The sequence below is a fragment of the Paracoccus aminovorans genome (assembly GCF_900005615.1).
GTDB lineage: Bacteria > Pseudomonadota > Alphaproteobacteria > Rhodobacterales > Rhodobacteraceae > Paracoccus > Paracoccus aminovorans.
The window spans coordinates 327,637-438,006 of the sequence record NZ_LN832559.1 but is presented as its reverse complement, the minus strand read 5'-3'; the positions used below and the strand labels follow the sequence as shown (position 1 = coordinate 438,006).

Here is a 110,370-nt window from a genome sequence, read left to right as displayed (position 1 = left end):
CAATTCAATGATGCCGACCGCGATACGCTCGACCGCATCCTGCGCTGGCGCCGCGACATGCGGCATTTCCGCACCGACCCGGTGCCCGAGCCCCTGCTGGAGGAATTGCACGAGGCGATGGAGCTTTCGCCCTCGGTCGGCAACTCCCGGCCCTGGCGGGTGATCCGCGTCGAAAGCCCGGACCTGCGGGCCGAGATCCGCGCCGATTTCATCCGTTGCAATGCCGAAGCCGCCGCCGGCTACCAGGGCGCGCAGCGCCAGGCCTATGACGCCTTGAAGCTGGCCGGGCTCGACCGCGCGCCGGTCTGGCTGGCGGTCTTCACCAAGACCGACCCGGCCGAGGGCCACGGCCTTGGCCGCGCCACCATGCCGGCGACACTGCACCAGTCCACCGCCATGGCGATCCATACGCTGTGGCTGGCGGCGCGGGTGCGCGGGCTGGGGCTGGGCATGGTCTCGATCCTGGACCCGGCACATATCGGGCCACTGCTGCGGGTGCCGGAAAGCTGGGAATTCACCGCGCTCCTGTGCCTCGGCTGGCCCGAGTTCACCGACGACACGCCGCTGCTGCACCGCGCGGGCTGGCAGGCGAATACCGCGCCCGGCTGGGAAAAAAGATAGCCCCGCCGGATCCCGGCGGGGCGGGGCGCCCTGCGGCTTTCCCGAGACCCGGCCGGAATACCGCTGTCCGGCAATTCGGACAGAGGCGATCCGGCGCGGGCCTGCGGCGGTTACTGCGGGGTGGCGGGCCCCATCGGCTGGCCGTTGACGGTGACCACGCCGGTTTCGGCCATCTGGATGTCCCAGCTGTTGCCGCCGCTGCCGTCGGGTTTCGACATGGCGCGGGCCATGCGCAGCATCATCAGCGGCTGCGCGGCCTGCTCTTGCGGGGCGGCGGCCAGCGCGGCCTCGACCTTGTCGAGCCCCGTCGCCTCGATCAGCGCCGAGCCCACCGGTGCGGCCCCCGGCCCCACGGCCATGTCGCCGCGATAGTCGATCTGATAGCCGTCGCCCTTGATCTGCGACGGCGCCAGCTTCAGTGCCGCCTTGCCATCGGGCAGCAGCGCCTGCTGAACCTGCTCGGGCGACAGCTTCGCCAGCGGATCGTCGGCATTCAGGTCGAAGGTCTCGATCAGCAGCTTCGCCGGCGCCGCCAGGTCGAAATGCGAGGCGGCGAAGTCCAGCGTCACCTCTTGCGGCAGGATCGGCGCCGCCCAGGGCGGCAGCACGCCTTCCGGCACGGTCAGGCCGGACAGGGTGAAACGCTCTTGGAACCGACCGTCGGGCGTGGCGCCGGACATGCCGATGCCGATCTTGGCCGAAGCCAGCCCGAATGTGCCGACCGGCGAAACGACCTTCAGGTCGCGCATGTCCATGTCCATCGACAGGTCGTCCCAAAGCGGCATGGCAGCGGCGAGCTTGTCGCGCAGGCCCTCTTGCGAACCCTTGATCAGCTCCTGCGAGGGATGGGCGACGAACCATGCCAGCATCGACAGGATGCCGTCCGTGCGCGCGCCCGCGATCTGCGCCTGGCCGCCGTAGCCGGGGGCCGAGACCTCGATCAGCATCGGCGCGCCGCCGGGGCCCATCGCGACCTCCTGTCGCTGGGCAAGGTCGGTGGCGGTGAAGCTCATCGCCTGATCGACGCCGCCCGCTTTGCCGGCGGTGCCGGTCAGGGCCGTCTCCATCCGCGCGGTGGACTGGTGGTCGCGCGATATGACCTGCGGCTCGGCCGAGGGATCGGCCGGGGCGCCGTCGGCCGCCATCGGCGGACCATATTGCACCGAATCGATGACGTAATCCGTCATCACCGCCTTCTGGTCGCGAAAGCTCATCAGCGCCTCGTCCCAGGTGCCGGTCGATTCGATCCGGGTCGAGCCCTTCTGCTCGAACATCTTCGGCACCGCCACCGACCAGCTGAGCACCTGGTCCTCGCTGACGCCCCAGCTGCCGTCGCCATTGTCGGTCAGCTCATAGGTCAGGGGCGAGACGGTGATCTGCGCCTGATCGTCGGGAACCTGCGCCAGCAGCGGCGCCGGGTCGATCCGCAATTCGTAGCTGTCGCCCTGGGGCGTGACGCTGACCACGCCCTCGACCGCGCCGAAATAGGTCTGGAAGACGCCCTTCAGCCTGGCGGCGCCCTCGTCGCTGGCCGGCACCGCCCAGGCTGCCGAAAACGGGCAGAAGGCCAGCAGCGCAACAAGTCCTTGTCTGAAAATCATCCTGCAACATCCCTTTCGAAATCGCTCGTGTATCGGCCGGGGCAGATGACACCATGCCGCGTCAGAATTCCACCCCCGGCTGCGCCTTGATGCCGTCGCGGAACGGATGCTTGACCACCTCCATCTCGGTGACCAGATCGGCGGCCTCGATCAGTTCCGGCTTGGCGTTGCGGCCGGTCAGCACGACATGGGTCATAGGCGGCTTTTCGTCGCGCAGGAAAGCCACGACCTCGGCCACGTCCAGATAGTCGTAGCGCAGCGCGATGTTGATCTCGTCGAGCAGCACCATGCGGATCTCGGGGTCGCGGATCAGCGCCTTGGCCTTTTCCCAGCCGGCGCGGGCGGCGGCGACGTCGCGGGCCTTGTCCTGGGTTTCCCAGGTGAAGCCCTCGCCCATGGCGTGGAACTGGCAGAGATTGGCGAAATGCGTTGTCAGCAGCCGCCGCTCGCCGGTGTCCCAGGCGCCCTTGATGAACTGCACCACCGCGCAGGGCATGCCGTGGGCGATGCAGCGCAGGATCATGCCGAAGCCGGAAGAAGATTTCCCCTTGCCCTTGCCGGTATGGACGATGATCAGGCCCTTTTCGCCCTGCTTGCCGGCCATCATGCGGTCGCGAGCGGCCTTGACCTTGGCCATCTTCTGGGCGTGGCGGGCGTTCTCGTCTTCGGGGGGATCGGCGGACATCGGGGACTCCTTTGCTTGACAAGCGGGGGCGTGGGGGGCACAGCTTCGGCTGCGCCGGTTCCTGTCCCATGACAGGTGAAAAGGGAATGCGACGGGTTATACCCGAAAGCAGCCGCCCCCGCGACCGTGACCGGAAAGGTCGTCCAAAGCCACTGGCACATGCCGGGAAGGTGGGACGCCCGTGGGCCTGGCCCGAATCCGCAAGCCGGGAGACCTGCCGCGCAGAAGGATTGACCGGCGGACGGGGTGTTCCTGCTGGGGTTCGGGCGACCGCCCTGCCTCATGCCGCCATGACCAGGGGAGCTGAGGCATGACCGTGACGCTGCATGTCTGCATCACCTGCCGTGCCGGCGAGCCCGTCGTCGACGGCCAGCCCGTGCCGGGACAGCGGCTGATGGCGGCGCTGCTGCGCCACCCCGATCCGGCGGGCGTGACCATCCGTCCGGTCGAATGCCTCTCGGCCTGTTCCAATGGCGCCGCCATCGCGCTGAGCGGCCCCGACCGCTGGACCTATGTCTATGGCCGCATGGAACCCGCGGACGCCGCCGAGATCCTGCAAGGCGCCAGCGCCTATGCCGCCACGCCCGACGGCATCGTGCCCTGGCGCGAGCGCAGCCCGATTTTCCGCAAGCGCAGCATCGCGCGCATTCCTCCCCCCTTGGCCCCCCGACTGGATGAATCATGACCGACCTGACCAAGACCCCCGTCACCGTCATCACCGGCTTCCTGGGTGCCGGCAAGACCACGCTGATCCGCCACCTGATGCAGAACCCGCAGGGCAAGCGGCTGGCGGTGCTGGTCAATGAATTCGGCACCATGGGCGTCGACGGCGACATCCTGAAATCCTGCGCCGACGAGAATTGCCCGGCCGAGAACATCCTGGAACTGTCGAACGGCTGCATCTGCTGCACCGTCGCCGACGACTTCATCCCGACGCTGGAAAAGCTGATGGCGATGCCGGCGCGGCCCGATCACATCCTGATCGAGACCTCGGGCCTGGCCCTGCCCAAGCCGCTGCTGAAGGCCTTCGACTGGCCGGCGATCCGCTCGCGCATCACCGTGGACGGGGTGATCGCCCTGGCCGATGCCGAAGCGGTGGCCGCCGGCCGCTTCGCCCCCGACGAAGCCGCCGTCGAGGCCCAGCGCGCCGCGGACGACAGCCTGGACCATGAAACGCCCCTGTCCGAGGTGTTCGAGGACCAGATCGCCTGCGCCGACATCGTGCTGCTGTCCAAGGCCGACCTGGCCGGCGAGGCGGGCCTTGCCGCTGCCCGCGCCGCGATCGAGGCCGAGGCGCCGCGCAAGCTGCCGATTCTGCCCCTGACCGACGGCGTGATCGACCCGCGCGTGATCCTGGGCCTGGGCGCCGCGGCCGAGGACGACCTCGACGCCCGCCCCAGCCACCACGACGGCGCCGACGACCACGAACACGACGATTTCGATTCGGTGGTGATCGAGCTGCCCGAGATCGCCGATCCCGCCGATCTGGTGGCGCGGATCGAGCGGCTGGCGCGCGAACGGAACGTCCTGCGCGTCAAGGGCCATGTCGCCGTCGCCGGCAAGCCGATGCGCCTGCTGGTGCAGGCGGTGGGCGAACGGGTGCGGCATCAGTTCGACCGGCCGTGGGGCGATCAGCCGCGGCTGTCGCGGCTTGTGGTGATCGCCGAGCACGACGATATTGACGAAGCCGCCATCCGCGAGGTTCTGCACGGCTAAAAGGGGTCCGGTTTGCACGTCGTCTTCCGCGAAAGCCGCGGGCTCGAGGATGCCGAGGTTCCGACCGACCCCGGCCAGAGCCCCGCCGATCTGGTGGTGCTGTCCTATAGCGACAGCGACCTCGGCGCCTTCGCGGCGGGCTGGCACCGCGCCGCCGGCGGCCTGCCGTCGCTGCGGCTGTGCAACCTGTCGGCGCTGCGCCACCCGGTCTCGGTCGACCAGTATTGCGAGACGACGCTGTCCGGCGCCCGTGCCGTGCTGGTCCGGCTGATCGGCGGCGAGGCCTATTGGCCCTATGGCGCCGCCAGTCTTCAGGACCTGGCCCGGCGGCGCGGCATCGCGCTGGCCTTCCTGCCCGCCGACGGCCGCCCCGACCCGGCCCTGGAGCGGCTGTCCACGCTGCCGCCGCCCATGCTGCACCGGCTCACGGCGCTCTGCGACGAAGGCGGGGCGGTGGCCGCGCAGATGGCGCTGGCCGAGCTGGCCCGCGCCGCCGGCCTGCCCGCCGCCGCGGTCGAGGGCCAGGCCGCCATCCCCGCCTTCGGCTTCTACGACCCCGACCGCGGCGTGATCGACCGCCCCATCCCCGGGCTGCTGGTCAGCTTCTATCGCAGCTATCTGACCGCGGCCGACCTCGGCCCGGTCGATGCGCTGATCCGGGCGCTGCGCGACGCCGGCCTGCCCGCGACCGGCGTGTTCGCGCCCTCGCTGAAGGCCGCCGGTGTCGCGGATTTCCTCGCCCCGCACCTGCCGGGCGTGGCGGCGGTCGTGAACCTGACCGCCTTTTCCGCCCGGGACGATGCCGGGGCCACCCCCTTCGACGGCGCCGATTGCCCGGTGTTCCAGGCGGCGCTGTCCACCGCGCCCCGCGCGCTTTGGGCCGCCGAGGACCGCGGCCTTTCGGCCGCCGACCTCGCCATGCATGTGGTGCTGCCCGAGGTCGACGGCCGCATCTTCCTGGGCGCCGTCAGCTTCAAGGAGCCGCAGCCCCGCGACCCCGACCTGCAATGCGCGCGCCTGGTCCATGCCCCCGACGCGGCGCTGATCGCGGCGGCGGTGGCGCGGATCAAGGCGCGGCTGGCGCTGCCGGCGGCGCGGCGGGCGGTGGTGCTGTCCACCTATCCCGGCAAGGCGCATCAGCTGGCCCATGCGGTGGGACTGGACGCGCTGGCCTCGGCGGGCGCGATGCTGGGGATCGGCCACGCCGACCTGGGCCGCCGCCTGCTGGCCGAGCGGCTGCACTGGCCACTGGCCGACTACCTGCGCGCGCTGGCCGCGCTGCCGGCCCCCCTGCGCGACGACCTGCACGCCGCCTGGGGCGAGCCGCCGGCCCAGGGCTTCCGCTTCGCCGCCATCCGCCAGGGCCCCGACCTCATCGCCCTGCAGCCCGAGCGCGGCGCGGTCGCGACCCGCAGCGACGACTACCATGACCTCTCCCGCACCCCATGCCACGACTATGTCGCCTTCTACCTGTGGCTTCGGACCCAGGCCCAGGCGCTGGTCCACATGGGCGCGCATGGCACGCTGGAATGGCTGCCCGGCAAGTCGGTGGCGCTTTCTGGGGAATGCTGGCCGCAGGCGCTGCTGGGCGATCTGCCGGTGATCTATCCCTTCATCGTCAACGACCCTGGCGAGGCCGCGCAGGCCAAGCGCCGGCTGTCGGCGGTGACGCTGGGCCACCTGCCGCCGCCGCTGGTCGATGCCGCCGTTCCCGAAAACCTGGCGCATCTGGAACGGCTGCTGGACGAATATTCCACCGCCGACGGGCTGGACCCGCGCCGCCGCGACCGCCTGATCGGCGCGATCCGCGACGAGGCCCGCGCCGCCGGCGTCGAGGCCGACCTCGGCCTGCCCCCCGACGCCGCGCCCTCCGAGGCGATCCCGCTGATCGACCGCTTTCTCTGCGATCTCAAGGACAGCCGCTTCGGCGACGGGCTGCATGTCTACGGCACCGTCCCCGGCGAGGCCGAGGGCCTGGCCCGCGCCCTGGCGGGGCGCCATGTCGCGCCCGGCCCCTCGGGCTCTCCGGCACGCGGACGTCGGGACGTGCTGCCCACGGGGCGCAATCTCTTCACCGTGGACCCGCGCGCCGTGCCCTCGCGCAATGCCCATACCCAGGGCGTGAAGCTGGCCGAGGAACTGCTGCGCCGCCATCTTCAGGATCACGGCGACTGGCCCCGGGGGCTGGTCGTGGACCTGTGGGGCAGCGCCACCATGCGCACCGCGGGCGAGGAATTCGCCATGGCGCTGCATCTTGCCGGCATGGCGCCGCGCTGGGATGCCGCCTCGGGCCGCGTCGCCGGCATCGAGATCCTGCCGCTGGCCGAACTCCGCCGGCCGCGCATCGACGTGACGCTGCGGGTCTCGGGCCTGTTTCGCGACATCTTCCCGGGCCTGGCGCAACTCTTCGAGACCGGGGCCGAAGCGCTCGCCGCCCGCGACGAGGATGCGGCGGACAATCCCTATCTGGCGCGCGCGCCCCGCGTCTTCGGCCCCAAGCCCGGACTCTACGGGCTCGGCATCGCGGAACTGGCCGAAACCTTCACCGACGAGGCGCGGCAGGCGGCGGGCGAGGCCTGGCTCGCCGCCTCGTCCCATGCCATCGCCGCCGACGGCACGATCGCGCATCGGCCGCAGGCGATCCGCGACCGGCTGGCAGGGGCCGACGCCTTCGTCCATGCCCAGGACCTGCCGGAATCCGACCTGCTGCTGGCCGGCGACTATGCCGCGCATGAGGCCGGCTTCGCCGCCGCCATGGTTCGGATCGGCGCCCCTGCCCCCGCGCTCTACCATCTCGACGCCACCCGCCCCGACCGGCCCCGCGCCCGGCTGCTGACCGAGGAAATCGCCCGCGTCACCCGCGCCCGCGCCGCCGACCCGCGTTGGGCCGACGGCATGATGCGCCACGGCTTCCGCGGCGCGGCCGAGATCGCGGCGACGCTGGACCACATGGCCGCCTTCGCCAACCTGGCCGGCGTGGTGCCGGGGCATCTCTTCGACCTTTATCACCAGGCCACGCTGGCCCGGCCCGAACTGGTCGCCTTCATGCAACGCGAAAACCCCCAGGCGCTGGCGGCGATGCGCGCCCTGTTCGCGCGGCTGCTCGAATCCGGGCTGTGGACCAGCCGCCGCAACTCGGTGCTGGCGGAGCTCAAGCCATGAGCTTCACCGTCAAGGGCTGGTGCCCCGGCGCCCTGCGGCCGATGCGCTCGGGCGACGGGCTGGTGCTGCGCATCCGGGCGCGCAACGGCCGGCTGGAACCCGACCAGGCGCGGCTGATCGCCGGGCTTTCGGCGCGGCACGGCAACGGGCTGATGGACCTGACCGGCCGCGCCAACCTGCAATTGCGCGGGCTGGACCCGGCCGGCCATGCCGCCACCGTCGCCGCCCTGGCGGGCATCGGCCTGATCGACCCCGACGCCGAGGCCGAGGCGCGGCGCAACGTGATCCTTTCGCCCTTCGCCGCCCCCGGCAGCGCCGCCTGGAACCTGGCCGAGACCATCGCCGCCGCAATGACCGCCCCGGACGCCCCGCAGGTGCCGGGGAAGTTCGGCTTCGCCGTCGAGACCGACCCGCCGGTGCTGGCCACAACCCCCGCCGACATCCGCCTGCACCCGCAAGGCACCGGCTGGCTGGTCGCACCCGACGGCGCGGACTGGGCGCTCCCGGCCGGCGACGCGACCCAGGCCGCAAGCCGCGCCCTCGACCTGGCGCGCTGGTTCCTGCATGGCGGCGTGCAAGACGGGCGCGGGCGGATGCGCGACCACCTGCGCCGCAGACCCGCACCGCCCGCCGGCGCGGAACCGCTTCCGGCTTCTTTGCTCTCCAAATACCCCTGCGACAGCGCCGACCGGACACCCGGCGCGCCGCCCGGCCCCGGACCTGTCCCGAACGGCTGGCTGCTGGGCTTCGCCTTCGGCCAGATCACACCGCAACAGCTGACCGCCGCCGCCACGCTCGGCCCGCTGCGCCTGACCCCCTGGCGGGCGCTGCTGATCGAGGGCGCGACGACCCGCCCGCCGGTCGAGGGCGCCATCCTCGACCCCCAGGACCCGCTCCTGCGCATCGATGCCTGCACCGGCGCCCCCGGCTGCCCGCAGGCGCTGGCCGATGTCCGCAGCCTGGCCCGCCGGCTGGCGCCGCTGGCCGGCGCCCGGACCCTGCATCTCAGCGGCTGCGCCAAGGGCTGCGCCCATCCCGGCACCGCCGCGATCACCCTGGTCGCGGCCGGCACGGACCGCTTCGACCTGATCCGCGACGGGCGGGCGGGCGATCCGCCGCAGGCGCGGCTGGACCTGGCGGACATCCCGCGCTTGCTTGCCGCCCTTCCGCGTGACATGACCGCGAAAAACCAGGGCCCGACCATGCATCGATACGAAACCGACGGCGCCGCGATCTATCGCCAGTCCTTCGCCACCATCCGGGCCGAGGCCGACCTGGCCCGCTTCTCGCCCGAAGAAGAGCCCGTCGTGGTGCGCATGATCCACGCCGCCGGCCTCGTCGGGCTGGAGCGCGACGTGGTGTTTTCCCCCGGCATGGCCGAGGCAGCGCGCAAGGCGCTGGAGGCCGGCGCCCCGATCCTCTGCGATGCGCGCATGGTCAGCGAGGGCATCACCCGCCCGCGCCTGCCCGCCGGCAACCGCGTCCTCTGCACGCTTCAGGACCCGCGCGTGCCGGACCTGGCCGCGGCGATGGGCAACACCCGCAGCGCCGCGGCGCTGGAACTGTGGCGCGACGACCTTGCGGGCGCCGTGGTCGCCATCGGCAATGCGCCGACGGCGCTGTTTCACCTGCTAAACATGCTCAAGGACCCCGCCTGCCCACGGCCGGCGGCGATCATCGGCTGCCCGGTCGGCTTCGTCGGCGCCGCCGAATCCAAGCAGGCGCTGATCGAGGACCTGCCGGCACCGGCGCTGATCGTGCGCGGCCGGCTGGGCGGCTCGGCCATCACCGTCGCCGCCGTCAACGCGCTCGCCAGCCGGAAGGAGTGACCATGGGCAAGATCGTCTGCGCGGGCCTGGGCCCCGGCGACCCCGACCTGATCTCGGTCCGCGCCGACCGCGCCATTCGCGGCGCCGCCCAGATCGCCTATTTCCGCAAGAAGGGCCGCGCCGGCCAGGCCCGCCGCATCGTGGCCGAAATGCTGGCCCCCGGCGTGGTCGAGCATGCGATGGAATATCCGGTCACCACCGAGATCCCCTTCGCCAGCCCGGAATACAACCGCCTGCTGTCCGCCTTCTACGACGACTGGACCCGGCGGCTGGCGGAACTGGCCCGCGCCTCGGACGTGGTGGTGCTGTGCGAGGGCGACCCGCTGTTCTACGGCTCGTTCATGCATCTGCACGCCCGGCTGCAAGGCGTCGTCGAGGTCGAAGTGATCCCCGGCATCCCCGGCATGACCGGTTGCTGGAACGCCATCGGCCAGCCGATGACCTGGGGCGACGACGCCATGACCGTGCTGATGGGCACGCTCTCCGAACCCGAGTTGACCCGCCACATGCAGGCCGCCGAGGCGCTGGTGGTGATGAAGACCGGCCGCAACCTGCCCAAGATCGCCCGCGCCCTGACCGCCGCCGGCCGCCTGGCCGACGCCTGGCTGGTCGAGCGCGGCACCATGCCGAACCAGCGCGTGACGCCGCTGGCGCAGGCCGACCTGGAGGCCTGCCCCTATTTCGCCACCGTCCTGGTGCATGGCAACGGCCGCCGCCCGATCGCCGATTCCGCGGCGGATGCGGCGGAATGAGCGGCTGGATCGCGGTCGCGGGGCTGGGCCCGGGGGCTGACGATCTGGTCACGCCCGAGGTGCGGGCGGCATTGGCCGCGGCCACCGACATCGTGGGCTATATCCCCTATGTCGCCCGCGTGGCGACGCGCCCGGGGCTGGTGCTGCATCCTTCGGACAACCGGGTCGAACTGGACCGTGCCCGCCACGCGCTGGAGATGGCCGCGGCGGGGCGGCGGGTGGTGGTGGTGTCCTCGGGCGATCCCGGGGTCTTTGCCATGGCCTCGGCGCTGTTCGAGGCACTGGAGGGCCGCGAGGACGCCCCCGAGATCCGCATTCTGCCCGGCATCACCGCCATGCTGGCGGCCGCCGCCAGGCTGGGCGCGCCGCTGGGCCACGACTTCTGCGCCATCAACCTCTCGGACAACCTGAAGCCCTGGGCGCTGATCGAAAAGCGCCTGCGGCTGGCGGCCGAGGCGGATTTCGCCATGGCCTTCTACAACCCGCGCTCGAAGTCCCGCCCCGAGGGCTTTTCCCGCGTGCTGGAGATCCTGCGCGAGGCCTGCGGGCCGGACCGGCTGATCAGCTTCGCCCGCGCCGTCTCGACCCCCGACGAGGATCTTCGCACCGTCGCCCTGCGCGCGGCCACGCCCGAGATGGCCGACATGCGCACCGTGGTCATCCTCGGCAACAGCGCCACCCGCCGCGTCGGGCCATGGGTCTATACGCCGCGGTCGGTGCCATGAAGCCAGTCCAGCACCTCCTCGGGCGTGGCGGCAAGCCGGCGCGGCGGCAGCGCCGGCCGGCCGATCATCACCACCGGCAGGCCCAGTTCGCGGGCGGCGGCCAGCTTGGCCTCGGCCGCGCGGCCGCCGGCGTTCTTGGCCACCACCTGGGCGATGTCGTGGCGGCGCATCAGCGCGATGTCGCCCGCGACCGTGAACGGCCCGCGCGACACGATCAGCGTGGCATCGCGCAGGGGATGGGCCGCGACCTCGGCAAAGCGCAGCATCCAGCGGTGGTCCAGCCCCGCGAAAGGCGCGAGATTCTGCCGGCCGATGGCCAGGAACACGGCCGAGCCGTCGTTCGGCAAGGCTGCGGCGGCGGCATCGTAATCCGCGACGTGACGCCAGCGGTCGCCGGGCCGTTCGGTCCAGGCCGGGCGTTCCAACGCCATCAGCGCCACGCCCTCGGCGGCGCAGGCGGCAACCGCATTGCGGCTCATGCCCGCCGCGAAGGGATGCGTCGCGTCGATGACATGGCTGATGCGGTTCTGGCGCAGGTAAGCCGCCAGCCCCTCGACCCCGCCGAAACCGCCGCTGCGGGTCGGCAGCGGCTGGGCCACCGGCGCCGCCGTGCGCCCGGCATAGGAATAGACCGCATCCAGCCCGGCCTCGGCCAGCGCCCGGGCCATGGCCCCGGCCTCGGTCGTGCCGCCCAGCAGAAGGATGCGTGTCATGGCTGAACCCTGGCTCTCGATCATCGGTCTGGGCGAAGATGGACCGGCCGGCCTGCCCCCCGCAAGCCGCGAGGCGCTGGCGGGCGCGGAAATCGTCTTCGGCGCCCCCCGCCACCTGGCGCTGGCGGGGGTCGAGGGACGCGAATGGCCGGTGCCCTTCTCGGTGGCGCCGCTGCTGGCCGAACGCGGGCGGCGGGTGGCGGCGCTGGTCTCGGGCGATCCGTTCTGGCACGGCGCCGGCGGCACGCTGGCCGAGGCGCTGGCCCCCGGCGAATGGCGTGCCTGGCCGGTGGCGGGCACGTTTTCGCTGGCCGCGGCGCGGCTGGGCTGGCGGCTGGAAGAGGTCGCCTGCCTTGGCCTGCACGCGGCACCCTTTGCCCGGCTGCGTCCGGTGATGGCGCGGGGCGCGCGGGCGATCTGCCTGATGCGCGACGGCGCGGCCCCGGCGGCGCTGGCGGAATGGCTGACCGCGCAGGGCATGGGGGCCACGCGGATCACGGTGCTGGAAGCTCTGGGCGGGCCGCGCGAACGCATCCGCAGCGCGCGGGCCGCCGGCTTTGCGCTGGAGTGCACCGCTCCGGTGGCGATGGCGCTGGACGGGGCCGACCTGCCGCCGGGCAGCGGCCTGCCGCGCGGCTTCGGCCTGGCCGACGACAGCTTCGCCCATGACGGCCAGATCACCCGGCAGGCCGTGCGCGCGGTGACCCTGGCGCATCTCGCCCCCCGCACGGGCGAGATGCTGTGGGACATCGGCGGCGGCTCGGGTTCGGTCGGCGTCGAATGGTGCCTGAACGGCGGCCGGGCGGTCTCCATCGAACCCCGCCCCGACCGCATCGCCAATATCGCCGCCAATATCGAGGCTTTCGGCCTGGCCGGCCGGATGCGCGCCGTCCGCGGCATGGCGCCCGAGGCGCTGGCGGGCCTGCCCGCGCCCGACGCGATCTTCGTCGGCGGCGGTGCGAATGCCGCCTTGCTTGCCGCGCTGCCCCGGGCGCGGCTGGTCGTCAACGCCGTGACCCTGGAAACCGAGGCTCTGGTCGCGCAGCTGCACGCCCGCGTCGGCGGCAGCCTGTTGCGGCTGTCGGTCGAGGAAGCCGCGCCCCTGGGCCGGATGCGCGGCTGGACCCCGGCCCGCAGCGTCACCATCTGGAGCGGCCCATGAGGGTCGCGGGTCTCGGCTTTCGCAAGGCGGCGGGCGTGGCGTCCCTGGCCGATGCGCTGGCCCGCGCCGGCCGGGCCGACGCGCTGGCGACCGCGCCGGACAAGGCCGGTGCGCCCGCGATCCGCGACCTCGCCCGCGCCACGGGCCTGCCGCTGCTGGCGGTCGAGGTCGCCGGCACCGCCACGCCCACCCGGTCCGCGCGCGTGGCGGCGCTCTATGGCACCGGGTCGCTGGCCGAGGCCGCCGCGCTGGCCGCCCTTGCCCCCGGCGCGCGGCTGGTTGCGCCCCGCACCACCTCGCAGGACGGCATGGCCACCTGCGCCATCGCCGAAGGAGACCCCGCATGACCATCCATTTCATCGGCGCCGGCCCCGGCGCCGCCGACCTGATCACCCTGCGCGGGCGCGACCTGATCGCCGCCTGCCCGGTCTGCCTCTACGCCGGGTCGCTGGTGCCGCAGGCGCTGCTGTCGCATTGCCCGCCGGGCGCGCGGATCGTCAACACCGCCAGCATGGACCTGGACGCCATCATTGCCGAGATCGCGGCGGCGCACGCAGAAGGCCAGGACGTGGCGCGGCTGCATTCGGGCGACCTGTCGGTCTGGTCGGCGATGGGCGAGCAGCTGCGCCGGTTGCGCGCGGCCGGCATCCCCTATGACGTGACGCCGGGCGTGCCCAGCTTTGCCGCCGCCGCCGCCGCGCTGGGGGCGGAGCTGACCCTGCCGGGCGTCGCGCAATCGGTGGTGCTGACCCGGACCTCGGGGCGGGCGTCGGCGATGCCCGAGGGCGAGACCCTGGCCAATTTCGCCGCCACCGGCGCCACGCTGGCGATCCACCTGTCGGTGCATGTGCTGGAGCGCGTGCAGGCCGAGCTGATCCCGCATTACGGCGCCGATTGCCCGGTTGCGGTGGTCTTCCGCGCCAGCTGGCCCGACCAGCGCATCATCCGCGCCACGCTCTCGACGCTGGACCCCGGCTTGGGCGAGGGCGAGCGCACGGCGCTGATCCTGGTCGGCCCGGCCCTGGCGGCCGAGGGCTTCGACGAAAGCCGGCTTTACGCCGGCGATTACGACCGCCGCTTCCGCCCGGTCGGCACCGACCCGAGGTTCCCCGAATGAAGGGGCTGATCGTCAGCGCGCCCGCCTCGGGCTCGGGGAAAACCACGGTGACGCTGGGGCTGATCGCGGCCCTGCGCGCGCGCGGGCTGGTGGTGCAGCCGTTCAAGAGCGGGCCGGATTACATCGACCCGGCCTTCCACCGCGCGGCGGCGGGGCGTGAATCCTATAACCTCGACAGCTGGGCCATGACCCGGGCGCAGATCGCACATCTGGTGGGCGGCAGCGGGCCTGCCGATATCGCCGTGGCCGAAGGCTCGATGGGGCTTTTCGACGGCGTGGCGCGGGCGGGCGGCTGCGGCAACGGCGCCAGCGCCGACGTGGCCGCGCTGACCGGCTGGCCGGTGGTGCTGGTGATCGACGCCAAGGGGCAGGCGCAATCCGCCGCCGCCGTGGCGCTGGGGTTTCGCGAGATGCGCGCCGACGTGGCGCTGGCCGGCGTGGTGCTGAACCGCGTCGCCTCGGCCCGGCACGAGGCGCTGATGCGGCTGGCCTTCGACGCGCTGGCCATTCCGGTGCTGGGCGTGCTGCCGCGCGAGGCCGGGATCGAGCTGCCCGAGCGCCACCTGGGCCTGGTGCAGGCCCGCGAACACGCCGGTTTGCAGGCGCTCTTGGACCGGGCCGGCGCGGCGGCGATGCGGCATCTGGATCTCGACGCGATCATCGCGGCGGCGCGGGGCGGCATCGCTGCGGAGCCGTTCCGCCACCTGCCGCCGCCGGCCGAGCGTATCGCCTTGGCGCAGGACGACGCGTTTTCATTCGTCTATCCGCATCTCGTCGCCGGCTGGCGGGCGGCGGGGGCGACGATCCTGCCGTTCTCGCCCCTGGCCGATCAGGCGCCCGACGACAGCGCCGGCGCCTGCTGGCTGCCCGGCGGCTATCCCGAGCTGCACGCAGGAGCCTTGGCGGCCGCCGGCCGCTTCCGCGACGGGCTGCGGCGCTTCGCCGAGACCCGGCCGGTGCATGGCGAATGCGGCGGCTATATGGCGATGGGCGCCGGGCTGGTCGATGCGCAGGGCACGCGGCATCAGATGGCCGGGCTGCTGGGGCTGGAGACCAGCTATGAAAAGCGCCGGATGCACCTGGGCTATCGCCGCGCCGCGCCGCTGGACGGGCTCTATCGCCAGCCGCTGGCGGGGCACGAGTTCCACTATGCCACCATCCTCGCCCAGCCCGACGCGCCCCTGGCCCGCGTCGCCGACGCCAATGGCGATGCGGTGCCCGAGACCGGATCGCAGCGCGGCCTTGCCTCGGGCAGCTTCTTCCACCTGATCGGAGAGGCGCCATGATCGCGCTGACGCTGATCGGCATCGGCACCGGCAGCCCCGGCCACCTGACCCGAGACGGCATCGCGGCCATGGCGGCGGCCGACCTGATCCTGATCCCCTCGAAGGGCGAGGACAAGGCCGACCTGGCCCAGCTGCGCCAGGCGCTGTGCCGGCGCGTTCTGGCCAGCCCGCCGCCCATGGCGCTGTTCGACATGCCCGCCCGCGGTGCGAAGGACGGCTATCGCCAGGGCGTCGAGGCCTGGCACGACGCCATCGCGGAGCAGTGGGAAAAGGTCATCCGCAGCCATGGCGCCATCCGCCCGGCGCTGCTGGTCTGGGGCGATCCCTCGCTTTACGACAGCACGCTGCGCATCGCCGAGCGCGTGGCGCGGCGCCTGCCGCTGACCCTGCGCGTCATTCCCGGCATCACCGCGATCCAGGCGCTTTGCGCCGCGCATGCCATTCCCCTGAACGCGGTCGCCGAGCCGGTCATCATCACCACCGGCCGGCAGATCCGCGACCACGGCTGGCCCCCGGGCACCGATCGCGCCGTGGTCATGCTGGACGGGGACTGCGCGTTCCAGAGCCTCGATCCCGAGGGGGTGCAGATCTGGTGGGGCGCCTTCCTGGGCATGCCCGAAGAGCTGCTGATCGCCGGCCCCCTGACCGAGGCCGGCCCGCGCATCCTGGCCGCCCGCGCCAAGGCCCGCGCCGCGCATGGCTGGATCATGGACATCTATCTGCTGCAACGCCGCCGACCGGCTGGGTAAAAGCCGCCGCTCATGCCCGCGTGGAGGGAGGAGGCGCGGGCATGAACGGCGGTCGCTGCCATGAAGACCCCGTGCGGCCCGGGGCAGACGGGGGAATGCGGCCCCGTCCCCTGCAAGTTGCGCCGCAATGCAGCATCGGCCAAGCAAAACCGTCCCCACACCCGCCCGTCGCGCACCGCTGCCCGGATTTTGCGCAAGAACCGGCGCCGAGGGCCCAAAAAGCCGCAGGAAGGACGCGGTTCTTCACGGAATCGGCATTTCAGCCGCGTTGGCAGAACCGGCCGGTTGTGCAAGGCTTGGCCCACGCGCGCCTTTGAAAATGCAGCCGAAAGCCACATGAAAGGAAGACGACATGCGCCTGATTCTCGCCGCCGCACTGGCCGCGGTGCCGCTGGCCGCCATCGCCCAGGACGACGACCCGATCCACCAGGCCATCGAGGCCCGCCACGGCTTCTATCAGATGCTGGCGATCAACATGGGCACGCTTTCGGGCATGGCCAAGGGCGACGTCGCCTATGACGAGGCCGCGGCCAGCCGCGCCGCCGCCAATATCGAGGCGCTGACCCATTACGACCTGCCCAGCCTGTTCATCGAGGGCAGCGCCCATGGCCAGGCCGAGGACAGCGCCGCCAAGCCCGACATCTGGAACAACATGGACGAGTTCCGCGCCAAGTTCGCCGGGCTGCAAGAGGCCGCGACCGGGTCCTCGGAAGCGGTGAAGGGCGGTGCCGCGAATGTCGGGCCGGTGGTCCAGAAGCTGGGCGGCGCCTGCAAGGCCTGCCACGACAATTTCCGCGAAAAGAGCTGATGCCGGGCCCTCTGCGAGAGATCCGGCTGTGGGACCCGCTGTTGCGCGGGTTCCACTGGCTGCTGGCGTTCTTCGTCACCGCCGGCTGGTGCCTGGGCCAGTTCGGCCCCGCGAAGATGACGCTGCATTTCTGGTGCGGCTATGTCGTGGCAGGGCTTTTGCTGTTCCGGCTGGTCTGGGGCTTTGTCGGCCCGGCGCCGGCACGGTTTTCGCATTTCATCCGTGGCCCTGGCGCCATCGCCGGCTATATGCGCGGCATGGCCCTGCGCGAGCCCAGCCACTGGCCCGGCCATAACCCGCTGGGCGCGCTGTCGGTGATCGCCATGCTGGCGGTGCTGGCGGCGCAGGTCAGCAGCGGGCTGATCTCGGACCCGGACGACTATATCAACGTCGGGCCGCTGGCCTCCTCTGTCAGCAGCGCCACCCGATCCAAGGCGGTCGGCTGGCACGAGTTGGGCGCCAACCTGGTCCTGCTGCTGGTGGCGCTGCATATCGGGGTGATCCTGTTCTATCGCTTCTGGAAGCGCGAGGATCTGGTCCGGCCGATGCTGACCGGCGTCAAGCGGGTGCGCGACCGCGAATCGTGATTTGTCCGAATCCGGCGGTCGTGCGAGCCTGATCCCGTGCAAGCGAGAAAAGGAGAGCGCGTGATGATCCGCAAGACCGCCGCCGTCGCCTTGGCGCTGCTGGTGACGGCCCTGCCGGCACTGGCCGATTGCCCGGGCCACAAGATGAAACAGGACCAATCGGCCCAGACCCAGACCGAACAGCCGGTGATCAAGCCGGTGACCAGCAGCTGACGGAACGGGCGTGGCTAGCCCCGCCCCTGGTCAGTTGAACCTGTTGTCGCGCGGGAAGCCGCGCGGCGCCATATAGCCCGTGCCGGCCCGCTTGCCCAGCCATTCGGTCAGGTCGGGCTCGGACCGGGTGCGGCCGCCGCTTTCCTGCCAGCGCAGGCCCTCGGCCAGGGTGATGCAGATCGCATCCGACAGGCCGCCGTCCTTGTATTTCTGCAACCGCACGCCCTTGCCGCGGCCCATCTCGGGCAGCTCGTCCAGCGGAAAGACCAGCAGCTTGCGGTTGTCGCCCACCACCGCGAGATGATCGCCGGTGACGGGACGGCACAGCGCGGCATCGCCGTTCAGCACCTGCTTGCCGGCGCGGGTCTGCGCCAGAATGTCGGCCGCCGGCACGATGAAGCCATCCCCGGCCTTCGAGGCGACCAGCCAGCGCCCCTCACGCCAGGGGAACATGGCGATCACGCCGGCATCGTTCGGCAGGTCGATCATCAGCCGCAGGGGCTCGCCCATGCCGCGGCCGCCGGGCAGGTTGTTGGCCGGCAGGGTATAGAAGCGGCCGTTGGCGCCAAAGACCATCAGCTTGTCGGTGGTCTCGGCATGGAAGGCCATGAACGGGCCGTCGCCGTCCTTGAACTTGACCTCGGCATCCAGCGGCTGGTGGCCCTTCATGGCGCGGATCCAGCCCATTTTCGACAGGATCACCGTGACCGGCTCGCGCTCGATCATCGAATCCATGTCGATCTCGGCCACCTCGCCGGCCTCGCCGATCTCGGTGCGGCGCTGGCCGCCGGGGGCGGATTTGCCGAATTTCGTCCGCGCTTCGCGCAATTCGCCGGCGATGCGGCCCCATTGCGCCGATTCGTCGGCGAGCATCGCCATCAGCTCGGCCCGCTCGGCGGTCAGGGTCTCGTGCTCGGTCCGCAGCTCCATTTCCTCGAGTCGGCGCAGCGCGCGCAGGCGCATGTTCAGGATCGCCTCGACCTGCACGTCGGTCAGCTTGAACTCGGCCATCATCACGGCCTTGGGCTCGTCCTCGTGGCGGATGATCTCGATCACCCGGTCGAGGTTCAGGAAGGCGATCATGTAGCCTTCCAGCACCTCCAGCCGGGCAGCGATCTTGTCCAGCCGGTGGTTCGAGCGGCGCAGCAGCACCTCGCGCCGGTGGTCGAGGAAAGCGCGCAGCACCTCTTTCAGCGAGCAGACCTTGGGCACGCGTCCGTCGATCAGCACGTTCATGTTCAGGCCGAAGCGCACTTCCAGGTCGCTGACCCGGAACAGCGCCGCCATCAGCTGCTCGGGGTCCACGGCGCGGGTGCGCGGCTCCAGCACGATGCGGATGTCCTCGGCCGATTCGTCGCGGACATCGGCCAGGATCGGCACCTTCTTAAGCTGGATCACCTCGGCCAGCCGCTCGATCAGCTTGGACTTCTGCACCTGGTAGGGTATTTCGGTCACGACCACCTGCCAGCCGCCGCGACCCAGATCCTCGACCGACCAGCGCGCGCGCAGGCGCAGGCTGCCGCGGCCGGTCCGGTAGGCCTCGGCGATCACCTCGCGCGATTCGACCAGCACGCCGCCGGTCGGAAAATCCGGGCCGGGGATGATGGAAACCAGCGTCTCGTCGCGGGCATCCGGCGCCTTGATCAGATGCAGGCAGGCGTCGATGACCTCGTGCAGGTTATGCGGCGGCACGTTGGTCGCCATGCCGACGGCGATGCCGCTGGCGCCGTTGCACAAAAGGTTCGGAAAGGCCGCCGGCAGCACGATGGGTTCTTCCAGCGTGCCGTCGTAGTTCGGGCGGAAATCGACCGCGTTCTCGGCCAGGCCCTCCATCAGTGCCTCGGCGGCGGCGGTCAGGCGGGCCTCGGTGTAGCGGCTGGCGGCGGGGTTGTCGCCGTCGATGTTGCCGAAGTTGCCCTGCCCGTCCACCAGCGGATAGCGCATGGCGAAGGGCTGGGCGAGCCGCGCCATCGCGTCATAGATCGCCGCGTCGCCGTGGGGGTGATAGTTGCCCATCACGTCGCCGCTGATCTTGGCCGACTTGCGGAACGCGCCGCTGGGCGACAGCCGCAGCTCGCGCATCGCGAACAGGATGCGGCGATGCACCGGCTTCAGCCCGTCGCGCGCATCGGGCAGCGCCCGGTTCATGATCGTCGACAGCGCATAGGTCAGGTAACGCTCGCCGATGGCGCGCGACAGCGGCTCGGCGCTGGTCTGGTCCCGGCTCGGTTCGGGCGGGGTCGGATCGGTGCTGTTCGGATCGTCGGACATGAGCGCTGCATAGGCCCGGCACGGGCTTCGGTCCAGCCGGAAATGCGCGGCTTGCGCGAAGCCCCGCCATGGCCCAGAACCACCGCAAAACAGGAGACAGGGATGAAGACCGTCCTGATCACCGGCTGTTCCTCGGGCATTGGGCTCGACGCGGCGCGGCACATGCGGGGCCGCGGCTGGCGGGTGATCGCCACCTGCCGCAAACCCGAGGACATCGCCGCCCGCCGCGCCGAGGGCTTCGACACGCTGCCGCTGGAACTGGGCTGCGAGGACAGCACCGCCCGCTGCGCCGAATCGGCGCTGGCGCTGGGGCGCATCGACGCGCTGGTGAACAATGCCGCCTTCGCCATCCCCGGCGCGGTCGAGGACCTGCCGCGCGGCGCCCTGCGGTCGATCTTCGAAGCGAACCTGTTCGGCACCCACGACCTGACCCGCCGGCTGCTGCCGCATTTCCGCGCCCATGGCGGCCGGGTGGTGAACATCTCGTCGGTCCTGGGCCTGGTCGGCATCCCCTGGCGCGGCGCCTATGTGGCAACGAAATTCGCGCTGGAGGGGCTGACCGACGTGCTGCGGGTCGAGATGGCCGGCACCGGCGTCCGGTTCGTGCTGATCGAGCCCGGGCCCATCGGCACCCGCATCCGCCTGAACTCGATTCCGCATTTCGAGGCTTGGATCGACTGGCGGTCCAGCCCGCGCGCCGAACAATACCGCCGCACGCTGCTGAAGCGCCTCTACGAGCCGGCGGCGAAAAAGGACCGCTTCGAGCTGCCGCCCGCCGCCGTCAGCGCCCGCATCGCCCAGGCGCTGGAAAGCGGGAACCCGCGCCCGCGCTATTACGTCACCACGCCCACCCATGTCTCGGGCATCGGCAGGCGGCTGCTTTCCACGCGCGCACTGGACTGGTTCGCGCGGCGGAGCTAGTGTCACCGCCGAAAAGGGGCCCGCGATGCGAAACGATCCGCTGTTCTACCTGCTGGTGATCTGCTGCCTCGCGGTGGTGGCGATCCTGGCGACCGGCATCGGCGGCTTCGCCAAGGGCGGCGCGTTCAACCGCAAGCACGGCAACCGCATGATGCGCTGGCGCATCATCGCCCAGGCCATCGCCATCGCCGTCTTCCTGCTTTACCTCTGGGCCCGGAGTAAGTGATGGTCGTCCTGAACAAGATCTATACCCGCACCGGCGACAAGGGCGAGACCGCGCTCTCGAACGGCGAGCGCGTGCCCAAGGATTCGCTGCGGGTCGAGGCCTATGGCACCGTGGATGAGCTGAACGCTACGCTGGGCCTGGCGCGGCTGCACGCGACCGGCGCGCTGGCCGAACGCATCGCAGTGATCCAGAACGACCTCTTCGACCTCGGCGCCGACCTGTCGCGCCCGCGCATGGAGGAGGACGCCGAGGCGCCCTATCCGGTGCTGCGCATCATCGACGCCCAGGTCGTGCGGCTGGAATCGGAAATCGACGCGATGAACGCCGATCTGTCGCCGCTGCGCAGCTTCATCCTGCCGGGCGGCAGCGCGCTTTCGGCGCATCTGCACCTGTCGCGCACCGTGGCCCGCCGCGCGGAACGCGCCGCCGTGACGCTTTCGGCCGCCGAGGGCGCCAATCCGGCGGCGGTGAAATATCTCAACCGGCTGTCCGACTGGCTGTTCGTGGCGGGCCGCGTGGCCAATGAAAACGGCACTCGGGACATCCTGTGGGTCCCGGGCGCCAGCCGTTAGCGACAACTGTGCGGGAAGGAAATGTTGCGACGCGATCTGGTCGCTTTTTCCCTGTCAATGCCGCTGGCGGCCCGTTAACAAGCCCATCGAACAGGTGACGCAACCAAAGGGGAGAGGCCGCATGAAGGTTCTCGTGCCAGTGAAGCGGGTTATCGACTACAACGTGAAGGCTCGCGTTAAGGCGGACGGAACGGGTGTCGATCTTGCGAACGTGAAGATGTCGATGAACCCTTTCGACGAGATCGCGGTGGAAGAGGCGATCCGTCTGAAAGAGGCCGGCAAGGTCGAGGAGATCATCGCGGTCTCGATCGGCGTCAAGCAGGCGCAGGAAACGCTGCGCACCGCGCTGGCCATGGGCGCCGACCGCGCCATCCTGGTCGTCGCCGCCGATGACGTGCACCAGGACATCGAGCCGCTGGCCGTGGCCAAGATCCTCGCCGCCGTCGCCAAGGCCGAGGGCACCGAGCTGATCATCGCCGGCAAGCAGGCCATCGACAACGACATGAACGCCACCGGCCAGATGCTGGCGGCGATCCTGGGCTGGGGCCAGGCGACCTTCGCCTCGAAGCTGGAAGTCGAGGCCGGCAAGGTCAAGGTCACCCGCGAAGTCGACGGCGGGTTGCAGACCATCGAGGTCAATATGCCGACGGTCGTGACCGCCGACCTGCGCCTGAACGAGCCGCGCTACGCCTCGCTGCCGAACATCATGAAGGCGAAGAAGAAGCCGCTGGAGGAAAAGACCGCGGCGGATTACGGCGTCGACGTGACGCCGCGGCTGGAAGTGGTCTCGGTGCGCGAGCCCGAGGGCCGCAAGGCCGGCATCAAGGTCGGCTCGGTGGACGAGCTGGTCGGGAAACTGAAAGAAGCGGGGGTGATCTGATGGCCGTTCTTCTGTTGGGTGAAGTCACCGATGGCACGCTGAACCGCGACGCGACCGCCAAGGCGGTGAACGCCGTCAAGGGCCTGGGCGACGTGACGGTGCTCTGCGCCGGGGCCTCGGCCCGGGGCGCGGCCGAGGAAGCCGCGAAGATCGCCGGCGTGGCCAAGGTGCTGGTGGCGGAATCGCCGCTCTACGGGCACCGCCTGGCCGAACCGACCGCGGCGCTGATCGTGGCGCTGGCCGGCGACTACAGCCACATCGCCGCCCCGGCGACCACCGATGCCAAGAACATCCTGCCCCGCGTCGCGGCGCTGCTGGACGTGATGGTGCTGTCGGACGTCTCGGCGGTGATCGACGCCGACACGTTCGAGCGGCCGATCTATGCCGGCAACGCCATCCAGAAGGTGAAGTCGAAGGACGCCAAGAAGGTCTTCACCCTGCGCGCGGCCAGCTTCGACGCGGCGGGCGAAGGCGGCTCGGCCGCGATCGCGGACGCGGCGGCATCGGCCGATCCCGGGCTGTCGAACTGGGTCTCGGACGAGGTGGCGCAATCGGACCGCCCCGAGCTGACCTCGGCCAAGCGCGTGGTCTCGGGCGGGCGCGGCGTCGGCTCGAAGGAGAGCTTCGAGATCATCGAGGCGCTGGCCGACAAGCTGGGCGCCGCGGTGGGCGCGTCGCGCGCGGCGGTCGACTCGGGCTTTGCCCCCAACGACTGGCAGGTCGGCCAGACCGGCAAGGTGGTCGCCCCCGACCTCTATGTCGCGGTGGGCATCTCGGGCGCGATCCAGCACCTGGCGGGGATGAAGGATTCGAAGGTGATCGTCGCCATCAACAAGGACGAAGAGGCGCCGATCTTCCAGATCGCCGACTACGGCCTGGTCGGAGACCTGTTCACCACCGTCCCGGAACTGACCGGGAAGCTCTGAACTTCTCTGTTCCGCAAATACTCCGGGGGGAGCGCCTCGTGCGCCCCATCGAGGGGCACACGAGGCGCGGGGGCGGAGCCCCCTGACGAGGAAACGAACCGCCCGGTCCCCGCCGGGCGGTTTTCCGTTGAACAGTTCCGACCTTCTGCCTATCGTCCCGACTGACGGCAAAAGGATGAAGTTTCATGGCAATTCAATCGGTGGGCGTGATCGGCGCCGGGCAGATGGGCAACGGCATCGCCCATGTCTTTGCCTTGGCAGGCTATGACGTGCTGATGACCGACATCTCGCGCCAGGCGCTCGAGAATGCCGTGGCGCAGATCGACCACAACCTGGACCGCCAGGTCGCGCGCGGCAAGATCACCGCCGAGGCCAAGGCCGACGCCATGAAGCGCATCGCCACCACCATGACCCTGGCCGACCTGGGCAAGACCGACCTGATCATCGAGGCCGCCACCGAGCGCGAGACCGTCAAGCAGGCCATCTTCGAGGACCTGCTGCCGCATCTGAAGCCGGAAACCATCCTGACCTCGAACACCTCCTCGATCTCGATCACCCGGCTGGCCAGCCGCACCGACCGGCCCGAGCGTTTCATGGGCTTCCACTTCATGAACCCGGTCCCGGTCATGCAGCTGGTCGAGCTGATCCGCGGCATCGCCACCGACGAGGAAACCTACAAGGCCCTGGTCGAGGTGGTGGAAAAGATCGGCAAGACCTCGGCCAGCGCCGAGGACTTCCCCGCCTTCATAGTCAACCGCATCCTGATGCCGATGATCAACGAGGCGGTCTATACGCTTTACGAGGGCGTCGGCTCGGTCAAGTCCATCGACCAGTCGATGAAGCTGGGCGCGAACCATCCGATGGGGCCGCTGGAACTGGCGGATTTCATCGGGCTCGACACCTGCCTGGCGATCATGAACGTGTTGCACGAGGGGTTGGCGGATACGAAATACCGGCCCTGTCCGCTGCTGGTGAAATATGTCGAGGCCGGCTGGCTGGGCCGCAAGACCGGGCGCGGCTTCTACGATTATTCCGGCGAAGAGCCGGTGCCGACACGCTGAACGGCACGGCCGGACCGGGGCTCTGCCCGGACCCCGGGGTAGTTTCGGAGCAAAGAAGATCAGGTCTTCCTGCCGATGCGCGGCTCGGTCCCGGCCAGGATGCGGGCGATATTGGCATGGTGGCGGATGAAGATCAGCGCCGCCATGAACGCCGTCACCGCCGCAAGCCGCGGCCCGTCGAGCCAGAGCCCGAGGAAAGGCGTCAGCACCGCCGCCACCAGTGCCGCCAGCGACGAGATCCGGCCGACCAGCGCCGCCAGCAGCCAGATGCCGCAGGCCGCCAGCCCCAGTCTCCAGTCCAGCGCCAGCACCGTGCCGAGGAAGGTCGCCACCCCCTTGCCGCCCTTGAAGCCCAGCCAGACCGGGAACAGGTGACCCAGGAAGGCTGCGGCACCGGCGATCAGCGCCGCATCCGGCCCGGCCAGCCAACGCGCCAGCAGAACGGCGATGGCGCCCTTGCCGCTGTCCAGCAGCAGCGTCGCCGCCGCGGCGGGCTTGTTGCCGGTGCGCAGCACATTGGTCGCGCCGATATTGCCCGAGCCGATCTTGCGCAGGTCGCCCAGGCCCAGCGCCCGGGTGATGACCAGACCGAAGGGAACAGAGCCCAGCAGGTAGCCGGTCACGGCCCAGAGGATCAGCGTCATGCGGCGCCTCCGAAGACCTGCCGGCCGCCGACCCAGGTGCCCAGCACCCGGCCCTGCATCCGCGCCCCGTCGAAGGGCGTGTTCTTGGATTTCGACAAGAGCGCGAAGCGGTCCAGCACGAAGGGCGCCTCGGGGTCGAACAGCACCAGATCGGCGGGAGCCCCGGGGACCAGCCGGCCCGCGTCCAGCCCCAGGCGCTTCGCCGGGTTCAGCGCCATCGCCCGCCAGAGTTGCGGCAGGCTTAGCCCGCCGGCGTGGTAGAGCCGCATCGCCGCCGGCAGCAGCGTCTGCAGTCCCACCGCCCCCGGCGCCGCCTCGGCGAAGGGCAGGCGCTTGGATTCCTCGTCCTGCGGGGTGTGGAAGCTGGCGATGACGTCGATCAGCCCCTCGGCCACCGCCTCGACCATGGCCATGCGGTCGTCCTCGGACCGCAGCGGCGGGGTGAAACGGAAGAAGGTCCGATAGCCGCCCACGTCGTATTCGTTCAGCGTCAGGTGGTGGATTGAGGTGCCGGCGCTCACGTCCAGCCCCGCCTCGCGCGCGCGGCGCAGCGCCGGCAGGCTGGCCGCGACGGTGATCTGGTCGGCGTGGTAGCGCCCGCCCGTCATCGCCACCAGCGAAAGGTCGCGGTCCAGCCCCATGACCTCGGCCATGGGCGAGACCGCCGGCAGCCCGTAGAGCGAGGCGAACTTTCCGCTCGTCGCCGCCGTGCCCTTCGACAGGCCCGGTTCCTGCGGATGGCCGACGATCAGCGCGCCAAGGCCACGCGCATAGGTCATGCAGCGCGACATCAGCCGCGTATCCGCGACCACCCGCACCCCGTCGGTAAAGGCCACGGCGCCGGCATCGCGCAGAAAACCCATCTCGACCATCTCGCGGCCCTCGCGCCCCTTGGTCAGCGCGGCCATGTGGCGGATGTTGACCGGCGCGTCGGCGGCGCGGCGGGTGGCGAACTCCAGCGATTCGGGGGCATCGACGGGGGGCAGCGTATCGGGCCGGGCGATCACCGTGGTCACCCCGCCCGCCGCCGCCGCCAGCCCGGCCGAGCGGAAACTTTCCTTGTGCCGCTCGCCCGGTTCGCCGATCTTGACGCCCCAGTCGATGATCCCCGGCGCCAGGCATTTGCCGCCGCAGTCGACCAGTTCGGCCCCCAGCGGCGCCTCGGCCCCCACGGCTTCGACGTGGCCGCCGCGGACGGTCAGCGTGGCCTCTTCGACAGTCATCGCCTCGGGGTCGATCAGGCGGGCGTTGGTGAAATGGACAATCATCTTATTCTTTCACCTCGGCGATTTCCGGGGTCTGGGGATCTCGGGCAAGGCCCATGACGAACGGCTTGAATACGGCATGAAAGCGCAGGATCGTATCGACCAGCCATTTGTGCTGGCGAGGCCAGTCGGCCTCATCGGTCGGATCGGCCGGTTCCAGAGCAAGGGAAATCCGCGAATCCTTCTTGCCGAGAAGTTCCTGCCATAAAAGCGGCGCGCCGCCCAACCGTCGCTCGATCTCGTCCCGATGCGCATGAAGCTGGGCGTAATCGGATTTGGCATATCGACCTGTCAGGTAGATTTCGACACGCACCAGCTTGGCCCGGCTGGTCATGGCAAGATTCAGGTTCACCCCCGTCCGCCCGATCCCATGGGTAAGCCACGATCCCGCCGGCGGTTTCACCGCATTGAGAGGGCCGGGCTGCGCGCCGATCAGTTCTTCTACCGCAGTCCAATAGCGCAACTGCATGTCCCGGGTGCCGCTGAGGCCCCCCTCCTCGATCGTCTTCTTCGCCGAGGCGACCGACTTGCTCCAGTCGTTCGGCTTGCTGACGATGTTGAACTTGGGCGCCACCGGACTGGGCCCGATCCGCCACAATTCGACCTCCAGCCCGAAGATACGGATGTTTTCGGCCGTGACCTCGTTCAGCCAGTCGCAGGCGGCGCGGTGTTCCTCGGTAAAGCGGGCCGCGATCCAGACGATGGTCACCGCCTGAAGGCCGGCGGCATAGGTAATCAACTGGCCCAGATGCGCGTGATCGGTGCGCTCGAGCTGGTTCTCGATCAGCACCCAGCCGCCATCCGCCGTATCCTTGCACAGGATATCGGCGCGAAACGGCCCGACCGCGCGCTCCTGCGCCTCGAGTTCCAGCTCGATCGCCAAAGTCTCGCCCAGCAGGGCCAGATTGTCCTCGGACGCGAGCCAGGGCGTGAAATGCTGCGCCTCGCTGAGCCAGCCCGTGCGCAGATCGACACGCTCCAGGCGTCCGAAACCGCTCACGCCATCACCTCGGTCGCCGCCCTGCCGCGCTCGGCCCGCAAATTCCGCGCCAGCAGGTCCATCGCCGCCATGCGCACCGCGACGCCCATTTCCACCTGGTCCTGGATCACGGAACGGTTGATGTCGTCCGCGATGGTGCCGTCGATCTCGACCCCGCGGTTCATCGGGCCGGGATGCATGACGATGGCGTCGGGCGCGGCCAGCGCCAGCTTTTCCGCGTCCAGCCCCCAGCGGTGGTAATATTCCCGCTCGGACGGGATGAAGCCGCCGTCCATGCGTTCCTTCTGCAAGCGCAGCATCATCACCACGTCGGCGCCCTTCAGCCCCTCGCGCATGTCCTCATGGACCTCGCAGCCCCAGTCCGCCGCGCCCGCGGGCATCAGCGTCGCGGGGCCGACCAGGCGCAACCGATTCTCCATCTTGCCGAGCAGGAACAGGTTCGAGCGCGCGACGCGGCTATGCGCGATATCGCCGCAGATCGCCACGGTCAGCCGGTGCAGCCGGCCCTTGGCGCGGCGGATGGTCAGCCCGTCCAGCAGCGCCTGGGTCGGATGCTCGTGCCGCCCGTCGCCCGCATTCAGGACGGCGCAATTCACCTTCTGCGCCAGCAGGTCCACCGCCCCCGATTGCGGATGGCGCACCACCAGCAGGTCGGGATGCATGGCGTTCAGCGTCAGCGCGGTGTCGATCAGCGTCTCGCCCTTCTTCACGCTGGAGGACGCCACCGCCATGTTCATCACATCGGCGCCCAGCCGCTTGCCGGCCAGTTCGAAGCTGGACTGGGTGCGGGTCGAGTTCTCGAAGAACATGTTGATCTGGGTCATCCCCGCCAGCGCGTCGGAATGCTTGACCGTGCGACGGTTCAATTCGACGTAATTCTCGGCCAGGTCCAGAAGCGAGGTGATCTCGGCCGGGGCGAGAGGCTCGATCCCCAGAAGATGGCGGGCTCGGAACATAGGGGCTCTCCGGTTCGGTCGCGCCCTCTATGGCAAATGCCGCCCGACCCGGCAAGCAGCCCCTTGCCAATGCGCGAATTTTGCCGCATCGCAAGCCGCATGAAGAGCCAGGGCCACGTCAGCTTCGTATCCTCAGGACCGGGAGACCCCGAGCTTCTGACCCTGCGCGCGGTCAAGCGCCTGCAAGCCTGCGACGTGGTGCTCTACGACGATCTCGCCTCGGGGCCGGTGCTGGACCAGGCGGGGCCGCAGGCGGAACGCATCGCGGTCGGCAAGCGCGCCGGCCGGCCCTCGGCCAAGCAAGAGTCGGTGAACGCCCTGCTGGTCGAACACGCCCGCGCCGGAAAGCATGTGGTGCGGCTGAAATCCGGCGATTCCGGCATCTTCGGCCGGCTGGAAGAGGAACTGACCGCGCTTCACGCCGCCGCCATCCCCTATGAGATCGTGCCCGGCGTACCGTCGGCCATGGCGGCGGCGGCGGTGGCCGGCCTGCCGCTGACCCGGCGCAAGACCGCGCGGCGGCTGCAATTCGTCACCGGCGCCGACGTGACGGGCGGCCTGCCGCAGGACCAGAACTGGGCGGCGCTGGCCGATGACCGCGCCACCACCGTCGTGTTCATGGGCCAGCGCACCTTCCCGCAGATGGCCGCCGGCCTGATCGCGAACGGCCTGCCCGCCGACACCCCGGCGCTGCTGGCCGAGGCCGTGGGCCACCCGCACCAGCGCCTGCTGCGCACCACCGTCGCCGACCTCGCCGCCCTGCTCGCCGCCGAAGGTCCCAGCCCGTATCCGGCACTGATCCTCTACGGCCCGCTGGCCGAAAGCCCATAGCGCTTTTTTCCGTTTTCCAAATACCCATGTTGCGCCGGGCGCCGCCGGGACTATTCTGGCCGCCTGAACCGGGAAGGGACCAAGATGCTGGGCTACGTCACCCTCGAGGAAAGCGCAGGCGCCGCCGACCGGCTGCTCGCCGCCGCCGCCGCGACGCTGCAGGCCGAGGGGCTGCGCCTGGCCGGCGCGGTGCAGCACAACCTGGAACGCGGCGCGGGCCGCGAATGCGACATGCTGCTGCGCATCCTCGGCACCGATTCCGTCATCGGCATCACCCAGGACCTGGGCAGCTGCGCGCAGGGCTGCCGGCTGGACACCGGCGCGCTGGCGCAGGCGGTGGCACTGGCCGAAGGCGTGCTGGCCCAGGGTGCCGACCTGGTGATCGTCAACAAGTTCGGCAAGCAGGAATGTTTCGGCAACGGCTTCCGTGCCTTCATCGCCGAGGCGCTGGCCCGCGACATCCCGGTCCTGCTGTCGGTCGCCGAGGAACAGCTTGCCGGTTTTCGCGCCTTCGCCGGCGATCTCGCGCAGCCGGTCGCGGCCGAGGCGGCGCTGGACTGGTGCCGCAGCCACGTCCGGGCGGCGGCGTGAGCGACAGGATCGACGCGCGCGGCCTTCTGTGCCCGCTGCCGGTGCTGAAGCTGCGCAAGCGGCTGGCGGCGCTGGCGCCCGGCGCCCGGGTCACGCTGCTGGCGACCGACCGCGCGGCCATGGTCGATGTGCCGCATTTCTGCGCCGAGGCCGGGCATCTTCTGCTCGCCAGCCGCGAATCGGCCCCGGGCGAGACCGAATACACCGTCCAGCGCGGCCCCTCTGCGTCCGGGGCCGATGCTTGAGGTCTTTCTGCGCACCCTGCCCTTCTTCCTGCTGATCGGCACCGGCTGGGCCGCCGGGCGCACGAGCTTCTTCCCGCCCGAGGCCACCGCCTGGCTGACCAGGTTCGTATTCCACTTCGCGCTGTCGGCGATGCTGTTCCGCTTTGCGGCGACGCTGGACGTGGCCGGCCTGTTCGACCTCGCCTTCGTACTGGCCTATCTGACCGGCTCGTCCGCGGTCTGGATCCTCGCTTTCACGGTGGCGCGCCGGCGGCGCGAGCCCCCGGCCGCCGCGGCGATGCAGGCGCATACCGCCATGACCGGCAACACCGGCTTCCTGGGCGTGCCGATGCTGGTCGCGCTGCTGGGACCGCGCGCCGTCGGCCCGGTGCTGATGGTGCTGGCCATCGACATGCTGGTGTTTTCCAGCCTGATCACGCTGATCGTCACCGCCGCGCGGCAGGGACGCCTAGCCCCCGCCACGCTGCTGCCGCTGGCGCGCGGCATCGCCGGAAACCCGATGATCGTCTCGATGCTGGCGGGGGTGGCCTGGTCCGGGGCGCAGTTGCCGATGCCGGGCCCGCTGGACGCGTTCCTGGCGCTGCTCGGCGCCGCGGCCACGCCCGGCGCGCTTTTCGCCATCGGCGCCGGCCTTGCGGGACGCGGCGCCGAACGGCTTGGGCCGGCGGTCTGGCTCGGTTTCGCCAAGCTGGTGCTGCACCCGCTGGCGGTCGGGATCGCGGCGCTGTGGGTCTTCGATGTCGGGCGCGACGCGGCCGGGGTGATGATCGCCGCCGCCGCGCTGCCGGTCGCGGGCAACGTGTACATGCTGGCGCAATATTTCGGCGTGGCGGTGCAGCGGGTCTCGGCCGCGATCCTGGTCTCGACCGCGGCGGCGATCCTGACCTTGCCGGTGGTCATCGCGCTGGCCGGATACCCCTGACGGCCGATCCGGGACAGGCGCCGGACGCGCAGTCGAATTCAGAGCGAAAGATACCGGGCGGGCGGCACCAAAGGCGGCAAGGCTCACGCAATCGTGATAGCCGACGGGCCTGCGTTGCCCTCAGTCCACAGGACGGATCAGCTTCTTTTCCAGGACCCGCAGCACCACCGGCAACTCGTGGCCGCGCTTCAGGATGCGGCCGTCCATGCCGATCACCGCATATTGCCCCTGGGCACCGCGCAGCTTCGGGCGCTTCTCGATCCGATACAGCGGATGCTCGGCCGCGCGGCGAAACACCGAGAACACGGCCGCGTCGCGCAGGAAGGACATGGCATAGTCGCGCCATTCGCCCGCCGCCACCATGCGGCCATAGACCGAGAGGATCGCGCCAAGCTCGGCCCGGTCGAAGGCGATGCGATCATGGTCGGTGCCGAAGCCGAAGGGCATGTTCATGTCGGAATGGTGACACCGCCCCGGCATGCAATCAATGAAAAAGCACGCCGCCGCCCGGCGCGCGCGGCTTGTTGCGCGGCCTGAGGGGCTGCTGAAAACTCCCCGCGACGCGTCACACCGCATGGAAAACGGGAAATGCGCCTCGAACCGCCCGCAAATGGCCCGTTTTCCAGCCGATCCTGGTCGGACTCAGTCCCGGCGCCCGCTCGAAGCTCGTTTTCAGCGGCCTGCTAGAGGCCCGCCCTTCGCCGCCCGGCCATGCGCGACAGCGTGCCGTCGCGCCACATGCCCTCATGCACGCCGACCATCAGCACATGGCCCGCGATCAGCGCCAGCATCAGCCAGGCCATCTCGCCATGCAGCGACTCGCCCACGCGGACCATCCAGCCGATCTCGGGCACCTGGGCCGGGAAGATCTGGAAGCCGAAGGGGGCGAAGACGCGTTCCGACCCATAGGCCCGCAGCAGCGCCGCGACGGGCACGATCACCATCACCGCGTAAAGCAGCAGATGGCCGAAGCGCGCCGCCAGCGCCACCAGCCCGGGGCCGTGGTCCGGCCGGTTGCCGCGATTCGCCAGGGCCCAGAGCACCCGCAGCACGATCAGCACGAACAGCACCGTGCCCACCTTCTGATGCGCACCGACGAAAAAGCCGGCGACCGGGTGGCGGCCCAGGGCCAGCTTCAGCCCCATGCCGGTGAACTGCCACAGCATCAGCGCAGCGATGGTCCAGTGCAGAAACCGGGTGATCCTGCCATAGACATGGTCGGTGTCGCGGAGCGGCAGGGACGGGGGACTGGCGGTCATGGCTGGCTCCGGGGGAGGATTCGGGAAAAGTTGACTAATTTCCTGCGCGAGATTATGGCCATGGCCCCGAACGGGCAAGCCCGCGGGCCTGTCCGCGAGGTCACATGGCCGTCAGCATCAACGCCCATTGCGGTTTCCCACCCCGCCGCCAGGATAGGCCAACCATGAACGCAGCATCTCGCGACAATCCGGCCGATACGGGCAGCCCGCTGACCGAGCCGCAGGAAGGGCTGTGGTATGTCCAGGCGCTGGATCCGGCGAATCCGATCCTGAACACCGGCCAATATCTGGAACTGACCGGCCCGCTGGACCGCGACGCGCTGGCCCAGGCGGTATCGCGCACCATCGCCGAAGCGCCGGCGCTGTCGCTGCGCTTCCGCGACGGACCCGGGGGACCGCGCCAGTTGGCGGGGCTGCCGCCGATCCTGGGCTTCGCCGACCTGACCGCGCAGCCCGATGCCGAGGCCCAGGCCATGGCGCAGATGCAGGCCGACAGCCGCCGCGCCCTGGATCTTGCCGCCGAGCCGGCCGCGGCCTTCACCCTGATTGCCCTGGGACCCGAGCGGCATTTCCTCTACGAGCGCATCCACCACCTGGCCATCGACGGCTATGGCATGGTGCTGGTCACCAACCGCATCGCCGCGCATTACGCCGCCCTGCTGGGCACGGCACCGCCGCCCGAGCCCTTCGGCCCGCTGGCGCTGGCGCTGGAGGAGGACGCGGCCTGGCGCGCCTCGCCCCGGCGCGCGGCGGACCGCGACTGGTGGCACGCGCAGCTGGCCGGCCTGCCCGAGGTCGCCGGCCCCGCCCCCGGCCGCGCCGTCAGCACCCATGATTTCCTGCGCGATTCCCGCCGCTTGCCGCCGGCGCTGCTGCAAACGCTGGCGGATTACGCCGCCCGGCACCGGCTGGGCTGGCCCGATGTGCTGAACGCGCTCTGCGGCGCCTATCTGGCGCGCTGGACCGGCGGCGAGGCGGTGATCGGCCTGCCCTTCATGGCGCGCATGGGCCGCAAGATCGCCGAGGTTCCCTGCATGGCGATGAACGTGCTGCCGTACAGGCTGCGCCTGGACGAGGATATGCCGCTGCCCGAATGGCTGGCCGCGCAGTCCAAGGCCATGGCGCAGGGCCGCCGCCGCGGCCTCTACCGCAGCGAATTGCTGCGCCGCGAACTGGGGCTCGTGGGCGGGACGCGCCGGCTCTACGGCCCCATCGTCAACGTGCAGCCCTTCGACCGGGCGCCGCGGTTTCCCGGGCTCGATTGCCGGCTGCACATCCTCGGTGCCGGGGCGGTGGACGACCTGACGCTGACCTTCCGCGGCGATCCCGCCACCGGCATGATCTTCGAGGTGGACGCCAACCCCGCGCTCTATGCCCCGGACGAGGTGCGCGGTCACGGCGACAGCCTGCTGGCCTTCCTGACCGCCGCGCTGGCGGCCGCGACGCTGGCCGAGGTCCCGACCGCCAGCCCGGCCGAGATCGCCGCCCGCGCCGAACAGGCCGCCGCCACCCGTCACCCGGTTCCGGACACCACCCTGACCGCGCTGATCGAGGCGCGGCTGGCCGCCGCCCCCGGGGCCCCGGCGCTGCGCTTCGGCGACCAGGTGCTAAGCTGCGCCGATGTGGACCGCCGCAGCGCCGCGCTGGCCGCGGCGCTGGCGGCACGGGGCACGGGGCGCGACCGCATCGTCGCCGTGGCGCTGGAACGCTCGCTGGAACTGCCGCTGGCGCTGCTCGCCACCCTGCGCGCCGGCGCCGCCTATCTGCCGCTCGACCCCGAGCATCCGCCCGAGCGGATCGCCCGCATCCTGTCGCTGGCGCAGCCGATTACCGTGCTGACCACGCCCGACCTCGCGCATCTTTTCCCGCCCGGAACGGAACTGCTCTTCCCCGAGGACTGGCCCGCCGAGGACCGTGCTACCGCCGACCCGCAGCCGGACGACCTAGCCTATGTGATCTTCACCTCGGGCTCGACCGGCGAACCCAAGGGCGTCGCCGTCGAGCATCGCGCGATCGTCAACCGCCTGCTGTGGATGCAGGCGCATTACGGCGTCGGGGCCGACGACCGCATCCTGCAAAAGACACCGGCCACCTTCGACGTCTCGGTCTGGGAGTTCTTCCTGCCGATGATCGCCGGGGCCGAACTGGTCATGGCCCCGCCCGGCGCCCATCGCGACCCCGCCGCCATCGCCCGGCTGATCCGCGAGCGCGCCGTCACCACCTGCCATTTCGTGCCCTCGATGCTGTCGGCCTTCCTGGCCGCGCCGGCCTCCGAAGGGCTGGCGATGCGCCGCGTCTTCTGCTCGGGCGAGGAACTGACCGCGGACCAGCGCGACCGCTTCCACGCCCGGATAACGGCCGAGCTGCACAACCTCTACGGCCCGACCGAGGCGGCGGTGGACGTCAGCTACTGGCCCGCCGCGCCCGAGGACCGCTCGAACCCGATCCCCATCGGCTTTCCGGTCTGGAACACCGCGCTGGAGGTGCTGGACGACCGGATGCGCCCAGTGCCGCCGGGGCTGGCCGGCAACCTGTATCTGGGCGGGGTGCAGCTGGCACGCGGCTATCTGGGCCGCCCGGACCTGACGGCGGAACGCTTCGTCCAGGCGCCGCAGGGGCGGCTTTACGCCACCGGCGACCTGGCCCGGCTGCGGCCGGACGGGGCGGTGACCTATCTCGGCCGCTCGGACCATCAGGTCAAGATCCGCGGCCTGCGCATCGAACTGGGCGAGATAGAGGCCGCGATCATGGCCTCCGGCCTCGCCCGCCAAGCGGTGGTGGTCGCGCGCGAGGATCACGCCGGCGAAAAGCGCCTCGTCGCCTATCTGGTGCCCGGCGAGGATTATCGCCCCGGCCTGCTGGCGGAACGGCTGGSGGCCGCTTTGCCCGCCTATATGGTGCCCGCGGCCGAGGTGGCGCTGGACGCCCTGCCCGTCACCTCGAACGGCAAGCTGGACCGCAAGGCGCTGCCGGCGCCGGAATTCGCCGCCGCGGGCCGGGCGGCGCAGACCCCGGCCGAGCAGCTGCTGGCCCGGCTCTTTGCAGAGATCCTGCACTTGGACGCGCCCGCCCCGGCCGAGGCGGATTTCTTTGCCCTCGGCGGCGATTCGCTGTCCGCCGTGCGGCTGGCCCAGGCGCTGGAGGCCGAGACCGGCCGCGACCCCGGCCTGGGCACCATCTTCGAGAACCCGATCCTCGCCACGCTGGCCGCCGCGCTGGAGGCGCAGGCGCCGCATGACGACGGGCTGGGCCCGGTGATCCTGCTGGCCGAGGGCGACCCCGATGCCCCGCCGCTGTTCCTGATCCACCCGGCCGGCGGCCTGGCCTGGGGCTATCGCGGCCTCGCCCGCCGCATCGCCCCCGCCCGCCGGGTCTATGGCCTGCAGCACCCGGGGCTGGATCCGGCGACGCCGATGCCCGGCAGCCTGTCCGCGCTGGCCCGGGACTATGCCCGCCGCGTGGCCGAGCTGGCACCGCAGGGGCCGGCGCATCTGGCCGGCTGGTCGGTCGGCGGCATCCTGGCGCAGGAAATCGCCGTGATCCTGGCCGGGATGGGCCGCGCGCCGGGCGTGGTCGCCATGCTGGACAGCTATCCCGCCGACGCCTGGCGCAACGAGCCCGAGCCCGACCCCATCGCGGCGCTGCGCGCGCTGCTGGCCATCGCCGGCTACGACCCAGAGGGTCACCCCGAACTCGATACCCGCGACAAGGTCGTGGCCTTTTTGCGCCAGGGCGACAGCGCGCTGGGGGCGCTGCCGCAGCAGGTGCTGGACGGGGTAGTGCGCACCGTCACCGCCACCAACCGGCTGATCCGCAGCCATCATCACCGCCGCCATGCCGGCACGGTCACGCATTTTCGCGCCGCGCTGGATCACCAGGAGCGCGACCTGCGCCCCGAGATGTGGGCAGCCCATGCCGAGACGGTCGAGGTGATCGACGTGCCCTTCCTGCATGCCGGGATGACCTCGGCCGAGGCTTCGGCCCTGATCGCGCCGGAACTCTCGCACCGGATGGCCGAGACCTGATCAGAACGGCGGGCCGGTCGCAGTCGGCAACGGCGCAGCGGGCGGCGGCTGCACCGCGCCGGCGTGAGGAACGGCAAGCGCAAAGGCGCCACCGATCAGCCCGGCAATTCCGGGCAGGATGTCACCGGCGTCCCACTCGACCCCGGCCAGCGTGCCGCAGGCCATTCGGCATTCGGCCTGCATCCGTGTCGCGCCGATCACGCAAAGCGCGATCCCCAGCATGCCCAGCGCATATCTGACAAGAAACATGGCGATCCTCTCCCTTCCCGGACAGGAAAGCAGCGAATCGCCAAGATCCGGTTAATCGGCGGCGGCAAAGGGCAGGACCAGCGGAAACGACCCGGCCAGCGTCTGGATATGGACATGACCGGGCAGCACATGCAGCTGCGCCCGGTGGCCGGGATGGGCGCGCAGGTCCTCGACGAAAGCCATGGTCGCGGGCGCGGGACCATCAGGCGGCGGTCCATCGGTGCCCGAGCGCTTCTCGCGGTCGCCCAGCGCCACCAGCAGCGGCAGCGAGGCCGGCGCGGCCGCCCGCGCCACCCGGCGGATCAGCGCCTCGTCCCACCAGATCGAGGGGCTGATCGCGGCATAGCGCGCGAACCCCCCCGGCCGCGCCAGCAGCGCGTAGAGCGTGAAGAGCCCGCCGAAGCTGTGCCCCCACAGGGTGCGGCGCGCGGGATCGACGGGCAGCCCGGCCTCGGCCGCCGCCCGCAGCGCGCCGGTCAGCCGGTCGTGGAAGATGGCGGCGCCGCCGGCCGTCCGTCCCTCATGGACGTGGTCGGGACGCAGCCCGTCGCCCGGGCCGTCCGGCGCGGTGAAATCCAGCGTCCGCCGCTCGCGCGCGAATTGCCGCTCGGTGTCGTAGCCGACGCCGACCACCACCAGCCCGGGCGCCAGCGCCAAGTCCTCGGCAGTCAGGAAGTCGAAGGCGGCATTGCCGTCCAGCATGTAGAGCACCGGCCAGCCGCCGGGCGGCGGCGGCGCCTTGGGCACGGCCAGGAACAGCCGGTGTCCCGGGCCCTCGGCCACCACCTTCTGCGACAGCTCATGCGTGGGCGCGCCCGTCTGGAACAGCCGCATCTGCGCCTGTCCGCGCGCGTGATCCGGTCCCACCCGGCCGAATTGCGACATTTCGCGACAATCCTTTCGTTCAGAAAAACAGCCGTGCTGCCCCGCCTTAGTTGACAAGCACGGTCAGGAATATAGTTTGCCGCCGAACTGAAGCCAGCCCAAGCGGTCAGCGATCATCCCGTCCTTCTTGCAGGAGTTCCCCATGACCATTCAATCCCGCCATTCCCTTCGCGCGCTTCTGGGCGCCTCGGCCCTGACGCTGGCCACGCTGGCCGGTCCGGCGCTGGCCGACACCCTGTTCACCAAGCCGCTGGTCGAATTCGCCGGCGACGTCAGCGCCGGCGGCGTCGACCGCGCCCCGGTCGTCAAGGGCGGCAAGGCCGTGATCGAGGGCGAGGAGCTGCTGCCCGGCCAGACCGTCACCCTGCTGCGCGGCAACCAGGCCCTGAACGCCGAGCCGATCACCATCGGCGAGGACGGCAAGTTCAGCTTCCCGCTGGACATCGACGCCGAGGCCGAAACCGGGCTGCAGCCCATCGTCGTCGTCACCGAGAATCCCGCCTCGGCCCAGGTGGTCGAACTGAAGATCTCGCCCGAGGTGCCCGTCGCCGGGGCCGAGAAATACACCATCGCCAGCGAGCCGGTGGTGCGCGGCCTTTATCAGGTGCGGCTGAACGCGGCCGGAGACGCGCTGTTCGTGACCAGCGCCGTCGGCCGCCCGCCGGTCAAGGAATCGAAGCTGGTCAAGATCGACCCGCAGACGCTGAAGATCGTCGCCGAGGCCACGCCGGGCGCCGCGCCCGCCCGCCCGGACGGCAGCGACGGCGGGCTGTTCGCCGTCTATGGCGTCGACGTGGACGATGCGAACGGCAATGTCTGGGTGACCAATACCCGCCAGGACACCGCCGCCGTCTACAAGCAATCCGACCTGTCGCTGGTCAAGCAGTTCGAGCCGGGCGCGGTGCCCCACGCCCGCGACGTGGTGGTGGACGAGGCCAACGGCCGCGCCTATGTCGCCGCCACCGGCGCGCCTGAAATCAAGGTCTTCGACAGCAAGACGCTGGAGCCGCTGGACCCGATCGTGATCAAGAGCGGCATCCGGGGCGAGGAATTCTCGACCATGGCGCTGGATATCGACGAGGCCGGCGGCAAGCTGGTCACCGTCAGCATCGCCACGCCCGAGGCGGCGCTGGTCGATCTGAAGTCGGGCGAGGTCAAGGTGATTCCGCTGCCGGGCGTCAAGGCCGCCTCGGGCGTGGCCTACGACCCGCAGGACGGGTTGATCTTCGTCGCCTCGCAGGCGACCGACAACCTGCTGATCGTCAAGGCGGAAACCGGCGAGGTGCTGCACGACGTCCCGGTCGGCGCCGGGCCGCTGAACGTCGCCTTCGAGCCCAAGGGCCGGCTGGCCTATGTCGCCAACCGCGGCGCCGGCACCATCACCGTGGTCAACCCCCAGGGCGAGATCGTGGCCAATCTCGACGCCGGCAGCCTGCCGAACCAGCTGCGCGCCGACCAGAACGGCAATGTCTGGGCGGTGAACAAGTCCAAGGGCGAGAACGACGAGGCCGGCGACCGCATCTGGCGCATCACGCCGGTTGCAGAGTAAGGAAGGGGCCGAACGGCGGGGCGCCGCAAGCGCCCTGCCCCCTTTGCAGACGGACCCGCCATGACCCTGACCCGCGCCCTGCTGGCCGCCCTTGCCCTGATCGCCTCGCTTGCCTCGGCCCGCGCGGATGTGACGGCGACCGACATCCTGGGGCGCGAGGTCACCCTGCCGAAACCGGCCGAGCATGTCGTCCTGGCCGAGGCGCGGCATCTGGCCGTTCTGGGGCTGATCCACGACGATCCGGTGGCGCTGGTTTCCGGCTGGCGGCTGGCGCGCGCGCTGGACGAGCCGACGCTGGCGGCCTATCGCGCGAAATTCCCGAACCTCGACCAGATCAAGCCGGTCGGCGCCGGGGCGCGCGGCCTGTCGGCCGAGGCGATCATCGCGCTGCATCCCGACCTGGTGGTGCTGACGCTGGTCGACCAGAACGACCCGGCGACAGAGCTGGCCCGCCAGCAGATCGAGGCGGCGGGCATCCCGGTCGCCTATGTCGATTTCTTCTCGCATCCGCAGGAAAACTCGATGCCCAGCCTGCGCATCCTGGGCAAGCTGACCGGCGCCGAGGACCGCGCCGAGGAATTCGCCGAATTCTACGAAACCCGTCTGGACCGCGTCCGCGACCGGCTGACCCCCGCGGTGCCGCGCCCGCGCGTGTTCTTCCACGTCCATGCCGCGCCGACCGGCTGCTGCGCGACCGTGGGCACCGGGGTGTTCCACGACTTCATCACCACGGCGGGCGGGGTGAACATCGGCAACGAGACCGTCAAGACCGTGCAGGGCAATGTCAGCCTCGAGGCGCTGATCGCCGCCGACCCGGACGTCTATGTCGCCACCGGCGGCACGCATATGGCCTCGCGCGGGGGGCTGGTGCTGGGCTCGGGCGTGGATGCGGACACGGCGCAGGCCAGTTTCGACGCGCTGATCTCGGCGCCCGGCTTCTCGGCGCTGCGGGCGGTGCAGGACGGCCGCGCGGCCGGCGTCTGGCACATGTTCAACGATTCGCCGGTGCATATCGCACTGATCGAATACCTGGCAAAGACCTTTCACCCCGACCTGTTCCAGGACGTGGACCCCGCCGCCACCCTGGCCGAGATCAACGCCCGCTTCTCGCCCGTCACCGTGCCGGGCACCTGGTGGGTGACCGAGCGGAAATGACCCAGGCGACGCTCGACCGCTATCATCGCCAAGGCCGACGCCATGTGGTGCTGGTCGGCGTGCTGGCCGTCGCGGCGTTGGCCGCGTTGCTCTTGGACCTGGTGACCGGCCCGGCCGGCCTGCCGCTGTCCGAGACGCTGCGGGCCCTGGCCGGCGGCGAGGTCGCGCGCGGCACCGAGGTCATCGTCTGGGCCGTGCGCCTGCCCGTGGCCTGCATGGCGCTGCTGGTCGGCGCGGCGCTGGCGCTGGCCGGGGCCGAGATGCAGACCGTGCTGGAAAACCCGCTGGCCGAGCCCTTTACCCTGGGCGTTTCCGCCTCGGCCGCGCTGGGGGCGGCGGTCGCCATCGTCCTGGGTCTGACCATTCCGGGCCTGCCGGCGGTCTGGAGCGTCTCGGGCAATGCCTTCCTGTTCGCGCTCGGCGCCTTGGCGCTGCTGCAACTCTTGGGCCGCATCCGGGGCGGCGGTCCCGAGGTGCTGATCCTCTTCGGCGTGGCGCTGAACTTCACCGCCGCCGCGCTGCTGTCGCTGGTGCAGTTCATGGCCTCGGCCGATGCGCTGCAACAGCTGGTGTTCTGGACCATGGGCAGCCTCGCCTCGGCGCAATGGCCGGGTGTGCTGATGCTGGTCGTGGTGCTGGTCGCGGCGGTGCCGTTCTCCTTCCGCGCCGCCTGGCGGCTGACCGCGCTGCGGCTGGGCGAGGATCAGGCCCGCAGCTTCGGCGTCGACGTGACCGGGCTGCGGCGCTGGACGCTGTTCCGGGTCAGCCTGCTCTCGGCCGCCGCGGTGTCCATGGTCGGCGTGATCGGCTTCGTCGGCCTGGCCGGGCCGCATATCGCGCGGATGCTGGTCGGTGAAAATCACCGCGTCTTCCTGCCCGCCAGCCTGCTGACCGGGGCGCTGGTCATGTCGCTGGCCTCGACGCTATCGAAGACGCTGGTGCCCGGGGTGCTGCTGCCGGTGGGCCTGGTCACCTCGCTGATCGGCCTGCCGATCTTCTTCGCGCTGATCCTGCGCGGAAGAAGGCGCTGATGCAGGGGTTGCTGGCGCAGGGCATTTCGGTCCGCTTCGGCGCGCGTCCCGTGCTTCAGGGGCTGGACCTGCCGCTGCTGCGCCCGGGCGAGGTCACGGTGCTGGCCGGCCCCAATGCCGCCGGCAAGTCGACCCTGCTGCGCGCCATCGCGCAACTGCAGCCGCATGGCGGCCGGGTGACGCTGGACGGGCAGGACCTGGCGCATATGCCGGCCCGGGACCGCTCGCGGCTGGTCGGCTTCATGCCGCAGACGCTGCCCGGCGCCTCGTCGCTGGTGGCGCTGGAAAGCGTGATCGCGGCGCTGCGGGCCGGGGCGACGATCGGGGCCCGCCAGGCCGACCACGCCGCCTTGGCGGTAATGGAAAAGCTGGGCATCGCCGCCCTGGCGCTGGAGCCGCTGTCGGCGCTGTCGGGCGGGCAGCGCCAGATGGTCAGCCTGGCCCAGGCCATCGTCCGCGACCCGCGCCTGCTGCTGCTGGACGAGCCTACCTCGGCGCTGGACCTGGCGCGTCAGGTGCGGCTTCTGTCGGAACTGCGCCGGCTGGCGGGCGAAGGGCGGATCGTCGTCGCGGTGCTGCACGACTTGGCGCTGGCGGCGCAATGGGCCGACCGCATCGTGCTTTTGCACGACGGCCGCACCCATGCCGAGGGGCGCCCGGAAGAGGTGCTGACCCCGGCCCTGCTCGCGCAGGTCTATGGCGTCGAGGCCCGGGTCGAGCGTTGTTCCCGCGGCCGCATCATGGTGCTGATCGACGGCGAACACGCCCCCGGCTGACGCCCCCCGCCCGCAGGATGCGCTTCAGCACCCCGGAAGCGCCCTCAGTTCACCCGCTGCCGCGCCCGGAACGGCAAGGGCGCCACCGGAATCCCGTCCTCGAGCAGCTTCTTGGCATCCTCGAGCTTCGCCTCGCCGTGGATCGCCCGGGCGGGCGCCTCGCCCTCGTGCATGGCGCGGGCCTCGGCGGCGAAGGACATGCCGACGTAATCGGAATTGGCCTCGACATGCCGACGCAGCGCCTCCAGCGCCGCCTCGCGCGGATCGCGAGGCGCGGTCAGGGCCTCCTCGTCGCGGGCCTGGGCGACCTTCGGCGCCATCAGCGCCTTCGCCACCTTGACCGAGCCGCAATGCGTGCAAGAGACCTGCCCGGCGTCCAGCAGGCTGTCGAAACCTTCGGAATTGCGAAACCAGCCGTCGAAATCATGGCCTTGGTCGCAGCGCAGGGCATAGCGGATCATCTCGGCTCCTTTCCCTGCATAATATCAGGTTGCGCGCGGGCCGTTGCAAGGCGCCGGATGCGCGCCAGCAGCGGCGCCGGATCGCCCGCCCGCGCCAGCAGCAGCGCCCGCGCCGCCGCACCCATGCGCCGCTGGCGGGTGCCGTCCCGCGCCAGATCCGCCAGCGCGGCGGGCAGCCCGCCCGCGCCGACCGCCTCGCCCCCCCCCGCGGCTGCCAGCGCCGCATAGGCATCGGCCTGGTTGGCGACATGCGGCCCATGCAGGATCGCGCAACGCCAGGCCGCCGGCTCCCAAGGCGTATGCCCGCCATGGTCGGCGAAAGAGCCGCAGGTGACGCAGATCCCCGCCGCGCGATACCACAGCGCCATCTCGCCCAGCGTATCGGCCAGCAGCAGCGGCGCGTCGGGACCGCCGCCGCGGCTGCGCCGGGCGTATTCCAGCCCCCGCGCGGCGATCAGCGCCGCCACGCCGTCGCCGCGCTCGGGGTGGCGCGGCGCCAGGATCAGCCGCAGCCCCGGCACCGCCGCGCGCGCGGCGGCAAAGGCGTCCAGCACCAGCGCCTCCTCGCCCTCATGGGTCGAGGCTGCCAGGACCACGCGGTCCCGCCCCGGAGCGTCCTCTCCGGGTCCGACCTGCGCCGGCCCCAGCAGCTTCAGGTTCAGCCGCCCGGCCAGCGCCTCGGGCCGCAGCCCCAGCGCCAGCAGCCGCGCCTCACTGGCCTCGTCCTGCGCGGACAGCGCGTCGATGCGCCCCAGCATCGGCCCGATCAGTCGCGGCAGCCGCGCCCAGCGCCTGGCCGAACGCGCCGACATCCGCGCCCCCACCACCACCTGCGCCACCCCCCGCGCCGTAGCCAGCGCAGAGCGGTTCGGCCACAGCTCGTTCTCGACCGTCACCATGACGCGGGGCCGCACCCGGTCCAGGAAGCGCGCCACCGCCTGCGGCACGTCCAGCGGCGCCAACGCGCAAGCATAGCCCAGCCGCCGCGCCAGATCGCGCCCGGTCAGGCTGTTCGTGGTCACCACCAGCGGGAATTCCTGCGCCAGTGCGCGCGCCAGCACCGCGACCGAGGTCAGTTCGCCGACGCTCGCCGCATGCAGCCAGATCCCGCCCGGCGCCACCGCGGGGCCGGACAGCCCAAGACGCTCGCGCCAATCGCCTCCGGCCAGCGGCGCGGCCAGTCCCAGCGCCGCGCCGGCCAGCGCCGAGGCGCCGCGCCAGATCAACGACGGGCGGCCTCGGCGGCCTCGCGGATCGCGCGCATGTTGGCGCCATAGGGCGCGGGATCCGCGACCGAGCCGCCCTTGAACACGGCCGAGCCCGCGACCAGCACATCCGCCCCCGCCGCCGCGACCAGGGGCGCGGTGACCGGATCGACGCCGCCGTCGACCTGGATATGGATCGGCCGGTCGCCGATCATGGCCCGCAGCCGCTCGATCTTGCCGATCTGCGAGTGGATGAACTTCTGCCCGCCGAAGCCGGGGTTCACCGTCATCACCAACACCATGTCGCAAAGATCCAGCAGATACGCGACCGCCTCGGCCGGCGTGCCCGGATTCAGCGAAATCCCCGCCTTCTTGCCGGTGGCGCGGATCGCCTGCAGGGTGCGATGCGGATGCGGCCCGGCCTCGACATGGGCGGTGATCATGTCGGCGCCGGCCTCGGCATAGGCCTCGATATAGGGGTCCACCGGCGCGATCATCAGGTGCACGTCCATGAAGGTCGTGACATGCGGCCGGAACGCCTTCACCGCCGGCGGGCCGAATGTCAGGTTCGGCACGAAATGCCCGTCCATCACGTCGACATGGACCCAGTCGGCGCCCTCGGCCTCGATGGCGCCGATCTCGCGGCCGAAATCGGCGAAATCCGCCGACAGGATGGAGGGCGCGATCTTGATGCGGCGGTCGAACGTCATGGCGGGCTCCTGCAGATTGCCCGCACCGGTTACCGCCATGGCCCGCCACCCGTCAACATGGACGCCCCGGCTTTTTCCGTTTTCCAAATACCCCAGGGGGTCCGGGGGCAGGCGGCCCCCGGCCCGGCCGCGCCCGCAGGCGCCCCCTTGGGCTTTCCCGCGCAAGGCCTATATTGGAACCCAAAGCGCGCCGCCAAGGGCCCCGCGCATCCACATTCCGAAGGACATAGGATGACCGACACGAAGGACATTTCCTGGGACGACAGCGTGCTGCCCTTCCAGCTCGATCGTTCCGGGCTGCGCGGCCGCGCCGCCCGGCTGGGCCCGATGCTGGAACATATCCTGTCGCGCCACGACTATCCGGTCGCGGTCGGCGCCATGGTGGCCGAACTCACCGCCCTGACCGCGCTGATCGGCCAGACCATCAAGCTGCGCTGGAAACTGTCGCTGCAGGTGCGCGGCAACGGCGCCATCCGCACCATCGCGACCGACTATTACGCCCCCGAAACCGAAGGCGCCCCGGCCCGCATGCGCGCCTGGGCCAGTTTCGACGCCGACCGCCTGCAAGAGGGCACCCCCGGTTTCGACCAGCTGGGCCAGGGCTATTTCGCCGTGCTGATCGACCAGGGCGAGGGCACCACCCCCTATCAGGGCCTGACGCCCTTGGCGGGCGGCTCGCTCGCCGCCTGCGCCCAGGCCTATTTTGAACAGTCCGAGCAGCTGCCGACCCGCTTCGCGCTGACCGTCGGCCGCTCGCGCATGGCCGGCACCGCGGGCGAACATTGGCGGGCCGGCGGCATCATGCTGCAGACCCTGCCCGCGGCCAGCCACGCCGCGCCGCAGGGCGAGGCTCTGGATTCCGCCGACATCCTGCAAGGCGCGCAGTCCGAGGACTGGAACCGCGGCACCATGCTGATGTCCACGGTCGAGGACATGGAGCTGGTCGATCCCGCCCTGCCGCTGCCCAACCTGGTGTTCCGGCTGTTCCACGAAGAGGAACCGACCGCCTTCGCGCCGCAGCCGCTGGTCTTCGGCTGCTCCTGCACCGCAGACCGGGTGCGCGGCACGCTGTCGATCTATTCGCAGAAGGACATCGGCCACATGACCAACGAGGACGGCATCGTCACCGCCGATTGCCAGTTCTGCGGCGCGCATTACGAGTTCGACCCCAAAAGCCTGGGCTTCGAGGCGACGGTGGACGAGGCCGGCAACCCTCTGCCGCCGGTCCCCTCGCGCGAAAGCCGGGCCGCGCTTTGAGCGCCATCCGCAACCGCCTGCTGGGGGCCCTGTCGGGAACGGCGGGGCCTTCCTCGGACTACGACTTCGGCAGCCCGCCGCCGGGCGACGTGCTGCTGCGCCCCGCCGGCGTGCTGGCTGCCTTCGACGCCGGCACCGGCCGGCTGATCCTGACCAAGCGCGCCTCCAGCTTGCGCCATCACCCGGGTCAGATCGCGCTGCCGGGCGGCAAGGTCGATCCCGGCGACGCCGACGAAACCGCCGCCGCCCTGCGCGAGGCGCATGAGGAAGTCGGCCTGGACCCCGCCCAAGTCGAGGTGCTGGGCACCATGCCGCCGCATCGCACCGTCACCGGCTTCGCCATGACCCCGGTGCTGGCGCTGATCCACGGCCCCTTCACCCCCATCCCCGAGGCGGGCGAGGTGGAAGAGGTCTTCGCCGTCCCCTTCGCCCATGTCGCCGACCCCGCGAACTATCACGTCGAGGGCCGGATCTGGCGCGGGGCACGGCGCGACTATTACGTCGCGCCCTGGGGGCCCTATTATATCTGGGGCGCCACCGCCCGCGTCCTGCATTCCCTGGCGACAAGGCTTACCGCATGACCCGCATCACCGCGCCCTTCCTCGACGATCCCGCGCTGAAGCGCGTCCTCGCCGCGCTCTCGGCCGAGGGGGCGCAGGCGCTGGTCGTCGGCGGCGCGGTCAGGAACGCGCTGCTGGGCGAGCCGGTCGCCGATGTCGACATCGCGACCTCGGCCCCGCCCGAGGACAGCATCCGTCTGGCCGAGGCCTCCGGGCTGCGCGCCGTCCCGACCGGCATCGAGCACGGCACCGTCACCATCGTCGCCGAGGGCCGCGGCTTCGAGGCCACCACCTTCCGCCGCGACGTGGAAACCTTCGGCCGCCGCGCCGTGGTCGCCTATTCCGACCGGATCGAGGAAGACGCGCAGCGCCGCGACTTCACCATGAACGCGCTTTACGCCGACGCCGCGGGCCAGGTGCTGGACCCGGTCGGCGGCCTGCCCGACCTGGCCCGGCGCCGGCTGCGCTTCGTCGGCGACGCCGAGACCCGCATCCGCGAGGATTACCTGCGCATCCTGCGCTTCTATCGCTTCCTCGCCCGCTATGGCCGCGAGGCCGAGCTGCAGGCGCTTTCGGCCTGCGCCGCGCTGCGCGAGGGCTTGCGCGACATTTCCCGCGAACGCATCGGGCACGAGATGCGCAAACTTCTGGACGCACCCGACCCGTCGCGAGCGCTGGCGCTGATGGCAGAGGCGGGCGTGCTGCCGCTGGTCCTGCCCGGCGCCGATGCCGGCGACATGGCCGAACTGGTCGCGGCCGAGCATGACTTCGGCACCGGCGCCCTGCCCTGCTGGCCGCGCCGGCTGGCGCTGCTGGGCGCCCACGACCCCGCCGGCGCCCTGCGCCTGTCACGCGACGAGGCGCGCGAACAGGATCGCATCGCCCAGGCGCTGGCGCTGCCTGCCCCCGAGGCCGCCTATCGCCTTGGCCGCCGCGCCGCCGCGCAATCGGTGCTGATCCGCGCCGCCCGCGGCGAGCCGCCGCCCTTCGGCTGGTGCCACGCCGTCGCCAAGGGCGACCAGGCGCAATTCCCGCTGGCCGCCCGCGACCTGATGCCCGACCTGTCGGGCCCGGCGCTGGGTGCCGCCCTGAAACGGGCCGAGACGGCCTGGATCGACCACGACTTCGCCCTGGGCCGCGACCAGCTGCGCCGCATCGCCCTGGAACAGGACAGCTGATGCACAATCTCTTCGCCCGCCTGATCGACGCCTTCCGCCCGGCCGAGGGGCCGCCGCCGCGCACGCTGCTGGCCTTCTTTCGCTGGTGCCTGTCGGGGGCATGGCCGGGGCTGGTGATCGCCGCCGTCGCCTCGGCGCTCAGCGGCATCGCCGACATCGTCTCGGCGGTGATGCTGGGCTGGGTGATCGACGCGGTGACCACGACCACGCCCGACAGCCTGCTGGCCGACAAGGGCGCGCTGATCGCGGGCTTCGTGATCTTCTTCCTGGTGGTGCGGCCGGCGATCTTCGGGCTCTCGACGGCCAGTTCGTCGGTCATCATCGGCCCGAACCTGTTCCCGCTGGTGCTGTCGCGGCTGCACCGCTGGACCATGGGCCATTCGGTGACCTTCTTCGACAACGACTTCGCCGGCCGCATCGCGCAGAAGCAGACCCAGACCGCGCGGGCCGTGACCGATGTCGCGTCCGAGTTCGTCAACGTGGTGGCCTTTGCTCTGGCCTCGATCCTGGGCTCGGCGGCCTTCCTGGTCTCGGTGGATGGCTGGGGCGCGCTGGCGATGCTGGTCTGGCTCGCGAGCTACGTCGCGCTGATCCGCTTCTTCCTGCCGCGCATTCGCACCCGCTCGGCCAGCCGCGCCTCGGCACGGGCGCTGGTCACGGGGCAGGTCGTCGACACCATCACCAACATCAAGACGGTGAAGCTCTTCGCCCATGCCGAGCACGAGGAAAACGTCGCCCTTGGCGCCATGGCCGGCTTTCGCGAGCGCGCGCTGGACTTCGGCCGGGTCTCGACCTGGTTCCGCTTCTCGCTGATGTTCGTCGCCGGCGCCCTGCCGGTGGTGCTGATCGGCGGCACGCTGCTTCTGTGGCGCGACGGGCTGGCGACGGCCGGCGACATCGCCGCCGCCGGCGCCATCTCGATGCGGCTGGCGCAGATGACCGGCTGGGTCAGCATGGCGCTGATGGGCGTCTGGGGTTCCATCGGCGAGGTCGAGGACGGCATGAAGACCCTGTCACCGCCCCATGCCCTGACCGACAAGCCCGGCGCCGTGGCGCTTGGTCGGGTGACGGGCCGCATCGACTACGACCACGTCGATTTCGCCTATGGCCGCGACACGGGCAGCGGCGGCATCCGCGACCTCGACCTGCACATCGCCCCGGGCGAAAAGCTGGGCGTGGTCGGCGCCTCGGGCGCGGGCAAGTCCACCATGGTCTCGCTGCTCTTGCGGCTCTACGACGTCGAACAGGGCGCCGTGCGCGTCGACGGCCACGACCTGCGCGACGTGACCCAGGAAAGCCTGCGCCGTAACATCGCCATGGTCACGCAGGAAACCGCGATGTTCAACCGCTCGGCCCGCGACAATATCCTCTACGGCCGCCCCGACGCCACCGAGGACGAAATCATCGCCGCCGCCCGCGCCGCCGAGGCGCACGATTTCATCCTGTCCTTGCAGGACCACATGGGCCGCAAGGGCTATGAGGCGCATCTGGGCGAACGCGGGGTGAAACTCTCGGGCGGCCAGCGCCAGCGCATCGCGCTGGCCCGCGCGCTCTTGAAGAACGCCCCGATCCTGGTGCTGGACGAGGCGACCAGCGCACTCGACAGCGAGGTCGAGGCCCAGGTGCAAGAGGCGCTCTCGCGCGCCATGCAGGGCAAGACCGTGCTCGCCATCGCCCACCGCCTCTCGACCATCGCCGAGCTCGACCGCATCGTGGTGCTGGAGGCCGGGCGCATCGTCGAACAGGGCAGCCATGCCGAACTGCTGGCCCGCGGCGGCACCTATGCCCGCTACTGGAACCGCCAGTCCGGCGGCTTCCTCGGCACCGACGACGATCCGGCGGAGGCCGCCGAGTGATCTGGGACGTCGCGCGGCTGGGCCGCAAGGGCGATGGCGTCGCCATCTCGGGCGAGGCCCGGGCGCTGGCCTTCCTGACCCTGCCCGGCGAAACCGTCGAGGGCGAGGCCCAGGACGGCCGCATCGCCGCCCCGCGCATCCTGACCCCCTCGCCCGACCGGGTGCGACCGCCCTGCCCGCATTACCGCGCCTGCGGCGGCTGCGCGCTGATGCACGGCTCGGACGGTTTCGTGAAGGCCTGGAAGGTCGGCGTGGTGACCGAGGCCCTGCGCGCCCAAGGGCTGACCGCGCCCATCGCCGGCGTGCATGTCTCGCCGCCGCGCTCGCGCCGCCGCGCCGTGCTCTCGGGCCGGCGCACGAAAAAGGGCGCGCTGGCCGGCTTCCACGCCCGCGCCTCGGACGTGATCGTCGACCTGGCCGATTGCCACGTCCTGCGCCCGGCGCTCCTTTCGGCCCTGCCGCTCTTGCGCGAACTGACCGTGACCGGCGCCTCGCGGGCGGGCGAGCTGTCGCTGACCGTGACCGAGACGCCCGCCGGCCTCGACATCGCCGTCGCCGGCGGCAAGCCGATGGAACCGGCGCTGTTCTCGGCCCTGGCGGCACTGGCCGAGCGCGGCGACCTGGCGCGGCTGACCTGGGCGGGGCCGAATCAGCAGGGGCAGCCGATCACCCGCCGCCCGCCGGCCCTGCCCATGGGCCGCGCCCAGGTGGTCCCGCCGCCCGGCGGCTTTCTGCAGGCCACGGCCGAGGGCGAGGCCGCGCTGCTGTCGGCCGTGCGCGACATCACACGCGGCGCCGGCCGCCTGCTCGACCTCTTCGCCGGCTGCGGCACCTTTTCCCTGCCGCTGGCCGAGACCGCCGAGGTCCATGCCGTCGAAGGCCTCGCCGCGCCGCTCGCCGCGCTGCAGGACGCCGCCCGCCGCGCCCCCGGCCTGCGTCGAATCACGACCGAGACCCGCGACCTGTCCCGCCGCCCGCTGCTGCCCGACGAGCTGGCCTATGACGCAATCGTGATCGACCCGCCGCGCGCAGGCGCCGAGGCGCAAGCCCGTGAAATCGCCAAGATCGGCGCGGCAAAACTGGCCTGGGTCAGCTGCGATCCGGTGACTTTCGCAAGGGATGCGCGGATTCTCGCCCAGGGCGGCTGGACGATCTCCCGGCTTTTCGTCATCGACCAGTTCCGCTGGTCGCCGCATGTCGAGACCGTGGCGGAATTTCGCCGAAGCTAGCGAAGTTTTAACCTCTGTGGTATTTCATAGCAAAACGAGGCGCATAACGCGCGCAGAGGGCAGTGATGATTCAGGCAATTCGCGCTTTGGTCGCGGTGGTTTCCATCGCGCTTCTGGCAAGCTGCGGCGGCGGCGACAGCAGCCAGCCCGCGCCCAGCAAGTTCAAGACCTATTCCGGGCCGCCGGTGACCCAGGTCGTGGTCAAGAAGGGCGAGCGCAAGATGTATCTGGTCTCGGGCAAGCAGGTGCTGAAAAGCTACGATGTCGGCCTGGGCTCGCAGCCCTTGGGCACCAAAGTGTTCGAGGGCGACGGCCGCACGCCCGAGGGCATGTATTTCATCGACCGCAAGAACCCGGCCAGCCGCTATCACCTGTCGCTGGGAATTTCCTATCCCTCGACCCAGGACGTGGCGCGCGCGGCGATGATGGGCTTGCGCCCCGGCGGCGACATCATGATCCATGGCCTGGGACCCGAGGGCCGGGCGCTGGTGAAGCAGCGCCGCGACTGGACCGCCGGCTGCATCGCCGTCACCGACGAGGAAATCGAGGAAATCTTCGCCATGCTGCAGCCGGGCGTGCCGATCTTCGTCTATCCCTGACGCCGATCTCATCGCGCATGGCCCCGTCCGGCGGGGCCTTTTCCTTGCCGGACCGTTTCCGGGCTAACCTTCGGTCCGGCCGCCGCCTTCGCGGTTGCGCGGATAATGCCTTTGCAGCGGAAAAGCGGGAAGCCAATGCTTCCCGGCGGATCGTCCACAATTCATAGGTCGGGACGAAGCGGTCCGGCCCATCCAGAGCACCCAGGTTCACCTCGATCTCATCGCCGCTGCGCGAGAATACCGAAGAGCCGCAGCGCGGGCAGAAAAACCGCCCCGCATGGCCGCGCGCTTCGCCCTCGATCGTGACCGCCTCTTGCGGAAAGACCGCCGAGGCGTGGAACAGCGCGCCATGATGCTTGCGGCAGTCCAGGCAATGGCAGATGCCGACCCGCCACGGTTGCCCTCTCGCCACGATGCGCAATCCGCCGCACAGACAGCCGCCTTCGATCCGCTCCATGTCGCCCCTTTTGCCAGAACCGGGTGGAACGATGCTATGTCCGCCGGCCATCCTCGGCAACCGCCCTGCCGGCGTTACACATACGGCGGACGCGCTGCACAGGCAGGGCACAAGCCTTTCCCCTGCGGCATCGACAAGATGCCGGCGGGGTCATGCACAGCCCGCACGACGCTGTGCACCATGAAAAAGGGTGCGGCCGGTCCCCCGGCCGCACCCGAATCCGCCCCATGGCCGATCTCAGAGCCCGCTGACTCCGACCGGCGCGACGCCATAACCGCCCGCCAGCGCCATGCCCGGCACCCCGGCCGCGCCGCCGGTGATCAGCACCCACCAGATCTTGCCCGAGGGCTCCTGATACCAGCCGATGCCGAACTCGCTGGCCTTGGGATCCATGACCACGTCGCGGGTGTCGCGATTCTGCATCCAGGCGTTCAGCGTGGTGATCTCGTTCTCATAGGTCTCGGAGATGTTCTCGCCGACCAGGTGGCCCGAATAGCCCTGCCGCCGCACCCGATCCAGCGGCGACGACCCGTCCGAGCCGAAATGCCAGGCCCGGTTCTGCGCCGCCATGTCGCGGGCATGCACTTTGGCGGCCGCGTCCAGCATCGGGTTCTGCACCAGCCCGCCCGCGCCGCTGTTGGCGCGCAGCGCGTTCATCTGGCCCACCAGCCGGGCGGGAATCTGCGCCTCTTCGCGCGGGGTGATCTTGTAGGCCACGGGCAACGGCTGGCCGTCGGGGCCAAGCTGCTGCTGCGGCGCGCGCTGGCAGGCCGTCAGCGCCAGCACCGAAACAAGCGCCAATGTCGAAAATTTCAGCATGATTTCCTGTCCCAGGGAATGTTTTGCGTCAGCCATACAAAAGCGCGGCCCCCGCTTCAAACCCAAGATTGCGTGAGCGCCACAGTCTGCGGCCCTGTTGCGACAATGACGCTTGTTTGAATTGCAAGACGCAATCACCGGGCGTAAATCCGCGAAAACGACCACCTCTTCGCAAAATCTCGGGCAGAGAAGGCCGCGCCAAGCGGTCCGTCACATATCAGGAGCGACAGATGATGACGCCGAAAGATCCGATCTCGCGTCGGAAATTCCTATCCACCTCGCTGGCGCTGGGGGCCGCGGGCCTGGCCGCGCCGGCCATCGCCCAACAGATCGACCCCTATACCGGCCAGGCGCTGCAAGGCACCGGCGGGGGCGCCACGCCGGACGCAGGGCTGGTGCAATACGACGCGAACCAGGATTCGCGGCGCAACATCTCCAGCTTCCGGATGCAGGACTGGCAGCCCTATTTCAGCACGCTGACCAATGGCGCGATCCTCGTGGACCTGCCCTCGCGTTGCTTGCATTACTGGTCCGAGGACCAGGCGGTCTACAAGCTGTTCCCGACCTCGGTCCCGGTCAGCCCCGACCTGACCCGCACCGGCCGGACCGAGATCATCAAGAAGGTCGAGGGACCCAGCTGGGCCCCCACCCCCGAGATGCGCAAGCGCAACCCGGAATGGCCGGAGTTCGTCAAGCCGGGCGATCCGCTGAACCCGATGGGCACGCATGCGCTGTGGCTGAGCTGGCAATATTACCGCATCCACGGCACCCACGACACCCGCAAGATCGGCCGCAAGTCCTCGAACGGCTGCATCGGCCTTTACAACGAGCACATCAAGCAACTCTACGACCTGACCAAGGTCGGCACGCAGGTGATGGTGATCTGACCCATCCCGACGCCACGGAAGAAGACGAGGGGGCCGCAAGGCCCCTTTTCGCTGCGATCCAGCCTGATCCAGATCCTGCTCTCGATCCGAGCGGCAATTGATGGGGCAGATGTGCTTTATTGCGGAAAGTCAGACAGTTACTGACGAGCCCCTTTCATCGTCGGGGGGCTCTGTTGCACAAATCCTGTCAGGGATTCATCTCATGAAACCCGTACGGTAGCTGGTCTGCATGAGCCGACCCGCATCCCCGACATACAGAACCCGGAACTGGCCAGCCTACAATGAAGCGCTCAAGCGCCGGGGTTCGCTGACGATCTGGTTCGACCCCGAGATGAGCTGGGATGCCGCGCCGACAGGCAGGCGTGGCCGCCAGCAGACCTACAGCGATGCCGCCATTCAGACGTGTCTTTCGATGAAGGTGCTCTTCGGCATGGCGCTCAGGCAGACGACTGGTTTCGTCGAGAGCCTGCTGCAGTTGGTTGGTCTCGACTGGACGGTGCCTGACTTCAGCACCCTGTCCCGTCGCCAGAAGACCCTGGCTGTGAACATACCGTATCGCGGGTCCAAGGGGCCGCTGCACCTGCTGATCGACAGCACTGGCATCAAGGTCGAGGGCGAAGGCGAGTGGCACGCCCGCAAGCATGGCGGCCCGAAACGGCGCGTCTGGCGCAAGATCCATCTGGGGATTGATGAGGAAACGCTGGAGGGTCGGGCGGTGGAGATCACAGGGAGCCACATCGGCGATGCGCCGGTGTTACCCGACCTGCTCAAACAGATCCCGGCGCACGAGCAGATCGGCCGCGTCACAGCAGACGGCGCCTACGACACCCGCAAATGCCACGATGCCATCGCTGACCGCGGCGCCGACGCTGTCATTCCGCCCCGCAAGAACGCCAAACCCTGGAAGACAGTCGCCGCCGGCGCGGGCGCACGAAACGAGGCTCTGCGGGCATCGAAATACCTCGGTCGTGCCCTCTGGCGACGATGGAGTGGATACCACCCCCGAAGCCGCGTCGAGACGAAGATGCACTGTGTGAAACTGCTGGGTCAGCGCCTCATGGCACGGGACTTTGACCGACAGGTCGCCGAGCTTCAGGTCCGTATCGCTATTCTGAACCGTTACACCGCGCTTGGCACCCCCGTCACAGAGGCCGTGGGATAGATCTGTCCGGGGAAAGGGGAAATCCGGCCATCAACTCTTTGGTGCAACAGAGTCATTTTGCGACGGTCAGCCTGTCTTGCTGGCCGTCGTTATAGTCCAGGTCCGGGATGCCTGCCCGCAGGCTGTCGAGAATCAGCATCATGCGCTCGTCCCGCCGGGCAGGTCGTCGTTTCCGTGGCACGAAGCCTTGCCTCATGCGCCGATAGGGCTGCAGCGTGATCCGACAGCTTAGCCGTCATCGGCCCGGCCGTTGAGATGAAGCGCGCGCTCGGCGCCTTGGCTGGCCTTCTCATGCAATCCTCCGTATAACCTTTTTGCCCATTAATGGGTCCCCCATTCGGCACGGGATTACCGTGAACATTGGTGGAACATAGCGGAACGCAGAAGCGAACACTTGTCGATAAAATCAACTCGGTGCGGAACATGGTGGAACGTGCCGGATATGGCGGAAGCGGTCACTCTCTTCCGCCGACTCCGAAAGAGGAACCGATGCAGCGGATGAAGCTTGGCGACAGCGGCGTTTCGGTCAGCGGCGTATGCCTAGGCACGATGACCTTCGGCAGCCAGACCGCCGCGGCCGAGGCCCATATCCAGATGGATCGGGCGCTGGACGCCGGCGTCAGCTTCCTCGACACGGCCGAGATGTATCCGGTCAACCCGGTCCGGCGCGAAACCGTGGGCCGCAGCGAAGAGATCGTCGGCGACTGGCTGGCCGCGCGTGGCAACCGCGACCGGGTGCAGATCGCGACCAAGGTCACCGGCCCCAGCGGCACCGTCCGCGCCGAGGGCTATGACGGCGCCATCCTGCGCCAGACCGTCGACGCCTCGCTGCAGCGGCTCAGGACCGACCGCATCGACCTCTACCAGCTGCATTGGCCCCTGCGCGGCAGCTATGCCTTTCGCCAGAACTGGCGCTACGACCCCTCGAAGCAGGACCGCGACGCGACGCTGGCGCATATGGCGGATGTGCTCGAAGCGGCGGCCGATCTGCACCGGGCCGGCAAGATCCGCGCCTTCGGTCTGTCGAACGAATCCGCCTGGGGCACGGCGCGCTGGATCGACACCGCCGCGCGGCTGGACGCGCCGCGCGTGGTGGCGATCCAGAACGAATATTCGGCCCTCTACCGCGCCTTCGACACCGACCTGGCCGAGCTGGCGGTGAACGAACGCGTGACGCTGCTGGCCTATTCGCCGCTGGCGGCGGGGCTTCTGACCGGGAAATACCAGGACGGCACCGCGCCCGAGGCCAGCCGCGCCGCCGTGGACCTTGCCCATGGCGGGCCGGGCGACCTGGGCGGCCGCCGCACCGATCGCGCCATCACCGCCGTCGCGGCCTGGTCGAATCTGGCGGCCGAACTCGGGCTGGACCCGATCCACATGGCCATCGCCTTCATCCGGCAGCGGCCCTTCCCGGCGATCCCGATCATCGGCGCCACCGACCGCGCACAGCTCGACCACCTGCTCGCCGGCCTGGATCTGGTGCTGTCCGACGAGGCCCTGCGCCGCATCGACCGTCTGCACCGCGCCCATCCCCAGCCCTATTGAGCCGACGCCACGGAACCGTTGGCAGCCCGGCCGGGCGCGGGCAATCTGTCCACGAACCGACCCGAGGGGAAACCATGCTGCCGCCCATCCTTGCCCAACTGCGCATTCCCGTCGTGGCCTCGCCGATGTTCATCGTCTCGGGGCCCGAACTGGTCATCGCACAATGCAAGGCCGGCATCGTCGGCAGTTTCCCCGCCCTGAACGCCCGCGAAAATCCCGGCGAACCGGTGCTGCTGGACGCCTGGCTGACCCGCATCGCCGAGGAACTGGACCGCCACAACCAGGCCGATCCCGACCACCCCGCCGCGCCCTTCGCGGTGAACCAGATCGTCCATCGCAGCAACGCCCGCCTGGAACGCGACATCGAGATCTGCCACCGCCACAAGGTGCCGATCTGGATCACCAGCCTGGGCGCCCGGCCCGAGGTGAACGCGGCCGCCCATGACTGCGGCGGCATCGCGCTGCACGACGTGATCAACGACACCTTCGCCAGAAAGGCCATCGACAAGGGCGCCGACGGGCTGATCGCGGTGGCGGCGGGGGCGGGAGGCCACGCCGGCGCGCAATCGCCCTTCGCGCTGATCCAGGAAATCCGCGAATGGTTCGATGGGCCGCTGCTGCTCTCCGGCGCCATCGCCACCGGCCGGGCGGTGCTGGCGGCGCAGGCGATCGGCGCCGACCTCGCCTATGTCGGCAGCCCCTTCATAGCCACGACCGAAGCCAACGCCCCGCCCGCCTACAAGCGGATGATCACCGAAAGCGGCGCCGAAGACATCGTGACCTCGTCCCTCTTCACCGGCGTCTCGGGCAATTACCTCGCTCCGTCCATCCGGGCGGCCGGCCTCGACCCGGCCAACCTCGACGGAGCCGATGCCACCACGATGGATTTCGACAAGGCCGCGCGCGGCGGCAAGCCCAAGGCCTGGAGCCAGATCTGGGGCTCGGGCCAAGGCATCGGCGCGGTCAAGGCCGTGACCCCCGCCGCCGAACTCGTCGACCGTCTGGCCCGCGAATACGCCGCCGCCCGCAGCAGCCTCTGCGCGGGCTGAACGCGTCCCGAACACCAAGAAGCCGCGCGCCAAGGACCCGCGGCTTCTTTGCTCTTCAAATACCCTGGCAAGACCAAGGCCGGTCGCCCAGCCTTCAGCTGACCGCCAGCCCCTCGGTCGAAGCGAAGAACATCGCCTGGCTGACCGCCGAACGCACCTGCTCCTCGGAATAGGGTTTCGAGATCAGGAAGGCCGGCTCGGGCCGGTCGCCGGTCAACAGCCGCTCGGGGAAGGCGGTGATGAAGATCACCGGGATGTCGCCCATGTCGCCCAGCAGCTCGTTCACCGCCTCGATGCCCGACGACCCGTCCGCCAGCTGGATGTCGGCCAGGATCAGGTCCGGGCGTTTCTGATGCGCCAGGTCGACGGCGGCGGCATGGGTGCGGGCGATGCCGGTCACCTCGTGACCCATGGCCTGCACGATGCCCTTCAGGTCCATGGCGATGATGGTCTCGTCCTCGATCACCATGACCTTGCCCGACAGCGACCGGCTCATCTCGGACAGCGCGATCTGCACCAGCTCCTCGGCCTCGGGTTGCGGGCATTGCATGACCTGCGCGATCTGGTCGTAGCGCAGCTCCTCGATGGTGCGCAGCAGCAGCGCCTCGCGCGAATTCGGCGTCAGGCCGCGCAGATGCACCTGGGCGCGGGCTTCGCGCGGGGTCGGTGCCTCGGTTTCGACCGGCTGGCCCGAGCTTTGCCAGATGGCGTGGAAGGTGCGGAACAGCCCGATGCGGGTGTCGTCGCCCTGCATCAGGCTGCGGTCGGACAGGATGGCTTCCAGGGTGGCGGCGGCATAATTGTCGCCGGCGGTCTGGCTGCCGGTCAAGGCGCGCGCATAGCGGCGCAGATAGGGCAGCTCGCGGCTGATGGATTGGGCGAGTTCCGCTGCGGACATGGCTTCCTCGAAAAAATGTTCCTGACTGGAACTTGACCGGATACGTAGCGGTTAGGCAAGGTGCGCACAAGATTTTCGGGAATAACTAAAAAATGAATACGAGGCGGGAAGAACGCAGGCGAGCCGCAATCGAGAAGCAGATCGATGAGAATCTGCGGCGCGTCTATGAGCAGGACACCACCCAGCAGATTCCAGACAAGTTCCTGCAACTGCTCGAAAAATTGCGAGAGCAGGAGTAAGCGCATGACCCGTCACACCCCGGCGCGCGGCGCCCGTTCCGAAGGCCATGGCGACCCTCGGGACGAGTTGGTCGACCACCTGCCAGCCCTGCGCGCCTTCGCGCTGTCGCTGACCCGCGAGGGGGCTTCGGCCGACGATCTGGTGCAGGACACCATCGTCAAGGCCTGGACCCATATCGACAAGTTCCAGCCCGGCACCAACCTGCGGGCCTGGCTGTTCACCATCCTGCGCAACACCTTCTATTCGGCCCGCCGCAAGACCCGGCGCGAGGTTTCCGACACGGACGGCATCCACGCCGCCCGCCAGGCCACGCGTCCCGAACACGACGGCCGGCTGGCGCTGAACGATTTTCGCACCGCCTTCGAAAAGCTGCCCGACGAACAGCGCGAGGCGCTGATCCTGGTCGGCGCCTCGGGCTTTTCCTACGAGGAAGCCGCGGGGATGACCGGGGTCGCCGTCGGCACGGTCAAGTCGCGCGCCAACCGCGGCCGGCGCCGGCTGGCCGAGCTTCTGCAGCTGGAAGAGGGCGAGGAGCTGGAGATGACCGACCGCGCCACGCTGGCGGTGATGGCGCAGAACAACCCCGTTCTGCGCTGAGGCTTCACCCGTGCTGCGGCCTCTGCTGGACCGGATGGAATTCACCAAGGGGCTGGGCTTCCGGCTGGGCGGGCTCTTGTCGGTGGCGATCCTGCCCATCGGGCTGATCTCGGTGATCCAGACCCTGCACCTATCGCGCGAATACGAGCGCAGCGCCGAGATCGCGCTGCTGGGCCGCACCGCCACCGCCGCCGCAGGCGAGCGGGCGCTGCTGCAAAGCGCGCTCGGCACCGCCGACGCGCTGGGTCCGGCGGTGCTGGAGACCATGGACCGGCCGCAGGCCTGTTCCGACATCATGCGCGGCTTCGTCCAGCGCACGGTGAATTTCGTCTATGCCGGCTTCACCCGGCTGGACGGGGTCACTGAATGCTCCTCGGTCCCCGGCGTGCACGATCTGTCGCAGGAAAGCGCGTTCAAGCAGTTCAGCGAAAGCCCGGGCACGCTGGTCACCACCAGCGCGGACGGGCCGATCACCGGCCAGCCGGTGGTGGTGGTGATCCAGCCGCTGTATCGGGGCGTCGAGCTGCTGGGCTATATCGGCGTGTCGATGTCGCATGACATGCTGCGCTCGACCCATGTCTCGGGTCTGGGGACCGAGGGCGCGCGCATCCTGACCTTCAACAACCAGGGCCGCATCCTGTCGGCGGACCACGAGGGCCACGGCGACCTGCAAGAGGTCCTGCCGCGCGACAAGTCCCTGACCTCGCTGCTGTCGCTCAGCGAAACCACCTTCCGCGACTATACCAGCGCGGGGGAACGGCGGGTGTTCAGCGTCGTGCCGGTGGTCCCCGGCCTGGTCTATGCGCTGGGGTCCTGGAACCGCGCCGAATCCGGCATCACCGGCATCGACATCACCCGGCGCACGGCGCTGATCCTGCCGCTGATCCTGTGGGCGGCCTCGCTGGCCGTGGCCTATTTCGCGGTCTATCGCCTGGTCCTACGCCATATCCGCGAATTGCGCGGCCAGATGCGGCGTTTCGCCATCGGCGACCGCTCGGCGCCGCCGCCGGTGCTGGCCGACGCCCCGGCCGAGATCGAGGACATGAGCCAGACCTTCCACAACATGGCGCGCATCCTGATCCGCGACGAAGAGGCGATGGAAAACGCGGTCAAGGAAAAGACCGTGCTGCTGAAAGAGGTGCATCACCGGGTCAAGAACAACCTGCAGCTGATCGCCTCGATCATCAACATGCAGATCCGGGTCATCGACCACGACGACGCCCGCCGCGTGCTGCGCTCGGTCCAGGACCGGGTGGCGTCGCTGGCGACGATCTATCGCAACCTCTACCAGGCCGAGCACCTAGACTCGGTCGAGGCCGACCGGCTGATCCGCGACATCATCAACCAGATGGCCAATGCCTCGGTCGGACCCGGCGCCGGGCTGCGCATCGACACCGAGCTGGAGCCGCTGGTGCTGATGCCCGACCAGGCGGTGCCGCTGACGCTGCTGGCGACCGAGGCCTTTACCAATGCGCTGAAATATTCCGGCGTCTCGGACCCCGACGCCCGGCCCTGGGTGCGGGTGCGGCTGGGCATGGACGGCCCGCGCCATGCCGTGCTGGAGGTCGAGAACTCGGTCGGCGCCGCGGGCCTGGCCGAGGGCACCGGCCTTGGCAGCCAGCTGATCGAGGCCTTTGCCATGCAGCTGGAAGGCGAGGCCGAGCAAGAGATGGACGCCCACCGCTTCCTGCTGCGCTTGCGCTTCCGGGTCGAGAACCTGCACAAGCGTGAGCCGGCCGAGATGCCACAGGTGGTGCTGACCTCGGCCGCGCGGCCGGGATCGCAGCATTAGCCGCTGCGCCTGCGTCAGACAATTCCGTGCCGGCGCAGCAACGCCTGCTCGTCGCCCGCGACCCAGCCGAAGACCCGCGCCTGGTCCTGCAGGACCTGGACGAGGTAATGCACCTCGAAATCGATCACCGTCTCGGGCAGGTCGGCGCGGGCATAGCGCGCTGTCCAGCCGACATGGGCCAGGCAATGGTTTTCGTCTATCGGCGACAGGCGCAGCTGCGTGATCCGCATCCCCTGCGTGCCGATCTTGCGATACTGTGCATAGCCCTGCGCCATCGCCTGCCGAAGCTGGTCGTCGTTCCTGCCCGCGGCGACACCCGCCGGCGAGGCGGCGATGAACTCCGGGGCGTAAAGCGCGGCAAGCTCGTCCGCGTCGATGTCTCCGGCCAGCGAACGGTTGAAGAAGGCCTCGTATCGCCGGAATAGCTGTCGGACGCTCTCTTCCATCAGCGGTTCTCGCGTTCGGGGGCCGGACCGGCGGCTTCCTGCGCCGCGCGCCGCAGCTTCCTTGCGGCCAGGAAGCGCCGCCTCCGCGCCAGTTCCAGGTTCAGAAGCGCGCCCAGCAGCACGGTGAACCCGCCCAGATAGAACCACATCAGCAGCGCGATCACCGCCCCGATCGAGCCGTAAATCCGGTTGTAGCTGTTGAAACTGGCCAGATAGGCCGAGAATCCGTAGGATACGCCCGCCCAGGCCAGGGCCGCGAACAGCGAGCCCCAGGTGAAGATCGGCGTCCGCGGCGCCTTCACGTTGGGGCCGAAGCGATAGATGATGCCGATCACCAGCAGCACGATCAGGAAGATCGCCATCCAGGGCACCGAGCCGATCAGCCAGTCGCGCAGCGGCACGTCGGGCAGGACGTTGAAGGCGATGGGCACCAGGATGATCGTGGCCAGACCCAGCGCGATCACACCGACGATGGCCAGCGTCAGCACATAGGCCAGGACGAAGCCCCAGATCGTCGGATGCGAGCGCACGCCATGCGCCGCGTTCAGCCCCTGGATCAGCCCGCCCACGCCCTGCCGGGCCGAAATGGTGGCGATCAGGAAGGAAATCGCCGTGGTCCAGCCCAGTTGCGTCCGCCCGGCCGCGATCAGCGCGTTGATCTGGCCGTGGATGATGTCCGCCGCGCCCAGGGGGATGAATTCGTCGGTGGCATGGACGTATTGTTCAAGCTGCTGCGGATCGTACCACAGACCCCACAGGGCAAACAGCGCCGCCAGGCCCGGAAAGACCGCGAACATGGCATAGAAGGCCACGCCCGCTGCGATCAGGGTCATGTGGATCTTGTCCATGCGCTCGAAGATCGCCTGGATGAACAGCCACAGATCCCTGATCACATTCCCGTCCTCGCTCCTGCTCCGGCCCGCGCCTGCGGCCATTCTGGCAGGAAAACCGCGGCTTCCGCCAGAATGGTTCCGGATACCCTAGCGGTTTTCGCCCGTGCTGTAGCGCAGCCACACCGCCTTTTCGCCCAGTTTCGCGACGAAAGCAGCATGCGCCTCGGATTCCTCGGCGGTCAGCCGCGGCGCCAGCGGCCGCGGCCGCGGTCCGCGCGGCGCCGCGCCGGGCGCAGCGGCGCCGTTCCCGCGTGCGGTGCCGGTGCCGCTTCCCTCCAGCACCAGCACCGGCTGCCGGCCGCCGCGCAGCGCCAGATAGACCTCGGCCAGCAATTCGCTGTCCAGAAGCGCCCCGTGCAGCGTCCGGTTCGAGTTGTCGACCCGGAAGCGACGGCACAGCGCGTCCAGCGAGTTCTGCGCCCCCGGGAACTGGCCCCGGGCGATTTCCAGCGTGTCCACGGCGCGGCTGTAGGGCATGACAGGATAGCCGGCCGTCCGCAGCTCCCAGTTCAGGAATTTCATGTCGAACTGGGCGTTGTGGATCACCAGCCTGGCGTCCTCGCCGACGAAGGCCACGAAATCGGCCGCGACCTCGGCGAATCTGGGTTTGTCGCGCAGGAAGTCGTCGCCCAGCCCGTGCACCTCGAAAGCCTCCTGCGGCATCGGGCGCTCGGGGTTGATGTAGACGTGGAAGGTCCGCCCGGTGGGCAGGTGGTTCATCAGCTCGACCGCCCCGATCTCGACGATGCGGTCGCCGGTGTCGGGGTCGAAGCCAGTGGTTTCGGTATCCAGGACAATCTCACGCATGGGGGCGTTTTGCCATGATCCCGGCACAGATGTCCACGATGGCGGCGCGCGCGCCTTCCGGCGTGTCCGAGGGGATCACCCAATCGGCCAGCCGGCGCTTTTCCGCGTCGGGCATCTGCCGCGACAGGATCATGCGGAAATTGTCCGCGGTCATGCCGGGCCGGGCCAGAACCCGCGCCCGCTGCACATCGGCGGGGGCCGAGACCACGGCCACCCCGTCCATCTGCGCCTGCGCGCCGCCTTCGTAGAGCAGCGGGATGTCCAGCACCACGATCGGCGCATCGGCATGGGCGACGATGAAAGCGGCCCGATCCGCCGCCACCAGCGGATGCACGACGGCCTCCAGCCGCCCGAAACCCGCCGGATCGGCGGCCAGCGCCGCCCGCAGCAGGCCGCGGTCGATGCCGCCATCCCGCAGCACTCCCGGAAAGGCGGCGGCGACCGGCGCCACCGCCGCGCCGCCCGGGGCATAGAGCCGATGCACCGCCGCGTCCGCGTCCCAGACCGGATGCCCCAGCGCGCGAAAGATCTGGGCGGCGGTGGACTTGCCCATGCCGATGCCGCCGGTCAGACCCAGCCGGAAGCTCATGCCAGGACGGCCCGGCGCAGGTCCTCGTCCACCTCGGGGCGCTGGCCGAACCAGCGCTCGAAACCCGGGGCCGCCTGGTGCAGCAGCATGCCTAGCCCGTCCACGATCTCGCAGCCCCGCGCCTGCGCCTCGGCCAGGAAGGGGGTGATCAGCGGCGTATAGACCAGATCGGTGGCCAGGGCGTCGGGCGACAGCGCGTCCAGCGGTACCCGCAGCGCCTCTTTGCCCACCATGCCCATCGAGGTGGCGTTGACCACGGTCATCGCCCCTTCCAGCATGTTGCCGGCCTGGGCCCAGTCATAGACCACGACCTTGGCGCCGAACTCGGCCTTGATCTGCTCGGCCCGGACCCGGGTGCGGTTGGCGATGCGCAGCTCGGGCACGCCGCTTTCCAGAAGCGAGGCGACCACGGCCCGCGCCGCGCCACCGGCGCCGATCACCGCCGCCGGCCCCAGGTCGGGGATCCAGTCCGGCGCGTTCTGGCGGATATTGGCGATGAAGCCGTAGCCGTCGGTGTTGTCGGCGTGAATCTTGCCGTCCGAGCGAAAGATCAGCGTGTTGGCCGCCCCGATCAGCGCCGCGCGGTCGGTGACCACATCGGCCAGCGCCAGCACCGATTCCTTGTGCGGGATGGTGACATTGGCGCCGACGAAACCCATGCGCGGCATGACGCGAAGGACCTCGGCCAGGTGCTCGGGCATCACCGGCAGCGGCACGTAATGCCCCTCGATCCCATAGCGCCGCAGCCAGTGCCCGTGCAGCCGGGGCGAGCGGGAATGCGCCACGGGCCAGCCCAGGACGGCGGCCAAGGGCGGGTTCTTCGGGTCTGCGGGGGTCTCGGGCATGGCCTACCTTCCGGGGGGTCGTATCGGACCGAGAAGTGCCGGCCCCCTGCCCCCGGGTCAAGTCGTATCGCCCCGCCGCAGCAGCGTCATGGCAGGAATGCAACCCTTGCGTGCGGCAGCCTCAGACCGCGCCCATTTCGGGCAGGTCGCCCTGGGCCACTAGATCGTCCAGCGTCAGCGATTCGATCAGCAGCAGATAGGACCAGAACACCTGGCCGAACATGCGCCGCAGCCGGCAGCTGGCCTCGTCCTCGCAATCCTCGCAGCGCTGGTAGGACCGGCGCGACAGGCAGGGCAGCGGCGCGATCGGCCCGTCCACCTGGCGCAATAGCTCGCCGATGGAAATCTCCTTCGGGAGCTTGATCAGAACATAGCCGCCGGCGCGACCGCGGCGCGAGCCGACATAGCCCGCGTTGCGCAGCTCCAGCATGATATGTTCCAGAAACCGTTTCGGCGCGCCCGAGCGCTGGGCGATCTCCTCGATCGTCAGTGCCTGGCCACCTGCCGCCACCTCGTCGGCCAGCGCCATCAAGGCCTTGATGGCATATTTCGTCTTCTGCGAGATCATAGCGAATCCTTAGTGACGCCCGAGGGATCATGCAATGTTTTCGGCAAGATTTCGCGTGTCGCCTTGGCTTCGCTATGGAACCTTCGCAAGAACGTCATAGTTTTGACACATTGCCCGCGCATTCCTGCCGCGCAGCAGAAGGAGATCACCATGCGCATTGCCGTTCTGGGCGGCGACGGGTTCGTCGGCTGGCCGACTGCCCTGCACCTGTCGAACCTGGGCCATGAGGTCCATATCCTGGACAACCTGTCGCGGCGCTGGATCGACACCGAGCTGGGCGTGCAATCGCTGACGCCGATGGATTCGATCCAGGAGCGGTGCCGGATCTGGCACCAGCAGACGGGACGGCGCATCCACTTCCACCTGCTGGACCTGGCCACGGAATACGAGCGGCTGAAGCAATGGCTGGCCGCGACCCGCCCCGATGCGGTGATCCATTTCGCCGAGCAGCGCGCCGCGCCCTATTCGATGAAGACCGACCGCCACAAGGTCTATACCGTCAACAACAACACCAACGCCACGCACAACCTGCTGGCGGCGCTGGTGGAAACCGGCATCGACGCGCATCTGGTCCACCTGGGCACCATGGGCGTCTATGGCTATTCCTCGGTCGGCGCGCCGATCCCCGAGGGCTATCTGGACGTGCAGATCGACACGCCCGACGGCCCGCGCCAGCAGCAGATCCTGTATCCGACCCGGCCCGGCTCGGTCTATCACATGACCAAGAGCCTGGATCAGATCCTGTTCCAGTTCTATGCCCAGAACGACGGGCTGCGCATCACCGATCTGCACCAGGGCATCGTCTGGGGCACCCATACCGACCAGACCCGGCGGCACGAACAGCTCATCAACCGCTTCGACTACGACGGCGACTACGGCACGGTGCTGAACCGCTTCCTGATCCAGGCCGCCATCGGCTATCCGCTGACCGTGCACGGCACCGGCGGCCAGACCCGCGCCTTCATCCACATCCAGGATTCGGTGCGCTGCATCGAACTGGCGCTGAAGGACGCGCCGGCGGCGGGCGACCGCGTCCGGATCTTCAACCAGATGACCGAGACCCACCGCGTCCGCGACCTGGCCGAGCTGGTCGCCCGCATGACCGGGGCCGAGGTCGCCTATCTGCCGAACCCCCGCAAGGAAGCCGAGGAGAACGACCTGATCGTCAGGAACGACCAGTTCCTGGCGCTGGGCCTGCGGCCGATCACCCTGGCCGAGGGCTTGCTGTCCGAAGTGGTTGAGGTGGCGCGGAAATACGCCCATCGCATCGACCGCTCGCGGGTGCCGGCGGTCTCGGCCTGGACCAAGGACATCGCCAAGCGCGTCGAGCACGACCCCGAACACAAGCGGCTGCGTTCCGTATCGTGACCGAAGGGCTGCGTTTCCGCGACAAGGCGCGGTCCGACCGCGCCTTCGTCACGCTGGCGACCAATCCCGACTATGCGACCGGGGCGGCGGCGCTGTTCCGCTCGCTGCGCCGCACCGGCACCACCGCCGACCTGGTGCTGCTTTACACCGAACTGCCGCCGGAGGCGGTGGAGGGGCTGCGGGCGCTGGGCGTGCGCGCGGTGCAGGTGGACCTGCTGCCGACATCGCCCGAATTCAACGCCCTGCACGCCCGCGACCGGCTGCACGGCGCCGCCCCCTTCACCAAGGGCGACAAGCCGCCGTTCCATACCCCGCTCGACAATTTCGCCAAGCTGCGGCTGTGGCAGCTGGACTACGACCGCGTGGTGTTCATCGACGCCGACGCCCTGGTGCTGCAAAATATCGACCGGCTGTTCGACTATCCGGAATTCTCGGCCGCGCCGAATGTCTATGAGTCGCTTTCGGATTTCCACCGCCTGAATTCCGGCGTCTTCACCGCCCGCCCCGCGCCGGCGACGTTCCAGGCCATGCTGGCGCGGCTGGACCGGCCGGGGGTGTTCTGGCGCCGCACCGATCAGACCTTCCTGGAAACCTTTTTCCCGAACTGGCACGGCCTGCCGGTCTTTGACAATATGCTTCAATATGTCTGGATCAACCTGCCCGCCCTTTGGCGCTGGCAGGACATCCGCATCCTGCATTTCCAATACGAAAAGCCGTGGCAGGATCACGCCAAGGTCGCGCAGCTGCGTCCGCTGATCGACCTGTGGCAGGCCCATGCCGGCGACGGTCCGGTGCCCGATCCGCGCGACCTGCCGCCGCCGCCCGGCCTTGAAACGGGTGCAGCATGAGGATCGCGCTGACCGGCGCCTCGGGCCTGGTCGGACGCTGGATCGCCCGCGCGGCGCTGCAGGCCGGGCACCGGATCGACAGCCTGCCCGGCTGGCGCCTGGGCGACATTCCCGACCTCGGCGACTGCGATGCCTTGGTCCATGCCGCCTTCCAGCACCTGCCCGGCCGCTATCGCGGCGGCGAGGGCGACGACCCGCAGGGCTTTACCCGCGCCAATCTCGACGGTTCGCTGCTGCTGTTCCGCGCTGCCCGCGACCAGGGCGTGGGCCGGGTGGTGTTCCTGTCCTCGCGCGCCGTGCATGACGGCCACCCCGCCGGCATGGACCTGGCCGACGATCTTATTCCTGCCCCGACAAGCCTTTACGGCCAGGTCAAGGCCAAGGCCGAGGCGGCGCTGGCCGCCATGGCGGCGCCGGATTTCCGCACCGCCAGCCTGCGCCCGACCGGGGTCTATGGCCCGGGCCAGCCGCAGAAATGGGCCGGGCTGATCGGGGATTTCCTGCGCGGCATCACCCCCGAGCCCCGCGTCGCGACCGAGTTGCACGGCGCCGACCTGGGCCGGGCCGCGCTGCTGGTCCTGGACGATCCGGGGATGGCCGGCAGCTACAATGCCGGCGACCTGGTGCTGGACCGCCGCGACCTGCTGGCCGAGGTCGCGCGGCTGGCCGGCTGCGGCACGCCCCTGCCCGCGCCGGCCGATCCCGCGCCGCTGCGCAAGCCGCTGAGCGTGCGATTGCAGGCGTTGGGCTGGCGCCCCGGCGGCATGGCGCTGCTGCGCCGCGACCTGCCAGAAATCATCGCGGAAATACCAACCTAGGCAGAATGCCGCCGATACCGCCGCCGCCCGCCCGCAAAGCCTTGCCGAAACCCGCTCGGAGGCCCAGAAGCGGCCTCGTATTTGAGTATTTTGTCGTCCTGTTCCGAGGTCTGTTCCAAATGCGCGTGCTTTCGATTCTCTGCGGCCTGTCCTTTGCGGTGACGGCCGGCTATCTCCTTGCCCTTTCGCTGATCCTTTCGCTGGCCGAATTGCCGCCGCAGACGCTGGCGCTGACGGGCCGCGGCTTCGCGCCCCTGTCCTGGCCGATGCTGGCGCTGGCGCTGCTGGGCGGGGCGACCGCGCTGCGCTCGCGTTGCGAGGGCTGGGTGCCGCTGGTCATCGGCTGCGGCCTGTTCCTGCTGTGGCAGCTGCTGCCGACGGGGCTGAACCTGGGCGCGCTTCTGTGCATCGCCGCGGCGGGCTTCGCGCTGCTGCCGCTGATCCATACCCCCAGCAGCTATTGGCGCGTGGCGGGGTGACAGCGCGGGGCGCGGCGGCTAGGCTGACGGCATGCCCGACTATGACGCCCTCGCCGCCCGCATCCGCGCCCTGACCCATGGCGAGACCGACGAGGTCGCGCTGATGGCGACGCTCGCCTGCGAAATCCACCACGCGGATGCGCGTTTCGACTGGACCGGCTTCTATCGCGTCACCGCCCCCGAGCTGCTGAAGATCGGTCCCTATCAGGGCGGCCACGGTTGCCTGACCATTCCCTTTGCGCGCGGGGTTTGCGGCGCGGCGGCGCGGACGCGGCAGATCCAGCGGGTCGCGGACGTGGATGCCTTTCCCGGCCATATCGCCTGCGCCAGCTCGACCCGCTCGGAACTGGTGATTCCGGTCGTCGGACCGGGCGACCGGTTGCTGGGCGTGCTGGACATCGACAGCGACCGCCCCGCCGCCTTCACCGACGAGGACGCGCACCGCCTGCAGGAGATCCTGGATGAATGCTTCGCCCGAGACTGAGTTCACCGGCCATTGCCTTTGCGGCAGGATCCGCTTTCGCGGCACCTATGACGCCGGCAACGACCTGAAGGCCTGCCATTGCGGCCAGTGCCGGCGCTGGTCGGGCCATGTCTGGGCCGCCATCCTGCCGAAGACGCTGGAAATCGAGGGCGCGCCGAAATGGTTCCGCGCCTCGGACATCGCCCGGCGCGGCTTTTGCGGCGATTGCGGCTCGTCGCTGTTCTGGCAGCGCGACGGGTCCGAGGTGATCGACGTGGCGGCGGGCGCCATCGATGCGCCCACCGGGTTGCGGCTGCTGGGCCATATCTTCGTCGCCGACAAGGGCGATTACTACCAGATCGCCGACGGCCTGCCGCAGAACCCCAGCGAATAGTTGACGCGGGCGGCGGGCCGGCCGATATGCGGCCGATGAGTTTCGTCTATCAGCCCACCTCCGACCAGCCGCGGATCATCCATGCCGATCACGAGATCCTGGTCGTGGACAAGCCCGCCGGCCTGCTGTCGGTGCCCGGACGCGGCGAGGATCGCGCCGATTGCCTGATCGCCCGGTTGCGGGCGGCCTTTCCGACCGTGCTGCTGGTGCATCGGCTGGACCTGGACACCTCGGGGGTGATGGTCTTCGGCCTGACGCCACATGCGCAGCGCCACCTGTCCAAGCAGTTCGAGGACCGGCGGACGAAAAAGGCCTATGTCGCCCGGCTGTGGGGCCGGCTGGAGCCCAGGGCCGGCAGCGTGGACCTGCCGCTGATCGTGGACTGGCCGAACCGCCCCCGGCAGAAGGTCGATCACGCCGAGGGACGGCCGGCGCAGACCGATTGGCGGGTGATGAAGGCCGGCGATGCCGAGACCCGGGTGCGGCTGATGCCCCTGACCGGGCGCAGCCACCAGTTGCGGGTGCATATGGCGGCGCTGGGCCATCCGATCCTGGGCGACCCGCTTTATGCCGAGGGCGCGGCGGCGGATTTCCCGCGGCTGATGCTGCATGCCGAGAGCCTGCGCTTCAAGCATCCCGAAAGCGGGGTCATGCTGAGCTTCTCGGCCCCGGTGCCGTTCTGAGGCCCTGGCGCCGGCGGCGCGGCCGGGTTCGGGTATTTGGACAAGGGCGAAGTCGAAGCCGGCGCGGAACCGCCGCCGCCCGAGCGGGTTGAGCGGCAGTTGCAGAAAACGGAGGGCGAGATGACCGCAACCGGATTCAGCCGCCGCGGAGTGCTGATGGCAGGCGGCAGCCTGCCGCTGCTGCTGACGGCCCCGGCCTTGGCCCAGGCCGCGCCCGAGCCCGAGAGCCCCGCTTTCGTCGGCAAGGCGCATCGCATCAACCTGGGCGGTTTCGAACTGACCACCCTGCTGGGCGGCACCGGCATGAGCCAGGACCCGATCGCGACCTTCGGGCTGAACGCCGATCCGGCCGAGTTCGAGGCGCTGAGCAAGGCGAATTTCATCCCCTCGGACCGCACCGGCGGCTCTTATACGCCCACGTTGCTGCGCACGCCGGATGCGCTGGTGCTGTTCGACACCGGCATCGAGCCGGGCAATACCGTCGCCTCTCTGGCTGCCGCCGGGGTCAAGCCCGAGGATGTCACCCATGTCGTGCTGACCCATATGCACGGCGATCATATCGGCGGGCTGATGGACGGGGACGCCCCGGTCTTTGCCAATGCCGAACTGGTCGCCGCGCGCGCCGAGGCGGATTACTGGGCAGCCAATCCGGGCGATGCCTATAGCGCCAAGGTGGCGCCGCTGATCGGCAAGGCGCGGCTTTTCGACGAGGATGGCGAGATCCTGCCCGGCATCCGGTCCGAGGCCGCGCATGGCCATACGCCCGGGCATACCACCTATCTGCTGGAAAGCGAGGGCGCGCGGCTTTTGCTGACCGGGGACAGCTTCAACCATTACGTCTATTCGGTGCAGCGCCCGGCGTGGCATGTGCGCTTCGACGTGGACAAGGATATGGGTGCCGCGACGCGCCGGCGGGTGCTGGTGCGGCTGGCGAACGAGATGATCCCCTTCGTCGGCTATCACATGCCTTTCCCGGCGCTGGGCTTCATCGCGCCGAACAGCGCCGGAGCCTGGCGCTATCAGCCGGCCACCTATCAGTTCGACTAGCCGGCTGCCGGTAAAGACTCTTGCGATGGCACGGTGGCCGATCAGGGGAAATCCGCCCCAAATCGGCCGGACATAGCCCGTTGTTTGACCGATAATTTCATCGGGTCCCGCACGAGTCCCGCTCTGCAACCTGTCAGAGGTTGAAAACCCGGCTCGGCTGGACCTCGCCGCCCATGTAGCGGCCGATGCAGAGTGCGCGGCCCTGACGGGCGACCCAGACTTCCTCGCCGAACTCGGCATGGCCCAGAACCTGGCCGGGGTTGCCGTTCAGGATGCGGGTGGCGCCCATCTCGGTCGCTTGCATCTGCGGCAGGTCGGCCAGCGCGGCTTGCAGGGGCAGCAGCGCGGCCTCGATCTCGGCCTGGTTGGCGCGGTCGATGCGGTCGAAGGCAATGCCCTGCTCGGCGTCGAAGGGGCCCGACCAGATCCGGCGCAGGCGCGCGACATGGCCAAGGCAGCCCAGGGTCCGGCCCAGGTCGCGGGCGATGGCGCGGACATAGCCGCCCTTGCCGCAGACCATGCGCAGGTCGGCGGTGTCGGGCGTGGTGCCCAGCAGTTCCAGCGATTCCACCCAAAGCGGGCGGGCGGCGAGCTCGACCGTCTCGCCTTCGCGCGCAAGGTCATAGGCGCGCTCGCCCTCGACCTTGACGGCCGAGACGGCGGGCGGGACCTGCATGATCTCTCCGGTAAAGCGCGGCAGGGCGGCGCGAATCGCGGCTTCGTCCGGGCGGATGTCGCTGGTTTTCAGCACCGCACCCGAAGCGTCGTCGCTGGCGGTCTCGGCGCCCCAGTTGACGGTGAAGTCATAGGCCTTCAGCGCCTCGGTCAGGATCGGCACGGTCTTGGTCGCCTCACCCAGCGCGATGGCCAGCACCCCGGTCGCATCCGGGTCCAGCGTGCCGGCGTGGCCGGCCTTCTTCGCGTCCAGCGCCCAGCGGACCTTGCCCACCACGTCAGTCGAGCCCACGCCCGCGGGCTTGTCCACGATCAGCCAACCGTGGATCTCACGCCCTTTTTTCCGTGCCATTATTCCTGTTCCGTATAGCCGATGATCGGTCCCAGCCGGCGTCCGAAATCGGCGCGGCCAAGCGCGGGGGCATACAGCCTGGAAATCGAGCCGTCAAAGTAAAGTGCATCGCGGGCGCCGAGGCCGTCGCGGAACAGCCGGCCGAATTCGTGGAAGGTCACGGCGCGGTCCGAGATCGCGAACCAGGCCGTTTGCCCGTCCGGCGAGACGCCGACGCCGTTCCTGACATAGCGGCTGTCCGAATCGACCAGGAAGCGCGGGTGCAGCGCGCCGTCGATGACCAGCATCGGCCCGGATTGCGTGGCGATGCGGCATTGCGGCTGGGCCTTGCCGAAGGCGCGGCTTTCGATCACCTGATAGGGCCGCGCGCCGCCGGCGCAGAAGACGCCGTTGGGCAGCATGCCGAAATTGTCTTTGCTGGCGCCGGTGACCAGGTCATGGGCCTTTTCGCCTTCGCTGACGTAAAGCCCGACCGGGGAATAATCCGCGTGATACATGCCGGCGTTCATGGCGAAAGCCAGCACCTCACCCGGCGCCAAGCTGCGACGGACGGCGGTGAAATCGCCCAGCACCCGGCCGTCGGCCCCGTTCAGCCACAGCTTCAGCCCCGGCTCCTGCGCGGCGGAAAGCGTGCAGACGACATAGCCCTGCCCGTCGAAGGCGCGCTTTTCGCAGATCCCGGCCACGGCGGGCAGGGTCATGGCGATCAGCGCACCAAGCGCGAGCCCCAGCCGGCGCTTCAGCTCAATCCTCATCGTCGGCGTCGTCGTGTTCCACGTCGCGGCGCACGCGATCCTCGTTGAGCAGGCGCCGGGTCTCGTCCATGCGGTCGAAGGTCTCGTCCAGCACGAAACGCAGCTGCGGCGCGTATTTCAGCGTCATCGCCTTGGCGACCAGGTGGCGCAGCTCGGGCGCGTTGCGGCGCAGCGCGGCCAGCGCGTCCTCGGCGTCATGGCCGCCCAGCGGCAGCACATAGGCCGTCGCGACCTTGAGGTCGGGCGAGGTGCGGACCTCGCCCACCGTGATCGAATGCCGGTTCAGGTCGGGGTCGTGGACATCCGCGCGCAGCAGGACGTCGGAAAGCGTGCGGCGGATCAGCTCGCCCACGCGAAGCTGGCGCTGCGAGGGGCCGGTGCCGGAATGAAAGCGGTTCTGTGCCATGGCCGCAGATGTAGGGGGTCGCGGCGCGCGCCGCAACGGGATAGAACGGCGGCAAACGGGGGAATGAGCATGGACAAACCGGGAATCGTGATTGCGGGCGCCTCGGGGCGCATGGGGCAGATGCTGGCGCGCACGGTGCTGGACTCGGACCAGGCGCGGCTGGTCGGCGCCATCGAGCGGCCCGGCAGCCCCTGGGTCGGCCGCGACCTGGGCGAGGCGATGGGCGGCCCGGCGCTGGGGATCGTGGTCACCGACGATGCGGTCGAGGCCATCGCCAAGGCGCAGGCGCTGATCGACTTCACCACGCCGGCGGCGACGGTGGCCTTCGCCGAGCTGACGGCGCAGGCCCGCGCGGTGCATGTCATCGGCACCACGGGCTTGCAGCCGGCCGATCTGGAAAAGCTGAAGGCTGCCGCCCGCCACGCCCCGATCATCCGCGCCGGCAACATGAGCCTGGGCGTCAACCTGCTGGTCGGGCTGACCCGGCGCGTGGCCGCCGCCCTGGGCGAGGATTGGGACGTCGAGGTGGTCGAGGCCCATCACAATCGCAAGGTGGACGCGCCCTCGGGCACCGCCCTGATGCTGGGCGCCGCCGCCGCCGAGGGGCGCGGCCGCAGCCTGGACGAATTGCGCACCCCGGCGCGCGAGGGCATCACCGGCGCCCGCGAAAAGGGCAGCATCGGCTTTGCCGCCATTCGCGGCGGCGACGTGGTGGGCGAACATGACGTGATCTTCGCCACCGCGGGCGAGCGCGTGGTCCTGCGCCATGTCGCCACCGACCGGGCGATCTTTGCCCGCGGCGCGTTGCGGGCGGCGCTTTGGGGCCAGGACAAGGGGCCGGGCGAATATGACATGGCGGATGTGCTTGGCCTGTGACGTCCGCGCGCTTAGGTTGAGGCCATGACCCTGCTTGCGACGCTCGACCCCGCCGATGCCGACCTGACCGCCTGCCTGGGCCGCGTCATGGCGGCGGTGCTGAAACCCGGCGACGTCCTGGCCCTGCAAGGGCCGGTCGGCGCCGGCAAGACCCATTTCGCCCGCGCCTTCATCCGCGCCCGCCAGGGCGAGGCGGCCGAGGACGTGCCCAGCCCGACCTTCACCCTGGTCCAGACCTATGCCGACCCGCTGGGGACCGAGATCTGGCACGCCGACCTCTATCGCCTGACCCATCCCGACGAGCTGGCCGAGCTCGGCCTCGACGAGGCCATGCGCGAGGCCATCGTGCTGATCGAATGGCCCGAGCATGGCGGCCCCCTGCCCGAGCCGCTGACCGTGGCGCTGGAGCCGCATGTCGATTTCCCCGAACTGCGCCGGATCACCCTGTCGGGGTCCGAGCCGCATTGGGGTTTCGCGACCCGCCTGCCGGTGATCGCGCGGTTGATCCATCGCGCCGGCTGGGCGGGGGCGCGACTGTTCCCGCTGGCCGGCGATGCCTCGTCGCGGCGCTATTTCCGGCTGCTCGACGGGGATCGCAGCGCGGTGCTGATGGATGCCGCCCCCGGCACCACCGACGGTTACGTGGCGATGACGCAATGGCTGCGCCACCGCGATTTCCACGCACCCGAGATCCTGGCCGCCGACCAGATCGAGGGGCTGTTGCTGCTGGAAGACCTCGGCGACGACCTGGTCGCCCGGGTGCTGGAGGCCGATCCGGCGCTGGCGCCGCGCATCTACGACCGCATGACCGACCTCCTGGTGGATCTGCACCGCCAAGCGCCGCCGGATTTCGTCCCACGCCTGGACGGGCCGGAGCTGGCGCGGCAGGTCGGGCTGTTCGCCGAACACTATCCCGCCGCCGCCGGCACCCCCGGTCTTGGCGCCGATGTCGCCCCCGTCGTCGAGGCGCTGCACGAGGCGCTTTGCGAGACCATTCCGCCGGTCCTGGGCCTGCGCGACTTTCATGCCGAGAATCTGGTCTGGATGGGCGACAAGCCCTTGGGCCTGCTGGATTTCCAGGATGCGGTGGCGGTGCATCCGGCCTATGACCTGGTCTCGGGCCTGCAGGACGCCCGTCGCGAGGTGGCGCCGGACATCGAGGCCGCGCAGATCGCCCGCTATGTCGCGGCGACCGGCATGGAGGACGCCCGCTTTCGCGCCGCCTATGCGCTGCTGGGCGCGCAGCGCAACCTGCGCATCCTGGGCATCTTCACCCGGCTGGCGCAGGAAGAGGGCAAGCGCCGCTACCTGGCCTTCATGCCCCGGGTCTGGGCGGCGTTGCAGCGCGACCTGGCGCATCCCGCGCTGGCGCCGCTGGCGGCGGCGCTGCAAGGCATCCCCGCGCCCACGCCAAAGGTGATCGAAAGGATCGCCGGATGAGCCTGCCGCTGATGGTCTTCGCGGCCGGCAAGGGCACGCGCATGGCGCCGCTGACCGACGTGACGCCCAAGCCGCTGATCGAGGTCGCGGGACGGACGCTTCTGGACCGGGCGCTGGATCTGGGCCGCGCGGCGGGCGTCGGGCGCATCGTCGTGAACATCCACCACCTGGGCGGCCAGATCCGTGATCACATCGGCACGCAGGCGGCGATTTCCGACGAAACCGACCTGCTGCTGGAAACCGGCGGCGGCCTGCGCAAGGCGTTGCCGCTACTGGGTCCCGGACCTGTGATCACAATGAACCCGGACGTGGTCTGGACCGGGCCGAACCCGATCTCGGCGCTGCTGGATGCCTGGGACGAGGGCATGGATGCGCTGCTGATGCTGGTGCCCATCGCCCGCACCCACGGGCGGCAGGGCGGCGGAGATTTCAGCCTGGCGCAAGATAACCGGCTGATCCGCAAGGGCGAACTGGTCTATGGCGGCGCGCAGATCGTCCGCCCCGACCGGCTGGCCCAGATCCCGGACCAGGTGTTTTCCTTGAACCGCCTCTGGGACCTGCTGATCGCCGAGGGCCGCGCCTATGGGCTGGTCCATTCCGGCGAATGGTGCGACGTCGGCCGTCCCGACTGCATTCCGCTGGCCGAGGGGCTGCTGCGGTGAGCGACTGGCAGAGCGGCCTTTTCGCCCTGCCCTGTGGCGCCGATTTCGCCGGCGCCTTCGCGGATGGGTTGATCGAACGGATGCGGCACCGCCCGCCGCAAGAGATGGCGCGGGTCACGGTCTATGCGAACTCGGGCCAGTCCCTGATGGCGCTGCGCGATGCGCTGGTCTGGCGCGGGCCGCTGGTCCTGCCGCAGCTGCGGCTGATCGCCGACATCGGCGGCGGCGCGGCCACGGCGCCGCTGGCCCGGCGGTTGCAGCTGGGCCGGCTGATCGATGCCGCATTGCGCGCGCAGCCCGATCTGGCGCAGGGGCAATCGGTGCCGGAACTGGCGGCCTCGCTGGCCGGGCTGATGGCCGAGATGCAGCTGGAAGGGCTGGACGCGCAGGCGCTGGACCGCATCGACGCCAGCGAACATGCCCAGCATTGGGGCCGCGCGCTGGCGTTCCTGCGCATTGCCGCCGGCTATTACCTGTCGGATCCGCCGCAGGATCGCGAATCGCGCCAGCGCGCCGCGGCCGAGACGCTGGCCGCCGCCTGGGCGCGAGGCGAGGCGCTGCCCCAGGGGCCGGTGGTCGTCGCCGGCTCGACCGGCTCGCATGGCGCGACGCGCGACTTCATGCGCGCGGTGGCCCGGCTGCCGATGGGCGCGGTGGTGCTGCCAGGTTTCGACCCGGACCTGCCGCAATCGGTCTGGGACGGTCTGGATGTCCGCTCCGAGGATCACCCGCAGGCCCGCTATGCGCCTTTCCTGCAAGAGTTCGGCCCACCCCGCGACTGGACAGGCCAGGCCGCCCCGGACCCGGAGCGCAACCGGCTGATTTCACTGGCCTTGCGCCCTGCCCCGGTCACCGATCAATGGATCACCGAAGGCCCGGGCTTGGGCCCTCTGGTCCCCGCCACCGCCAACCTGACCCTGATCGAGGCCGAACAGCCGGGCCTGGAGGCCGAGGCGATCGCGCTGATCATCCGCGAGGCGGTGCAGCGCGGCGAACAGATCACGCTGATCGCCGCCGACCGCATGCTGACCCGGCGCGTGCAATCGGCGCTGGACCGCTGGGGCATCATCCCCGACGATTCCGCCGGCCAGCCCCTGCCCCTGACCGCCCCCGGCCTGTTCCTGCGCCATGTCGCCGACCTCTTCGGCGCCGAGCTGATGATCGACGGGCTGCTGGTGCTGTTGAAACATCCGGTGACGGCGACCGGGCTGGGCGCCGATTACCGCCGTGATCACAACCGCCACAGCCGCGACCTGGAGCTTGAGCTGCGTCGCAACGGCCCGGCCTTTCCCGATGGCGCCGCGCTGCGCAGATGGGCCGACCGCGGGACCGAGGCCGGCAAGCCCTGGGCCCTGTGGCTGGCGGGTCTGCTGGACCGGATCGTGCCTTTGGCCGGCGACCGGACACCGCGCCCGCTGGCCGACAGGCTGCGCGACCTGCGCGCGCTGGCCGAGGATCTGGCGGCAGGTCCGGGCGGCAGCGCCGATGCCTCGGAGCTTTGGGGCAAGGCCGCGGGCGGGCTGGCGCGGGGGGTGCTGGACCACCTGACCGCCCATGCCGGGCTGGGCCACGACCTGCGCCCGGCCGAGTTCCGCGACCTGCTGCACGAGGAATTGCAGGCCCAGGCCGTGCGCCAGGACGTGGCCGCGCATCCGCTGGTCCGTTTCCGCGGCCCGCGCGAGGCCCGCTCCGAGGCGGTGGGCCGGGTCATCCTGGCCGGCTTGAACGAGGGCGGCTGGCCGCAGGCCCTGCCCCCCGATCCCTGGCTGTCGCGACCGATGCGCCTGGCGGCCGGCCTAACCCTGCCCGAGCGCCGCGTGGGCCTGGCCGCGCATGACTTCCAGCAGGCCGCCGGTGCGGCGCAGGTGATCCTGACCCGCGCCCGCCGCGATGCCGAGGCCGAGACCATCCCCTCGCGCTGGTTGAACCGGCTGACCAACCTGCTGGGCGGCCTGCCCGGCCAGGACGGCCCGCAGGCGCTGGCCGCGATGCGGGACCGCGGGCAATATTGGCTGGACCTCGCCGAAGCGCAGGCGCGGCCGCGCGAACGCATAGCCCCGGCCGCGCGGCCCTCGCCCATTCCGCCTGCCCCGGCGCTGGCGGAAATGTCGGTGACCGAGGTCAGGACGCTGATCCGCGACCCCTATGCCGTCTATGCCCGCCGCGTGTTGGGCCTGCGGGCGCTGGACCCCCTGCGCCCGGAACCCGACGCCGCCGACCGCGGCAGTGCGCTGCACGCGATCATGGACCGCTTCCTGCGCGGCCTGCCGGACCTGCCGGAATCGCCCGAGGCGATGAAGGCGCGGCTGCTTGTGATCACAGACGAGGTGCTGGCGCGGGACGTGCCATGGCCCTCGGCGCGGCTGTTCTGGCGCGCGCGCATCGCCGGGGTCGCCGACCGGCTGATGGCGGACGAGGCCCGGCGCCTGACCGAAGGCCGGCCGGTGCTGATCGAGGATCGCGGCGCGCTGGCGGTCCCCGGCGCCGATTTCCGCCTGACCGCGCGGCCCGACCGTCTGGATCGGCTGCAGGACGGGCGGGTGCAGGTCTATGACTACAAGTCCGGCAAGCCGCCGACCGACAAGCAGGTCGCGCATTTCGACAAGCAGCTGCCGCTGGAGGCCGCGATGGCCGAGCTGGGCGGCTTTTCGAAGCTGGGTCCGGCGCAGGTCGCAGGCATCAGCTATATCCAGCTGGGCGGCGAGGGCCGGACCGAGGCGCGCGACTTCGGGCCAGGACAAGCGGTTGAAACCTGGGAAGGTTTCGTCACCCTGATCGGACAATACCTGCGCGGCGAGCGCGGCTTTACCGCCCGGCTGGCGATGGAACGCAGCGACCATGCCAGCGACTACGACCACCTGTCGCGGCACGGCGAATGGGACACCGCCGAACCGGCGACGCCGGAAAGGTTTGCCGATGGATGACGCGACCCTGGCGCAGGTGCGGGCGGCGGACCCGCTGCGCTCGACCTGGCTGACGGCCAATGCCGGCTCGGGCAAGACCCGGGTGCTGACCGACCGGGTGGCGCGGCTGCTGCTGGCGGGCACGGCGCCCGAGCGCATCCTGTGCCTGACCTATACCAAGGCCGCGGCCAGCGAGATGCAGAACCGCCTGCTGGCGCGGCTGGGGCAATGGGCGATGCTGCCCGAGCCGGCGCTGCGCGCCGAACTGGCCCGGCTGGGCGAGGCTGCCGCCCCCGACCTGCCCGCCGCGCGGCGGCTGTTCGCGCGGGCCATCGAGACTCCGGGCGGGCTGAAGGTCCAGACCATCCACAGCTTCTGCGCCGGCGTGCTGCGTCGCTTTCCGATCGAGGCCGGCGTGCCGCATGGCTTCACCGAGCTCGACGACCGCAGCGCCGCCCTGATCCGCGCCGAGATCGTCGAGGACATGGCGCGCGAGGATCATCCCGCGTTGCAAGACCTGCTGGCCCTGCATTCGGGCGAGAACCTCGACGCTTTCCTGGCCGGTCTGCGGGGGTTCGAGGCCCCCGCGGACCGGGACGCCGTCTGGGCGGCCTGCGGTATGGCGCCGGGCGAGGACATGGCCGCGCTTCTGGCCCGCACCTTCGCCGACGGCGCGCTGGTAGTCGCGGCGCTGATCCCGCATCTGTGGAAAAGCGGCACCAACGACCAGAAGGCGGCGGCGAAACTGGCGGCGGGCGACTGGGTGCGGCCGGGCGCGGCCGAACTGGCGATCCTCGAATCCGTGCTGCTGAACGGGGCAGGCGCCAAGGAGCCCTTCGCGCCGAAATACGACAGCTTTCCGACCAAGGCCCTGCGCACCGGCCCCTGCGCCGAGCTGATGGACGACCTGGCGATCCTGATGGAGCGGGTGGCCTTGGCCCGACCGCTGCGCATCGCGCTGGCCCATGCCGAAAAGACGCTGGCGCTGCACCGCTTCGGCCATGAATTCCTGTCCCGCTACCGGGCGCAGAAGGCGGTGCGGGGCCATCTGGACTTCGACGACCTGATCGAGCGCACGGCGCGGCTTCTGTCGGAAAACAGCATGGCGCAATGGGTGCTGTTCCGGCTGGACGGCGGCATCGACCACATCCTGGTCGACGAGGCCCAGGACACCAGCCCGGCGCAATGGCAGGTGATCCAGCGCCTGACGGACGAGTTCACCGCGGGGCAGGGCGCGCGCGACGGGACGCGCAGCCTGTTCGTGGTCGGCGACCCGAAACAGTCGATCTATTCCTTCCAGGGCGCCGACATCGCCGTCTTCGAGGCCCGCCGCGCCGGTTTCGCCGCCGCCTTCGAGGCGGTGCGCCAGCCGATGCAGGTGCTGGAGCTGCGCCATTCCTTCCGCAGCTCTCCCGCGATCCTGACGCTGGTGGACCAGGTCTTCGCCGGCGGCGCGGCGCAGGGCCTGGGCGATCCGCCGCAGCACCGCGCCTTTCGCGCCACCATGCCCGGGCGGGTCGAGCTGTGGCCGCCGGTCCCGAAGCCCGACAAGCCCGAGCCCGGCGACTGGACCGCGCCCGTGGACCAGCCGGCCGAGAATTCGGAATCCACCCGCCTGGCCCGCGCCCTGGCCGGGGCGGTGCGGGACATGCTGGGCCAGCCGATCCTGGACGCCAAGACCGGCGCGGTGCGGCGGGTGCGGGCTGGCGACGTGCTGATCCTGGTGCAGCGCCGTTCCGAGCTGTTCGCGGAAATCATCGGGGCGCTGAAATCCGCCGGCCTGCCGGTGGCCGGCGCCGACCGGCTGAAGCTGGGGGGCGAGATCGCCGTCCAGGACATCCGCGCCCTGCTGTCGGTGCTGGCCACGCCCGAGGACGACCTGTCACTGGCGGATGTGCTGCGCTCGCCGCTGTTCGGGCTGACCGAGGAACAGCTTTACCGGCTGGCCCATGGCCGCAAGCGCGGGGAATACCTGTGGCGGCGGCTGCGGGACTCCGGGCATCGCCAGGCCGTGGACGTGCTTTCCGACCTGATGGGCCAGACCGGCTTCATGCGGCCCTACGACCTGATCCAGCGCCTGCTGATTCGCCACGACGGCCGCCAGCGCCTGCTGGGTCGGCTGGGGCCCGAGGCCCAGGACGGCATCGACGAGCTGCTGTCGCAGGCGCTGCGCTATGAAAGCGCGGAAACGCCGTCGCTGACCGGCTTCCTGGTCTGGCTGGCCGGGGACGAGGTCGAGGTGCGCCGCCAGCCCGGCAGCGCCGGCGAGGGCGAGGGGCTGATCCGGGTGATGACCGTGCATGGCTCGAAAGGGTTGGAAAGCCCCATCGTCGTCATGCCCGATTGCGCGAAGCGCCGCCCCCCGCGCGAGGCGCCGGTGCTGGCCGGGCCGGACGGTCTGGCGCTGTGGCGCGGCCGCAAGGGTGAGCGGCCGGACGCCGTCGAGGATCTGGCCGAGGCGCAGACGCGCAGGCAGCTCGAAGAGCGCAAGCGGCTGCTCTATGTCGGGCTGACCCGCGCGGAAAGCTGGCTGGTCGTCGCCGCGGCGGGCGAGACCGACGCCGACAGCTGGCACGGCATGGTCGAGGCCGGGCTGGGCCGCAGCGATCTGGTGGAAAGCCGCATCCCGGCCGATTGGGGCGGCGAGATCCGGCGGCTGTCCTTCGGCGCCTGGCCCGAAGCCGCGCCCGAGGTGGCGCGCGCCGAAAGGACGTCGGTCGCCGTTCCCGACTGGCTGCGGGCGCCGCCGCCTCCGGTGCCGCAAAAACGCCGGCCGCTGGCGGCGACGGCCTTGGGCGGGGCCAAGGTGATGGTGGGCGCCGGCGCGGGGGATGCCGAGGCCGCGATGCTGTTCGGCACCCGGCTGCACCTGCTGCTGGAGCACCTGCCCGGCCGCGATCCCGGCGCATGGCCGGCGCTGGCCCGCGACGTCCTGGCCGATGTCGAGGGCGGCCTGCCGGGACCCGAGGCCCTGGCCGGGCTGCTGGAGGAGGCGCGCGCCGTGATCGAGGCGCCCGATCTGGCGCAGGTCTTTGCGCTTCCCGAGGGGGCCGAGCTGTTTCGGGAACTGGCGCTGGCCGCGCCCTTGCCTGGCCTGGGCGTGGTGATGGGCAAGGTCGACCGGCTTGTGATCACAGCCGACCGGGTGCTGGCGGTGGACTACAAGTCGAACCGCGACGTGCCCGCCGCGCCCGTGGAGGTGCCGCTGGGCATCCTGCGGCAGATGGCGGCCTATCGCGCCGCGCTGCGCCTGATCTGGCCGGGGCACCGGGTCGAGACGGCGGTGCTGTGGACCGCGACGCGCGGGCTGATGCCGCTGCCGGACGCGCTGCTGGACGCAACCATGGCGGGCCTTGACCCCGCCCCTGCGGGTGCCTAGCTGTTCATACATTCCTGCCGGATTTCCCCCGGCATTGCGCAGGAGAGCCCTCATGGCCAATACCCAAGCCGTTACCGACGCAGATTTCGACAGCGAAGTGCGCCAGTCCTCGACCCCCGTCGTCGTGGATTTCTGGGCGGAATGGTGCGGCCCCTGCCGCCAGATCGGTCCCTCGCTGGAGGAGCTGGCCGCCGAATACGAGGGCCGCGTCAAGATCGTCAAGGTGAACGTGGACGAGAACCCGGAAAGCCCGGCCGCCCTGGGCGTGCGCGGCATCCCGGCGCTGTTCCTGTTCAAGGACGGCCAGGTGGTCTCGAACAAGATCGGCGCCGCGCCCAAGGCCGCGCTGAAGGCCTGGATCGACGATTCGATCTGATCGGGACGGATTTCGCGAAAAGGGGCGGCGGGTCAGATCGGCCAGCCGCCCTTTCGCATGGCGGCAAGGATGCGCTCGGGCGCCTCGGGCCGGCTGGCGTTAATCGACTGTTCCTGCAGGAACCACCACAGATAGCGGGCGTAATCCGGGGCGTGATGGTCCGTCGCCGCCAGCGCCGGGCCGGCACCCAGCCGGGCCACGTTCAGCCCGATGTGGTGAAAGTCGATCTGGCCGAACAGCACCGCCGGCTTGCCGAGGATGTAGCCGTCGAAGGCGACGCCGCTGTTCTGGGTCGCCACGAAGGCGCAGTCGCGCAGCAGGGCCGCGGTGTCTCCGCCGAGGTGCAGGTTCGGATGGCGCGCGGTCAGCCGGTCCAGCGCGGCATGGTCGGCGGCGTCGTAGCGTTCCCTGGGATGCAGCGTGGCGACCGTGGGCCGGCCGATGGCCGCCACCTGTTCCAGCATCTGAACCGGGCTCATGGTCTGGAAAGACCGGCAGCGGCGAAGATGCCCCTGCAGCGGCACCAGCACCGGGCCGGTTCGCGTGGGTGATGGACCGGGCAGCACCCGGGCGCGCAGGTTCCGGGCGAACTCCTCGGCCGGGGCCGGGTCCACCGCATCGGGGTCGAAACGGGCCTGCGCGACCCGGAAGCGCCAGCGCTGCTGCGTCGTCTCGATGCGCCAGAACGGGTAGTGATAGGCGCGGCGAAAGGTCAGCGCCCGGTCATGCGTCGGCGGCTGCATGTGAAACAGGGCGTAGCCGTCGCGGCGGGGCGCGGCGCGGCGCGCCTCGGGGCCGGTCTCGTGCCATTCGACGCGCCAGCCGCGGGATTCGACCGCGGCCTTCAGCACGTTGAGGAAATTCATCTTGCCTGCCCGCGTCATGCGCAGCAGCGGGCCTTCCAGATAGACGCGCAGGATCGGGGCTTGGCTCATGGCGCGCAGGCTAGCGGCAGGGCGGCGGCGGCGGAAGGGCCGGGTTGCGAAAGGGGCAGGGCGGTCCTATCTGACCCGCAAGAGGAATACGGAGAGCATCATGTCCGACGAGAAGTTTCCCGGCTGGCACGGCACCACGATCCTGGCGGTGCGGCGGGGCGGCAAGGTCGTCGTCGCCGGCGACGGCCAGGTCAGCGTCGGCCAGACGGTGATGAAGGGCACGGCCCGCAAGGTGCGCCGGCTGAAGCCCGGCGGGCATGACGTGGTGGTGGGCTTCGCCGGCTCGACCGCCGATGCCTTCACCCTGCTCGAACGGCTGGAGAAGAAGCTGGAGGCGGCGCCCGGGCAGCTGGCGCGGGCCTGCGTCGATCTGGCCAAGGATTGGCGCATGGACAAATACCTGCGCAACCTGGAAGCCATGCTGATCGTCACCGACGGGCGCGACATCTTCGTGGTGACCGGCGCCGGCGACGTGCTGGAGCCCGAGCATGACGTGGCCGCCATCGGCTCGGGCGGCAATTTCGCCCTGGCGGCGGCGCGGGGGTTGATGGAGAGCGACCTGGACGCCGAGGCCGTGGCGCGCAAGGCCATGGCGATCGCCGCCGACATCTGCGTCTATACCAACGGCAACCTGACGGTCGAGGTGCTGGGGTAGGGAGGGGCCTTGCCCCTCGGCCCGTGCCGGGCCTCACCCCAGAGTATTTTTCGGAGCGGAGAAATGGCGGTCCTGCTTTGGGCGATGCCATGGCGCTTGTGTCGAAAGCGCCGGGCTGCGGGGTGGCTTCGGCCGGGGGTTTCGGCGCCGGGGAATGCGGCGATTCGGGCGGGGGCTTCGGTTGAAACCCGTGGGGCGCGGTTCTAAGTGATGCGCAGATGAGACAGGAGCCTCGAATGTCCGACCTGACCCCGCGCGAGATCGTGTCCGAACTGGACCGCTTCATCATCGGCCAGAAGGACGCCAAGCGCGCCGTGGCCGTGGCGCTGCGCAATCGCTGGCGGCGCCGGCAGCTGGGCGACGACCTGCGGGACGAGGTCTATCCCAAGAACATCCTGATGATCGGCCCGACCGGCGTCGGCAAGACCGAGATCAGCCGCCGCCTGGCCAAGCTGGCCCGCGCGCCCTTCCTGAAGGTCGAGGCGACCAAGTTCACCGAGGTCGGCTATGTCGGCCGCGACGTCGAGCAGATCATCCGCGACCTGGCCGATGCCGCCATCGTCGAGACCCGCGAGCGCATGCGCGAGGAGGTCAACGCCCGGGCGCACAAATCGGCCGAGGATCGCGTCGTCGCGGCCCTGGCCGGCGAGGGCGCGCGCGAGCAGACCCAGCAGATGTTCCGCGACAAGCTGAAGCGCGGCGAGTTGGACGACACCGTGATCGAGCTGGAGGTGCAGGACAATTCCAACCCGTTCGGCATGATGGACGTGCCCGGCCAGCCGGGCGGCATGGGCGGGATGATGGACCTGTCCGGGCTGATGAAGGCCTTTGGCGGCCGGCGGGTGCGGCGCAAGGTGACCGTTTCGGAAAGCTACGATCTGCTGATCGCCGAAGAGGCCGACAAGCTTCTGGACGACGAGGCGGTCAAGGCCGCCGCGCTGGAGAGCGTGCAGGAGAACGGCATCGTCTTCATCGACGAGATCGACAAGGTCTGCGCCCGCAGCGATGCGCGCGGCGGCGACGTCAGCCGCGAGGGGGTGCAGCGCGACCTGCTGCCGCTGATCGAGGGCACCACGGTTTCGACCAAATACGGGCCGGTGAAGACCGACCATATCCTGTTCATCGCCTCGGGGGCCTTCCATATCGCCAAGCCTTCGGACCTGCTGCCCGAGCTTCAGGGCCGCTTGCCGATCCGCGTCGAGCTGCGGGCGCTGACCGAGGAGGATTTCATCCGCATCCTGACCGAGACCGACAACGCCCTGACCCGGCAATATACCGCGCTGATGGCGACCGAGGGCGTCGAGGTCGGATTTGCCGAGGACGGCGTGCGGGCGCTGGCGCGGATCGCGGCCGAGGTGAACGGCTCGGTCGAGAATATCGGTGCGCGGCGGCTTTACACCGTAATCGAGCGGGTGTTCGAGGAGCTTTCCTTCAGCGCGCCGGATCGTTCGGGCGAGAAGGTGGTGGTGGATGCGGGCTTCGTCGAGCGGCATCTGGGCGATCTTGCGCGCTCGACCGACCTGTCGCGCTACGTGCTCTAGGGAACCGTGGGGCGTTCCCGTCGTTGTCTCGGCAGTCAACGGACGGGACGCCCATGAGCTATCTTTTCGGCATCATCATCTTCGCCCTGGATGTCTGGGCGATCGCCTCAATCATCAACACCAATGAAACCACGACCACCAAGCTGATCTGGATCGCGCTGGTCGCCATCCTGCCGGTGGTGGGGCTGATCATCTGGTGGCTGGCCGGACCCAAGGCGAATTACCGCTAGGGCTTTCCCAATATCCGTCGCGGTGGCATGCTGCGCCCGGTTCGGAACGGGACGGGCGGAACATGCCGAGGCGGGTCATTCTTGCGCTGTTGCTGGGGCTTGCGGCCTGTGGTCCGCGGGGCGAGATCACCATGGCCCCCGAGGCGGCGGAGGTCGGCACGGTCGAGCGGATCTATGTCGCCAGCAATCGCACCTTCGACGGCAGCCGGCACGAAGGGGTCAGCTTCGGCCGGGTCGATGTCTCGGTGCCGCCGCAACGCAAGCCGGGCTCGATCACCTATCCCCGCAAGGGCGCGAAGCCGGACCCGGGGACGGATTTCCTGGTCTCGGGCTATGCGCGTTTCAATCGTCCGCAGGACTTTCGCGCCGACCTGCGTCGCGCCGTGGCGGCGAGGCCTCAGGGTGATCGAGATGTTGTATTGTTCGTGCATGGCTACAACAACACCTTCGCCGAGGGCTTGTATCGCTTTGCCCAGATCGAGCGCGACCTGCGCCTGCCGGGGGTGCCGATGCATTTTTCCTGGCCCTCGCGCGGCAGTCCGCTGGCCTATGCGGCGGATCGCGACAGCGTGCTCTATTCCCGCGACGGGCTGTCGCGCAGCATCCAGATCGCGACCGAAGCGAGCGGCGGCAAGGCGATCCTGGTCGCGCATTCCATGGGCGCCCTGCTGCTGATGGAGAGCCTGCGCCAGATGGCCATCGCCGGCGACCGCCGCACGCTGGACCGGATCGGAGCGGTGGTGCTGCTGTCGCCCGACATCGACGTGGGCGTGTTCCGCACCCAGGCCCGCGCCATCGGCAGGCTGCCGCAGCCCTTCATCATCTTCACCTCGGGGCGGGATCGGGCGCTGAACCTGTCGGCGCTGATCTCGGCCGAGCCGGTGCGGCTGGGCAACCTGACCGATGCGCGGCCGGTGGCGGACCTGCCGGTGACGCTGGTCGATGTCGGCGCCTTCAGCAGCGGCGACGGCCATTTCAACGTCGCGACCTCGCCGGCGCTGATGCGGATCCTGACGCAGGCGCAAGAGTTGAACAGCGTGTTCTCCTCGGACGTGGGCGGCGGGGTCGGGCCGCTGACGCGGGCCGCGCTGCATGTCGAGCGCGCGGCGCAGATCGTGATCTCGCCTTCGTTCTGACTAGCGGCGCAGATAGACGTAATAGGCGCCCTCGCCGCCATGGCGGCGGTGGGCGGGGCGGATCTGCAGCACGACCTGGTTCAGCGGCGGCATGTGCAGCCAATGCGGCACGTTGTGGCGCAACGCGCCGGGCCGTACCGGCAGCGGCGCGTCCGGGCCGCCCTCGCGTCCCTTGCCGGTGATGACCAGCACCAGCCGCCGGCCCTCGGCCCGGGCCTGGAGGATGAAGCGGGTCAGCACCGGCTGGGCGATGTTCAGCGTCATGCCGTGCAGGTCGATCCGCGCCTCGGGCGCCAGCTTGCCGCGGGTCATCTGGCGATGGGTCTTGTGGTCCATGCGCAGCGGCTGGGCATGCACGGTTTGCGGCGGTGCGGGCGACAGGTCGATGCGGATGGCGGGACCGCCGAGCGTCCGGCCGCCGATGCGCAGCTCTGCCAACGGCAGCGGGGACGGCGGCGGCGCCATGGGCCGGGGCGGTTTGAGCGTCGGCTCGGGCAGGGGCAGGTCGTCGGGCTTGCGCGCGGGATGCATCGGCACCGCGGAGGCGGCGACGCGGGACCAGAGGGCCTTGTCCTCGGCCGAAAGTCCGCGCCGCTTCCTTGCCATGGCTCAGGCCGTGGCGATCAGTTGCCAGTTCGGATCGTCCTCGCCCATGCGGCGGGCGAAGGTCCAGGTGTCGCGCTGCTTGCGCGCGGCCTTGGGGTCGCCCTCGACCACATTGCCCTGGGCGTCGCGCGTGGCGACGATCATCTCGCCGACGAAGCGCACGGAAAGCTGGGCCATGCCGGTGGCAGGGGTGAATTCGGCCCCGGCCAGCCCGGTTTCGCGGGTGCCCAGGAACTGCGCCTCGGTGGTCAGGCCGCGGGCCTCGCGGTCGGCGATCACCGTCTCGAAGGCCTCAGCCACCTGGGGCGCTAGGAAGCCGCGCACCTCGGACAAGTCGCCGCGCTCGAAGGCCATCAGGATCATCTCATAGGCCGATTTCGCCCCGGACAGGAACGGGCCGACGGCAAACTCGGGCTCGGCGCGCTTCATCTGCTCCAGCGCCCTGGCGATGGGGCTGCCCGGCTCGGCATGATCGGTAATGTCGCTGTCGCCGGCTTCGGCCGAGCCATCGATCACGTCGAAGCGCTTGCGCGGGGCCGGCTCCTCGGGCAGGCGCGGCGTCTCGAACCCGTCGCGCGTGCCCAGGACCCCGCGCAGGCGCAGGATCAGGAAGACGGCGATCGCGCCCAGGACGAGAAGTTGCAGCAGAGGGTTCGACATGGACGGGCCTAATGCGCTTTGTAACCGGGGTTTCGATGCTTATGTAGGGTGAGGACCGGGCCAAGTCCAGTTTTGGCGCCGGATTTTGGGAAGTGCCGGAAGGGGAAAACCGTCGATGTGGCTGCTGTTGCCGTTCGTGATCCTGCCGATCGTCGAGATCGCGCTGTTCATCCAGGTGGGCGGGCTGATCGGCGTCCTGCCGGTGATCGCGCTGGTCCTGGGCTCGGCCGCGCTGGGCGTCGCCGTGATGCGGCGCCAGGGCGCGCGGGCCGTGCTGGACATCCAGCAGGCGATGCAGGAGTTTCGCGATCCCGGCCGGCCGATGGCGCATGGTGCGCTGGTGATGATCGCCGGGCTGCTGCTGGTGGTGCCGGGGCTGTTCACCAGTACCCTGGGGCTCTTGCTGCTGATACCGGCCGTGCGGTCGCTGGTGCTGCGGCGGATGGCGGCGCGGGTCCGGGTGTCGACCAGCGCCTATGGCTATCGCCAGGGCTATCCTTCCGAGGCCGACCTGGGCGCCGATCCGGCCGGCTTTCGTCCCGGTCGCGGCTGGCGCGACGAAGGCGTGATCGACGGCGAATATTCGGTGCAGGACGATCCGCCCGCCCCGGTGCGCGAGGGGCTGACCGACCAGCGCGGCGACGGCGGCCGGCCCGGCGGCTCGGGCTGGACGCGGCATTGAGCGCGGGGCGCCGGGGTGCTAGAACCCCGGCAAATCCGAGGAGAACTCAATGAGCGACGAGAACAACAACGGTGCCGCGGCTCCCGACGCCCAGGCCGGCGTGCGCCTGCAGGTGCTGACGCAATACATCCGCGATCTGTCCTTTGAAAACGCCGTGGCGCAGAAGGGTCTGCCCGCGGGCGACGTCCAGCCCGAGATCAGCGTGCAGGTCAGCCTGGATGCCCGCAAGCGCCCGACCGAGCACCAGTACGAGGTCATCAGCAAGTTCCGCGTGCAATCGACCAATGCCGGCGACAAGGCGCCGCTGTTCCTGTGCGAACTGGACTATGGCGGCATCTTCCACGTCGAGGGCGTGCCCGAGGACCAGCTGCACCCCTTCCTGATGATCGAATGTCCCCGGATGCTGTTTCCCTTCGTGCGGCGCATCGTTTCGGACATGACCCGCGACGGCGGCTTTCCGCCCTTCAACATGGACCCGATCGACTTCGTGGCGCTGTACCGCCAGGAGATCGCGCGCCGCATGCAGGCCGAAAGGCCCGCCGACCAGCCGCTGTCCTGACGCCGATCACTTCTGCGTGAGAATGCTCCCGGGGCCCGTGGCGGATGCGTCGCGGGCCCTGCCTCGTCCCAGACCTGACAGGAGAACGCCATGGCCAAAGCCGCGAAACGCGCTTGGCAGCGCATGCTGTCGGGGCGCCGGCTGGACCTGCTGGACCCCACGCCCGTGGATATCGAGATCGCCGACATCGCCCATGGCCTGGCCTTCGTGGCGCGCTGGAACGGCCAGACCCATGGCGACTGGGCCTATAGCGTGGCCGAACATTCGCTGCTGGTCGAGCAGATCCATGCCAGGACCGAGCCCGAGGTCGAGCCGCGCTGGCGTTTGGCGGCGCTGCTGCACGACGCACCGGAATATGTGATCGGCGACATGATCTCGCCCGTGAAGGCGGCTTTGGGCCGGGAATATGGCGAAATGGACTCGCGGCTTGCCGCCGCGATCCATCGCCGTTTCGGATTGCCGGCGCAATTGCCCGTGGCGGTGAAACGCGCGATCAAACGTGCCGACCGGATTTCCGCCTGGCTGGAAGCGGTTCAGATCGCGGGATTTTCGCGCGCCGAAGCGGATCGGCTGTTTCCGGTTCCGGATCCGGCGCTGGTTCAGGGCCTGGAAATAACGCTGCGTCCGCCGCGGGAAACCCGCAGCGCCTATCTCGCGCGTTTTGATGCATTGATCCAGGAAATGGACCGGGCCGGGTGAAATCCCGGAATAAAGCCCCCGCAAATGAATGCGGAGGCTTCGGCTTTCAGATTTCCAGTTCTTCCAGCTTCTTGCCGGTGTCCAGCGCCTCTTGCACCCAGCGCGGCTTGCGGCCGCGGCCGGTCCAGGTCAGCGAAGGATCCTGCGGATTGGCATATTTCGGCGCCACCTTGCTGCGTGCCTGTTTCGCGATGGTCAGTTCGGCAAGATTGAACCCGAATTCCCGCGCCGCGGTTTCCGCCGCAGCCAGCGCCTCGCGTTTGCGGCGGTCCTCGAAGGTGGAAATGGCGCGGTCCAGCTTGTTGCGCAGGTCGCGCAGGTCTTTCAAGGACATTGCGTCCAAATCGATGTTCATATCGGTGTCCTGGTTTGGCAGTTTGTGGACACCAATATTTCCATCCGTTTTGGAAATGCAACGGTTTTCGAGACGCCAATTATTAACGCGGGCTGCGCTTGGCTAAAATCCGCTGCAATGTGCGCCTGTGCATATGCAATCGGCGCGCGGTTTCGCTGACATTGCGGTCGCATTGCTCATAGACGCGCTGGATATGCTCCCAGCGCACGCGATCTGCCGACATCGGCGTTTCGGGCGGCGGCGGCAGCATCTCGCCGCGCGACAGCAGCGCGCGGGTCACGTCGTCGGCATCGGCGGGTTTCGAGAGATAATCCGTCGCACCCATCTTGACCGCGGCCACGGCGGTGGCGATGGCGCCATATCCGGTCAGCACGACGATGCGCGCATCGGCCCGCGCATCGCGGACGGCATCGACCACGTCCAGGCCGTTGCCGTCCTCCAGCCGAAGGTCGACCACGGCAAAGGCGGGCGCGCTTTCCGCAAGCAGCTTGCGCGCCTCGGCCACCGATGCGGCGCGGCTGACTTCGAAGCCGCGCTTTTCCATTGCCCGGGCCAGCCGGTTCAGAAAGATCTCGTCGTCGTCCACCAGCAGCAGGCTGGGGTCGGGTCCGATCTGGAATTCCTCGGCCATATTCATCCCTTGCAGTTTGCATTTTGATTAGGAGGTTTTTCGAGCCCGGTCAAATCCGGACGCCATTGCGCAACCCGGTGTCAGGCCGGAACCGGGCGCAAATCGCCGATTCACCAAAAGCCCCGCGCCGTCGGGCCGGAGAATGTGCCGGCTTCTCTGTCCGGCCCCTTTGCATTGATCGGCCCGGCGGCGAAGGCTATCAATGCCGAAGCCAGCCCGAAACCGGAGATTTCGCGTGTCCATCGGCCTTGTTTCCCGCCGCATCGACCTTTTGCCCGGCCAGCCGGGGCCCGAGCCGATCCGGCTGCGCACGCTGATCCTGCTGCGCTGGGTCGCCATCGCCGGGCAATTGGCGGCGGTGGGGGCGGCCCTGGCCATCGGCGCGGAATTTTCCCTGGTTCGGGTGCTGGGGGTCATCGGGCTGGCGGTGGCGTTGAACCTGTCGCTGTCGCTGCGGCCGGGACGGCGCATCACCGGGCGCGAGGCGGCCTGGCAGCTGGGCTTCGACCTGGCGCAGATCGCGGCGCTGCTGGCGCTGACCGGCGGGCTTGAAAATCCCTTCGCGCTGCTGCTGCTGGCGCCGGTGACCATCGCTGCGACGGCGCTGCCCGGCAGGCACCTGCTGGCGCTGGGAACGGCGACCTTCGTGATGGTGACCCTGGCCGCGGTCTTTGCCCAGCCGCTGAGCTTCCACGCCACCCGGCTGTCGCTGCAATATCCGCTGCTGGTCGGGCATTGGTTCGCGCTGGTGATCGGCGCGCTGTTCTTTTCCTCCTTCGCCCGGCTGGTCGCGGCCGAGGTCAGCGCCACCTCGGACGCGCTTTTCGCCGCGCGCATGGCGCTGGAGCGCGAGCAGAAGCTGCAGCACCTGGGCGGCGTGGTCGCCGCCGCCGCGCATGAGCTGGGCACGCCCCTGGCCACGATCAAGCTGGTCAGCGCCGAGCTCTCGGACGAGCTGTCCGACGCCCTGCCCGAACGCGAAGACCTGGCCGAGGACCTGGCCTTGCTGCGCCAATCCGCCGACCGCTGCCGGGACATCCTGAAATCCATGGGCGGGGCCGGGCGCGACGATCTGCTGATCCGCTCGGCGCCTTTGTCCGAGGTGCTGTCCGAAGCCGCGGCCCCGCATCGCGACCGCGGCGCCCAGATCGAAATGCAGGCGGCGGAGGAAAATCCCATTGTCCACCGCGACGCCGCCGTCATTCACGGGCTGCGCAACCTGATCCAGAACGCGGTGGATTTCGCCTCGGACCGGGTGACGGTGCAGACCGGCTCGGACCGGCGCGAGATCTGGGTGCGGATCATCGACGACGGCCCGGGCTTTCCGCCGGCGCTGCTGCCGCGCATCGGCAGCCCGTTCCTGACCACCCGCCCCCGGGCCGAGGACGGCCGCAGCTACGAAGGCATGGGTCTGGGCCTGTTCATCGCCAAGGCGCTTCTGGAGCGTTCGGGCGCGCGGCTGCGCTTCGGCAATGGCGCCCGGGGCGCCGAGATCACCGTGATCTGGCCGCGCACGCTGATCGAGGCCGACAACCGCGAGGCTCTGGGGCCGAACCCGCAGATTCTCGGCTGATTTCCCGGTCGCGTTAACCACTTCTTAAATTATCGCGCTATAGTTGAATATGTCTGGTTTGATGACGGGTGTACGCGATGGTTGCGCATTTCCTGATCGCCTTTGCCGCGGCGGCCCTGGCCGTTGCGCTGGCGCTGCTGCTGATGCGGCTGGTGGGGCAACGCCTCGCCGGCTCGGGCGGCGGGCGCGGGCTGGAACGCGGGATCGAGCCCATCGTCTTTCTGTTCCGCCACCAACTGCTCTTGGATGCGACCGGGCCGGCGCGGGCGCTGCTGGCCGGGCTGCCCGGCGACGGCGACTGGCAAAGGCTGACCTGCTGGCTGGGAATGCGCCTGCCCGATTTCGGCGCCGTGCTGCCCGACCTGGGCGGCGCCGCCCGGCTGGAGTTCGAGGAACGTGGCCGTCCCCGCCCCCTGCGCCTGCTGGCCGAGGATCTGGGCGACGGCATCCTGCGCCTGACCCTGGCCGATCCGGCGGCGGAAAACGCCGGCATCCTGGTCGATTCGCTGTCGCTGGGCGCCATGGAGCAAGAGCTGGAAATCCTGCGCAGCACCATGGACCATTCGCCGATGCTGGCCTGGCGACAGGACGGGCAGGGACAGGTGACCTGGGCGAACTCGGCCTATCTGGACCTGGCCGAGGCCAAGGCGCCGGACCAGGTGCTGTGGCCGCTGCCGCAGCTGATCGACCTGACTCCCCGGTCCCCGGCCGGTGGCAGCGGCGCCCGCCGTGTGCAGGTCGATCATGCCGGGCAAAGCCGCTGGTACGACTGCCATGTCCATGAGGTGGCCGGGCAGACCGTCGCCATCGCCCTGCCTGCCGATGCCGCGGTCCGCGCCGAACGCGCCTTGCGCGAATTCGTCCAGACCCTGACCAAGACCTTTGCCGACCTGCCCATCGGCCTGGCGATCTTCGACCGCGACCGCAACCTGCAACTCTTCAATCCGGCGCTGATCGACCTGACCGGGCTCGCCACCGGCTTCCTGACCGCGCGGCCGACGCTCTACGCCTTTCTCGACCGGCTGCGCGAGGCGCGGATGGTGCCCGAGCCCAAGGACTATCGCAGCTGGCGCAACCAGATGGCCTCGCTGGAAGCGGCGGCGTCGTCGGGCCATCACGTCGAAATGTGGTCGCTGCCCGGCGGCCAGACCTATCGCGTCACCGGCCGGCCGCATCCCGACGGCGCGGTGGCCTTCCTGTTCGAGGACATCACCTCGGAAATCTCGCTGACCCGCAAGTTCCGCGCCGACCTGTCTCTGGGCGCCGAGGTGCTGGATTCGATCGAGGATGCGGTGGCGGTCTTTGCCGCCAATGGCGAGCTGCTGATCTCGAACCGCCGCTATGCCGAGCTGTGGGGCTCGGGCACCCCGGCCACGCTGGACGACCACCTGGCGATCTGGACCCGCGCCTGCGGGCAAAGCCCCGGCCTTGCCGCCTTGCGCGAGGCGCTGAATGCGACCTTGCCGGACGAGCCGATGCGCGGCGCCATGGCCGGCCCCTCGGGCGGGCTGTTGTCCTGGGGGCTGCGGGCGCTGTCGGGGGGGCGGCTGCTGCTCAGCTTCGCCGCGCCGGTTCCGACGCTGCCGGTCGGCCGCGACCCGGGCCGCCTGCCCGATCCGGCCAAACCCGCCACCGCTGCGCCGATGCCCCGTGCCCTGACCGGATGACGCCCGGCCCTTGCCCTTCGCGCCGCTCTGCGCTTCCTTGCGCGAAAGCGGACGGAGGCGCGGATGCATGACGACCAGGGCGGACAGAGCGACATGACCGTGGCGCCGGACATGCTGGCGGGACGGCGGGTGCTGTTCGTGATGGCGCTGGAGGCCGAATACGGCCCGCAGCTGCGCGCCCGCATCGCGCCGCTGATGACCGGCGTCGGCCCGGTCGAGGCGGCGGTGGCCCTGACCGCCGCGCTGGCGGAACTGGCGGCGTGCGGGGAACTGCCCGAGCTGGTGGTCTCGCTGGGCTCGGCCGGGTCGCGGCAGCTGGAACAGGTCCGCGTCTATCAGGTATCGTCGCTGGAATATCGCGACATGGATGCCTCGGCCCTGGGGTTTCCCAAGGGCGAGACCCCGCTTCTGGGCCTGCCCGCGCGGCAGGACCTGCCGCATCGCATTCCGGGCCTGGCCGCGGCCAGCCTCGCGACCGGGGCCAGCATCGTCAGCGGCGCCGGATACGAGGCGGTGGCGGCGCAGATGGTGGACATGGAAAGCTATGCGGTGCTGCGCGCCTGCCAGCGCTTCGGCCTGCCGCTGATCGGCCTGCGCGGCATTTCCGACGGCGCCGAGGAATTGCGGCAGCTCTCGGACTGGACGCAATATCTGCATCTGGTCGACCGCAACCTGGCCGAGGCCGTGGACCGCCTTGCCGAGGCGCTGGAATCCGGCGCCCTGACGCTGGCGCCGCTGCCGCGAGCCGTCCCGTCTGGAGCCTAGCCGGCGTCGGCCTGTCGAAGCCTGGTCTTTATCATCATTGGCCGAATAAGGAAGCGCTGCTGCTCTCGATCGTGGGGATCACGGGCGCGCTGCTGCTGCGGCAACTTGAGGACGTCAAGGCGGCGACCGCGGATCCCGAGCAGCGGATGCGTCTTTTCATGCGCGGCCGGATCGCGGTCGTCGCGCGTCACCAGGACCTGTTCACCGTGACCTGGCAGGAACGCGCGATCCTGGGGTCGGGCAGTTACAGCCGCCTTGCCGCCACCGCCGAACGGTATCGAGACAGCGTCCGCAGCCTGATCGACGATGCGAAAGAGGCCGGGCTGATCCGACCCGAGGTCGATACGCATCTGCTGATGCTGGCCATCGACGGCATGACCGGCTGCGCCTATTTCTGGTATCGCGAACAAGGCGCGCTGCGCCCGGCCGAGATCGGCGATGCCTTCCGGGACATGCTGCTGGGCGGGGTTGCGGATCCGGGTCTTCCGGGCCCGGATATTGCCGCAAACTGAAACGGCGGATGGACCGCTTGGCGTCGTCGATTTCGCGAATCGTGTTTCATTTCATGATGGCGGGACCGCATCGGCATTCACGGCCGGTGCGAAGCCGATATGGAAATGACGCGGCAGCAGGGCCGAGATTGATTTCTACCCTATGCGGGGGAACGGCGTTTCTCGGATCCTTGTGCGATTTTCCTTTCTGCTTCGCATTAGAATAAATGAGAAAATGTCCAGTCTTGCCGCTTTTCCCCCAGTTTTCCTAATGCGATGTCGCTGAACATTCTCCTTTGCGGGGGTGTTCCGTCGGAGATTACCAAAGATGGCGAAGGGCCCCGGCGGGGGCCGCGCACAGGAGGGCCGCGCCATGAAACCGACATTCAAGCTCGAAGGCATCTACACGCCGCTGATCACCCCGTTCCACGCCGACGGCGGCATCGACTTCGACGGTCTGGCCGATCTGGTCGAGCATCTGGTCGCGGGGGGCGTGCACGGGTTGATCTCGGGCGGCTCGACCGGCGAGAACTATGCCGAGACCGTCGAGGAACGCCTGGAGCTGGCCCGCTTCATCGCCGAGCGCAGCGCCGGCCGGCTGCCGGTCATCGTCGGCACCGGCGCCATGCGCACCCCCGACAGCATCGCGCTGGCCGAAGGCGCGCGCGCGATGGGCGCCGATGCGATCCTGCTGGCGACGCCGCCCTATTCGGTGCCGACCGAGGCCGAGAACGCCGCCAATGCGCTGGAAATCGACCGCGCCGCCGGCCTGCCGGTCATCCTCTACAACTACCCCGGCCGCATGGGCGTCAGCATGGGGCGCGCGTTCCTGGACATCGTCGGCGCCTCGGAAAACGTCGTCGGCATCAAGGAAAGCTCGGGCGACGTGAACCGCATCCACACGCTGGCCTGCGACTATCCGAACATCCAGATGAGCTGCGGCATGGACGACCAGGCGCTGGAATTCTTTGCCTGGGGCGCGCGCAGCTGGATCTGCGCCGGCTCGAACTTCCTGCCCGAGGAGCATGTCGCGCTGTATGAAGCCTGCGCCGTGCGCGGCGATTTCGCCACCGGCCGCCGGATCATGACCGCGATGATGCCGCTGATGGGCGTGCTGGAGCAGGGCGGCAAGTTCATCCAATGCGTCAAGCACGGGGTCGAGACCGCCGGGCTGCGCGCCGGGCCGATGCGCCCGCCGCTGCAGGGGCTGAACGCCGATGAAAAGGCCGAGCTGGAAGCGGTGATCGCGACGCTGAAGACCGCCGTCGCCGCCATCGTCGAGGGGGAATGACATGACCGACCTTCTCGGCACTTCCGAATACAAGGCCATCGCGGCCGGGCTGTCCTTCCCGACGCAGGCCTTCATCGACGGCGGCTTCCGGCCGGCGCTGTCGGGCAAGACCTTCACCACCACCAACCCCGCGACCGGCGAGGCGCTGGCCGAGATCGCCGCCTGCGACGCGCGGGACGTGGACCTGGCCGTCGCGGCCGCCCGCGCCGCCTTCGAGGACGGGCGCTGGTCCAAGCTGCATCCGGGCGAGCGCAAGGAAACGCTCTTGCGCCTCGCCGCGCTGATGCAGGAACACGCCCGCGACCTGGCGGTGCTGGAAAGCCTGGACGCCGGCAAGACCATCTTCGACTGCGAGACGGTCGATGTGCCGGAAACCATCCATGTCATCCGCTGGCACGCGGAACTGATCGACAAGATCTACGACCAGGTCTCGCCGGCCTCGGCCAGCCATATCGCGATGGTGGTGCGCGAGCCGGTGGGCGTCGTCGGGCTGGTGCTGCCCTGGAACTTCCCGCTCTTGATGCTGGCCTGGAAGATCGGCCCGGCGCTGGCCGCGGGCTGTTCGGTGGTGCTGAAACCGGCGGCGGAGACCACGCTCAGCACGCTGCGCGTCGCGGAACTGGCGGCCGAGGCCGGGCTGCCGGCGGGCGTCTTGAACATCGTCACCGGCTCGGGCTCCGCGGTGGGCGAGCCGCTGGGCCGGCACCCCGACGTCGACATGGTCAGCTTCACCGGCTCGACCGCCACGGGCCGGCGGTTCCTGAACTATTCGGCCGACAGCAACCTCAAGGAGGTGGTGCTGGAGCTGGGCGGCAAGAACCCCTGCGTGGTGCTGGACGATGCCGAGGACCTGGAGGCGGTGGCGGCGCATGTCGTCAACGGCGCCTTCTGGAACATGGGGCAGAACTGCTCGGCCGGCTCGCGGCTGATCGTGCAGCGGGGCATCCGCGACCGGCTGCTGGACAAGGTCCGGGCCGAGGCCGCGACCTGGCTTGTCGGCGATCCGCTGGACCCGGCCATCCGGGTCGGCTCGCTGGTCAGCCAGGCGCATTTCGACAAGGTCGCCGGCTATCTGGAAGCCGCGCAATCCGAGAATATCCTGTTCGGCGGCAGGATCGTCGCGCCGGGCTTCATCGAGCCGACCGTCGTGGAAACCGCGCGCGATTCGAAACTGGCGGTGGAAGAGATCTTCGGCCCGATCCTGACCGTGGTGGTGGTGGACAGCGTCGACGAGGCCATCGCGGTCGCGAACGACACCGAATATGGGCTGGCGGCCTCGATCTTCTCGGCCAACGGCAGACGGGCGCTGCGCGGCGCCCGCGCCCTGCGCGCCGGCACGGTGACCGTCAACAGCTTCGGCGAGGGCGACGTGACCACCCCCTTCGGCGGCTACAAGCAATCGGGCTTCGGCGGGCGGGACAATTCGATCCACGCCCATGACCAGTATACACAGCTCAAGACCATCTGGATCGACCTCACCGACCATGCGGCGGGCGACTGATGGCCCGGCATGACGCGATCCGCACCCCGGTCTTCAACGGCCCGGCCGGGTGGAGCGCGATCCTGCCCCCGGCCGCGCCCCGCGCGCGGCTGCAGGGCGCCGCGGGCTGCGACATCGCCATCGTCGGCGCGGGCTTCGCGGGGCTGTCCGCCGCGCGGCGCCTGAAGCAGATCGACCCGGGGCTGGACGTCGCGATCCTGGACGCCGCGCGGATCTCGGAAGGCGGCACCGGGCGCAACTCGGGCTTCATGATCGACCTGCCGCACGAGCTGACCTCGTCGGACTATGCCGGCGCGGGCGACGGCCACGACCGGCAGCTGACGCGGCTGAACCGCCATGCCATCGACTTCGCCGACGCGGCGGTCGAGGAATACGACATCCCGCGCGGCTGGTTCCAGCGCGCGGGCAAGATCAACGCCGCCGCCTCGGCCGCCGGGATCGCCGGCAACGTCAGCTATGCCGCGCACCTGCGCCGGATGGGCGAGGCGCACGAGCTCTACGACGCCCGGCAGATGAAGGAGATCACCGGCTCGGACCATTACCAGGGCGGGCTCTATACCCCGGGCACGGCGATGATCCAGCCGGCGGGCTATGTGCAGGGGCTGGCGGCCGGGCTGGAGCGCGCCGGCGTGCGGATCTACGAGAACGCGCCGGTGCTGCGCCTCGAAAGCGGCGCGCAGGGCTGGCGGGTCGCGACCGCGCAGGGCGAGATCCTGGCGCAGCGGCTGATCCTGGCCAACAACGGCCATCTGGAAAGCTTCGGCTTCAAGCGCGGGCGGCTGATGCACATCATGCTGAACGCCTGCATGACCGAGGAACTGCCGCCCGAGGCGATCCGCGCGCTTGGCGGCCAGGAATGCTGGGGCGCGACGCCGGCCGATCCGATGGGCACCACCGTGCGCCGCATCGGCCCCGCGCAGGGCGGCCACCGCATCGTGATCCGGCAGGGCGGCTATTACCGGCCCGGGATGCGGACCAGCGCCCGCGACCTGTCGCGGCTGGTGGCGATCATGCGGCGAAAGTTCGACGTCCGCTTCCCGATGCTGAAGGGGATCGGCTTCGAGCATGCCTGGTCGGGGCATCTGTGCCTGTCGCGGAACGCGGTCTCGGTGATGCGCGAGCTGGAACCGGGGCTTTACGCGGCCTGCGTCCAGAACGGGCTGGGCACGGCGCGGGGCACGCTGACCGGCATCGGCGCGGCCGAGCTCGCCTGCGGGCGCAAAAGCGCGGTGACGGAATTCTTCGCCGCCGAAGCCGAACCCGCCCGACTGCCACCCCATCCCTTCGACACAATCGGCGCAAACGCCTATATGCGATGGAAAGAATGGAAGGCGAGGCAGGATTAAGGCCTGCCCTCTGGAGCCGACGGCGAGGCGCGAGGATTTCCCGCCGCGCCCTGTGTGCCAGCCCCCCAATTTGCATGCGTTCATGACCCTGCGGAGGAGCCACGTTTGTGGGCAGATCGTGCACGCCAGATCGAGAACGGAATTCCGTCACCCCTCGGCGGAAATCGCATTTCCTGGAAAGGTGAGCCATGGCCATAGCCGTGATACCGACCGGGCCCGTCGAACGCGACAGCCTGGGGCGATTGCCGATCGATGAGGCGCCGCTGAAACCCGTCCATATCGTTGCCGCCGCATCCGTGCTGGGTGGCGCCGCGCTGGATGGCTATGTGTTGGGCATCGTCGGCCCCGCGCTGGCAATCGCCCAGCACGAGTTGCAGCTGTCCGCCATCAGTCAGGGGCTGATCGCATCCAGCGCCCTGATCGGCGTCTTTATCGGCGGGCTGCTTTTCGGCAACCTTGCCGACCGTTTCGGGCGGCGTCCGGTCTTTGCCTGGAACCTGGCCGCGTTCATCGTGCTGTCCCTGCTGCAGCTTGTCGTGCAGGACGTCTGGCAGCTGGTCGCGATCCGGCTTGCCCTGGGGCTGGCCATCGGCGTGGAATATGCCGTCGGCTCGTCTTTCCTGGCCGAGTTTTCGCGGCGCAAGAACCGCGGGGTGCTGTTGGGCTGTTTCGGCGTCGGCTGGCAGGCCGTCTTTACCATCGCCTTCGTCATCGGAACATTCTATCACGGCGACAACTGGCGGATGCTGCTGGCGTCGAGCGTGGTTCCCGCGCTGATCACCTTCATCCTGCGGCTGACGCTGCCCGAAACCCCGATGTGGCTGAAGGCGCGCGGCCGCGTCGCCGAGGCCGAAGCGATCGTCGCGCGGCATTTCGGTCCCGGATATGCGATTCCGGATATCGCGCTGGACGCCAGCCTGGCCTCGCCGCGCGAGCTGTTCACGGCACAGAGCTGGCGGCAGACGCTCTATTCCGGCTTCTTCTGGTTCTGCCAGGTGGGTCCGTTCTTTGCCATCTTCACCTTCATGGTGCCGGTGCTGGAATCCCTTCGCCTGAACGGCTCGGCGATGGTGGACATGTCGCTGAACCTGCTGCAGATCGTCGGTTCCATCGCGGGCGTGTTCCTGCTGCACTGGATGAGCCGCCGGGGCTTCGTCATCTGGACCTTCGCCATCGTCCTCGCGACCTTCCTGGCCCTGGGCCTGTTCCCCGACGCGCCGACCTGGATCATCGTGACGCTGTTTGCGACCTACATGTTCGTGGGACCTGTCGCGAACAGCATCCAGTTCGTCTATCCGGCCGAGATTTTCGACACGCATGTCCGGGCGACCGGCATCGGCTTCTCGGCAGCCTTCTCGCGCATCTCGGCGGCAGGCGTCACCTATCTTCTGCCCTATCTGCTGTTGCAGTTCGGCTTTTCGGCCACCCTGATCCTGATGGCGCTTTTCCCTTTGCTGGGCCTGGTGATGTCCATCGGCTGGGCGCCAGAGACCAAGGGCAAGCATCTGCGCTGACCCGATCAGTGCGGGCGCGTGGTCAACACCATGCGCCCGCATCCAGGAGAGTAGAAGCCGGTCCCGCAAGCCTAAGCGGTCGGCTGCTCGCTTGCAGAGGACATGCGACAGAGCAGAAATGACCCGATGCGCCGCTGCAATTTCAGCGGCTGGATATCCAAGCAAGGCGAGCCTTTGTTCACCCTCGTCGCTTGCAAAGCGTCTTGGGTGGCCGTCCTCGCGGCGTGCATCGCGCTGTCGCAACCATTGCCTTGCTGATCAGCACGCTTCGATCATCGACAGGCCGCTTACCACGACTTGGGAAAGAGCGGCCGCGGCCGCGCCATTCGTTCATCGATCCGTCAAAACCAGTGCGGGGGCAGCAATCATGGCGGGCCTTGCGGCCTGACGGAGGGGTCCTGATCCGTCTCATCGCGCGAAGCGGCGGACGGGGGGCGCCGCTTGGGGGCGGTGTAATAGGTGTTCAGCTCCAGCAGGTGCCGGTCGGCGTTCTGCAAGGCCGCCAGCGCGCCGTCGCGGTCGCGATTGGCCAGCAGACCGCAAAGCACCTCGGATACCGCCAATGCCGGGGTCAGCGTGTGAAAGAAGGTCGGGCTTTCGGTTGCACACAGGATCACCTCGTCGGCGATGGCGACCAGGGGCGAGACCTCGCTGTCGGTGATCGCAACCACCGCCAGCCCCTTGTTGCGCGCCATTTGCGCCAGCTCCAGCGCATGCCGCGCATAGGGGCTGATCGACACCGCCAGCAGCACGTCCTGCGGCCCTGCGCCCATCAGCCCGTCGCCCACCGTGCCGGCGGGTCCGTCCAGATGCACGCTGCGCTTGCCCAGCAAGGACATGACATAGTGGAAATGCCAAGCCACCAGATGGCAGGAGCGCAACCCCAGCACGTAGATCCGGCGTGCCTGGGCCAGGCGCTCCGCGGCAGCCTCGAGCCGGGCGGCCGAGGCGGGCTCGGCCAGGCGCGCGATCTGTCCCGACAGGCTTTGCAGCATCTGCACGGCCAGCCCTTCGCCGCTGGCGCTGGCGCGTTCCTGCTGGGCGGCAAAGCCGTCGATGCGCTGGCGGATGGCGTGGGCATGATGGGCGCGGAGGTTGTCGTAACCGTCCAGCCCCAGGGCTTTGGCCAGCCGCGTCATGGTCGAGGGCTGCACCCCGGCGCTGCGCGCCAGCTGCCGCATCGAGACCAGCGCCACCTCGTCGGGATGTTCCAGGATATAGCGCGCGGCCTGCTGCAGTTTCGGCGGCAGGCCCCCGAAAGCGGCAATCAGCCGGGCGCGCAGGGCGTCCTGATGAGACATTCGTTCCAAGCCCTCGGAGGTCACGTCGGCGAGGATCGGTAAAACTCAGGCGGAATGCAATGCCTTGGCTCGGGAAGGGGCGAAGCAGATGTTTCCTTGGCGAGGTTCTGAAGACCGTTGTTTCCTGCGTGGCCGCGCTTTGGCACAAACGAACCGGGACCAGGGCCGGACTCTTCGCCGTCATTGATCGGAAACGACCTGCATTCTTCATGGCAGCATCGGTCCCGGTTTGTTCCGAGCGGTGTCGGACCGTCGCTGCGGAGCCGTGCGGCCGTGATCGGTGTCGGCCATGGCAATGCCGGGGTGATCGAGGGAGCGTGAGGATTCATCGTGAGGTGATGACGGCAGCGGCGAGAAGGATTGATCTCCTGTCTGTCTGGCGGGCGCGCATGGCGATGCGACTGAATTCCTTGGGGTTTGGAAGAAGTTTAGATGGGCTGGCGCAAGTCTAGATGCCGGGGTCGATCTTGGGCTCCGCGCGCAGGCATGGTGTTGCGAGATCACGGTGCGGGCAACTCGGTTGATCGGCTGGTCTGCCGCGATCCTGGAACCTGCGTCGGCTTTGCCGGCGCTGAACGTCCATCGGGCCTGGGGCCACCATCAGGCGGCGCGTATGGGCGCCGCTGCGTCAGCATATCGTCCGGGGCAGCGGATGGGCGCATCATATCAGCCGCGCCCGCGGGCCGGAGTTGCGGCGCGACTATCGGCTTCCGCTGCTCGCGGATGTATCCGTCGGGGTGTCGTCCGCCGCTTCGCGCGCGACGCAGGTTCCGGGCATGGCGGCGAGCCAGGCGCCCACGGCGCGAATTTCGCCGGGGCAATCGTTCAGCCAGGCCAGCAGTCTGACGACCGGCTCGTCCGCGACGGCGAAGGTCGGCGCAAGATCCTGCGCGGGGGTCGCGGGCCCGGCAGGGTCGGCCGTGGCATGTTTCCGCGGCCGGGCATCCGGGTCGTCGCGGGACAAGGCCGTTTCCTGCCAACCGCCGGCGGCCTGGATCGCGGACAGGAACGCCTTGTAATAGCCGGCGACAAGATCCCATCTGTCGGTGCCGTTCACCGTTCGGCGCGCGTCCTTCAGATTGTCCGCCCCGTCCCGAGGCAGATAATGCGCAATGCCCTTGCCGCACCCGTTCCAGCGCCCGTCCATCAGCCCCAGGATCAGGATCCGGGCCGAGACGACCGGGTCCAGCATCCTGTCGGGGTCCCGCTCCAGATCGACGCCGGCATCCGCGCTGCTTGCGGCGTAGTTCCTCTGCCAGGTCAGCTGGACATGGCCGCGGCCGTAATAGCATTTTCCATAGGGTCCGACCGGCTTGCCATAGCGTTCCGGCGCGCTGCCCGGACCCAGGCGACGGGCCAGCGACGCCACGGCCTTGATCGCCTCCTGATCGCTTCGGGCAAAGCCTTCGCGCACCGGCACCATGCGGCGGCCGGTTTCGTGCCAGGCCGTCGCCAGGGCATAGGCCAGCGTCTTGGCCCGGCCGTCGCCGACCGCGGCCATGGCGTCGAGGATTCCCTCGATTCCGTCGACCTGCTGCTGCGTCAGGACGGCGCCGAAAACCGCGCCGTCCCCGTGCCGCAGGCGTTGGTAGAAAACCTTTCTGTCCATATGCGCCCCCGCTATCGGTCGCGCCGCTTGCGGCGGTGTCAACGCCAGTGTTGCAGCGCGGATTTGGCGAATTGCGAGAAATGGATCGTCTTGCCCGCATGCAGGTTCTCGCCGCCATAGCGGCGGTCGGTGTAGCTTTCATAGGCGGCGACGATCTTGGGATAGGTATTGCGGTCGATGGTCGAACTCCAGTCCATGCCGAACTGTTTCGCCAATCCCGCCATATGCGAGCAGAACTCCGGGCTGCCGCCCGCGTTCCTGCATTCGGTCGCTACGTCATCGGTCATTTCTCTGGTCCTCCTTCATGGATCGCTTCGATGGGGTTATTCAGGGGTTGCGCTGGCCAAGCCCGCCGGATTCGAAACCCTCCCAGGGCCTCTTGTTCAGCTCGAACGCCGCAGGGGCGCCCCAGCATTGGCCGATGCTGCCCGGCATGAAGGCGTTGCGGATGTTATAGGTCCATGCCGTGCAAACCGGATCGCCCTGGCAGACCGCCTCGCATTGATCGGGGCCGGCAAGCTTTCCGTAATAGATGCTGCCCTTCAGCTCGCAGGGCGAGGTGCTGGCCCGCCCGACCCAGTTCTGGGCGGGCGTCCGTGTCCAGTCGCCGCGGTTGCGGCCGGCCTGCAGGGCGGCCGGGCTCTGGTCCACCACCTTTTGCGGCGGGGGGCAGCCGGGCGGGTTGACATAGCGGAACGAGCATCGGACGGGGTCGACGATCTCGAAATAGCGGGTGATCTGCGAAACGTTGCAGCGCGTCGACAGATCGGGGCCGCCGACGGCGCGCGGCGGGCCGCCGCAATAGTCGGTGCTGGAATCCAGCAGATAGTTCGAGCCGCTGTCCACGCTTTTGGCAAATGCCAGCAGGGCCTCCCGCATCTTGCCGGAACTCGGCCGGAACTCTTCGCTGAAATCGTCGAGCGTCAGATCCTCGTCCAACAGGCTCAGCAGCAGCCGCAAATCCTGGTCCCGTCGCTCGACCCCGATCTGCAAAAGCGTGGACGCCTTGCTCCAGAAGGCTTCGGCGGTGGTCAGGAAGCTTGCCGTCTGGCGCAGTTCGGCGATATGGGCCACGGACTGCCTGGACATGGCGTTCAGCGTGTCGGTGGTGCCGTTGTTGACGGTGATCTGTCCTTGCAGCTGGCGCATCAGCCGGTCGGCCGCGGCCCGCGCCTGTCCGGCCTCGGACAGACGCGCCCGCTCGTCGTTGAGCGCGTGGGAAAGGCTGTTCGCCTCTTCGATGTCATGATCGGCAAGGGTGCGGATGCCCAGATAGGCGCCATAGCCCGGAACCCACCACCAGCTGTTCAATTCGTCCAGCTTGCGCCTGCGCTCTTCCAGCGCGGCATGGGCGTTGGCCATGCGCCGGTTGATCTCGACCAACTGCTGGGCGCTCAGGCGCTCGCGCTCGGTTGCGCCGGCCAGGGTCGCCTCCAGGCTCTTGATCTCGGCCTGCACGCGGCCCTGTTCGGTCTTGATGTCTCCGATCCGCCGCTCGAGCTCCTGGACCCGGTCGCCGCAGCGGGCGAATTCCCGGTTCGCCACCTCGCGGAAGCGCAATGCCTTCGACGAAAGATCGCCCGCGGTCGCGCCCATCCGGTCAAGCGCGCCCTGGATGCCGCCCGTGTCGCCGGCGGCGAGCGCCCTTTCGGCGGCGTCCAGCTGCGCCAGTGCGGCCGTGGTGCGTTCAAGATAGCTGCCGCCGCTTTCCTGCGCCCTCAGCGGCCAGACGGCGGCGATGCAAAGGCACAGGACGGCCGCCAGCCGGGCCGATATGCAATGAAATCCGTGCAGACCCGCCATGAAAAATCCCTCCGCATTCCGAAAAGCCCGGGGCAGCCCGCATGAGCTGCCCCGCGGACGTCGTCAGGCAGCCGCCTGCGCCTCGGCCGTGGCCTCTTTCAAGGCGGCGGCAATGACCGACTTGGCCTTCTCGCTTTCCCCTTCGCCTTTCATGGCCGATATCGCCAGGGCCGCGCCAAGTTCGGCGGCCTTCTTTCTGGCCGCCTCGGGGCCCAGATAGTTGCCGTAATCCTCGGATGCGCGCGAGCGGATGTCGGTCATGCGGGACGTATAGCGTTTGGCGATGGTCTGCATGCCGACCCAACCCGCAAGATAGCGGACGGCATTTTGCTTGAACTCCGTCTCGGCATAGAGCTCCAGCTTGTCGCTGAGGCTGAGGCTCTTGTAGGCCGCGATGTCGTCGGCAAGCGCCGGATTGGCCAGACGCGCGCAGCCGTCCGCCATGTTCCGCCAGAACTGGGCGGCGACCTGCAGATTGGTCACGACCCGCTTCAATGCCTTGATGGCCTGGAAAAGCGCCTCGACCGTCACGGTCAGCGTCTGCGTCTGCATGTCGATGTTTTTCATCTGCAAGGCATATTTCTTCATGTCGGCCAGCGTCTTGTCCTCTTCCTCCTGCTTTTTCATCAGCAGGTTCAGGAAGTTGACCTTTTCCTGGCGATAGGAATCGGCAAGCTCGAAGAAGTTCTCGCCCATCTTGCCTATGCCGCTTCCAGCTTCGCCGATCGCCTTGCCGATCTTTTCGATGGCGTCGCCGATCTCCTTGGCCTTCGCCTTGGCCGCGGTCAGCGCATCGGCGGCTTCCTTCTTCTTTTTCTCAAGGATTTCAAGCTGCGCCTTGGCCTCGTCGGCCGCCAGCTTGGCGGCCGTCGCCGCCGCTTCCTTGTCCTTCTTCTCCTGCGCGGAAAGGCCGTCCTTCTTGGCGTCGGCCTCGGCGCCGGTCAGCTTGGCCTTCGCGCTCTCCACCTCGGAGGTCTTGGCGGTAACGGCCTGGGTCTCGGCTTCCAGCTTTTTCTGGGCATCCGCGACCGCGGCATCGGCCTTTTCCTTGTCGACGGTAAGCGCCTCCTTGGACTTGGCGGGCTCGTTTGCGGCAGCGGGCTTTGCGGCCGCGGGCTTGTCGGCGGCCGGCTTCTCGGCGGCGGGCGCGGCGGCAGGGGCGGGCGCGGGCGTCGGCGAGGGCAGGTTCAGCCCCGGGACCTGCACCCTGGCAAAGGCCCCGGCGGCGGCGCCCACGCCATCCGCCAGCGGCCGCAGGATCGAACCGATGATGCTGAGCGCGAAGGCGCGGTTTTCCGACGATTCGGCCTTGGACTTCGCCTCTTCGTATTTCGACTGCAGGTCTTTCACCGCCGTCGCCAGACGCTGCGACAGGTCGGTCGCGCGCTCATTCTCGGCCCGGATGTCCGCCAGCTTGGTCTTGAGCGCCTCGATCTGCTGCAACTCCATGCCCTGCTGCTTTTCGGCCAGTTCCACGGCCGTCTGCGCCTTGACCCCCAGGGCGGCATATTCGTCGGCGAGCTGCTTCATGCCGCTGCTCAGCCTCGTCGCCTTCTCCGCGGCATTTTTCAGGAAGGTGACGGCGATATCTTCCTTGTTGCTCATCAGGAAGCGGAAGACCTTGCTGAGATCGGGAAGGATTTCGCCCGATATCGCCTCCAGTTCGGTCATCTGATGTTCTGACCGCAGCAAAAGATCGACGAAGCTTTTATGCAGCCCTGCCACCAGCGCCCGCAATTCCCCATATTTCGGATCGATGCCGTTATAGGCGCAATAGATCATATCTCCGGTCAGGCTGAGGTCGTCGCACATCTGCTCCAGCTTGATGCTGGCCAAGGTGTTCCGGATCGCCTCTTCCACGATTTCGGAATCCGCACTCGGGCTGGCGGTCATCGAATATTTCTTACCGCCGATCAGGACCTCGGAATCGGCAAGAATCGCAATATCCCCTGTCATGGCAATACTCCCTGGATTGTCGGCAAGTGGCGCGTCCGGAGTTGCGGCTCCGGAGCGACGTGATGCCTGTGCCGGAACGCTGATCGGTGCCGGCACAGGCGGGCAGTCCCGTCGCGATCAGTCGCGGTCGCCGTAATCCACGGAGACGATGTCTCCACCGCTTACCGTGAAGGCGACGCCGTGATGGCGCAGCTTGCCGAACTCGATGAAATGCCGGCTATCGGGATTGCTGGCGGCCCAGGCATTCATCTGCGCCGTCAACTGCTCCATCTCGGCCGGCGTGGCATGCGCCGAATCCTTCACAAATGTCATCTGCTCATTGGCATGCGCACTCCAGCCCATGGTCATTCCTTTCTTTCGGCCGCATCGGCCGTGGTTGATTGTCAGCTTTTTCGGCAGATCGTTCCGCGCTTATCGGCTTGCGCGTGGCGCGGGACCGTGTCTGCTGCCCTGATATTACCATCCCGGGAAGCGCACGCTTGAAGATCCGCTTGCGGTATTCTTATGGAAACCTTGCCGTTACATTGCTGCCTGGGGTTGCGCCGTGCGGTAAGGTTCAGAGGTGCGCGAGGTGAGTCGGTGAAGTATCGATTCCTAGATTGTTGCCTGGATACCGACCGCTACGTCTTCCAGCGGGGCGGCGAGGACGTCCACCTGGAACCGCAGGTGTTCGAATTGCTGTCCTGCCTGGTTCGTTCCGCGGGCGAGCTGATCACCCGCGAGACGCTGCTTTCCGAGGTCTGGAAGGGGCTTCACGTTTCGGACGCCGCCATCGACGCGCGGATCAACGCCGCGCGCCGCGCCGTCGGCGACGACGGCCGGTCGCAGCGCGTCATCGTCACCGTGGCCCGGCGCGGCTTTCGCTTCGCCCCGTCGGCGACGGTCGAAGAGGCCGAGGGGCAGCCGGACCGGCCCCCGGCCCCGCGCGCGACCCGGTTGCCCATCCTCGCGGTCCTGCTGTTTCGCTATCACACGGCGGACCCGCTGGACATTCTGGCCGAGGGCATTCTCGACGACATCGTGCTGGCCCTCAGCAACGTCGGAGAGTTCCGCGTCATCGCCCATCACCGCGCGATCAGCCTTCGCGACTGCGGCGCCATCTGCGAGATCGCAGCGGCGCTGTCGGCCGATTACCTGGTCGAAGGCTCGATCCGCCGCCTGGGCGATCAGGTCCGCGTGGCGGTCAATCTCGTCGATGCGCAGGGCTGCACGATCTGGTCTTCGCGCTTCGACGAGACCCTGGGCAACATATTGAAGGTACAGGACAGCATCGCGATGCGGATCGCCGGGCAATTGCCGGTCTGGCTGCGCGAGGCCGAGATCCTGCGCGCCGACCAGGCCGACGAGGCCCGCGCCTGCGTCCTGCGCGCCTTGCCCTATTTCTGGCAGCACGACCGCGAGGCGAACGACCAGGCCATCCGGCTGCTATCCCGCGCGCTGACCGCCGAGGCCGACGATATCCGCGCGCTTTCCTATCTGGCCTGGGCCTTGGCGCAGCGTCCGGTCTATCTGTGGTCGCACGATCCCGCCGCGGATCGGGCCAAGGCGCTGCATCTGGCCAACCGGGCCGCCGCCCGGGCGGGCAGCGACCCTCCGGCGCTGGTCGCGATCAGCGCGGCCTTTTCGCTGACGATGACGGATCCCTTGCCGGCATTGGCCTTTGCCAAGCGGGCCGTCGCCATCGACCCCAGCAATGCCTGGGGACGCATGCGACTGGGCTGGGCGCTGAACTATTGCGGCAGGCCGGCCGCAGCGCTGCCCGAATTCGATCACGCCCTGCGGCTTTCGCCGCGCGACCCGTTTCTCTACAACTTCCGCATCGGTGCCGCCATCGCGCATGTCGGCCTTGGCAATTTCGACCGCGCGATCGCGATCGTCGACGAGGTGATCGCCAGCACCCCGCAGCTTTCCTGGGCATATCGCATTCTGGCCAGCATCTATCGGCAGACGGGCGACGCAGCCCGCGAGGCGCATTTCACCGCCAAGCTGATCGAGGCCAATCCGGGCCTGACGATGAAACAGCTGGAAGACGCGGTCCCGCCCAGCATGAAAGGACAGAGCCCGATCTACATTCCCTGGCAATTGCTGGCCGAGGATCTGTATCGCCCGGCGTCCTGAGGGGCCTGCTCTGCGACCCGGCGCCTGCGCTATTGCGCGGGATCGCGCGCCAGCGGCAGCGCGGGGTTGCGCGGGCTGGACGGCGGCCCGGCCTCGGTCGTGACCGAGCTTGCCTCGGAGGGATGGCCGTCCAGTTGCGCCATGTCGCCGATGCGCCGCCAGCCGCCATGCAGGTATAGCGCCCCGGCCATGACCATCGTGGCCAGC

Annotated in this window: 111 protein-coding genes, 2 pseudogenes and 1 riboswitch (2 of these 114 cut by a window edge); of the genes and pseudogenes, 74 read left to right on the top strand and 39 right to left on the bottom strand. The window is 69.5% G+C overall.

Features of this window, described 5'->3' with window-relative positions:
* Window positions 1-621, top strand: the 3' portion of a protein-coding gene (bluB, locus tag JCM7685_RS02230; RefSeq protein ID WP_074967300.1) for a 5,6-dimethylbenzimidazole synthase. Its footprint begins 6 nt before the window's first position; the window shows 621 of its 627 coding nt (coding positions 7-627); the start codon falls outside the window, past its left edge; it ends in the stop codon at window positions 619-621.
* 110 nt (window positions 622-731) lie between these two features.
* On the opposite strand, the gene JCM7685_RS02225 is transcribed toward bluB, so the two are convergent.
* Both JCM7685_RS02225 and cobO read right to left on the bottom strand, forming a co-directional pair.
* Window positions 732-2,222: a hypothetical protein gene (locus JCM7685_RS02225; protein ID WP_074967302.1), complete on the bottom strand. Its 1,491-nt coding sequence runs from the start codon at window positions 2,220-2,222 to the stop codon at window positions 732-734.
* Window positions 2,223-2,283: 61 nt separating this feature from the next.
* A complete protein-coding gene (cobO, locus tag JCM7685_RS02220; protein WP_074967304.1) occupies window positions 2,284-2,907 on the bottom strand; it encodes a cob(I)yrinic acid a,c-diamide adenosyltransferase in 624 nt (207 codons plus the stop codon).
* 38 nt (window positions 2,908-2,945) lie between these two features.
* Window positions 2,946-3,142, top strand: a riboswitch (cobalamin riboswitch).
* Between the two features lie 75 nt (window positions 3,143-3,217).
* Here cobO and JCM7685_RS02215 point away from each other — a divergent pair.
* From JCM7685_RS02215 to cobJ, 7 genes and pseudogenes are all read left to right on the top strand, one after another.
* Window positions 3,218-3,592 (top strand): DUF1636 family protein, encoded by a 375-nt coding sequence (locus tag JCM7685_RS02215; protein ID WP_074967306.1) that lies wholly within the window; start codon window positions 3,218-3,220, stop codon window positions 3,590-3,592.
* Window positions 3,589-4,623 carry a cobalamin biosynthesis protein CobW gene (gene cobW / locus JCM7685_RS02210; protein ID WP_074967308.1) on the top strand — a complete coding sequence of 345 codons (1,035 nt, stop codon included), beginning with the start codon at window positions 3,589-3,591 and terminating at the stop codon, window positions 4,621-4,623. Before JCM7685_RS02215 ends, cobW begins: the two co-directional genes overlap by 4 nt.
* A 12-nt stretch (window positions 4,624-4,635) precedes the next feature.
* The gene (gene cobN, locus JCM7685_RS02205; RefSeq protein ID WP_074967310.1) at window positions 4,636-7,785 is read left to right on the top strand and encodes a cobaltochelatase subunit CobN; all 3,150 of its coding nucleotides are present in this window, start codon (window positions 4,636-4,638) and stop codon (window positions 7,783-7,785) included.
* Window positions 7,782-7,958, top strand: a pseudogene (locus JCM7685_RS20170) (precorrin-3B synthase); the annotation flags it as partial. The gene cobN and the pseudogene JCM7685_RS20170, both read left to right, overlap by 4 nt.
* Before the next feature lie 1,029 nt (window positions 7,959-8,987).
* Window positions 8,988-9,614 (top strand): precorrin-8X methylmutase, encoded by a 627-nt coding sequence (locus JCM7685_RS02195; protein ID WP_083412687.1) that lies wholly within the window; start codon window positions 8,988-8,990, stop codon window positions 9,612-9,614.
* 2 nt (window positions 9,615-9,616) lie between these two features.
* Window positions 9,617-10,366, top strand: a complete 750-nt coding sequence (gene cobI, locus JCM7685_RS02190) for a precorrin-2 C(20)-methyltransferase (protein WP_074967314.1) — start codon at window positions 9,617-9,619, stop codon at window positions 10,364-10,366.
* Window positions 10,363-11,091, top strand: coding sequence for a precorrin-3B C(17)-methyltransferase (cobJ, locus tag JCM7685_RS02185; RefSeq protein ID WP_074967316.1), 729 nt, complete (start codon window positions 10,363-10,365; stop codon window positions 11,089-11,091). Before cobI ends, cobJ begins: the two co-directional genes overlap by 4 nt.
* Here the strand turns inward: cobJ and JCM7685_RS02180 are convergent.
* Window positions 11,067-11,804, bottom strand: coding sequence for a cobalt-precorrin-6A reductase (locus JCM7685_RS02180; protein WP_074967318.1), 738 nt, complete (start codon window positions 11,802-11,804; stop codon window positions 11,067-11,069). The genes cobJ and JCM7685_RS02180 overlap by 25 nt on opposite strands.
* Here JCM7685_RS02180 and cbiE point away from each other — a divergent pair.
* From cbiE to JCM7685_RS19785, 8 genes are all read left to right on the top strand, one after another.
* Window positions 11,803-12,966, top strand: coding sequence for a precorrin-6y C5,15-methyltransferase (decarboxylating) subunit CbiE (gene cbiE / locus JCM7685_RS02175; protein ID WP_074967320.1), 1,164 nt, complete (start codon window positions 11,803-11,805; stop codon window positions 12,964-12,966). The genes JCM7685_RS02180 and cbiE overlap by 2 nt on opposite strands.
* Complete coding sequence (locus JCM7685_RS02170) at window positions 12,963-13,313, top strand: cobalamin biosynthesis protein (RefSeq protein WP_074967322.1); 351 nt, start codon at window positions 12,963-12,965, stop codon at window positions 13,311-13,313. The genes cbiE and JCM7685_RS02170 overlap by 4 nt, the downstream gene beginning before the upstream one ends.
* Window positions 13,310-14,083, top strand: a complete 774-nt coding sequence (gene cobM / locus JCM7685_RS02165; protein WP_074967324.1) for a precorrin-4 C(11)-methyltransferase — start codon at window positions 13,310-13,312, stop codon at window positions 14,081-14,083. The genes JCM7685_RS02170 and cobM overlap by 4 nt, the downstream gene beginning before the upstream one ends.
* Window positions 14,080-15,369 carry a cobyrinate a,c-diamide synthase gene (locus tag JCM7685_RS02160; RefSeq protein WP_074967326.1) on the top strand — a complete coding sequence of 430 codons (1,290 nt, stop codon included), beginning with the start codon at window positions 14,080-14,082 and terminating at the stop codon, window positions 15,367-15,369. Before cobM ends, JCM7685_RS02160 begins: the two co-directional genes overlap by 4 nt.
* Window positions 15,366-16,118, top strand: coding sequence for a precorrin-6A synthase (deacetylating) (gene cobF, locus JCM7685_RS02155; protein WP_074967328.1), 753 nt, complete (start codon window positions 15,366-15,368; stop codon window positions 16,116-16,118). Before JCM7685_RS02160 ends, cobF begins: the two co-directional genes overlap by 4 nt.
* Before the next feature lie 352 nt (window positions 16,119-16,470).
* Window positions 16,471-16,926, top strand: coding sequence for a c-type cytochrome (locus JCM7685_RS02150; RefSeq protein WP_074967330.1), 456 nt, complete (start codon window positions 16,471-16,473; stop codon window positions 16,924-16,926).
* Entirely contained in the window at window positions 16,926-17,513 is a 588-nt protein-coding gene (locus JCM7685_RS02145; protein ID WP_074967332.1) for a cytochrome b/b6 domain-containing protein, read from the top strand. The genes JCM7685_RS02150 and JCM7685_RS02145 overlap by 1 nt, the downstream gene beginning before the upstream one ends.
* Window positions 17,514-17,576: 63 nt before the next feature.
* Window positions 17,577-17,726, top strand: coding sequence for a hypothetical protein (locus JCM7685_RS19785; protein WP_170848918.1), 150 nt, complete (start codon window positions 17,577-17,579; stop codon window positions 17,724-17,726).
* Window positions 17,727-17,756: 30 nt separating this feature from the next.
* Here the strand turns inward: JCM7685_RS19785 and parC are convergent, their stop codons facing one another.
* Window positions 17,757-19,997 (bottom strand): DNA topoisomerase IV subunit A, encoded by a 2,241-nt coding sequence (parC, locus tag JCM7685_RS02140; RefSeq protein ID WP_074967334.1) that lies wholly within the window; start codon window positions 19,995-19,997, stop codon window positions 17,757-17,759.
* Window positions 19,998-20,099: 102 nt separating this feature from the next.
* Between parC and JCM7685_RS02135 the strand changes: the two genes are divergently transcribed.
* The 6 genes from JCM7685_RS02135 to JCM7685_RS02110 all read left to right on the top strand — a co-directional run bounded on the left by JCM7685_RS02135 (window position 20,100) and on the right by JCM7685_RS02110 (window position 24,583).
* Window positions 20,100-20,918, top strand: coding sequence for an SDR family NAD(P)-dependent oxidoreductase (locus JCM7685_RS02135; RefSeq protein WP_074967336.1), 819 nt, complete (start codon window positions 20,100-20,102; stop codon window positions 20,916-20,918).
* Between the two features lie 25 nt (window positions 20,919-20,943).
* Window positions 20,944-21,144 (top strand): twin transmembrane helix small protein, encoded by a 201-nt coding sequence (locus JCM7685_RS02130; RefSeq protein WP_074967338.1) that lies wholly within the window; start codon window positions 20,944-20,946, stop codon window positions 21,142-21,144.
* Window positions 21,144-21,716 (top strand): cob(I)yrinic acid a,c-diamide adenosyltransferase, encoded by a 573-nt coding sequence (locus JCM7685_RS02125; RefSeq protein WP_074967340.1) that lies wholly within the window; start codon window positions 21,144-21,146, stop codon window positions 21,714-21,716. The genes JCM7685_RS02130 and JCM7685_RS02125 overlap by 1 nt, the downstream gene beginning before the upstream one ends.
* 121 nt (window positions 21,717-21,837) lie before the next feature.
* A complete protein-coding gene (locus JCM7685_RS02120; RefSeq protein ID WP_074967342.1) occupies window positions 21,838-22,596 on the top strand; it encodes an electron transfer flavoprotein subunit beta/FixA family protein in 759 nt (252 codons plus the stop codon).
* The gene (locus tag JCM7685_RS02115) at window positions 22,596-23,522 is read left to right on the top strand and encodes an electron transfer flavoprotein subunit alpha/FixB family protein (protein ID WP_074967344.1); all 927 of its coding nucleotides are present in this window, start codon (window positions 22,596-22,598) and stop codon (window positions 23,520-23,522) included. The genes JCM7685_RS02120 and JCM7685_RS02115 overlap by 1 nt, the downstream gene beginning before the upstream one ends.
* A 185-nt stretch (window positions 23,523-23,707) precedes the next feature.
* On the top strand, window positions 23,708-24,583 hold the full coding sequence (locus JCM7685_RS02110) for a 3-hydroxybutyryl-CoA dehydrogenase (protein WP_074967346.1): 876 nt from the start codon (window positions 23,708-23,710) through the stop codon (window positions 24,581-24,583).
* A gap of 59 nt (window positions 24,584-24,642) precedes the next feature.
* Here the strand turns inward: JCM7685_RS02110 and plsY are convergent, their stop codons facing one another.
* Genes plsY through JCM7685_RS02090 form a run of 4 tightly spaced genes read right to left on the bottom strand, consistent with a single transcriptional unit; the run spans window position 24,643 to window position 28,448 of the window.
* On the bottom strand, window positions 24,643-25,227 hold the full coding sequence (gene plsY / locus JCM7685_RS02105) for a glycerol-3-phosphate 1-O-acyltransferase PlsY (protein ID WP_074967348.1): 585 nt from the start codon (window positions 25,225-25,227) through the stop codon (window positions 24,643-24,645).
* Window positions 25,224-26,495 (bottom strand): dihydroorotase, encoded by a 1,272-nt coding sequence (gene pyrC / locus JCM7685_RS02100; RefSeq protein WP_074967350.1) that lies wholly within the window; start codon window positions 26,493-26,495, stop codon window positions 25,224-25,226. The genes plsY and pyrC overlap by 4 nt, the downstream gene beginning before the upstream one ends.
* 1 nt (window position 26,496) lies before the next feature.
* Window positions 26,497-27,492, bottom strand: coding sequence for a DUF4268 domain-containing protein (locus tag JCM7685_RS02095; RefSeq protein WP_074967352.1), 996 nt, complete (start codon window positions 27,490-27,492; stop codon window positions 26,497-26,499).
* Window positions 27,489-28,448, bottom strand: coding sequence for an aspartate carbamoyltransferase catalytic subunit (locus JCM7685_RS02090; RefSeq protein WP_074967353.1), 960 nt, complete (start codon window positions 28,446-28,448; stop codon window positions 27,489-27,491). The genes JCM7685_RS02095 and JCM7685_RS02090 overlap by 4 nt, the downstream gene beginning before the upstream one ends.
* Window positions 28,449-28,547: 99 nt before the next feature.
* Here JCM7685_RS02090 and cobA point away from each other — a divergent pair, with 99 nt between their 5' ends.
* From cobA to JCM7685_RS02070, 4 genes are all read left to right on the top strand, one after another.
* Window positions 28,548-29,279, top strand: coding sequence for a uroporphyrinogen-III C-methyltransferase (gene cobA, locus JCM7685_RS02085; protein WP_074967410.1), 732 nt, complete (start codon window positions 28,548-28,550; stop codon window positions 29,277-29,279).
* An 84-nt stretch (window positions 29,280-29,363) separates the two neighbouring features.
* Window positions 29,364-29,870 (top strand): DUF2478 domain-containing protein, encoded by a 507-nt coding sequence (locus JCM7685_RS02080; protein WP_074967355.1) that lies wholly within the window; start codon window positions 29,364-29,366, stop codon window positions 29,868-29,870.
* A complete protein-coding gene (locus JCM7685_RS02075) occupies window positions 29,867-30,115 on the top strand; it encodes a sulfurtransferase TusA family protein (protein ID WP_074967357.1) in 249 nt (82 codons plus the stop codon). The genes JCM7685_RS02080 and JCM7685_RS02075 overlap by 4 nt, the downstream gene beginning before the upstream one ends.
* On the top strand, window positions 30,108-31,037 hold the full coding sequence (locus JCM7685_RS02070) for an AEC family transporter (protein WP_074967359.1): 930 nt from the start codon (window positions 30,108-30,110) through the stop codon (window positions 31,035-31,037). The genes JCM7685_RS02075 and JCM7685_RS02070 overlap by 8 nt, the downstream gene beginning before the upstream one ends.
* A 120-nt stretch (window positions 31,038-31,157) precedes the next feature.
* Here JCM7685_RS02070 and JCM7685_RS02065 read toward each other — a convergent pair whose 3' ends face one another.
* Entirely contained in the window at window positions 31,158-31,490 is a 333-nt protein-coding gene (locus JCM7685_RS02065; protein WP_074967361.1) for a DUF2794 domain-containing protein, read from the bottom strand.
* Window positions 31,491-31,720: 230 nt separating this feature from the next.
* Complete coding sequence (locus tag JCM7685_RS02060) at window positions 31,721-32,296, bottom strand: cytochrome b (RefSeq protein ID WP_074967363.1); 576 nt, start codon at window positions 32,294-32,296, stop codon at window positions 31,721-31,723.
* A gap of 164 nt (window positions 32,297-32,460) precedes the next feature.
* Here JCM7685_RS02060 and JCM7685_RS02055 point away from each other — a divergent pair, with 164 nt between their 5' ends.
* On the top strand, window positions 32,461-36,321 hold the full coding sequence (locus JCM7685_RS02055) for a non-ribosomal peptide synthetase (protein ID WP_100526016.1): 3,861 nt from the start codon (window positions 32,461-32,463) through the stop codon (window positions 36,319-36,321).
* Here JCM7685_RS02055 and JCM7685_RS02050 read toward each other — a convergent pair whose 3' ends face one another.
* Window positions 36,322-36,570: a hypothetical protein gene (locus JCM7685_RS02050; protein ID WP_074967367.1), complete on the bottom strand. Its 249-nt coding sequence runs from the start codon at window positions 36,568-36,570 to the stop codon at window positions 36,322-36,324.
* A gap of 51 nt (window positions 36,571-36,621) precedes the next feature.
* On the bottom strand, window positions 36,622-37,455 hold the full coding sequence (locus JCM7685_RS02045) for an alpha/beta hydrolase (protein ID WP_074967369.1): 834 nt from the start codon (window positions 37,453-37,455) through the stop codon (window positions 36,622-36,624).
* Window positions 37,456-37,597: 142 nt separating this feature from the next.
* Between JCM7685_RS02045 and JCM7685_RS02040 the strand changes: the two genes are divergently transcribed.
* The 4 genes from JCM7685_RS02040 to JCM7685_RS02025 are packed head-to-tail and all read left to right on the top strand — an operon-like array spanning window position 37,598 to window position 41,966.
* Window positions 37,598-39,004 (top strand): Vgb family protein, encoded by a 1,407-nt coding sequence (locus tag JCM7685_RS02040; RefSeq protein ID WP_074967371.1) that lies wholly within the window; start codon window positions 37,598-37,600, stop codon window positions 39,002-39,004.
* Window positions 39,005-39,064: 60 nt separating this feature from the next.
* Window positions 39,065-40,159 carry an ABC transporter substrate-binding protein gene (locus JCM7685_RS02035; RefSeq protein WP_074967373.1) on the top strand — a complete coding sequence of 365 codons (1,095 nt, stop codon included), beginning with the start codon at window positions 39,065-39,067 and terminating at the stop codon, window positions 40,157-40,159.
* Window positions 40,156-41,190: a FecCD family ABC transporter permease gene (locus tag JCM7685_RS02030; protein ID WP_074967375.1), complete on the top strand. Its 1,035-nt coding sequence runs from the start codon at window positions 40,156-40,158 to the stop codon at window positions 41,188-41,190. The genes JCM7685_RS02035 and JCM7685_RS02030 overlap by 4 nt, the downstream gene beginning before the upstream one ends.
* A complete protein-coding gene (locus JCM7685_RS02025; RefSeq protein WP_074967377.1) occupies window positions 41,190-41,966 on the top strand; it encodes an ABC transporter ATP-binding protein in 777 nt (258 codons plus the stop codon). Before JCM7685_RS02030 ends, JCM7685_RS02025 begins: the two co-directional genes overlap by 1 nt.
* A gap of 44 nt (window positions 41,967-42,010) precedes the next feature.
* On the opposite strand, the gene JCM7685_RS02020 is transcribed toward JCM7685_RS02025, so the two are convergent.
* From JCM7685_RS02020 to rpe, 3 genes are read right to left on the bottom strand one after another with little or no spacing between them, the layout of a single operon-like run.
* Entirely contained in the window at window positions 42,011-42,427 is a 417-nt protein-coding gene (locus JCM7685_RS02020) for a DUF1178 family protein (RefSeq protein ID WP_074967379.1), read from the bottom strand.
* Window positions 42,424-43,653, bottom strand: a complete 1,230-nt coding sequence (locus JCM7685_RS02015; protein WP_074967381.1) for a 3-deoxy-D-manno-octulosonic acid transferase — start codon at window positions 43,651-43,653, stop codon at window positions 42,424-42,426. The genes JCM7685_RS02020 and JCM7685_RS02015 overlap by 4 nt, the downstream gene beginning before the upstream one ends.
* On the bottom strand, window positions 43,650-44,342 hold the full coding sequence (gene rpe, locus JCM7685_RS02010) for a ribulose-phosphate 3-epimerase (RefSeq protein WP_074967412.1): 693 nt from the start codon (window positions 44,340-44,342) through the stop codon (window positions 43,650-43,652). The genes JCM7685_RS02015 and rpe overlap by 4 nt, the downstream gene beginning before the upstream one ends.
* 231 nt (window positions 44,343-44,573) lie before the next feature.
* Between rpe and hslO the strand changes: the two genes are divergently transcribed.
* The 6 genes from hslO to JCM7685_RS01980 all read left to right on the top strand — a co-directional run bounded on the left by hslO (window position 44,574) and on the right by JCM7685_RS01980 (window position 51,021).
* Entirely contained in the window at window positions 44,574-45,599 is a 1,026-nt protein-coding gene (hslO, locus tag JCM7685_RS02005; RefSeq protein WP_074967383.1) for an Hsp33 family molecular chaperone HslO, read from the top strand.
* Complete coding sequence (locus JCM7685_RS02000) at window positions 45,596-46,180, top strand: NUDIX hydrolase (RefSeq protein WP_074967385.1); 585 nt, start codon at window positions 45,596-45,598, stop codon at window positions 46,178-46,180. The genes hslO and JCM7685_RS02000 overlap by 4 nt, the downstream gene beginning before the upstream one ends.
* Window positions 46,177-47,337 carry a CCA tRNA nucleotidyltransferase gene (locus JCM7685_RS01995; RefSeq protein WP_074967388.1) on the top strand — a complete coding sequence of 387 codons (1,161 nt, stop codon included), beginning with the start codon at window positions 46,177-46,179 and terminating at the stop codon, window positions 47,335-47,337. Before JCM7685_RS02000 ends, JCM7685_RS01995 begins: the two co-directional genes overlap by 4 nt.
* Window positions 47,337-49,193 (top strand): ABC transporter ATP-binding protein, encoded by a 1,857-nt coding sequence (locus JCM7685_RS01990; protein WP_074967390.1) that lies wholly within the window; start codon window positions 47,337-47,339, stop codon window positions 49,191-49,193. The genes JCM7685_RS01995 and JCM7685_RS01990 overlap by 1 nt, the downstream gene beginning before the upstream one ends.
* Window positions 49,190-50,422, top strand: coding sequence for a class I SAM-dependent RNA methyltransferase (locus JCM7685_RS01985; RefSeq protein WP_074967392.1), 1,233 nt, complete (start codon window positions 49,190-49,192; stop codon window positions 50,420-50,422). Before JCM7685_RS01990 ends, JCM7685_RS01985 begins: the two co-directional genes overlap by 4 nt.
* Before the next feature lie 65 nt (window positions 50,423-50,487).
* Window positions 50,488-51,021, top strand: coding sequence for a L,D-transpeptidase family protein (locus JCM7685_RS01980; protein WP_083412681.1), 534 nt, complete (start codon window positions 50,488-50,490; stop codon window positions 51,019-51,021).
* A 63-nt stretch (window positions 51,022-51,084) separates the two neighbouring features.
* Here the strand turns inward: JCM7685_RS01980 and JCM7685_RS01975 are convergent.
* Window positions 51,085-51,478, bottom strand: a pseudogene (locus tag JCM7685_RS01975) (GFA family protein).
* Window positions 51,479-51,715: 237 nt separating this feature from the next.
* Window positions 51,716-52,297, bottom strand: a complete 582-nt coding sequence (gene dalA, locus JCM7685_RS01970) for a divisome-associated lipoprotein DalA (RefSeq protein ID WP_074967396.1) — start codon at window positions 52,295-52,297, stop codon at window positions 51,716-51,718.
* A gap of 230 nt (window positions 52,298-52,527) precedes the next feature.
* Between dalA and JCM7685_RS01965 the strand changes: the two genes are divergently transcribed.
* From JCM7685_RS01965 to JCM7685_RS01950, 4 genes are all read left to right on the top strand, one after another.
* Window positions 52,528-53,184: a L,D-transpeptidase gene (locus JCM7685_RS01965; protein WP_074967398.1), complete on the top strand. Its 657-nt coding sequence runs from the start codon at window positions 52,528-52,530 to the stop codon at window positions 53,182-53,184.
* Between the two features lie 229 nt (window positions 53,185-53,413).
* Window positions 53,414-54,346 (top strand): IS5 family transposase, encoded by a 933-nt coding sequence (locus JCM7685_RS01960; protein ID WP_100526015.1) that lies wholly within the window; start codon window positions 53,414-53,416, stop codon window positions 54,344-54,346.
* 489 nt (window positions 54,347-54,835) lie between these two features.
* Window positions 54,836-55,891: an aldo/keto reductase gene (locus JCM7685_RS01955; protein WP_074969884.1), complete on the top strand. Its 1,056-nt coding sequence runs from the start codon at window positions 54,836-54,838 to the stop codon at window positions 55,889-55,891.
* A gap of 74 nt (window positions 55,892-55,965) precedes the next feature.
* Window positions 55,966-56,940: an NAD(P)H-dependent flavin oxidoreductase gene (locus tag JCM7685_RS01950; protein WP_074969882.1), complete on the top strand. Its 975-nt coding sequence runs from the start codon at window positions 55,966-55,968 to the stop codon at window positions 56,938-56,940.
* A gap of 94 nt (window positions 56,941-57,034) precedes the next feature.
* On the opposite strand, the gene JCM7685_RS01945 is transcribed toward JCM7685_RS01950, so the two are convergent.
* Entirely contained in the window at window positions 57,035-57,838 is an 804-nt protein-coding gene (locus JCM7685_RS01945; protein ID WP_074969880.1) for a response regulator, read from the bottom strand.
* A gap of 92 nt (window positions 57,839-57,930) precedes the next feature.
* Here JCM7685_RS01945 and JCM7685_RS01940 point away from each other — a divergent pair, with 92 nt between their 5' ends.
* Genes JCM7685_RS01940 through JCM7685_RS01930 form a run of 3 tightly spaced genes read left to right on the top strand, consistent with a single transcriptional unit; the run spans window position 57,931 to window position 60,467 of the window.
* A complete protein-coding gene (locus tag JCM7685_RS01940) occupies window positions 57,931-58,077 on the top strand; it encodes a NepR family anti-sigma factor (protein ID WP_074969878.1) in 147 nt (48 codons plus the stop codon).
* A gap of 4 nt (window positions 58,078-58,081) precedes the next feature.
* Window positions 58,082-58,675: an RNA polymerase sigma factor gene (locus JCM7685_RS01935; protein ID WP_074969876.1), complete on the top strand. Its 594-nt coding sequence runs from the start codon at window positions 58,082-58,084 to the stop codon at window positions 58,673-58,675.
* 10 nt (window positions 58,676-58,685) lie between these two features.
* The gene (locus JCM7685_RS01930; protein WP_074969874.1) at window positions 58,686-60,467 is read left to right on the top strand and encodes a histidine kinase dimerization/phosphoacceptor domain -containing protein; all 1,782 of its coding nucleotides are present in this window, start codon (window positions 58,686-58,688) and stop codon (window positions 60,465-60,467) included.
* A 14-nt stretch (window positions 60,468-60,481) separates the two neighbouring features.
* Here the strand turns inward: JCM7685_RS01930 and JCM7685_RS01925 are convergent, their stop codons facing one another.
* The 6 genes from JCM7685_RS01925 to JCM7685_RS01900 form a co-directional block, all read right to left on the bottom strand.
* Window positions 60,482-60,913, bottom strand: a complete 432-nt coding sequence (locus tag JCM7685_RS01925; protein WP_074969873.1) for a hypothetical protein — start codon at window positions 60,911-60,913, stop codon at window positions 60,482-60,484.
* On the bottom strand, window positions 60,913-61,806 hold the full coding sequence (locus JCM7685_RS01920) for a YihY/virulence factor BrkB family protein (protein ID WP_231964674.1): 894 nt from the start codon (window positions 61,804-61,806) through the stop codon (window positions 60,913-60,915). Before JCM7685_RS01920 ends, JCM7685_RS01925 begins: the two co-directional genes overlap by 1 nt.
* An 87-nt stretch (window positions 61,807-61,893) precedes the next feature.
* Window positions 61,894-62,613: a DNA polymerase III subunit epsilon gene (gene dnaQ / locus JCM7685_RS01915; RefSeq protein ID WP_074969869.1), complete on the bottom strand. Its 720-nt coding sequence runs from the start codon at window positions 62,611-62,613 to the stop codon at window positions 61,894-61,896.
* Window positions 62,606-63,202, bottom strand: coding sequence for a dephospho-CoA kinase (coaE, locus tag JCM7685_RS01910; RefSeq protein ID WP_074969867.1), 597 nt, complete (start codon window positions 63,200-63,202; stop codon window positions 62,606-62,608). The genes dnaQ and coaE overlap by 8 nt, the downstream gene beginning before the upstream one ends.
* On the bottom strand, window positions 63,199-64,047 hold the full coding sequence (locus JCM7685_RS01905; protein ID WP_074969865.1) for a shikimate dehydrogenase: 849 nt from the start codon (window positions 64,045-64,047) through the stop codon (window positions 63,199-63,201). The genes coaE and JCM7685_RS01905 overlap by 4 nt, the downstream gene beginning before the upstream one ends.
* Window positions 64,048-64,168: 121 nt before the next feature.
* Window positions 64,169-64,615 carry an RrF2 family transcriptional regulator gene (locus tag JCM7685_RS01900; RefSeq protein ID WP_074969863.1) on the bottom strand — a complete coding sequence of 149 codons (447 nt, stop codon included), beginning with the start codon at window positions 64,613-64,615 and terminating at the stop codon, window positions 64,169-64,171.
* Window positions 64,616-64,765: 150 nt separating this feature from the next.
* On the opposite strand from JCM7685_RS01900, the gene JCM7685_RS01895 reads away from it, so the two are divergent.
* From JCM7685_RS01895 to JCM7685_RS01860, 8 genes are all read left to right on the top strand, one after another.
* A complete protein-coding gene (locus JCM7685_RS01895) occupies window positions 64,766-65,983 on the top strand; it encodes an NAD-dependent epimerase/dehydratase family protein (protein ID WP_074969861.1) in 1,218 nt (405 codons plus the stop codon).
* Window positions 65,980-66,831, top strand: coding sequence for a glycosyltransferase (locus JCM7685_RS01890; RefSeq protein ID WP_083412881.1), 852 nt, complete (start codon window positions 65,980-65,982; stop codon window positions 66,829-66,831). The genes JCM7685_RS01895 and JCM7685_RS01890 overlap by 4 nt, the downstream gene beginning before the upstream one ends.
* Window positions 66,828-67,649: an NAD-dependent epimerase/dehydratase family protein gene (locus JCM7685_RS01885; RefSeq protein WP_074969859.1), complete on the top strand. Its 822-nt coding sequence runs from the start codon at window positions 66,828-66,830 to the stop codon at window positions 67,647-67,649. The genes JCM7685_RS01890 and JCM7685_RS01885 overlap by 4 nt, the downstream gene beginning before the upstream one ends.
* Before the next feature lie 119 nt (window positions 67,650-67,768).
* Window positions 67,769-68,128 carry a hypothetical protein gene (locus JCM7685_RS01880; RefSeq protein WP_074969857.1) on the top strand — a complete coding sequence of 120 codons (360 nt, stop codon included), beginning with the start codon at window positions 67,769-67,771 and terminating at the stop codon, window positions 68,126-68,128.
* A gap of 31 nt (window positions 68,129-68,159) precedes the next feature.
* Window positions 68,160-68,612: a GAF domain-containing protein gene (locus JCM7685_RS01875; protein ID WP_074969855.1), complete on the top strand. Its 453-nt coding sequence runs from the start codon at window positions 68,160-68,162 to the stop codon at window positions 68,610-68,612.
* The gene (locus tag JCM7685_RS01870) at window positions 68,590-68,985 is read left to right on the top strand and encodes a GFA family protein (RefSeq protein WP_074969853.1); all 396 of its coding nucleotides are present in this window, start codon (window positions 68,590-68,592) and stop codon (window positions 68,983-68,985) included. Before JCM7685_RS01875 ends, JCM7685_RS01870 begins: the two co-directional genes overlap by 23 nt.
* 35 nt (window positions 68,986-69,020) lie before the next feature.
* Window positions 69,021-69,668, top strand: coding sequence for an RluA family pseudouridine synthase (locus JCM7685_RS01865; protein ID WP_074969891.1), 648 nt, complete (start codon window positions 69,021-69,023; stop codon window positions 69,666-69,668).
* A 120-nt stretch (window positions 69,669-69,788) separates the two neighbouring features.
* Window positions 69,789-70,715: an MBL fold metallo-hydrolase gene (locus tag JCM7685_RS01860; RefSeq protein WP_074969889.1), complete on the top strand. Its 927-nt coding sequence runs from the start codon at window positions 69,789-69,791 to the stop codon at window positions 70,713-70,715.
* A 133-nt stretch (window positions 70,716-70,848) separates the two neighbouring features.
* Here the strand turns inward: JCM7685_RS01860 and truB are convergent, their stop codons facing one another.
* From truB to rbfA, 3 genes are read right to left on the bottom strand one after another with little or no spacing between them, the layout of a single operon-like run.
* Window positions 70,849-71,742 (bottom strand): tRNA pseudouridine(55) synthase TruB, encoded by an 894-nt coding sequence (truB, locus tag JCM7685_RS01855; RefSeq protein ID WP_074969851.1) that lies wholly within the window; start codon window positions 71,740-71,742, stop codon window positions 70,849-70,851.
* Window positions 71,742-72,497, bottom strand: coding sequence for a phosphodiester glycosidase family protein (locus JCM7685_RS01850; protein ID WP_074969849.1), 756 nt, complete (start codon window positions 72,495-72,497; stop codon window positions 71,742-71,744). Before JCM7685_RS01850 ends, truB begins: the two co-directional genes overlap by 1 nt.
* Window positions 72,487-72,903, bottom strand: a complete 417-nt coding sequence (rbfA, locus tag JCM7685_RS01845) for a 30S ribosome-binding factor RbfA (RefSeq protein ID WP_074969847.1) — start codon at window positions 72,901-72,903, stop codon at window positions 72,487-72,489. Before rbfA ends, JCM7685_RS01850 begins: the two co-directional genes overlap by 11 nt.
* A gap of 69 nt (window positions 72,904-72,972) precedes the next feature.
* Between rbfA and dapB the strand changes: the two genes are divergently transcribed.
* From dapB to trxA, 6 genes are read left to right on the top strand one after another with little or no spacing between them, the layout of a single operon-like run.
* A complete protein-coding gene (gene dapB / locus JCM7685_RS01840) occupies window positions 72,973-73,779 on the top strand; it encodes a 4-hydroxy-tetrahydrodipicolinate reductase (protein WP_074969845.1) in 807 nt (268 codons plus the stop codon).
* 24 nt (window positions 73,780-73,803) lie between these two features.
* Window positions 73,804-75,219, top strand: coding sequence for a tRNA (adenosine(37)-N6)-threonylcarbamoyltransferase complex ATPase subunit type 1 TsaE (tsaE, locus tag JCM7685_RS01835; protein ID WP_074969843.1), 1,416 nt, complete (start codon window positions 73,804-73,806; stop codon window positions 75,217-75,219).
* Complete coding sequence (locus JCM7685_RS01830; RefSeq protein WP_074969841.1) at window positions 75,216-75,881, top strand: nucleotidyltransferase family protein; 666 nt, start codon at window positions 75,216-75,218, stop codon at window positions 75,879-75,881. Before tsaE ends, JCM7685_RS01830 begins: the two co-directional genes overlap by 4 nt.
* Window positions 75,878-78,805: a double-strand break repair protein AddB gene (addB, locus tag JCM7685_RS01825; RefSeq protein ID WP_074969839.1), complete on the top strand. Its 2,928-nt coding sequence runs from the start codon at window positions 75,878-75,880 to the stop codon at window positions 78,803-78,805. Before JCM7685_RS01830 ends, addB begins: the two co-directional genes overlap by 4 nt.
* Window positions 78,798-82,163, top strand: a complete 3,366-nt coding sequence (gene addA, locus JCM7685_RS01820) for a double-strand break repair helicase AddA (RefSeq protein WP_074969837.1) — start codon at window positions 78,798-78,800, stop codon at window positions 82,161-82,163. Before addB ends, addA begins: the two co-directional genes overlap by 8 nt.
* Window positions 82,164-82,215: 52 nt before the next feature.
* On the top strand, window positions 82,216-82,539 hold the full coding sequence (gene trxA / locus JCM7685_RS01815) for a thioredoxin (RefSeq protein WP_074969835.1): 324 nt from the start codon (window positions 82,216-82,218) through the stop codon (window positions 82,537-82,539).
* A 32-nt stretch (window positions 82,540-82,571) separates the two neighbouring features.
* Here the strand turns inward: trxA and JCM7685_RS01810 are convergent, their stop codons facing one another.
* Complete coding sequence (locus JCM7685_RS01810) at window positions 82,572-83,474, bottom strand: protein kinase family protein (protein ID WP_074969833.1); 903 nt, start codon at window positions 83,472-83,474, stop codon at window positions 82,572-82,574.
* Between the two features lie 100 nt (window positions 83,475-83,574).
* Between JCM7685_RS01810 and hslV the strand changes: the two genes are divergently transcribed.
* From hslV to JCM7685_RS01790, 4 genes are all read left to right on the top strand, one after another.
* Window positions 83,575-84,129, top strand: coding sequence for an ATP-dependent protease subunit HslV (gene hslV, locus JCM7685_RS01805; protein ID WP_074969830.1), 555 nt, complete (start codon window positions 83,575-83,577; stop codon window positions 84,127-84,129).
* Between the two features lie 236 nt (window positions 84,130-84,365).
* The gene (hslU, locus tag JCM7685_RS01800; RefSeq protein WP_074969828.1) at window positions 84,366-85,670 is read left to right on the top strand and encodes an ATP-dependent protease ATPase subunit HslU; all 1,305 of its coding nucleotides are present in this window, start codon (window positions 84,366-84,368) and stop codon (window positions 85,668-85,670) included.
* 53 nt (window positions 85,671-85,723) lie between these two features.
* Window positions 85,724-85,900: a PLDc N-terminal domain-containing protein gene (locus JCM7685_RS01795; RefSeq protein ID WP_074969826.1), complete on the top strand. Its 177-nt coding sequence runs from the start codon at window positions 85,724-85,726 to the stop codon at window positions 85,898-85,900.
* Between the two features lie 62 nt (window positions 85,901-85,962).
* A complete protein-coding gene (locus JCM7685_RS01790; RefSeq protein ID WP_074969824.1) occupies window positions 85,963-87,036 on the top strand; it encodes an alpha/beta hydrolase in 1,074 nt (357 codons plus the stop codon).
* On the opposite strand, the gene JCM7685_RS01785 is transcribed toward JCM7685_RS01790, so the two are convergent.
* Together JCM7685_RS01785 and JCM7685_RS01780 are read right to left on the bottom strand one after the other, a co-directional pair.
* Window positions 87,037-87,642, bottom strand: a complete 606-nt coding sequence (locus JCM7685_RS01785) for a Smr/MutS family protein (RefSeq protein ID WP_074969822.1) — start codon at window positions 87,640-87,642, stop codon at window positions 87,037-87,039.
* Between the two features lie 3 nt (window positions 87,643-87,645).
* Window positions 87,646-88,302 (bottom strand): Tim44/TimA family putative adaptor protein, encoded by a 657-nt coding sequence (locus JCM7685_RS01780; protein WP_074969820.1) that lies wholly within the window; start codon window positions 88,300-88,302, stop codon window positions 87,646-87,648.
* Window positions 88,303-88,417: 115 nt separating this feature from the next.
* Here JCM7685_RS01780 and JCM7685_RS01775 point away from each other — a divergent pair, with 115 nt between their 5' ends.
* The 3 genes from JCM7685_RS01775 (at window position 88,418) to JCM7685_RS01765 (ending at window position 90,242) form a co-directional block, all read left to right on the top strand.
* On the top strand, window positions 88,418-88,984 hold the full coding sequence (locus JCM7685_RS01775) for an FxsA family protein (protein WP_074969818.1): 567 nt from the start codon (window positions 88,418-88,420) through the stop codon (window positions 88,982-88,984).
* A 49-nt stretch (window positions 88,985-89,033) separates the two neighbouring features.
* Window positions 89,034-89,543: a protein-export chaperone SecB gene (gene secB / locus JCM7685_RS01770; protein ID WP_074969816.1), complete on the top strand. Its 510-nt coding sequence runs from the start codon at window positions 89,034-89,036 to the stop codon at window positions 89,541-89,543.
* Window positions 89,544-89,633: 90 nt separating this feature from the next.
* A complete protein-coding gene (locus JCM7685_RS01765; RefSeq protein WP_074969814.1) occupies window positions 89,634-90,242 on the top strand; it encodes an HD domain-containing protein in 609 nt (202 codons plus the stop codon).
* A 46-nt stretch (window positions 90,243-90,288) separates the two neighbouring features.
* Here JCM7685_RS01765 and JCM7685_RS01760 read toward each other — a convergent pair whose 3' ends face one another.
* Together JCM7685_RS01760 and JCM7685_RS01755 are read right to left on the bottom strand one after the other, a co-directional pair.
* Complete coding sequence (locus tag JCM7685_RS01760) at window positions 90,289-90,597, bottom strand: H-NS histone family protein (RefSeq protein ID WP_074969812.1); 309 nt, start codon at window positions 90,595-90,597, stop codon at window positions 90,289-90,291.
* Between the two features lie 82 nt (window positions 90,598-90,679).
* Window positions 90,680-91,228 (bottom strand): ActR/PrrA/RegA family redox response regulator transcription factor, encoded by a 549-nt coding sequence (locus JCM7685_RS01755; RefSeq protein ID WP_074969887.1) that lies wholly within the window; start codon window positions 91,226-91,228, stop codon window positions 90,680-90,682.
* Window positions 91,229-91,463: 235 nt separating this feature from the next.
* On the opposite strand from JCM7685_RS01755, the gene JCM7685_RS01750 reads away from it, so the two are divergent.
* The 8 genes from JCM7685_RS01750 (at window position 91,464) to JCM7685_RS01710 (ending at window position 101,376) form a co-directional block, all read left to right on the top strand.
* A complete protein-coding gene (locus tag JCM7685_RS01750; protein WP_074969810.1) occupies window positions 91,464-92,801 on the top strand; it encodes an ActS/PrrB/RegB family redox-sensitive histidine kinase in 1,338 nt (445 codons plus the stop codon).
* 77 nt (window positions 92,802-92,878) lie between these two features.
* Window positions 92,879-94,468 (top strand): PAS-domain containing protein, encoded by a 1,590-nt coding sequence (locus JCM7685_RS01745; protein ID WP_074969808.1) that lies wholly within the window; start codon window positions 92,879-92,881, stop codon window positions 94,466-94,468.
* A 63-nt stretch (window positions 94,469-94,531) separates the two neighbouring features.
* Entirely contained in the window at window positions 94,532-95,233 is a 702-nt protein-coding gene (locus tag JCM7685_RS01740) for a 5'-methylthioadenosine/S-adenosylhomocysteine nucleosidase (RefSeq protein ID WP_231964673.1), read from the top strand.
* Window positions 95,234-95,304: 71 nt separating this feature from the next.
* Window positions 95,305-95,745 carry a hypothetical protein gene (locus JCM7685_RS19780; RefSeq protein ID WP_074969806.1) on the top strand — a complete coding sequence of 147 codons (441 nt, stop codon included), beginning with the start codon at window positions 95,305-95,307 and terminating at the stop codon, window positions 95,743-95,745.
* 352 nt (window positions 95,746-96,097) lie between these two features.
* Complete coding sequence (locus JCM7685_RS01725) at window positions 96,098-97,015, top strand: dihydrodipicolinate synthase family protein (RefSeq protein ID WP_074969805.1); 918 nt, start codon at window positions 96,098-96,100, stop codon at window positions 97,013-97,015.
* Window position 97,016: 1 nt separating this feature from the next.
* Complete coding sequence (locus JCM7685_RS01720) at window positions 97,017-98,516, top strand: aldehyde dehydrogenase (protein ID WP_074969803.1); 1,500 nt, start codon at window positions 97,017-97,019, stop codon at window positions 98,514-98,516.
* Complete coding sequence (locus JCM7685_RS01715; protein WP_074971023.1) at window positions 98,516-99,862, top strand: NAD(P)/FAD-dependent oxidoreductase; 1,347 nt, start codon at window positions 98,516-98,518, stop codon at window positions 99,860-99,862. The genes JCM7685_RS01720 and JCM7685_RS01715 overlap by 1 nt, the downstream gene beginning before the upstream one ends.
* A gap of 188 nt (window positions 99,863-100,050) precedes the next feature.
* Entirely contained in the window at window positions 100,051-101,376 is a 1,326-nt protein-coding gene (locus JCM7685_RS01710; protein WP_074971021.1) for an MFS transporter, read from the top strand.
* 365 nt (window positions 101,377-101,741) lie between these two features.
* Here the strand turns inward: JCM7685_RS01710 and JCM7685_RS01705 are convergent, their stop codons facing one another.
* From JCM7685_RS01705 to JCM7685_RS01680, 6 genes are all read right to left on the bottom strand, one after another.
* Window positions 101,742-102,677, bottom strand: a complete 936-nt coding sequence (locus JCM7685_RS01705; protein ID WP_074971019.1) for a MurR/RpiR family transcriptional regulator — start codon at window positions 102,675-102,677, stop codon at window positions 101,742-101,744.
* Between the two features lie 700 nt (window positions 102,678-103,377).
* The gene (locus tag JCM7685_RS01700; protein WP_074971017.1) at window positions 103,378-104,286 is read right to left on the bottom strand and encodes a glycoside hydrolase family 19 protein; all 909 of its coding nucleotides are present in this window, start codon (window positions 104,284-104,286) and stop codon (window positions 103,378-103,380) included.
* Between the two features lie 38 nt (window positions 104,287-104,324).
* Window positions 104,325-104,573 (bottom strand): hypothetical protein, encoded by a 249-nt coding sequence (locus tag JCM7685_RS01695; protein WP_074971015.1) that lies wholly within the window; start codon window positions 104,571-104,573, stop codon window positions 104,325-104,327.
* A 40-nt stretch (window positions 104,574-104,613) separates the two neighbouring features.
* Window positions 104,614-106,089, bottom strand: a complete 1,476-nt coding sequence (locus JCM7685_RS01690) for a hypothetical protein (protein ID WP_074971013.1) — start codon at window positions 106,087-106,089, stop codon at window positions 104,614-104,616.
* A 63-nt stretch (window positions 106,090-106,152) separates the two neighbouring features.
* Window positions 106,153-108,141 carry a hypothetical protein gene (locus tag JCM7685_RS01685; protein ID WP_145981071.1) on the bottom strand — a complete coding sequence of 663 codons (1,989 nt, stop codon included), beginning with the start codon at window positions 108,139-108,141 and terminating at the stop codon, window positions 106,153-106,155.
* A 21-nt stretch (window positions 108,142-108,162) separates the two neighbouring features.
* A complete protein-coding gene (locus tag JCM7685_RS01680) occupies window positions 108,163-108,393 on the bottom strand; it encodes a hypothetical protein (RefSeq protein WP_074971010.1) in 231 nt (76 codons plus the stop codon).
* A 231-nt stretch (window positions 108,394-108,624) separates the two neighbouring features.
* On the opposite strand from JCM7685_RS01680, the gene JCM7685_RS01675 reads away from it, so the two are divergent.
* Window positions 108,625-110,163 carry a winged helix-turn-helix domain-containing tetratricopeptide repeat protein gene (locus JCM7685_RS01675; RefSeq protein WP_074971008.1) on the top strand — a complete coding sequence of 513 codons (1,539 nt, stop codon included), beginning with the start codon at window positions 108,625-108,627 and terminating at the stop codon, window positions 110,161-110,163.
* Between the two features lie 29 nt (window positions 110,164-110,192).
* Here JCM7685_RS01675 and JCM7685_RS01670 read toward each other — a convergent pair whose 3' ends face one another.
* A protein-coding gene (locus JCM7685_RS01670) for an MATE family efflux transporter (protein WP_074971006.1) crosses the window boundary here: on the bottom strand, window positions 110,193-110,370 show its end. It continues 1,292 nt past the right edge of the window; only the last 178 of its 1,470 coding nucleotides appear in the window; the start codon falls outside the window, past its right edge; it ends in the stop codon at window positions 110,193-110,195.

Coding starts and splice junctions, on each gene's coding strand:
- JCM7685_RS02225 (WP_074967302.1), bottom strand. CDS start 2,222: ATGATTTTCAGACAAGGACTTGTTGCGCTGCTGGCCTTCTGCCCGTTT.
- cobO (WP_074967304.1), bottom strand. CDS start 2,907: ATGTCCGCCGATCCCCCCGAAGACGAGAACGCCCGCCACGCCCAGAAG.
- JCM7685_RS02215 (WP_074967306.1), top strand. CDS start 3,218: ATGACCGTGACGCTGCATGTCTGCATCACCTGCCGTGCCGGCGAGCCC.
- cobW (WP_074967308.1), top strand. CDS start 3,589: ATGACCGACCTGACCAAGACCCCCGTCACCGTCATCACCGGCTTCCTG.
- JCM7685_RS02195 (WP_083412687.1), top strand. CDS start 8,988: ATGCATCGATACGAAACCGACGGCGCCGCGATCTATCGCCAGTCCTTC.
- cobI (WP_074967314.1), top strand. CDS start 9,617: ATGGGCAAGATCGTCTGCGCGGGCCTGGGCCCCGGCGACCCCGACCTG.
- cobJ (WP_074967316.1), top strand. CDS start 10,363: ATGAGCGGCTGGATCGCGGTCGCGGGGCTGGGCCCGGGGGCTGACGAT.
- cbiE (WP_074967320.1), top strand. CDS start 11,803: ATGGCTGAACCCTGGCTCTCGATCATCGGTCTGGGCGAAGATGGACCG.
- JCM7685_RS02180 (WP_074967318.1), bottom strand. CDS start 11,804: ATGACACGCATCCTTCTGCTGGGCGGCACGACCGAGGCCGGGGCCATG.
- JCM7685_RS02170 (WP_074967322.1), top strand. CDS start 12,963: ATGAGGGTCGCGGGTCTCGGCTTTCGCAAGGCGGCGGGCGTGGCGTCC.
- cobM (WP_074967324.1), top strand. CDS start 13,310: ATGACCATCCATTTCATCGGCGCCGGCCCCGGCGCCGCCGACCTGATC.
- JCM7685_RS02160 (WP_074967326.1), top strand. CDS start 14,080: ATGAAGGGGCTGATCGTCAGCGCGCCCGCCTCGGGCTCGGGGAAAACC.
- cobF (WP_074967328.1), top strand. CDS start 15,366: ATGATCGCGCTGACGCTGATCGGCATCGGCACCGGCAGCCCCGGCCAC.
- JCM7685_RS02150 (WP_074967330.1), top strand. CDS start 16,471: ATGCGCCTGATTCTCGCCGCCGCACTGGCCGCGGTGCCGCTGGCCGCC.
- JCM7685_RS02145 (WP_074967332.1), top strand. CDS start 16,926: ATGCCGGGCCCTCTGCGAGAGATCCGGCTGTGGGACCCGCTGTTGCGC.
- JCM7685_RS19785 (WP_170848918.1), top strand. CDS start 17,577: ATGATCCGCAAGACCGCCGCCGTCGCCTTGGCGCTGCTGGTGACGGCC.
- parC (WP_074967334.1), bottom strand. CDS start 19,997: ATGTCCGACGATCCGAACAGCACCGATCCGACCCCGCCCGAACCGAGC.
- JCM7685_RS02135 (WP_074967336.1), top strand. CDS start 20,100: ATGAAGACCGTCCTGATCACCGGCTGTTCCTCGGGCATTGGGCTCGAC.
- JCM7685_RS02130 (WP_074967338.1), top strand. CDS start 20,944: ATGCGAAACGATCCGCTGTTCTACCTGCTGGTGATCTGCTGCCTCGCG.
- JCM7685_RS02125 (WP_074967340.1), top strand. CDS start 21,144: ATGGTCGTCCTGAACAAGATCTATACCCGCACCGGCGACAAGGGCGAG.
- JCM7685_RS02120 (WP_074967342.1), top strand. CDS start 21,838: ATGAAGGTTCTCGTGCCAGTGAAGCGGGTTATCGACTACAACGTGAAG.
- JCM7685_RS02115 (WP_074967344.1), top strand. CDS start 22,596: ATGGCCGTTCTTCTGTTGGGTGAAGTCACCGATGGCACGCTGAACCGC.
- JCM7685_RS02110 (WP_074967346.1), top strand. CDS start 23,708: ATGGCAATTCAATCGGTGGGCGTGATCGGCGCCGGGCAGATGGGCAAC.
- plsY (WP_074967348.1), bottom strand. CDS start 25,227: ATGACGCTGATCCTCTGGGCCGTGACCGGCTACCTGCTGGGCTCTGTT.
- pyrC (WP_074967350.1), bottom strand. CDS start 26,495: ATGATTGTCCATTTCACCAACGCCCGCCTGATCGACCCCGAGGCGATG.
- JCM7685_RS02090 (WP_074967353.1), bottom strand. CDS start 28,448: ATGTTCCGAGCCCGCCATCTTCTGGGGATCGAGCCTCTCGCCCCGGCC.
- cobA (WP_074967410.1), top strand. CDS start 28,548: ATGAAGAGCCAGGGCCACGTCAGCTTCGTATCCTCAGGACCGGGAGAC.
- JCM7685_RS02080 (WP_074967355.1), top strand. CDS start 29,364: ATGCTGGGCTACGTCACCCTCGAGGAAAGCGCAGGCGCCGCCGACCGG.
- JCM7685_RS02070 (WP_074967359.1), top strand. CDS start 30,108: ATGCTTGAGGTCTTTCTGCGCACCCTGCCCTTCTTCCTGCTGATCGGC.
- JCM7685_RS02065 (WP_074967361.1), bottom strand. CDS start 31,490: ATGAACATGCCCTTCGGCTTCGGCACCGACCATGATCGCATCGCCTTC.
- JCM7685_RS02060 (WP_074967363.1), bottom strand. CDS start 32,296: ATGACCGCCAGTCCCCCGTCCCTGCCGCTCCGCGACACCGACCATGTC.
- JCM7685_RS02050 (WP_074967367.1), bottom strand. CDS start 36,570: ATGTTTCTTGTCAGATATGCGCTGGGCATGCTGGGGATCGCGCTTTGC.
- JCM7685_RS02045 (WP_074967369.1), bottom strand. CDS start 37,455: ATGTCGCAATTCGGCCGGGTGGGACCGGATCACGCGCGCGGACAGGCG.
- JCM7685_RS02040 (WP_074967371.1), top strand. CDS start 37,598: ATGACCATTCAATCCCGCCATTCCCTTCGCGCGCTTCTGGGCGCCTCG.
- JCM7685_RS02035 (WP_074967373.1), top strand. CDS start 39,065: ATGACCCTGACCCGCGCCCTGCTGGCCGCCCTTGCCCTGATCGCCTCG.
- JCM7685_RS02030 (WP_074967375.1), top strand. CDS start 40,156: ATGACCCAGGCGACGCTCGACCGCTATCATCGCCAAGGCCGACGCCAT.
- JCM7685_RS02025 (WP_074967377.1), top strand. CDS start 41,190: ATGCAGGGGTTGCTGGCGCAGGGCATTTCGGTCCGCTTCGGCGCGCGT.
- JCM7685_RS02020 (WP_074967379.1), bottom strand. CDS start 42,427: ATGATCCGCTATGCCCTGCGCTGCGACCAAGGCCATGATTTCGACGGC.
- rpe (WP_074967412.1), bottom strand. CDS start 44,342: ATGACGTTCGACCGCCGCATCAAGATCGCGCCCTCCATCCTGTCGGCG.
- hslO (WP_074967383.1), top strand. CDS start 44,574: ATGACCGACACGAAGGACATTTCCTGGGACGACAGCGTGCTGCCCTTC.
- JCM7685_RS01995 (WP_074967388.1), top strand. CDS start 46,177: ATGACCCGCATCACCGCGCCCTTCCTCGACGATCCCGCGCTGAAGCGC.
- JCM7685_RS01990 (WP_074967390.1), top strand. CDS start 47,337: ATGCACAATCTCTTCGCCCGCCTGATCGACGCCTTCCGCCCGGCCGAG.
- JCM7685_RS01980 (WP_083412681.1), top strand. CDS start 50,488: ATGATTCAGGCAATTCGCGCTTTGGTCGCGGTGGTTTCCATCGCGCTT.
- dalA (WP_074967396.1), bottom strand. CDS start 52,297: ATGCTGAAATTTTCGACATTGGCGCTTGTTTCGGTGCTGGCGCTGACG.
- JCM7685_RS01965 (WP_074967398.1), top strand. CDS start 52,528: ATGATGACGCCGAAAGATCCGATCTCGCGTCGGAAATTCCTATCCACC.
- JCM7685_RS01960 (WP_100526015.1), top strand. CDS start 53,414: ATGAGCCGACCCGCATCCCCGACATACAGAACCCGGAACTGGCCAGCC.
- JCM7685_RS01955 (WP_074969884.1), top strand. CDS start 54,836: ATGCAGCGGATGAAGCTTGGCGACAGCGGCGTTTCGGTCAGCGGCGTA.
- JCM7685_RS01950 (WP_074969882.1), top strand. CDS start 55,966: ATGCTGCCGCCCATCCTTGCCCAACTGCGCATTCCCGTCGTGGCCTCG.
- JCM7685_RS01945 (WP_074969880.1), bottom strand. CDS start 57,838: ATGTCCGCAGCGGAACTCGCCCAATCCATCAGCCGCGAGCTGCCCTAT.
- JCM7685_RS01940 (WP_074969878.1), top strand. CDS start 57,931: ATGAATACGAGGCGGGAAGAACGCAGGCGAGCCGCAATCGAGAAGCAG.
- JCM7685_RS01935 (WP_074969876.1), top strand. CDS start 58,082: ATGACCCGTCACACCCCGGCGCGCGGCGCCCGTTCCGAAGGCCATGGC.
- JCM7685_RS01925 (WP_074969873.1), bottom strand. CDS start 60,913: ATGGAAGAGAGCGTCCGACAGCTATTCCGGCGATACGAGGCCTTCTTC.
- dnaQ (WP_074969869.1), bottom strand. CDS start 62,613: ATGCGTGAGATTGTCCTGGATACCGAAACCACTGGCTTCGACCCCGAC.
- coaE (WP_074969867.1), bottom strand. CDS start 63,202: ATGAGCTTCCGGCTGGGTCTGACCGGCGGCATCGGCATGGGCAAGTCC.
- JCM7685_RS01905 (WP_074969865.1), bottom strand. CDS start 64,047: ATGCCCGAGACCCCCGCAGACCCGAAGAACCCGCCCTTGGCCGCCGTC.
- JCM7685_RS01900 (WP_074969863.1), bottom strand. CDS start 64,615: ATGATCTCGCAGAAGACGAAATATGCCATCAAGGCCTTGATGGCGCTG.
- JCM7685_RS01895 (WP_074969861.1), top strand. CDS start 64,766: ATGCGCATTGCCGTTCTGGGCGGCGACGGGTTCGTCGGCTGGCCGACT.
- JCM7685_RS01885 (WP_074969859.1), top strand. CDS start 66,828: ATGAGGATCGCGCTGACCGGCGCCTCGGGCCTGGTCGGACGCTGGATC.
- JCM7685_RS01880 (WP_074969857.1), top strand. CDS start 67,769: ATGCGCGTGCTTTCGATTCTCTGCGGCCTGTCCTTTGCGGTGACGGCC.
- JCM7685_RS01875 (WP_074969855.1), top strand. CDS start 68,160: ATGCCCGACTATGACGCCCTCGCCGCCCGCATCCGCGCCCTGACCCAT.
- JCM7685_RS01870 (WP_074969853.1), top strand. CDS start 68,590: ATGAATGCTTCGCCCGAGACTGAGTTCACCGGCCATTGCCTTTGCGGC.
- JCM7685_RS01865 (WP_074969891.1), top strand. CDS start 69,021: ATGAGTTTCGTCTATCAGCCCACCTCCGACCAGCCGCGGATCATCCAT.
- JCM7685_RS01860 (WP_074969889.1), top strand. CDS start 69,789: ATGACCGCAACCGGATTCAGCCGCCGCGGAGTGCTGATGGCAGGCGGC.
- truB (WP_074969851.1), bottom strand. CDS start 71,742: ATGGCACGGAAAAAAGGGCGTGAGATCCACGGTTGGCTGATCGTGGAC.
- JCM7685_RS01850 (WP_074969849.1), bottom strand. CDS start 72,497: ATGAGGATTGAGCTGAAGCGCCGGCTGGGGCTCGCGCTTGGTGCGCTG.
- rbfA (WP_074969847.1), bottom strand. CDS start 72,903: ATGGCACAGAACCGCTTTCATTCCGGCACCGGCCCCTCGCAGCGCCAG.
- dapB (WP_074969845.1), top strand. CDS start 72,973: ATGGACAAACCGGGAATCGTGATTGCGGGCGCCTCGGGGCGCATGGGG.
- tsaE (WP_074969843.1), top strand. CDS start 73,804: ATGACCCTGCTTGCGACGCTCGACCCCGCCGATGCCGACCTGACCGCC.
- JCM7685_RS01830 (WP_074969841.1), top strand. CDS start 75,216: ATGAGCCTGCCGCTGATGGTCTTCGCGGCCGGCAAGGGCACGCGCATG.
- addA (WP_074969837.1), top strand. CDS start 78,798: ATGGATGACGCGACCCTGGCGCAGGTGCGGGCGGCGGACCCGCTGCGC.
- trxA (WP_074969835.1), top strand. CDS start 82,216: ATGGCCAATACCCAAGCCGTTACCGACGCAGATTTCGACAGCGAAGTG.
- JCM7685_RS01810 (WP_074969833.1), bottom strand. CDS start 83,474: ATGAGCCAAGCCCCGATCCTGCGCGTCTATCTGGAAGGCCCGCTGCTG.
- hslV (WP_074969830.1), top strand. CDS start 83,575: ATGTCCGACGAGAAGTTTCCCGGCTGGCACGGCACCACGATCCTGGCG.
- hslU (WP_074969828.1), top strand. CDS start 84,366: ATGTCCGACCTGACCCCGCGCGAGATCGTGTCCGAACTGGACCGCTTC.
- JCM7685_RS01795 (WP_074969826.1), top strand. CDS start 85,724: ATGAGCTATCTTTTCGGCATCATCATCTTCGCCCTGGATGTCTGGGCG.
- JCM7685_RS01790 (WP_074969824.1), top strand. CDS start 85,963: ATGCCGAGGCGGGTCATTCTTGCGCTGTTGCTGGGGCTTGCGGCCTGT.
- JCM7685_RS01785 (WP_074969822.1), bottom strand. CDS start 87,642: ATGGCAAGGAAGCGGCGCGGACTTTCGGCCGAGGACAAGGCCCTCTGG.
- JCM7685_RS01780 (WP_074969820.1), bottom strand. CDS start 88,302: ATGTCGAACCCTCTGCTGCAACTTCTCGTCCTGGGCGCGATCGCCGTC.
- JCM7685_RS01775 (WP_074969818.1), top strand. CDS start 88,418: ATGTGGCTGCTGTTGCCGTTCGTGATCCTGCCGATCGTCGAGATCGCG.
- secB (WP_074969816.1), top strand. CDS start 89,034: ATGAGCGACGAGAACAACAACGGTGCCGCGGCTCCCGACGCCCAGGCC.
- JCM7685_RS01765 (WP_074969814.1), top strand. CDS start 89,634: ATGGCCAAAGCCGCGAAACGCGCTTGGCAGCGCATGCTGTCGGGGCGC.
- JCM7685_RS01760 (WP_074969812.1), bottom strand. CDS start 90,597: ATGAACATCGATTTGGACGCAATGTCCTTGAAAGACCTGCGCGACCTG.
- JCM7685_RS01755 (WP_074969887.1), bottom strand. CDS start 91,228: ATGGCCGAGGAATTCCAGATCGGACCCGACCCCAGCCTGCTGCTGGTG.
- JCM7685_RS01745 (WP_074969808.1), top strand. CDS start 92,879: ATGGTTGCGCATTTCCTGATCGCCTTTGCCGCGGCGGCCCTGGCCGTT.
- JCM7685_RS01740 (WP_231964673.1), top strand. CDS start 94,532: ATGCATGACGACCAGGGCGGACAGAGCGACATGACCGTGGCGCCGGAC.
- JCM7685_RS01725 (WP_074969805.1), top strand. CDS start 96,098: ATGAAACCGACATTCAAGCTCGAAGGCATCTACACGCCGCTGATCACC.
- JCM7685_RS01720 (WP_074969803.1), top strand. CDS start 97,017: ATGACCGACCTTCTCGGCACTTCCGAATACAAGGCCATCGCGGCCGGG.
- JCM7685_RS01715 (WP_074971023.1), top strand. CDS start 98,516: ATGGCCCGGCATGACGCGATCCGCACCCCGGTCTTCAACGGCCCGGCC.
- JCM7685_RS01710 (WP_074971021.1), top strand. CDS start 100,051: ATGGCCATAGCCGTGATACCGACCGGGCCCGTCGAACGCGACAGCCTG.
- JCM7685_RS01705 (WP_074971019.1), bottom strand. CDS start 102,677: ATGTCTCATCAGGACGCCCTGCGCGCCCGGCTGATTGCCGCTTTCGGG.
- JCM7685_RS01700 (WP_074971017.1), bottom strand. CDS start 104,286: ATGGACAGAAAGGTTTTCTACCAACGCCTGCGGCACGGGGACGGCGCG.
- JCM7685_RS01695 (WP_074971015.1), bottom strand. CDS start 104,573: ATGACCGATGACGTAGCGACCGAATGCAGGAACGCGGGCGGCAGCCCG.
- JCM7685_RS01690 (WP_074971013.1), bottom strand. CDS start 106,089: ATGGCGGGTCTGCACGGATTTCATTGCATATCGGCCCGGCTGGCGGCC.
- JCM7685_RS01680 (WP_074971010.1), bottom strand. CDS start 108,393: ATGACCATGGGCTGGAGTGCGCATGCCAATGAGCAGATGACATTTGTG.